This is a genomic window from Bartonella sp. HY328 (assembly GCF_025449335.1).
Classification (GTDB): domain Bacteria; phylum Pseudomonadota; class Alphaproteobacteria; order Rhizobiales; family Rhizobiaceae; genus HY038.
Map to the genome: position 1 here is coordinate 510,001 of NZ_CP104883.1, position 97,500 is coordinate 607,500.

The window sequence follows — 97,500 nt, forward strand, 5'->3', positions numbered from 1 at the left end:
CCTGTGGGAAGTGACGGATTGCGTAAATTGTATCATCTTATTGGATTGATGATGCAGTGAAGCAGTTCCAGGAAATAGCTCCCACATTATAGACCGTACCCGAAACCGACACAGGTGGACCGGTAGAGAATACCAAGGCGCTTGAGAGAACTATGTTGAAGGAACTCGGCAAATTGCACGCGTAACTTCGGAAGAAGCGTGACCCTTTAGCGGGCAACCGTTAGGGGGTGGCACAGACCAGGGGGTAGCGACTGTTTACCAAAAACACAGGGCTCTGCGAAGTCGCAAGACGACGTATAGGGTCTGACGCCTGCCCGGTGCTGGAAGGTTAAGAGGAGATGTGCAAGCATTGAATTGAAGCCCCAGTAAACGGCGGCCGTAACTATAACGGTCCTAAGGTAGCGAAATTCCTTGTCGGGTAAGTTCCGACCTGCACGAATGGCGTAACGACTTCCCCGCTGTCTCCAACATAGACTCAGTGAAATTGAATTCCCCGTGAAGATGCGGGGTTCCTGCGGTTAGACGGAAAGACCCCGTGCACCTTTACTATAGCTTTACACTGGCATTCGTGTCGACATGTGTAGGATAGGTGGTAGACTTTGAAGCAGTGGCGCCAGCCATTGTGGAGTCTTCCTTGAAATACCACCCTTATCTACATGGATGTCTAACTGCGTTCCGTTATCCGGAACCAGGACCGTGTATGGTGGGTAGTTTGACTGGGGCGGTCGCCTCCTAAAGAGTAACGGAGGCGCGCGATGGTGGGCTCAGAACGGTCGGAAATCGTTCGCTGAGTGCAATGGCATAAGCCTGCCTGACTGTAAGACTGACAAGTCGAGCAGAGTCGAAAGACGGTCATAGTGATCCGGTGGTCCCGTGTGGAAGGGCCATCGCTCAACGGATAAAAGGTACGCCGGGGATAACAGGCTGATGACCCCCAAGAGTCCATATCGACGGGGTTGTTTGGCACCTCGATGTCGACTCATCGCATCCTGGGGCTGGAGCAGGTCCCAAGGGTATGGCTGTTCGCCATTTAAAGCGGTACGTGAGTTGGGTTCAGAACGTCGTGAGACAGTTCGGTCCCTATCTGCCGTGGGTGTAGGAATATTGATAGGATCTGTCCCTAGTACGAGAGGACCGGGATGGACGTATCTCTGGTGGACCTGTTGTGGCGCCAGCCGCATAGCAGGGTAGCTATATACGGAAGGGATAACCGCTGAAGGCATCTAAGCGGGAAACCCACCTAAAAACGAGTATTCCCATGAGAACCGTGGAAGACGACCACGTTGATAGGTCAGGTGTGGAAGTGTGGTAACACATGAAGCTTACTGATACTAATCGTTCAATCGGCTTGATCGTTCCCATTACCTATATCCAGTTAAAAAAATAAATCAAAAGCATCGCTTTTGTTAATCAGCAGAAAATCAAAACCAGCTTCAATTCGTTCATGCCTTTCGCCGACCTGGTGGTTATGGCGGAGCGGCTGCACCCGATCCCATTCCGAACTCGGCCGTGAAACGCTCCAGCGCCAATGGTACTTTGTCTTAAGACACGGGAGAGTAGGTCGCTGCCAGGTCTGCAAAATGCATGTATGAATACTATCTCTTCACCATCAAAACTCCTTATTTATTCTTATCTGATCTTCCATAAATAACCGTACTAAACGCTTAATCAGATAAGGTCCTTTGCTCGAGCAACATCAATACTTCAAGCAAAGTCTATAGGTGACGCGGGGTGGAGCAGCCCGGTAGCTCGTCAGGCTCATAACCTGAAGGTCGTAGGTTCAAATCCTGCCCCCGCAACCAAATCCCCAGCATAAATTAATAAACCGTTTTAATACTTATATCTAATAGCCGAAAACATGCGGCTTTCTACGGCTGAAGGTGATAATGGGCGTTATTTTATAATAACGTCAAAATGGCTTCGTGTTAACATTGATTGGAGCTGAAGTGCTGGCACGTACCTATATGCTAAAAAACAAACATAACATCATCCGCGTCTGTCAAAATCAGCTCCGCACAAGAAAATCCAATCAAATTAGCAACTGTATATATCATAGCCACAACACATGAGGTCTGGCGGGCTTTGGCGTATTCTTACAAGGCGCTTGAAATCTTGCTGCGTTGCCGAAGATTAATACCACAAGTCAAAATATTAAATGACTGCCACATGGCCTATTATTGCGTTTTAAAGCTAGTTTTCAGGCTAATTAGTACAGCAAGTGATCTCACAAAGTTATAGCCACCTTTTTGGTCATAAGCCTACCAAGCCGCACAATTTATAGCAGTTAGAAATTATTGGCTGTTTGCTGCTAAAACGATAACATTAATATTGATGTATTCGCAAAATTATGTGCTTAATATACGATAAAAAAATGATTTAAAATACTATATTGAAATAACTTCATATTATTATTGTTTATCATATGTTTATATATATGTTTGCTTGGTTGGTATGCCATTCATCATATGGCTTGTTTAATAAATTTTTCTGCGAAGTCTTCTAATTCTTCTTTATTCATAGTTTTAATAAGCAATCTATTATCAATACGCATATTTTGCCAATCATTTGCCCAAACTTTGTAGGCGTCCCAAGAGTATCCGAGTTTTCTCTCTCTTCGCATTTTGTTCATTGAAAATGCAACTGCACTACAAAACGTATTCTCCAGTTGTGTTCCGCGGACATCTAAAATAGTCCCCAAGTAGCATAACCATGATGCAAGTTCTACATATTGATCCCATGCCCCGTTTTCTCCAGCTAACCTCTGCTTTATGTTTATAATTTTATCTAATTGGCTAACGACATGCGGATCATTAAGGCTTTTGCCTTCTGCGGCTATAGATGAAATAATGGAATAAAAAGAAATTTTCTTTTTTAAAAAAGACTCTTCATATTCGTGTGCTTTTGTAAACACGCTACGAAAGCTATCGATTGATGCTCTATAAATTTCTTCCGCGTTTTCTTTTTCTTTATCTAAATTTTGAAAAAATGTTTCTATTTCAGTTTTTTGTATAACCCTAATTCCGTAACAAGTTGCATAGTAATCCACAATACATTGCTCTACTGTACCTTTCGCCACAAAAATAATGTTGTTGCTAATATGATGTGTTTTTACAAAAGTTCTGTAATTATTGAGAATTGCTTTGAGATTAGTATCTCCTAGTGGATATCCCATTATAATCACCGTATTTTCATGTAAAATAGTGCTTAATTTGCGGGAAAAATATGTCTCACAGCTCATGAAGTTAAAATAATCCTCGGCGGTCACAACCATTTTGATGGGTGAATCAATTGAACCGTGTACATGATATGTTTTTACGCGATCAGTCGAACGAGGTATTGGTTGGCCGGGGCACAAAGACAAACAACTATCTCCTACTAATTGTTCGGCCAACTTATTGTAATTGGTGGTGATAATTCTAAAATTTTCTTCTGAAAAAAATCTTTTTTTTAGGGTAGGATCCGGTTATTGGAATAGCGCGTGATAAATTGGCAATTTCTTCATGTATGTCTAGTCCTTGTTTATTCAACTCAAGTGCGATTACTTGTGCAGCTTCATCAAGATTCAAAGGATTTGGTTTGTCTTTAGGAAATAATATATCTTTATAGGCTTTGGTTGTTTCGTATTGATCACAGACACCCTCCAATAAGCCTTGCTAACTTGGTATTTGATTATCTGTAATTGCCTTTGAGAAACCAGTACCTGTAAAAAGGCATAATCTTTTAGCCGCGCATGCATATGCGATTTCAAAATAAATACTCATGAATACCTCTTATTAGGTCCGAAGTCTGCACCTATTTAAGCGCAGGTGGCGGTCCAAATTCTTTATTGATCTTGAGCTGTTCATTTACATTTTTGATCCTGCCATTACGGAGCATTCGGCCTTTCCCTATGCAGCATGTAAATTACAACGGTAATCATATTAGGGAGTGCATAGATCATACCGCCAATTTGCGTGTTTAACGGATTAATCTTAGCTTGCCATGCTAGATACCAGTCGCCAGCAATTACCATAAAGCCAATGCCCCAAACCAGTATTGCCAATGTGGCCCCGAGGACAACAAAGCTTTTGCCGCTTTGAAAGTCTTGATAGGGTCGATTAAAATTTTTAACTAACTTCAAAAGACCGATCAAACCGAAAATGCCGGCCAAAGTTTCCACTATTGTTATTAAGATGAGGGATAGAACAGGGGCAAAGCCCCAAGAAATTGCGCGCCATGTTTGCGCTGAATTGCCGTAAGTATCACTCATAGCTAACATTGGTTTAATAGCAAATTCTGCAGTACTGGTAAATCCTGACATATTATTAAGGAAACCCAACAAGCCCCATAAAGTTGGGAAAAGTGCGAAGGCTATTAGTACGAAACGGTAGGTCTTTTTTTCATCCATCATGACTTCCTTTATAGAATTTGCAAAAAGCAGTAAGTAATCAAATTTTTAATAACGTCTCAGTAATTTCTTATACTATATAGCTAAGATAAACTATTCGAAAAGAACGTCACTGGGATAGAAAAGTATAAATGCAGTGGTTCTATTGCCTAGTGATAAAACACTAAGCGCCTAGTTTTGAAAATTAAGTGTTCTTTTATGATGCATAGGCTAGTTAGCCATATACCGCTGTATAGTTGAGATGCCTCCTTTTGGTTGAAAATGGAGCGCAATATTGCAGGTCTTTTTGCGTGTCTAAAATCGTTAAACTGTCATCTTTGTTGTTGGTAATTATTTGCTGCTGTTTGCGCAGAGATGTTGACTGCAGCCGCGTTGTTAGGCACCTCGTCACCTGTCCTTTTTTGGTAGCATTCGGCATAGAGACTTAGTGTCTTCGTTTAAAGGCGTGTGTCTGAAGAAAGAAAGGTGATATCAGACCTTCCTGTACTCGTTCAATAAGACAATCATCGGCGGATGTTTGCAAGCAAATGAATTATAGTTTGTCACAAATTAACAATGCAGAGAGTTAATAAGTGTTTTCAGCAATTAGGCTTATATTTATTGAAAATAGGTCAGGTGGTTGTAATATTTGCTACTGCTAGAGTGGTGTCATTGCCTTACGCACGCTCCCAGTTAGAAAGGCTGAAACGACTATTACGGCAGTTATTGGCTTGTGCATATAAATTAAGCTTTGGATCTATAATTTGGAAGCAGGCTTTTAATCCTCATAGCCAACAATCTTATATGGCCTATCAAATGTAAAGCTAAAGGGGGACAACCACTGTCCTTCCATTTTTGTTGTAGCATCGAAGCTAACAATCGTTTTAATCTCATCCCCAGGGGTTTTATCGTCTTTAATATAACGAAAACCAGCACTAGTATTTGTTACAATTGTATGTGACTGTCCTTCTTCAAGGCAGATTATTTCATCTTTCCCAAATTCTTCATTCAAAGCAATCGGAGGGGCTGCAGTACGGGCATAGGATGCTTCTCCGTTAATATCATAGTAGTCAATTCTAATATTATATATTAAGGTTTCTTCTGAAATACATGATTTTCCTTTTCCCGCAGTATAACAAATTCAAAAGCTTCGCTTATTAACAAATAATCTTAACCTCTCCGTTCAAGAATGTTTCATTTAGGCAACAGTGGCATGAAACCGTCATATTCTTGCTACAAGTTTGCCTTAATTAATCTTGACACCTTGGGTCATAAATCGTTAGCAAATAGATAAATGAATTAGCTCAGGGGAAATAATTATGACAATAATGCCGAAGAAAAAGGATTATGCCCAGTCGCGACTGGTGAATAATATGGCGGTGCGCCTTGGATTGGCAGCAACGCTAACGTCCTTGCCGCTGGTAGCACAAGCACAAAATACTAACGCGACCAATGCAAATAATAACAATACCAATGTTGGCGCCAATAATGGTTCTACCGTTCTTGAAACAGTGACGATTACTAGCGACACTGGTAACCTTAATACCAATAATGCACAAACTGGTTCTTCACGTATGCCAGGAAGCGTTCGCGAAGTTCCACAAACAGTCAACACTGTTCCAGAACGCATTATGCAAGAGCAAAATGTAACAACCCTTGAGCAAGCTTTGCGTAATGTTCCCGGCATCACCGTCACCACTGGTGAAGGCAATGGCGGTATGAATGGTGACCGTTTTAGTATCCGTGGTTTTGAAACCTTGGGTGATACTTATCAAGACGGTTTGCGCGATTTCGGCGTATATGTTCGTGACAGCTTCAATATGGAGCAAGTGCAGGTATTTAAAGGGCCTAACGGTGAAAACTTTGGCGTTGGTACAACTGGCGGCGCGATCAATACTGTTTCTAAAAAGGCTCGCCTTGGTACTTTTGGTAAGATTGAGGGTACCGTTGGTAATGGCCCACTTTATCGCAGCACAATCGATTATAATAAGCAAATCAATGAGACAACGGCCGTTCGCTTTAATTTAATGGGCAATTGGCAAAATATCGTTGACCGCAATCAGAACACATCTGATCGTTGGGGCGCAGCTGCATCAGTTGGTTTTGGTCTTGGTACAAATCAGACATGGCATTTAAATTATTACTTCCAGCATAATGACCGCACTCCAGATTATGGTGTGCCATTTGTTAAAACGCCTAATGGTTATTTCTACCCTGTGACTGAATATGGTGTACCACGCAAGAATTTTTACGGTAAGCATAGCGATCAGGATAAGTCTGATATCCATATGGTTACTTCAAATTATAGCAACGAAATCAATGATTGGCTAACAATCAAAAATGATACGCGCTATACACATTTCTCACGCTGGTTTACCACAACACCAGTTAATTGTGGCTCTGGTGGTGGTCTAACCGCTGGTTGTACCGCAGCCCTCTTTGGCGCAGGTGGCAATCCTGTTCTTGGCATTGGAGCTGGCGGTGGCCCAAGCTATGACCAAACCAGCTGGGGCATTCAAAACGTTACCACAGCGATTGCTAAATTTGAAACAGGAGCACTTCGCCATGAGGCTATGCTCGGTCTTGATATGATGTATCAAAAAGACGAGCGTCAGGGTTATCGTTACATTGGTAGCAAAGCAACCCATGCACCTAGCCTATGGACCGAAAACTTTGACTCTAGCTATTATCAGCTTGTTCCAAATGCCGCCAATTACAAGGATGCTAACTCACGGTCATTTGCCGTTTTCTTAAGTGACCGTGTTTGGCTTACCGAGCAGCTATCGATTTTGGGTGGTGTTCGTTGGGATCATCAAAAGACCAATTATGATTTGACTGGTGCGAATGGTATCACATCTACCTCTGCAACCGCCGATTATGCAAGCCCGAAGGCTTCGCTTATTTGGGAACCAACCAAAAGCCAAAATTATTATGTAACCTATTCGGTTTCTAAGAATTTGCCAGCTGGGCAATATATCACATCTGACGTTAATCCTATTTCGAGCGGTATGGCAGATTGGAAGCCTGAAAAAAGCGAGCTTTGGGAAGTTGGTGGCAAGGTTGATCTTTTCGACGGTAATCTTGGTTTAACTGCTGCTATTTTCCAAGTCACTAAGGACAATTCTATCCACTCTGATCCTGATGGTGAACTAACTTTTTCTGGCGACAAAGAACGTGTTCGTGGTTTTGAAGCTGGTTTAACTGGCAATATTACCGAGCAATGGAATGTTTATGGTTCTTATACCTATTTATGGAGCCGTGTTCTTGATGCTGAGGAAACCGATACGATTGGCAATAGCGTTGGTAAAGTTGCAAAAAATGCTGCAAGTATCTGGACAACCTATGATCTTGCGCCACATATTCAAAGTCTTGATGGTAAATTGCTCATTGGCGGTGGTATGACTTATCGTGATGCTATGGCAATTCGTAGTGATGGTTTGGCTCGCGTTCCCCATAGCTTTACATTGGATGCGCTTGTTTCTTATGAAAATGAAAAATGGAAAATCAGCGCTAATGCTTACAACCTTACTAATCGCTTAAACTACGATAATTTCTTTTACGGGCGAGTAGCTTCTTCAGCGCGCGCCATTCCTTCATCTGGCCGTTCATTTACTTTGAGTGTTGCTGCCAAGTTCTAAGTGTGTGATTTTGGTCAAAGGTTTTCTAACGCCAAGGGCCACTAGAGCACTGTGAACAATAAGCAGCTCCGATAAAATGGGGCTGCTTGACTATTTAACCTTGAAATCAGACCTCGGCATAAAATCTATGCTGAGCTTCTATCGTAATGCCCCCCCGCAAGACCGTAAAGGCCTTGTGGGTTTTGTGCTGTCTTAAAACAATAATTCCACTGAGCCTATAATTATTGAGCTTATTTATTAAAAAGCATCATAGTTGAAATATAACTAATAGAGAAAAAGGTGTAACATGATTGTACAAATACCCAATATTTTAACTCCTGAAGAAGTGAAGCTATGCCGCGAAAAATTGGAAGCCTCGCAATGGGTTGACGGTGCAGCAAGCGCAGGCGAGCAAGCTAAAAAGGTTAAGTTCAATCTGCAAATACCGCAAGGCTCTAATGAATCAAAAGAATTAGGCGATATTATTCTAAATGCCCTTGCCCGTGATCCGATTTTTAATTCAGTAGCCATGCCAAAACATGTCTTTCCACCATTGTTCAATCGATATGATGTTGGCATGCGTTATGGCGAACATGTTGATGGTGCATTTCGGTCTGTCGCTAGTGGAGCGCGAATAAGGCAAGATGTTTCAACAACGATCTTCTTAACTGAACCTGAAGAATATGAGGGCGGCGAATTGGTGATTATTGATGGCCATAATGAAAGCCATATTAAATTGCCTGCTGGCTATGCAATCGTTTATCCAACCATTAGTTTGCACCGCGTTGAAGAAGTAACCAAGGGCTCGCGCTGGGCATCATTTTTTTGGACACAATCCTTAATTCGTGACGTATTCATGCGCGACACATTGCATGAATTGGATATGAGTATTCGCAATTTACGGGCTATTTTGCCCGATGACCATGCCGATATTTTGCGCCTTGTGAATATTTACCACAATCTCTTACGTCAGAATTCTGATCTTTAGCAATTAGGCCAGTCTTGGCTTTTAAATCAAGGCTGGCTTAGTTATAGCAATGTAAAATTAAAGGTGCAAATTCATGTCGCCCATTCGCCAATGGCCTACAAAACTGCTTGATAAAATGCTTTTGCCACAAGGTAAAAATGCCCAAAATCATGCTACCGCACCTCTTCCTGATGCCCATATTTTTTTACTCCGCCAACCCTTACTAAAAATTAGCGACTGGGAAGAGCGGTTAAAAACTAATGAAGCAGCTCTTCATGCCATGCGTCTTGCTGAGCAAGGCAAAGCAAAGGCGCAGGTACAATTTGCCCGTATTTTACTATTAGGTCTTGGTGTTGAAAAAAACGAAATGGAAGCCTTTGCATGGTTTGGTAAAGCCGCCGCCCAAAATAATATAGAGGCAATGAACATGTTAGGACGATGCTTTGAACATGGTTGGGGCATTGACCAAAGCTTTAGGCAAGCTGCCCATTATTTTTCAAAAGCGGCCACTCTTGGTGATGATTGGGCGATGTTTAATTTAGCAGATCTTTATCGCCGTGGTGATGGCGTTCAAAAAGATGAGCAAAGGGCTTTTGAACTCTATAGCCAAGCGGCATTAAGGGGAAACCCAAAATCTTTTAATATGCTTGGTCTTTTTTATGAAGAAGGTGAGATCATCCCCCAAAATATCGATATTGCAAGCAATTACTTTCGCCAAGGGGCAGAAAAGGGCGATTGTTGGGGATGTTTCAACTATGCCCGCATGTTATTAGCGAATAATCAAGCTGATCAGGCTTTTTCTTGGCTTGAAACATCGTTAAATTATCAAAATGGCGATTATTGTCAAACCTTGGTAAAGCTATTTGGCCATCATAGTAATTTGCAGCTACGGGCCATTGCGAAAAAAGCTGCTGGGTTGATACCTAATAACCAAATTGAAAAAAATAAGTAATAGGAAATCAATAAAAATGACAGTCATTCCTCATGACGCAGTTTCTCTTTATGACTATGAGCGTTATTTTTGTGAAAAAATGCCTGCCGATATTCTTGGCTACATCAATGGTTATGGTGCTGATGGCATTACCTATTACAATAATCGTCATGCTTTTGATAAGCTATTGCTTTGGCCACGTGTGTTGAAAAGCTTAAAAAACGCTAATACCAATTGTGTATTTGGTGGGTTTTCACTACCATCACCTGTTATTATTGCTCCTATGGCCCATCATCAATTGGTTGATATTAATGGTGAAATTACAACGGCTCAAGCTGCATCATTAACCAAAACGCCATTTTGTGTCAGTACGCAAGCAAGTTGCAGCTTAGAAAGCGTGGCGGCGAGTGCGCCTAACTTATATTTTTTTCAGCTCTATAAGCGCAAAAATATCAATGACAATCTCGACCTTATTGATCGCGCTCAAAATGCTGGTTATCAAGCTATTGTTTTAACCGTTGATACCCCAGTGAGCGGTGTACGCAATTGCGAAATGCGCGCTGGGTTTCAATTGCCCAAACATATAAAATCGGTAAATCTTTTGCCCTATGGCGAGGAAGAATTCATTGCAAAACATGCAGGTAGTCCAGTTTTCCAAGGCATGCTTGATGAAGCAGCCGATTGGGAATTTTTAAAAATTCTATGCAATCATGCTCAAATACCTGTTTATGTTAAGGGCATTTTACACCCGCAAGACGCACAAATGGCGATTGATGCGGGGTGTCGTGGCATTATTGTTTCCAATCACGGAGGCCGTGCACTTGATAGCGTACCAGCCACAATTACGGTTTTGCCAGTCATTGCCAAACAAGTAGCTGGTCAAGTGCCCATTTTGCTTGATGGTTCTATCCGCCGTGGCAGCGATATTGTTAAAGCACTGGCTCTTGGTGCAAATGCAGTGCTACTTGGGCGGCCAATATTACATGGCCTTGGCGTTGCTGGTATGGTGGGGGTAGTTCATGTGCTAACTCTGTTGCAGACGGAACTTGAAATTGCCATGGCGCTTTGCGGTTGCGCAAGTCTTACGGACATTAGCGGTGATACAATTTATTGTCTTTAAAATATATAATCGTTGTAAAAATTGACAATATAGATTGCTAATATCTTATTATATTTTGGATAATATAAAGCTTGAAGTAAATTTCTTTTAAATTAATATAAGTATTATAGATATGAAAAACGATAATATTAAACCTTTATTTTTTTAAATAAATATTTTAAAAGTTGCAAAATTGATATTTTTAGATGGAAATATAAGTAATGATTAAAATAAATATTAAATTCCTTAAAAAATCAATCATCATTGCCTTGTTGCCCCTTGCATTATACGGTTGTAATTCTTTACCTGATGCCACAGATGAGCAGCTTATCGAGTTTTTTTCAAGCGTTGATGTTCACGGCTTTGGTGATTATCGTGATGACGCAAACGAGCCAAAAGTTATAGGCAAAGCCACAGTTGAGTGCCTCGCAGCTTTATCCGGTGCCAGTTTCGAAGATTTTGAGGCACCACCAAAGGAGCTTGCTGATTTAATGCGCGCAACCTGTCAAAGTGCATTACTAAATGCGGTTAATGATAAGAATCTCAATGTCATTCAATTTAAAATGAAGGATTTTGAAAGCAAGGAGTTGACCGAACGGGTCTATAAACTTCGTGCGGTTAGCATTGCAGCTTATGATCGGTATAGAGTTGAACAGAACAAAAAAGAGGAAGAACAGCGCGAAATAAAACGGCAAGAACAAGAAAAACAGCGCGAAATCGAAAAACAGCGCCAACTTGCTGCGGAAAATGAAGCCAAGCAAAAGGCAATTGGCGAATTAAAACAAGCCCGTGATCAATATGCCGCCTTTGTAACTTCACTTGATACACGTTTACCGCAATTACGTAAAACCTGTAACGAACACAAGGCATTGACTGAAGAGTACCGTAAGGTTGACAGCACAAGAGCTGCTACGATTAATTTAATGCGTGATGACATTTGTAAGAGCAATTTTGCCCAATTAAAATCACAAGCTAATGAGCTCTTATCAAAATGGAACAAAGTAAAAGTCACTGGCCAAGGAACCTATTGGCGTTTTGATAAGCCCTATTTAAACACCTTGGCAGAGGATGGACGGATTAATAAAACAATGGAAAAGCTCACCAAAGAAATAAATGAAATGAAAAGCAAATTGGGCCGGTAAAGTAACGTAATGAACCGTGAGGTGACTTTTATGCCTTTTACAACATCATTTTAGGTAAAAAGACGCAATTCATGGGCTGTTTCTAAATTCAAAATTGGGGAAAGTAGAACATCATGATGCTATCTGGACGAAAATTATTAAAAAAATATGCGATTGTCGCCTTATTGCCCTTTGCTCTTTATGGTTGCGGTAGTTCGCTACCCGAAGCGACAGATGATCAACTTATCGAATTTTTTTCTCATGATGGAATAAGTGGGTTTGGCCCTGCCAGCCGCGATCAAGATGCGCCAAAACTAATATCAAACTCGATGGTAGACTGCCTTGCGGCTTTGTCAGGCGCAAGTTTTAAAGGCTTTGAAGCGCCGCCCAAAGAGTTAGCAGACTTTATGCGTGCCGATTGTCAAAGTGGTTTATTAAGATTGGTGAATAATAAAGAGGTCAATGTCATCGGCTTTAAAATGAAGGATTTTGAAAGTAAGGAATTGACCGAACGGGTCTATAAGCTGCGAGAAAAAAATAAAGCCGCCTATGATCAATACATTATTGTAAAAAGAAAAAAAGAAGAAGAGCAGCGTGAAATAGAACGGCAAGAACAACAACGCCAGCTTGAAGCACGCGAGCAAGAACGGCAACGCCAAGAGGAGGCGCGAAAGCAACGCGAAATAGAAAATGGCAAAAAAGCAAGGCAAAAAGTTTTAGATGAATTAAACCAAAAGCGTGAACAATATGCTGCTATTGTTGCCTCTCTTGATGATCATTTTGCGCAATTGCGCCGCACTTGTGATGAGTTTAAAACTTTAAATGAGGAAGTACGCAAGGTAAACCAAAACAGAGGCATTATGTTAGGTTGGACTTGGGACGATAAATGCAAGATAGATACTGCCAAAATTAAAATAGAGGCAAATGAACTTTTAGCCAAATGGAATGAGCTAGAGCCACAAGGTAGCGGAACGTCTTGGTATTACATAGAACTATATATTTCAAGCCGTTTAAATGGTGTTGATATTACCAATGCGATTAAAGTGTTGGATAAGGGCATTTTAGAAATGAAGACTATTTTGGGGCGTTAGGCTTATTTTATAAGAGATGAATAAGATCTTTTGATAAAAATTGATAAAGAATATTTTTAAAGTTTCAAATAGGGGGATATGGTAAATTCCCTCCTATTTGTAATTGATAATTTCATTAAACTTTGTGCTTAAAATATAAGCTAGATTTAAGCGCCTTCATCTTCAGGATTTAACAAGCGGTGAAGATGCACAATATAATAGCGTTGTAAGGCATTATCGACAGTGGCTTGTGCTTTGGCTTTCCATGCCACTTGTGCTGATGCATAATCTGGGTAAATGCCGACAATATCAAGCTTATCAAGATCGCGAAACTCGCTGCTGTCAACACTTTTTAATTCACCACCAAAAACAAGGTGTAAAAGTTGTTTTTTTTCAGCTGTTGCGGGCATTTTATTCTCCTTGAAGTTTAATAATTTTAAAGTGCAATAAGATTTAGTAAAAGCACTTTAAATCCACTTTATTTCTTATATTTGAATTATAATAATTAGTCTTTTAACGCTTTATGCACAATATCTAAAGCTATTTTAAAATCTTTTGCTGACGCGGCAATCAAAATACTGTGACAAAATGGTTCTTTACCGTAAATAATAGGTGTCTTTTGCCGGTTAAGCAAAGCGCCTCCTGCACATTCAACAATAATGTCAGCCGCAGCAATATCCCAATCATGGGCATTAGGGCGTACCAAAACCATGTCAACCTTGCCACTGGCAAAAAGGGCTAATCTATAGGCAAGTGAAGGAACATCAGCTTTAAAACTATAGTCTTGCCGCAAGGATGGAGTAATTTTCTTCATCCAAGAACCAGCACATGAGACAATAGGGCGGCGCAAATGGTCGTCATTGGCAATGGCTAAAACCATATCATTATTATAGGCCTTGCCATTAACTGGTGCGATAAAATGTTCGCCTGTTACTGGGCAATGCAGAACGCCGCAAATAGGACGGCCATTTTCAATAATTGCAATTGAAATGCACCAGTTATTTTTGCCCTCGATAAAACCACGTGTGCCATCAATTGGGTCAACCACGAAGAAGCGTTGATAATCTTGGGCGGGACGTTCATCAGCGGTTTCTTCAGATATCCAACCATATTGCGGACGGGCTTTTAGTAACAACTCTTTCAAATAGCGATCAACAGCAAAATCAGCTTCTGTTACCGGTGAGTTACCTTCCTTTTGCCAAATCTTTGGATTATGCTTAAAAAAGCCTATAGCGATGTGACCTGCTTCACGTGCGCCATCGCTTATTAGCTTTAAATCTTCGCTTATCCATTGATCTTTTAGGCTATTATTTTCCGGCAAGGGTCATCCCTTCAATTAACAGGCTTGGTGAGGCAATGCCATAACGGCGGTCAAGATCATCAGCAGCCTGCATATGGGCAAACATATGCAAAAGGTTGGATCCCAAAGTTACTTCACTCACTGGATAGGTAATTTCACCATTTTCAATCCAAAAACCGGATGCGCCGCGACTATATTGCCCGGTTACCAAATCGACACCATGGCCAACCAATTCCGTGACATAAAAACCATTTTTTAGGGATTTGATCATATCTTCGCGGCTGATATTACCGCTTTCAATGGTAAAATTAGTCGATGCTGGCGCAACGCTATTTGACGAGCGCACCCCATGGCCATTCGTGGTTAAGCCAAGTTCCATTGCAGCAGAGGTGGATAATAGCCAATTTTGCAAAACGCCATCTTTAACAATTTCCAGCATTTGCCCTTCAACCCCTTCACCATCAAAAGGACGGGACGAACTGCCACGCACTTTTAGTGGATTATCCGTGATAGTAATGCCTCGTGGCATGATCGCTTGCCCCATTTTTTCACGCAAAAGGCTAGTTTTTCTAGCAACTGATGCACCGTTAACCGCGCTTGCGATATGGGCAGCAATACCGCGCGCCATGCGTGGGTCAAAAATAACATCAACTGTTCCGGTCTTTGCCCTTTGCGCGCCAAGTCGGGCAACGGTGCGCTGGCCGGCCCTTTGTCCAATATCGCGGCTATGATCAAGGTCTGCAAAGTGCAGCGCCGTGCTGTAATCATAATCGCGCTCCATTGCAGTGCCAGAGCCTGCAACAACGCTGCAAGAGCGAGAAAAACGCGAACTCATATAATGGCCGCAAAATCCGTGACTTGTAACCAATACCATGCCGCCTGCACCACATGCCGCCCCTGCACCGCCAGAATTGCTTACGCCTTTTACCGCAAGGGCTTCTTCTTCCATTGCCAACGCTTCATGGGTTAAGGCAGCGCTATCTAAATCTGTTGCATCAAACAAATCAAGATCACGCGGCTTATGCTGCAAAAGTTGAGGATCGGCCAAACCTTCATAGGGATTTTCAGGAGATACTTTCGCCATGGCTACGGCGCGAATTGCTAAAGCTTGTGGATCGGATTGGGAATTAGCCGAAATGGTCGCAACTTTTTTGCCTAAAAAAACGCGCAGTGAAAAATCATCACTTTCTGAACTGTCGGTTGATTCAACCTTACCAAGTCGCACACTAACTTGCCGAGAACGCGAGCGGATAACCACTGCATCAGCCGCATCGGCACCAGCCTTTTTTGCCGCCTCAACCAAGGCTGATGCCTTGTCGATTAAACCTTGCGCATCACCACTCATAAAACTTCTCCATGATCCGAATATTATTCATCTCATCTCTTAGAGCATTTTCATAAAACTGTGAAGCTGTTTTGCATGAAACAACCAGCAAATACTGGCATCAAGGCAAATTCAATATTATGTCAACCGCTAATCTTTTTTATCAAGATCAGTTTGTTCTTTGTCTATAATACTGAGTACTATTTGTCGATATTCGCCATTAATAGGGTCAAAAAGGCGGATGAAACGGTCAAGATAACCATTAACTTGAAACTCATATCTATAAGCGGCATTGGAAATGACTATAGCAAATTGATACAATTGCTCCTATTTACCCACGCTCAAAAGTAATTAGTTTGCTAAAAGCTTATAATAAGCCGGTTGGAAAGTTTTAAGCGCAGTTTTAACCGCCGATTAGGCAAACGCAATTGAAAGCGCTTTTTAACCGATAGGGATTTGCCATTTAACAGGGATTGCAAAGGGGCATATTCACGCAAAAAATAATCAAGCGGCGCACATTCACGAACAGGACGTAGTTCTTCAAATTCGTCAATCACCATCATTGGCAAATCATAAAGGTCGGCCCATAGCCGCCAGTCAAGCAATACATCATCATAATTATCGGAAGTGAGTAAAGGAATAGACAGGCTGGGATTTTTATGCACTAGCATTAATGCCAATAAAGTGTCATTTTTTCCGTCCTTTAATCGGTGAGCACTAACGCCTTGATAAGAAGACAACGGAATAATTTCAACCACGGCTTGATCGTTTTTATGATTATGCGTGGCGGCGATTTTATTTCGTTGCACTATAATAACATTTTCAGCCAATGTAGCCCTTAAAATACCATTTTGTCCTTGGAACGCAATTTTTTGTGGCAGATGGCAAGGATCCAATCGTAATTCTTGCCCCAATCGCAATTCGTGCATATGTTCACTTTGCTCATTCCAGCAATCTGCCCAACGTCCTGCCATTATAACCCTCTTTGCTTCGCTAAAATAAAATTTATCTTTTCAGTTCTTACGAATTGAAATTGGCGAATTGCCTGCCCTTAAAAGGCATATATCAAGGCTTATAAAGATAAAACTTATCAAGAAGCTTAATGGCTAAGGTTAATTAATTATGTTTTTAGCATTAATTTTTAGTTTGGTTAGCAAAAAGCTAATTTAAAAAAATAGGGTTCGGACCTTTTCATTTGAACAAAATTGCAGGAGTTTTTTGTGTGTATCCAAAGTCTATCTTTGAGGCAGGCCGCTGAGGAATATCTATATTTTCAAGGCTTTTTGATAAGGTGATCGCTAAAATTTAACTCAAGCCAAAAGGACACAACAAACTGTAAGCCACCACGGTGTAAAGCTCTAGCAACTATTATCTGCTATCCTTAGCTTTACCCATTTTTGCTTTAGGATTATATATTTGGCCACCTTGTGCTTGTCTCTTTAAAATAATAGATCCTGACCTTAGTCTTTGCAGTCAATATCCTTAAAAATGACACAACTTGATAAAAAAGCACAAAAAATAATAAAAAAAGCAATTTTTTTGATAAAGAATGGCAAAAACCATACAATCCTCTCTTGCAGTAAAAAAAACTGCTCCTTATATACCCATCAACTTGTTATGTTGGAATTTATTTCAAGCCTAACAAAATTAACGATTAGGAGCCACATTAGGGAACGCTTTTATAGGTCCTTGTGGTTCGCTGAAGGAGAAAAAAATGGCAAAAATAATTGGTATTGACCTTGGTACCACCAATTCATGCGTTGCTGTCATGGATGGCAAAACTGCAAAAGTAATTGAAAATGCGGAAGGTGCACGCACCACCCCATCAATCGTTGCTTTCACCGATGGCGGTGAGCGCCTTGTTGGCCAGCCTGCAAAACGCCAGGCCGTAACAAATCCTGAAGGCACAATTTTTGCGGTTAAGCGCCTTATTGGTCGCCGCTTTGATGATCCAACCGTTGCTAAAGATAAGGCACTTGTTCCTTATGCAATCGTTCGTGGTGATAATGGCGATGCTGCTGTTGAAGCAAAAGACAATACTTATTCACCTTCACAGATTTCTGCAATGATCTTGCAAAAAATGAAAGAAACTGCTGAAGCCTATCTTGGTGAAAAAGTAGAACAAGCGGTTATTACCGTACCTGCGTATTTTAATGATGCACAGCGTCAGGCAACCAAAGATGCTGGTAAAATTGCTGGTCTTGAAGTTCTTCGTATTATTAACGAGCCAACTGCTGCAGCTCTTGCCTATGGTCTTGAGAAAAAAGACGGTAAGACTATTGCTGTTTACGATCTTGGTGGTGGTACTTTCGACGTTTCTATTTTGGAAATTGGCGATGGTGTGTTTGAAGTTAAATCAACCAATGGTGATACATTCCTTGGTGGTGAAGACTTTGACATGCGTCTTGTTTCTTACTTTGCTGATGAGTTCAAAAAAGAACAAGGCATCGATCTTAAGAACGACAAGCTTGCATTACAGCGCTTGAAAGAAGCTGCTGAAAAAGCAAAGATTGAGCTTTCATCAGCTCAGCAGACTGAAATCAATCTGCCATTTATCACTGCCGACCAAACCGGTCCAAAGCACTTGACCATGAAACTTACTCGCGCCAAATTTGAATCTTTGGTCGAAGATTTCGTCAAGCGCACTATTGAACCTTGTAAAGCTGCTTTGAAAGATGCTGATTTAACCGCTGCTGATATTGATGAAGTGGTTCTTGTTGGTGGTATGACCCGTATGCCAAAAATCCAAGAAGTTGTTAAAAACTTCTTTGGCAAAGATCCTCATAAGGGTGTTAACCCTGATGAAGTTGTGGCAATGGGTGCTGCAGTTCAAGCTGGTGTTATCCAAGGCGATGTGACCGATGTTCTATTGCTTGATGTTACTCCGCTTTCTCTTGGTATTGAAACACAAGGTGGCGTGTTTACTCGTCTTATCGACCGTAACACAACTATTCCAACCAAGAAGTCCAATGTGTTCTCAACCGCAGAAGACAACCAGAATGCTGTGACTATTCGCGTATTCCAAGGTGAGCGTGAAATGGCTGCCGACAATAAAATGTTGGGTCAGTTCAATCTTGACGGAATTCCACCAGCACCACGCGGTGTACCACAAATTGAAGTTACCTTTGATATTGATGCCAATGGTATCGTCAATGTTTCTGCTAAAGACAAGGCAACTGGTAAAGAACAGCAAGTGCGCATTCAGGCATCTGGTGGTCTTAGCGATGACGACATTGAAAAAATGGTTCGTGATGCTGAAGAACATGCCGCAGATGATAAGAAGCGTCGTGAAATTGTTGAAGCTAAAAACCAAGCTGAAAGTCTTATCCATTCTGCAGAAAAATCTGTTGCTGATTATGGTGACAAGGTTTCTGCTGAAGATAAAACGGCAATTGAAACCGCTATTGTTGACCTTAAGGCAGCAATGGAAGGTGATAATGCCGATGACATCCGCGCTAAAAGCGATAGGCTTACCGAAGCAAGCATGAAGCTTGGACAAGCCATGTATGAAGCCAGCAATATGGCTAATGATCCTGAGGCTGCAGCAGAAGCTGCAAGTGGTAAGGACGATGTTGTTGATGCTGATTTTGAAGAAATTGACGACAATAAGAAAAAGTAATGTAAAAATGCTTTAACGATAAAAAGCCCGGCCCTCTTTAAAGCGGGTCGGGCTTTTGTCTAAAGCTGGACATTCAAGACTATTGAGAATTAATATTGGCAATAGTTATCCTCTAAAATTTATGGCTTTGGTTCACTAAAGCTACTACCTATAATATTTTCATAAGATTTGTTCTATGGAAATGGAATAATAGAACAGGATTATTCAAGATATGAAGGTCGATTATTATGAATTGCTTGGCGTCTCGCGCGGATGCGATGAAAAGGGGCTAAAAGTAGCCTTTCGTAAATTAGCGATGCAATATCACCCTGATCGCAATCCCGGTGATGCTGATGCTGAACGCAAGTTTAAAGAAATTGGCGAAGCTTATGATGTGTTGAAGGATCCGCAAAAACGCGCCGCTTACGACCAATTTGGTCACGCTGCTTTTGAAAATGGTGGTCGCGGCTTTGGCGGCGGCGGTGGTTTTGGAGGCGGCTTTGGCGGTGGTTTTGCTGATATATTTGAAGATATTTTTGGCGATATGATGGGCGGTGGTCGCCGTCGTCGTAGTGACGGCCGCGAACGGGGCGCCGATCTTAGCTATAATATGGAAATCACGCTTGAAGAAGCTTATAGCGGTAAAACTGCGCAAATTCGAGTGCCAAGCCATATTGTTTGTGATGACTGTTCTGGCACAGGTGCAAAAAAAGGCACCAAGCCAAAAACGTGCCCAACCTGTCAAGGTGCAGGGCGTGTACGAGCAAGCCAAGGCTTTTTCTCAGTTGAACGCGCTTGCCCCACCTGTCATGGTCGCGGTGAAATTATTGAAGATCCATGTCCTAAATGTCATGGCCAAGGGAAAATTGAGCAAGAGCGCTCGCTTTCGGTCAATATTCCGGCCGGCATTGAAGATGGTACACGTATCCGTTTAGCCAATGAAGGTGAAGCTGGTGTGCGTGGTGGTCCAAATGGTGATCTTTATATTTTCATATCAGTAAAACCCCATGAGTTTTTCCAGCGCGATGGCGCAGATCTTTATTGCGCTGTGCCAATTTCAATGACCAAAGCAGCACTTGGCGGTGAATTTGATGTCTCAACCCTTGATGGAACAAAAAATGTCGTAAAAGTGCCAGAAGGCACGCAAAACGGCAAACAATTCCGTTTGCGCGGTAAAGGCATGCCTGTTTTACGCCAAGAGGTAAAAGGCGATCTTTATATTCAAGTGGCCATTGAAACACCGCAAAAACTAACAAAACGCCAGCGTGAATTACTGCAAGAATTTGACGAATTGTCCAATCATGAAAATTCACCGCAATCGCATGGCTTTTTCTCACGCATGAAAGACTTTTTTGAAAACATGGGTAAAAGCTAACCAGACGCAAACATGCCAACACCATGAGTAAAACCTGTGGTGTTGCATTGTCGCCTTTCCTATGCACATAGGTAAGGCGATATTCAACTGACTAAAAGGCAATTATTGTTTGAGAGACGCCTTAAAAATTTCGTTTTGCGGCCAGGATCTTATCCTTGATGCTTCAGGTGCCATTTATTGGCCTAGTGAAAAATTATTAATCATCGCTGATTTACATTTTGAAAAAGGCAATGCCTTTGCTCGCCAAGGTCACCTCATACCGCCACTTGACACCAAGATTACCATTGAAAAATTAGAAAAGCTCCTTGCCGTTTATCAGCCCGAAGCAGTATTAAGCCTTGGTGACAGCTTTCACGATACGCGCATATTTGACTTTATCGCGCCCGACATGCGCCAATATTTGTTGACCTTGTCGCAGCAATTTCATTGGATTTGGATTAGTGGCAACCATGATCCGTTTTTACCAAGCGATTTGCACGGTGAAATCATTATGCAGAAAAAAATTCAAACTCTTACCTTTTGCCATGAGCCACAAGTAAATGGTGAAAAAGGGCAAGTTTCTGGGCATTTGCATCCAGCTAAACGTGTTAAACGCTATGGTGCATCTATACGCGGCTTTTGCTTTGTCACCGATTTTTCACGATTAATTCTACCCGCATTTGGCACTTACGCTGGTGGGTTAGATCTTGAACACCGTGCTTTTAACGGACTTTTTGATGATAAAAAATTGGTAGCTTTTTTACTGCATCAGGAAAAAATTTTCCCTATAAAAGTTTAATAATATTTTTTGAAACATTGCTGTGTTAAAATTGCCGAATTGTAACCCGATAGGAAATTAAAAAATATTAGTAATTTTTAATTTAAATTTATCTAATAAATATCTCTAATTATTTGATTTCATGTATTTTAATGCTAAGGTCTTCACAGTTTACTAGAAATGCATTAAATATGATTTTCATAAATCAATTGCCGTTGAAAGTTGAGAGGGAAAAGCAAGCGTGTGGATTATTGGTACCATTTTAGTGACACTTGCAACTTTGTGTCTGTTAATTCAAATGATAACATTACTTGTAGTAGCAATTCGCTCAAAATGGCATCCCGTTAGCACAATAGAGGCTTGGTATGATGAAGGTGTAACCATTTTACGGCCTGTTGCTGGTCTTGAAAACAATTTGGAACGCACGCTGACTTCTGCTTTCACACTAGACCATCCTAAAAAAGAGATTATTTTTTGTGTGTCACGCGATAATGATCCGGTCATACCCTTGGTCGAAAAATTAATGGCACAATATCCCGATGTCCCCTCAAAACTATTAATCGGCGATAATCCAATTAGCCCAAATCCTAAACTAAACAACCTAATCAAAGGCTGGAAAGTTGCGCAATATGATTGGGTGGTGATGACAGATTCCAATGTTTTAATGCCGCCAGATTACATAGCACAGCTTTTTGCCCGTTTTAAAAATGATACTGGCCTTGTTGCTTCACCACCACTTGGCACCGAGCCGGAAAATTTTGCCGCCGATATCGAAGCAGCGTTTTTAAATAGCTATCAAGCGCGCTGGCAATTATGTGCGGATACGGCAGGTAATGGTTTTGCACAAGGCAAGACATTATTTTGGCGGCGTGAAGTATTGGATAATGCTGGTGGTATTGAAGTCCTTGCTGGTGAAATTGCCGAGGATGCCGCAGCGACAAAGGTGGTGCGCTCACAAGGGTTAAAAGTACGCTTATCTGCAATGCCTTTCGCTCAGCCGCTTGGCGAAAAGCAGTTTCAACCGGTATGGGCAAGGCAAGTTCGTTGGGCTAAGCTACGCCGCGACTCTTTTGCATTTTTCTTCTACATTGAAATCTTGTCAGGTAGTGTTTTCCCGCTGCTATCCCTATTCCTAGCAGCATGTTTAGGGGCGGTTTCCTTCACTTCCATTCTTTGGTTCATGCTTATTTGGTATGGAGCCGAATTCATAACCACCGCTTATGTGGGTTGGCCAATGTCCGTGCGGCAAGCAATTGCTATTATTTATCGTGATATTTTATTGGTTGCGGTTTGGTTTTCGGCCTTTGGAAAAGGTGGTTATCAATGGCAAGGTCATAAGGTTGATATTGGTAAAAAATAATTTTTTTTTGCATTGCCAGTAGATCGTAAAATTCAAAATTTTTAAAATACTGGGGTCTATTGCAGTAGCGCATTGTGTATATTTGCGTTTAATGCCTTTTTCTGCTAAGGATGCTGCGATTTTTCCAGTCTAGCGATGGGTTAAGCCGGTATAAACATGTGTTGAAGATGGTTACGTCATGGTACAAAAAATAGACTTAAGTGACGATTTCCTTTTGGTAAATGAAACCATCACCATTCATAAAAGCAGTTTTGAAGAAAGTTTTATTCGCGCAAGTGGACCTGGTGGACAAAATGTCAACAAGGTTGCCACTGCGGTGCAATTGCGTTTTTTTCCTCAATTAGCTGGTATTTCTGCCGATATAATTGATCGTTTGATTAAACTTGCCGGCCAACGCGCCACCAAGGATGGGCAAATTTTGCTTGAAGCTGATCGCTTTCGCACACAAGAGCGCAACCGAATTGATGCACGCGAGCGTTTGGTTGATTTACTGCGAAAAGCAAGCGCGCCGCCGCCACCGCCAAGAAAGAAAACAAGACCAACCAAAGCCTCGGTAGAGCGTCGCTTAGTCAGTAAAACGAGCCGTGGCAGCGTCAAAAAATTACGCGGCCGTGTTAAAGACGATTAGTCTATGTTCCTTAAACAAAGTACCGGCTTTTATCGAATTGAAGAAATTTAACCATTCAAGTGGCGTGAAAATTGCACCTAATTGGATTAAAATTTTATTTTCTTGCCGCCTTTTAAACAATTTTTCGTTATTTTTATAAATTAAACTCGTTTTAATCTTTTTCCTATAGTAATAAATAGCTTATAAGATGGTTAATATTTATTAATTGATCAATGACAGTTTACAAATGTTTGCGCAGTGTTGATTGATTGTTTCCAAAAAGACAATTGACGACATGCCTATAAAAGGTTGATTATCGTTGTACATTTTTAAATTGTGAAGCCGTTTTGTTAAAAATATAAAAATGGAACATATTGCAAAAAATCAGTTTAAAAGATGTGTTGCAGCTTAGCATATTGACCAAAGATAGAACAATTTGCGGAAAATATTGCTTTAAACAATAAAGAGAGCGTCACTCTGAACCACCAGAAAAACGCTTAAGGGGTTTGCCAAAATATTTGGCTGGTTACAAATTATGAGTGTTGAGCGATAAGTCATGTCACTGGCATATAATTTCAAATTGGATTATCACAATGAGCGGCCTTTACCGGCTAATAGGGAAAAAGCCCCTATTTTAGTAGTTCTGCATCAAGCAACTTCTACCGCTGGACGTGTGGGACAATTATTGCAAAAGGCCGGTTTTCCTCTTGATATTAGGCGACCTGCACTAGGTGAGAAATTACCAAATACTCTTGCACATCATAGCGGAGTTGTAATTTTTGGCGGCCCTATGAGTGCCAATGATCCGCATGACTATGTGCGCTATGAGACTGATTGGATTAGTGTGCCGTTGCGTGAAAATAAACCATTTTTGGGCATTTGCCTTGGCGCGCAATTATTAACCCGGCATATTGGTGGGCAAATTCGCTCACACAAGGATGGCTTGGTAGAAATTGGTTGGTATCCAATTGAAGCAACCCCTGCCGGTCAAAGCCTATTTAACTGGCCTAAAATGGTTTATCATTTTCATGTTGAAGGTTGTTTTGATCTGCCACGTGATGCGCAATTATTGGCAAGTGGCGCTAATTATCCCACTCAAGCGTTTCGCTTTGGTGAAAATGCATGGGGTGTGCAGTTCCATGCTGAATTAACCCGCGTTATGATGCAACGTTGGGTGGTGCATGGCGCACCACGCTTTAATGATATGGGCGCACAAAATGGAAAATGCCATTTGGATGGTCGATTTTTATATGATTGCGCTTTATTAACTTGGTTAAAACAAGCGCTTGATAAAATCTTCCATATTAATGAACTGGCAGATGTTTAATGTGCTAAAATGTTTAATGTGCTGTAGATAAACAATCTATATTACAATTAAAAAATCAATGGCTGGCATTAAAGCCATTGATTTTGATTGTTAAGATGAGACGCTACAATTTTTCGCAATAATTATATTTCAACCGGGCGGTCAACACGATCCTTATTGCCAAAAAAATCAATATAGCGCTTAATTTCATCAGGTTCGCCGGTTGCTTTTTGTAAATTATCTGACAATTTAACCGCTGGCTTACCATTAGCGTGGGTTACTTTGCACACTAATGAAATCGCTTTTAGCCCCGAAATTGCGTCTGGTGCGCAGCCTGCAAAATCATTAGTTAGGTTAGTTCCCCAGCCAAAACTCATTCTTACCCGACCATCAAAATGGCGATAGGTTTCTTCAATCGTATCAACATCCAAAGCATCAGAAAAAATCAATAATTTTTCGCGTGGGTCTTTACCATGCTCTTGCCACCACTTGATGATTTTTTCACCACCCTCAATTGGTGGCGCACTATCAGGGCGAAATCCCGTCCAATCTGCAACCCAATCAGGGGCATTGCGCAAGAATGAATCTGTGCCAAAAGCATCAGGCAGAATAATTAACAGATTACCGCCATAATAGCGGTTCCAATCCTGCATCACCTTATAAGGAGCAGCGCTTAACTGTTCGTTATTTTGAGCTAATGCGGCAACCACCATCGGCAATTCATGGGCATTGGTACCAAGAGCCTCCACATCCGTATCCATAGCTAACAGCACATTGCTCGTGCCGGTAAAAGCTGGTCCAATACCTTCTTTCAAGGCCTCCACACACCAACGCTGCCAAAGAAAGGAATGGCGGCGCCGTGTGCCAAAATCTGAAATGCGAATATCCGGTAATTGCCGTAACCGTTCAACCTTACCCCACATTTTTGCTTTGGCACGCGCATAAAGCACATCCAAGGCAAAACGGCCAAGATTGCGCATTGCGGCGCGTGAGCGCAATTCATTGATGATTGCAAGGGCTGGAATTTCCCACATTGTGGTATGGGTCCAAGGGCCTGAAAAACGCAATTCATATTGGCCATCACGGCGGCGCAATTCATATTCTGGCAGTTGAAAATCTTGTAGCCAATTTAAAAATTCGGGTTGGAAAATATGGCGGCGGCCGTAAAATGTATTGCCACCAAGCCAAATCATTTCCTTTTTGCTAAAGCGCAATTGCCGTGCATGGTCAAGCTGGGCGCGTAACTCGTCTTCATCAATTTCATCGGCCAAATGTACAGTCTTGGTGCGATTGATCAGCGAAAAGGTCACATCAACATCGCGATAAAGCCCCCAAATCATTTGCAGCATAAGCAGTTTATAAAAATCTGTATCGAGCAATGATCGAACAATCGGATCAAGCTTCCATGTATGGTTAAAAACACGTCGGGCAATATCGGTGCGAGCCATCATTCATGAACCTTTAAACCGTCAATAGATGCATGTTTAGCACAATGCTCTATTATAACCTGCGCATACATAGCCCAAAACCACTTCGAACCCTTTATATGCTTTAGCTGCTTAGTGTTAAAGCATGTTTAGCCACAATAAAAGCAACTTTATTGGATTTTTTTAAAAAAATGATGTTGTTTAAAACGCTTTTAATGCAATGAGTAAGATTGTTGATTTAAAAAATGGCGTAAATTTTGCCTTGAAAGTCGCTGCCAGTTTAATCCCATCTCTTGCGCTTCTTCAATGCTTAAAAATTGACGACCCAGCGGTGATTTTTCACCTATCATGAGATATCGCAAATGGGGAAGCAGTGTTAAAGGACGAAAATCAGTAATTGCAGTGTTTGATATAGCGATCCATTCAAGGCTTTGTATTTTTGCAAGCGGTTCAATTGTTTGAATAAGAGTACCTCTCAATAAAAGCCGCTTTAAATTTGGCAAAGCAATTAACGGCTTGATGTCGATAATATCGCAGTTAGATGCATTAAACCAAAGTAGTTTTTGAAAACATGCAATGCCATCAAGGTTGGTAAGGCAGGTACCTGCTACATATAGTTTTTCAAGATTTACCAGTAATTGCAGCGGTGCCAAACTAGAAAGACAAGTTTTATCAATATCTAGTCTTTGAAGACTCGTCAAATTTTTAATAAAATCCCAGTTTTGAATATTATTGCCTTCAAGAAATAAATTTTCTAGTTTGGTGAGGTGGGCTAATTGAGAGAAATCCTCTACAGAGCTATAATCTAAATTAAGATAATTAAGCTGCGTTAACGTGGCAATGGCGCAAATATCAGTGACGTTGTTTGCTTCAATCGATAGTGTTTCTAATTGGTGGCAATTTTTTAAAACATTAAGACTTGGCAATGCTTTTCCAATTGTATATTGCGGACGCTGATAGCCAACCTCATGCGGCCCACATTCGTAGAGGGTTGGCCTATTATCCATATAAAGATGGCGTAATTTATAAGCGTTTAAAAGTGGCGAAAGGTCGCCGACATTCGTGTTGCTTATATAAAGCGACTGCAAAAGTGGCATTGTTTGAATGACATCAATATTGGTTACTTTACTTTGGCTGATCTCAAGCTCTTCCAGTGCTTTTGATGCTGATAAAAAGGATATATCGTTGATTTCTGTGTAAGAGCCAACAAATTTCTTTAGCTTGGCTAAGTTTTTTAACGGTGATAAATCCTGTACCCTAGTGCTAGAGATGGATAATTCTTCCAAATGGATAAGTTCGCTTAAAGGGGATAGATCTTCAATAATGGTATTATCAAGTTTAAGACGTTTTAAATGGATAAGCTTTTCAATACCATTAAGACTTTGCAGTTTTTGATCATCAGGGCGATCAATATCATCTTCTGATAAGTCAAGCTCGACAACATCAAGAGCGATAGGTTTATTATGAATGGTGACTGACTGCAGCATGGATTGAAAATAGCCTTAATAATTAATTTTACTATAATATAAATGCCAGATTTTGATATTAAACAAGATTTTCCTCATTGCCAGTAGGCATGGTCTTCCAATCCTAAACTTCCGCCTTTATTCACGCAAATTTGCCATTCCTCTTTTGGTATAAAATAAGTTATGGTAATCTTTATCGGGATATTTTTTTGAGCGGGGTTAACTGGAGAAAAAAATGAAAGCTGTAGGCTATTATAAATCGCTACCAATTGATGATCCGCAATCCTTGATCGATGTAGAAGTTCCTATGCCCAAAATTGGGCCACAAGATCTTCTAGTTGAAATCAAGGCAATCTCGGTTAATCCAATTGATTTTAGAGCACGGTCTGCTTTTGGACCATTTGATGATCAACCACGTATTCTTGGATTTGATGCTGCGGGCGTTGTGGTTGAATTGGGCGCAAATGTCAGCAACTTTAAAATTGGTGATGAAGTGTATTATGCCGGTGCAATAAACCGACAAGGGTCAAATGCTCAATATCAGGCAATAGACCATCGCATTGTGGCGCTTAAGCCAAAGTCGCTTGATTTTTCTAATGCTGCCGCAATTCCACTTACAGCATTAACAGCATGGGAAATGCTTTTTGACCGTTTGAGAATAAATGATTCAGTTCGTAACGGAAAAAACACGTTTCTTATGGTTGGGGCTGCAGGTGGCGTTGGATCTATAGCTTTGCAATTGGCACGTTTAAAAGGCGGGGTTAATATAATTGCTACTGCGTCTCGCCCAGAATCTAAAAATTGGGTTTTGGATAAGGGGGCAGATCATGTCATAAATTATAAAGAGCCTTTTCTCGAGCAATTAAAACAAATTGGTTTTGATCAGGTTGATTATATTTTTTCAACCGCTAATTCTGACGGTTATCAAAACCAATATGAAGAAATAATTAGTGCTCAAGGGCGGATCGGAATGATCGATGCTCCCGAAAAGTTCAATATCATGCTGTTTAAGCTTAAGTCGATTTCATTGCATTGGGAATCGATGTTTACACGGTCAATGTTTGAAACAAGTGATATTGGTCGCCAAGGTGATATTTTAAAGCAAGTGGCAGAGATGATTGATGATAAGTTGCTAACACCAACAGCTACTGATAGTCTATCACCAATTAATGCTGAAAATTTAAGGAAAGCCCATCGGTTGATGGAATCTGGCCAACATATTGGTAAATTGACTTTAAGCGATTTTTCTTAATGATTGCATTATCGCTAATGGTTTAACTCTAATGAATGATAAAGTTATATGATCCGTAAAAGCTTGTTTTCTATCATTGTGTTGCTGTCTTTGCTTATAAGCCCCTTACTGGCTTATGGGCAAGATATGCGGCCGCAAGGGCGTTATTGCGGTAAGGTTTATCACAATGGCTATATGGTCAATGTGGAAATGATGCTTGAAATATCCCCAACGGGTAGTTTAACAGGCTCTATGCGCTATCGTGATGGCGAAGTGGTAACGGAAGGCAAATTAACGCAAATAGCGCCGCCAGCGGGACAGCGTGAAACTTTAAAATGGGCTGATAAATATGGCACTGGCTATGCATTTTTGGAGTTTAGCAGCGATTTTTCAACATTTACTGGTGCATGGGGATCATGGGATGAAAGTCCTAAGCAGCCCAACAACCCTTGGACGGGTAAGCGTTGTAACGGATTTATCAGCTAAATAAATTAGTATTTTATAGGTTGAATATTTAGGGTCAGGACCTATTAATTTGAACGAAATGGTATGAGAAAATTTTTTGTGAGAACAAGGAGAAGAACCGCCGAGAAATATAAATATTTTCAAGGGGCTTCGACAAAGTTATCGCGAAAATTTCTCATATCCTGAAAGGACACAAAAACAGCTGTAATCTACTGCGTCGTAAAGCTTACTTCAGTATACCACCCACTTTTCGCTTTCCTCCTTGTAAATTTTTGCTGTTTATTGTGCCATTTCATTTAAATTAATAGGTCTTGACCCTAGCTTAACGGTGCATTTTAGTATTTATAAAAATGCACCGATTTTTTAGCACTGAACAAAACTATTTTATTGCCATTTCTGGAATAGGCTGAGACTTTATTTGTTTAATCCATTGTGCTGCCCAGCGGGCGGATTCAACTAAAACCGGCTTTGGTGCCTTAAACCATTCATCAGGCGCAATTTCGCGTTTTTCGCGCACAAAAGCAATGGCATCATCAATATCTGGAAATTCATTTTCAGCATTAATATGCAAAAACAACGCCATCATAATAACCGAGCGTGAACGTCCTCCGCGGCAATTAATCAGCACATTGCCACGCTTTCGGCATGGATAAGTAATTTTTTGTGGCAAAATTTGCTGAAAAGCAGCTTCAATTGTAAAATAACCGGCAATAAGTTGCGTGGCAGGATTTCCTGCTCCATCAATCAGGCCAATTTTATAATAGCGTATTTCTGCTGGGCCAAAATCGCGCTGGTGGGTGGTGCGGTCGGCTTGACTATCGGTAACAAAATTAAAATCAAGATTAACAGCGCAATTAATAACCGTGGTAATATCCAAGCTTTTTAGAAGATGGATATCAGCGGCACCCTCTTTGCCAGAAAGATAAAGATCTTTGCCATAAGGAGCAAGGTTTTGATAAATAAGGCTGAGATAAGGTAAGTCCAGATCTCCCTTTTCAACCTGATGCGCTTTTATCATAATATTCCAAATCCAGCTTGGCTTTTTAAAAGCCAATAATATTTCAATAGTGTCTCTTTAATAAAAAAATGGTAAAAATCCAAATTATTTTTTTAAATAATGTCATTTGCTTGGGGATTAAGGAAGTATAATAGTTCACACTTCCTTTTTTTATTTGGTCAATTATAATATTTTACAAATGTAAAGGAATAAAAATTTATATTAGATCTTAATAATGGTAAAAAACTAGCGTTTATAATTCATTCGCCAAAAATCTTGCCAATCTTCTCGTTTATCCCAATCATCAAGGCTAGTTGCCATATCATACTCAAAAAGCTGGTTGCGATAGGCCCCAATGCCCGATGGTTCATTTTTTGGTAAAGCAATTGATTGATTGGTGGAAATTTTTCCATCAACAGCCTGTGGCTCAATGCCCTCAGCTGTTAGCGCGTAATGAAGGAAGAGTTTTGCACTATTGGGGCTTTTTGTACCGGTGGCAATAAGGCCAATGCTTGGATACAGCCAACCCATATGTGGCTTAAGGCCAGTGCAAAGACCAAGGGTCATGCCTTTTTCTTTATTGTCGCGAAATTTAGCGGTACTGACCAGTGCTAAAAAAGGCTCTTTTTGGCCTGAAGCTGCAACCGCATCGGCCGCCGCAGAGTCTGAATCGGTGAGCAATGGGCCATTTTGTGCCAAAGCTTTGATCCAAGCAGCTGTTACACTTTTTTCATCGGTTTGAATTTTTTTGCCAAATTGTACTTCATAGGCTTCACGCATAGCTTCATCGCCATGGCTTTCTAATTGGTTAAACCAATCAACATAAGCGCTTTTACCCAAAGGATCTTGCATGGCAACACGGCCGCGCCATTCACTTTCAGTCAGCTGCCAAACATTATCAATCGGGCATTTATCATAAAGGGCAGTATTATAAACCCACACATTGGGGCTATTTACAATGGTAAGTGGATCGCGATATTTTTCTGGCACATCATTGGCAATATCTTGCGGAAACCAGCTCATTGCAAATTTTTGCGGGATAAGCTGCGCCATGGCAGCAGGAGCATCACTAATGATTGACACATCCCCTTGAATATTATTGGCGCGCGCTTCACGGATGAGCATTTCAAGCTGGGCGGTGGCTTTGACTTTGCGACCTTCCGCTTTAAGGCCGTATTTTTGACTAAAGCCTTTTGCCATCTCAATGATTTTGCCAGTGCTGTCATAAATGACAATTGGCGCTTCATTCTTGGCAGCTTCTTGCAACGCTGTAAGTGCATCATTGCTTTGCGCAAGATTACCATTGCTTTGCGCAAGAGCTGAAGTCGCAATAAGGCTCAAAAAACCAAAAGCCATAAGCTTTAAAGATGAATGGCGTTTGGTTGATATTTTAGTGCTCGAAATTTTTAACATAGTTTGTTGGTTTGCCACGGTAATCTCACCTTATTGAGCAAGCGTTGATTTTAAAGATTTAATTAAATTTATATCATCCAACTATTGCAATTGCGCGACTCTTGAGCCAGCTTGATCAAAACCGTGCTGGTTTTTAGCTTGAATAGCGATGGCAACCTTGCTGCCTGTTTCATAATTGGGTGGCTGATGGGTGGAGGCAAAAACCGTGTGGCCATCCTTGTTTAACTCGATAATCCAATTGCCGCCGGTTGGCAAAATGCCCGTCACCATCATATCAGCCTTAAAAACATTTTCTTTATGCGCTATGTCCTGCTGGGCAATTTCTATTGCTTCCGGCCTAAAGCCTAGCGCTGCAATATTATTTGAGTTTTGGCTATATTGCGCCAAATAGCGACCAATATCTTGGGCGATTGGCTTATCATTGGCGTCACTTAAATTGATAATATTAATTGGTGGATTGCCAACAAATTCGGCAACAAAGCGGTTGGCGGGGCGGTTATAAATATCATCAGGCGTGCCAATTTGTTGCAATGTTCCCTTATCCATAACCGCAATGGTAGTTGCCAAAGTCATTGCCTCCCATTGATCGTGGGTTACAAAAACAATTGTTGTTTTAAATGCATTATGAATGCGCTTAAGTTCTGCACGCATTTCAAGCCGTAAACGCGCATCAAGATTGGAAAGTGGCTCATCAAGCAGCAATATGCCGGGATTAATCGCCAACATGCGGGCAAGGGCAACACGCTGTTGTTGGCCGCCAGATAATTGGGATGGATAACGGTCGCGATATTGTTCAATATCCAAGGCTTTCATGACACGCTCAACTTGCGCTTCGCGTTCAAGCTTTGGCACTTTGCGTAAGCGCAAGCCAAAATCGGTGTTGCGTTCAATGGTAAGATGCGGCCAAAGCGCATAGCTTTGAAAAACCAAACCCATTTCACGCTTTTCCGGCGGTATAAAAATACCTTTTTGAACGCTGTCCACGACACGGTCATCAATCCGTAATTCACCATCAGATAGATTTTCAAGGCCAGCGATCATGCGCAGTGTTGTGGTTTTACCGCAACCTGATGGCCCAAGCAGACACATGAAATCACCATTGGCAATTTCAAGATCAAGATTTGAAACGGCTTTTTGCCCATTTTTCGCATAGGATTTTTGCGCATTTTGAAGTTTAATTGTTGGCATTAGCTTCCTAATCCTTCTGCAAGATTGGTTTTGGTAAGTTTTTGGGCGGCAAGGGTTGAAAAATAAGCAATGGCAGCAATGATAAGCACCACGGCATTGGCGGCTTGTGTATAATTATAATCAACAAGGCGCAGTGAAAACGTGGTTAGCACATCGGTGCTTGGCACAGCCAAAATGACAAAAAGGCTAAGGCTTTTAATGCCGGAAATAAATGGCAAGAGGATACCAGTGACAAGTGAGCTTTTTTGTATGGGGATAATCACTGTTATCATACGGCGCAACCAACCCGCGCCTGATATTTCGGCGGCTTCCTCGGGGTCTTTGCCAAGTTGGCTCATCGCAGCAATTCCGGCCCGTGATGCATAAGGCATTTGATCGGCAATGAGTGCCAAAAGCAAAATGGTAAGCGTTCCGTAAAGCGCAGGAATGGGACCGCGTGCAATGGCAAAAAGAGAAAGATAAGCCGCAGCAAAAGCAACGCCAGGCACAAGATAGGGTAAAAAGGTAACTTGTCGCAAATAAAAGCTTAAACTTCGTAGCGGTGTGCGAATAACCACATAACCAACAATTAAACCTAATATACCTGAAACAATTGAAGCGATGCCAACAATTTTGAAGGTATTGTAAAAAGCTGCCCATAATTCATGGTTTAATAAAATACCTGATTGCATGGCAACCGTGCCAAGATTTTGGCCTATCCAAAAATCAAGCGTGAAATTATCAAGAGTAAATTTACCCGGAATTTTCATCACTGTTGACAGGATCAGCGCGAGTAATGGCAAAGCAACGCTAATGGCAAAAATGAAGCTAGCAAAGAGCGTGGCAGTCATACGCCAACGGCCAAGATGATTAGGCCTATTCATTGAACCCTTGCTGCCAATTGTCACAAAGCGGCGGGCTTCACGCACCAAACGCGCATCAATGAGCAAGGTTATGATGCCAAGTATCATAATGGCTGCAGCTAAAACACCGGCAACGCCAGTTTGTCGAGATTCCAGTGAGCGAAACAGCGAGGTCGATAAAACTTGGTAATTAACTGGTAGGCCTAAAACATAAGGCACACCAAATTCGCCAAGGCATTTAGCAAAGATTAAAACAAGGGAGGAGAGTAAAGCTGGACGCATTAATGGAATGATAATTTTCCAGCTTATTTGCAAACGATTTGCCCCTAAAATACGGGCAGAATCTTCCAATTGCGAGTCAAAGCGTTGCAGGGCAGAGCCAAAAAGCAAGATGACAAATGGCACATAATGCAAAACCATGATGATGGTAATTGGTACAAAACCATAGGCAATCCAATCGGGTAGACTAAGACCGATGGTTTCAAGCCAGCCGGGTTGGCCTCCAACCGTTCGGTTTTTAAACACTGTTGTCCATGCCAATGCAAATGTCCATTCGGGAAGCATATAGGGGACAATAAGCGCGGTTGCAAACCATTTACGGCCAAACATATCGGTGCGGCTGACGAGCCAACCCAAAATGCCACCTAAAAGCCCACTCCAAAAAATAACAACAACAGCGATCATTAAAGTATTCAGTAATGGCCGCCAAAAAAGATCAACTGATATTGGTGAAAAGAGCACCCGCAATATATAATAATCGGTAAGTGTGCCAGCATCTTGACCAAGGCGGCGTTCATGACCAAATTGAACCGTGACTGCATCAATTAAAATAGAAATAATCGGCAATACAATAAGATAGGTAAAAATAATTGCTAAGATTATGCCGATAATCGTTGTTGGTTCATGAAAAGCAATTTTGATGCGATAACGTAAGCGTTGCCAAAAATGTGTAGATGAGCAAGGTGAAAGGGATGGCGTTATGGAACCCGTCATATCCTTATCAATGGGGGATGCTAAGGGCTTGATTGTCATAACCTATCCAGTAAGGGTTGCTTTAAAACACAAATGAGAAACAAATTTTTCAAGTTGATTTGGTTACATTGCTGCGAAGTTATCGAATGAACCGGCATAGGCCGTGAAAAAATTGCAATGAGGATTGGGCCATTGTGCAGGATTTTTCACAGCCTATATTCTAGGTCCTGAAATTAAGGGATTAAAATGAGCGTTGGAGACGGATGATACCAGCAACAGCATGGCGTCCTTTTTGCGATTGTTGTACGCTATAAAGACCATCATTGGTTTTATAACCATAGTCATTATTAAAATTTGCATAGGCAATTTCAGGTGTTAGCACGAGGCCAGACGTAATTTTAATTTTAACATTGGCAGATGTGACAAAAGTACCAGCATCTTCGTAAGCTGCTTGATAATTAAACGACAGCTTTTTAGAAATATCATAAGTGCCGCCAATCCAAGCAGCCCAATCGCCGCCCCAATCGCCATAGGCGCTATTAATCTGGCGATAAACGCCTAATCGACGGCTACCATCAGCAAAGGTTTTTATGCCATTGCTACCAAATGATTTATCAACATTATAATAATCATCAGCAGTTTTATAGGCAACCATTGCCCAGAAAAAAGCTTTATCTGTGAGTTGCAGATTAAGTCGCACGCGCATTGCCCATTCTTGATAATAGGAATCATACGCGGCAACACCAGCAATAGAACCCCGTTTTTGGCTATATTTTAAACCTGTCACAATATGGGGGGTATAGTCGTCAATTTGTTGGCGTAGCGCATAGGCATGGCTTACAAATGGTTTGCCGTTATTATCCATACTATATTGATAGCCAGTGCTTTCACTACCATAGCCTTGTTCAAGCGCAATAATCGCAGAAATGCCGTTTTTATTCTTATAGGTATAGCTAATCGCATTGGTGCGATGGCTTGCTGGCCCGATGACATCGTCTGTCAAAACATCGCCATAACCGTCGGTCCATTCATAAAAAGCGGTTTCAGTAAGGCCAATGCGCACGCCCGCAAGATCAATATAACCGCGCCGTAATTGGCCAGCAGAACCATCCTTACCATCTTTCCATTCCGAGCGCAGGCTGATTAAAGTGGTCATCGTTCCAAGTTCGGTATCGGATTTTGTTTCAAATTTTAATTCAGCACGGGTTTTTGAGCGATATGTGTCATTCTGGTCTCCAAAAGCTTTGCTGACCGTTTCGCCACCAACATCGTCACCAACTGCAATTTCATGGCGGACATAGCCAGAAATCTTCATACAGGTTTCAGTGCCAGGAATATAATAATAGCCTTTGCCATAAGCATCGCAAACACGAACATAATCAATCGGCTCAGCTGTTGGAGCATCTTGAGCTTGTGCATTGTGAAACAAAGCTATTGATAATAAACTGGCTGGCAAAATTGCCTTTAAAGGCTTCATTGTTTAGGTCCTGACAAAGAGCGTTCATGGTGCATCACAAAATTGCAATTTGTAAAATAAGCAATAAATATCCTTTGTTAACCTTGCTAGAGGATAACATCATTGCTGATTTTGTTTTAGCAAACTTTATAATGATTAAAGTGTAATATTTTCTATGTTATGTATTTTTGAAATTATATTAAATCTTGAGTAATAATTAAAAGATTTATTTTAATTGGTGAAAATACTAATAATTGCTCTATAGATCAAAATTATTACATTTTTTTTACAAATATAAATTAAAATAGGATTTTTGTATTCTAAACATTAAATATTTTTGGGCTGTTCGGACATTTTGAAGTATTTTTAAAATGTCCGAATTTAGTTTTATGATTATGTTTGGCCAAAATTTAACTATTACTTATAAAGATCAATTTTATGTTCAAATTGTTGGATTTGGGCATTGTTACGTTCAATAAATTGATCAAGACGGCAAAGTTGTTGTTCTTTATCTTTTATACAAGATGCGTTGCCAAAATCTTGTGATAATGGAGCATTATCGCCATTAAGCTCAGTCAAGTTGCGCCATTGATCAAGCGAGCGTGCCGCAAATGAAACATTGATGGCATAGACTTTATTGACATCATCATAATAACGCTTAAAAATAAGCATGCCGCCGGGTGGAATGTCATTGGCTGGATAATTACCAAGATGCCAATTGGCATCCACAATGGTTTGGATTTGTGATATATTGGTATCATGGCCTACAAAAACCACCAAAGGTGCGTTGAGGCGATCATAGGTGTTTGTTTTTTGATCTGCAGTCCCTGCCGCTAATGCATTTAAGATTTGCCCCATTAAAACATGGCCACCATGGGTTGCAATTTCTTTCGTATTGCTAACAAGATCATATTTTGCGGCATGCAAAACCATTAATTTTGCAACATCGTCAGAATTTTTAACATTGCCAAAGGCAACATTTTCCAAGGGCAAGCCTTCGCTATATTGTAGGCGGATCGTCTCGGCAATGGTGCTACCAGCTGATACCGGGCCAGTTAATTTATACTTGCCCGGCTTTTCACTTTTAAAGCCCCATTTTTCATCAAGAAATTTACAATCATCGCTTTTATCGCCGCATACCGCGGCTCTTAAACGGGCAACATCATCAGCATATTTTTTTTCTGCCGCTTCTGGTGAGCCACCCATCGCAGCAAGGACCTGTTGTTCAACGATTTTAGGATCAGGTTGGGCAAGCTCTAAATCAACGGCTTGGAAAAGCGGGTCATCTGTTTCAAGCTTTAAATGTTGAGGGGCAACACCGCAACCTGGAAACATGCCATCCCCAACTGCTTGCGCTGTGGCAACTGTTCTTTGCACTGGGCTTGCCCATAAAAAATAGTCTTTAGAAGTTGGGCAGCCATTGGCAATAGGCAAGCCTTCAGCTCGCCATGTATCAAGCATATAGTTCGATTGCTGAACAATGCCAGCATAGCCATGGCCAGTTAAAAAGCCATCGGGTACAATCCATTTTGGCCATTGACGGCCAGTATTTTCTTCAAGCTTTTTGGTGTTGGTTTGCGGCCTAACGCCATGGCGCATTAAAACCACCACCTTATCTAATTTAAAATTGGGCGCAAGTTTAGTGCGCATATCATCACTAACATATTGCGCATGAGCTTGGTTGCTGATTGCCGATATTGCAAGGACACTACCAATAATAGCTGCGCTTGCTAGTGTTTTTACCATCAGCTTAGATAAACCAAAGGATGTTTTTATCTCACGAGCAGGTTTTGAAATATCAGATGACATAATGACCCCAGATGAATTTTTAAATTGGTAATGAATAAAAGAAGTACTATTCTAAATCCGCTATACTCTTTGCTTTTGCTTATGAAAAAATTAGGTGCATCATTCAAACTATACACTGCTATTGGCATAATTTTTTAAATTAGCTATTTTCAATAAAAGCTCAGCGTGTTGAATATTCTATCAAGATTACAGTTAAGTGACAGTCTTATTTTTCTTTCCCAAAATTCAATTGAACAGAGTTCAATTGATAATTGTCTTAAGTTTAACGGTGGATACTGCTGTGATGAAGCTTTACCGCATCTATTTTACTAATGGAAATCACGCGATTTCGGCAAAATGCGTACCTGTCGTGGATGGCGTGCGTTATTATTATCATTATCAGTGAAGCGCTCGGGCATCTGGGCAAGATTTAACAGCTCACTTGTTTGGTCAATAATTTTCTTCGCCACCACATGCACCACGCCTGATGACGCATCACGCTCAACATGACCATGCACCTCGATTAATTTTGCACTCATCACCTCGCGGCGAAATTGCGCCAAAACTTTTGTCCACACCACGATATTGGCAATGCCGCTTTCGTCCTCAATGGTTAAAAATACTACGCCTTTTGCGCTGCCAGGTCTTTGCCGCACGGTTACAATGCCGCAAATTTTAACTCTTGTACCATGGTTACAATTTTGTGTAGCGCTTACACAATCAATAACTTGCCTTTTTGCCAAATTGGCTCGCAAAAAACTAACCGGATGGGCTTTTAGCGATAGGCGTGTGGTTTCATAATCGGCAATCACCTGTTCACTTAGTTCCATCACTGGCAATATTGTTTTTTCTTCCATACCAATATCTTGAGCATTTACTTGTTTAAACAGCGGCAAGGTTTCATCATCGGGTAAGCGCCGCGTTGCCCATAGGCTTTCACGTCGATCAAGATTGAGCGAGCGGAAACAATCGGCATCGGCTAAAAGATTATAGGCGCGCCGTGGCAGAGCAAGACGGTGATGCATTTCTTCAATGGAATGAAAGTCACCGTTTTCTTGCCGGTTTTTTGCAATGATTTCTGCCCATTGTCGTGAAAATCCGTTAATTTGCCGAAAGCCTAAACGTACGGGAAAAAAACATTGCTGGGATTGTTTTGCGTCCTTTTTTTCCAAATGATTATCCCAAAAGGAAAGATTGATATCAATCGGCTTAATCATCACACCATGCTCTCTTGCATCGCGGATAATTTGCGCTGGTGCATAAAATCCCATCGGCTGCGAATTTAATAAAGCGCAGGCAAAGACGTCAGGATAATGGCATTTTAAAAATGCCGAAACGTAAACAAGATGGGCAAAGCTTGCTGCATGACTTTCGGGAAAGCCATATTCGCCAAAGCCTTCAATTTGTTTAAAGCAGTTTTGAGCAAAACCAATATCATAGCCACGCTTTACCATGCCGCCAATCATCTTGCCGCCAAGACTGCTTAATTTACCCGTGCGGCGAAAGGTTGCCATGGCGCGGCGTAAATCATTGGCTTCATCAGGGGAAAATCCAGCCGCATCAATAGCAATACGCATCGCCTGCTCTTGAAAAAGCGGAACCCCAAGAGTTTTATTTAATACTTGTTTTAATTCGTCCTTTGGGCCAAAAGCCGGATCGGGGGACGGGAAGGAAACTTGCTCTTGCCCATTGCGGCGGCGTAAATAAGGATGCACCATGTCGCCCTGAATGGGGCCAGGTCGGACGATGGCAACTTGAATAACCAAATCATAAAAATTTTGTGGCCTAAGACGTGGCAACATATTTATTTGCGCGCGGCTTTCTACCTGAAAGACGCCGATGGAGTCGCCTTTTTGTAGCATGGCATATGTTTGTTCATCATTGGCTGGTAAAGTGTAAAGACCATGATTGATGTGGTAAAACTGCTTTAACGATATAAAAGCCTTACGGATCATGGTTAGCATACCAAGAGACAAAACATCTACTTTCATCAGTTTAATTTCGTCAATATCATCCTTATCCCATTCAATAAAAGTGCGATTTTCCATAGCGGCAGGGCCAATGGGTACAATTTCATCAAGGCGTTCACGAGATAAAACAAAGCCACCAACATGCTGCGATAAATGGCGCGGAAACCCAATCAGCTCACCAACAAGTTGTAAGGCAAGGTAAATACGCGGATTATCAGGATCAAGACCAGCTTTTTGTATATGCTCGCCTTTGGCCTCTCCGCCATGAGATCCCCATATCGTACCGGCAATAGCATTGGATATATCTTCACCAAGGCTTAGAACTTTACACACGTCTCTAATTGCACTTCGTGCGCGATAGCTAATAACAGTTGCAACTATGGCTGCTTTTTCTAAACCATAACGGCGGTAAATATATTGCATCACTTCTTCACGCCGCTCATGCTCAAAATCAACATCAATATCGGGAGGTTCATCGCGTGCTTTTGAAATAAAACGCTCAAACAAGAGATCTATTTCATTGGGATTAACATTGGTGATACCAAGGCAATAGCAGATGGCAGAATTGGCCGCCGATCCGCGCCCTTGGCATAAAATGCCCTGTTTTTTTGCAAAAGAAACAATATCATAAACAGTTAAAAAATAAGGTGCGTAATTAAGTTCATCAATTAAAGTAAGTTCTTTTTGAATAATGGCAGTAATTTTATCTGGAATTGCATTTTTATAACGCTCATTTGCGCCTTGCCAAGTAAGATCGCTTAAATAGTTTTGCGGATCTTTGCCTTGTGGCACTGGCTCATCAGGATAGCTATAGGAAATTTCATCGAGTGAAAAATGAATGGGCGTAACAAAGTCTTGTTGCGCTAAAAGACTATCAGCATAATTGCGGTAAATTCGCTGCAATTCGATTATCGGCTTCATATGTCTTTCAGCATTTTTAGCAAGCTGATAGCCAGCTTCATCAAGACTTGTATGTAAGCAAATTGCGGTAAGAACATCTTGCAATGGTCTGCGCTCGCTACGATGATAAAGAATATCTGTCGTGGCAATGAGCGGAATATTTACCTGTTGGCTAAGGGTCAGTAATTTAGCCGCCCGCCTTTGATCGCTGCCCATATAGGCCATATCAAGAGCAAGCCAAACTTGCCTTGGTGCAGCATTGACAATTAGCAATAATTGGCTTTTTAAAGTTTCAATCTCTTTAATAGTGGGAATGGTTGCTGGTGCAATCGTAATAATTTGGAAAAACCGCGCGCGAAAGCAAAAATCTGCCCAGCTAATATGGCACTGCCCTTTGATTTGTGAGCGCATTTTTCCTTCACTTAATAAGCGGCAAAGCTGGCCATAGGCTGCACGGTCACGCGGATAAACAATTAAATCCGGCATATTATCGGTAAATTGCAAGCGGCAGCCGACAAAATAGCGAAAATCTGGATTTTCTTGCTGTATTTTGCGTGCTGCGGTCAAGCCACGAATAATTCCGGCAAGACTATTAATATCGGCAAGGCCAATGCCGCTATATCCAAGCTTTGCAGCTTCCTCAATCAGCTCATGGGGGTGGGATGCGCCTTGCAAAAATGAATAATTGCTGCGTGTGACCATTTCAAAAATTGCAACCATTTTGGGCTACCTTGAATTTTTAAGCAAATAGGCCATGCAAAAACCATTTTGGCGAAGATTTTTCGCTGTAAAGTCCATAGCGAAAAATCCAAAAACGCCGGCCAATTTCATCTTCCACCCGATAATAATCACGGGTGGGTGCAGAATTTTTCCACCATTCTGCACCAATACGCTCCGGCCCTTCAGCAAGGCGGATACGGTGTAAAACACGCCGCCAACGAAAAGAGGCAGGTGGGCTATCGGGAACGGCAGCCACGACATCAATCGGTTGCGGCGGCACAAAAATGCGGCAGGGGCGTTCTGCGGCCTCTTGATTTTGGGCAAAAAACATTGCCTCATCAAAATGATCTGTTTTTACCTTGCCGGCATAAAGCGCAGGTTGCCATGCAAAGGCTTTTTCGGGGATATGGCTTTGGTGAAGCTCAAGACGTAAAACCTGATTATGGCCTAAACGAGTTGAAAGTCTGTCAATAAAGCTAGTAATTTCACTATTATCTTGGGATTTTACAAATAGATTTTGCTCCACTGCAATAATTTTTTCACATTCAAGAGCTGCAAAAGCAAAAGCATCAAAACCATAACCAATATCCAGTGGCGTTGCCAAAGATGTAAGTCGTTCTTTAATTAGCCGCATCAATTGCGCCGCTTCATTTAAGGGCTTACTTGTTTCAATGGCAATGATTTGCCGTGCACCATCAACTCTGAAAAATGCAATATGGATAAGTTTTGCACCTTCACCGCGATCACGCAATTTTTTACAAAAATCTTGTGCTAGCGGTTCTAATACGACAATCATCTGATCTTCGTTCATCACGGGATCATTAAGGCGACCAATTTTATAGCATAAAGGTTTAGGCGTAATGGGTGAAATGGGGTGATGTTTTTGCCCATAGAGTAATTGTAATTTAGTAACTGGTACTGCGCCAAATCGGGCATTTAATGCAGCGGGTTTTAAATTGCGTATTGCACCAATTGTTTTAAAGCCAGCCTTGGTCAAGTCATGATAAATTGCCTCCTCAAGCTCTAAGGCTTTAAGTGGCATTATATCAAGTGTAGGAGCTAAATTTTGCTTTTCAATAATTCCACCCTTGCCAAAACGCGCAAAAATACGTGCAGCATGGGGTGTCGTCGTGATAGCGGCTTTGGTTTCAAACCCCAAATTTTGATAAAATTCTATAATTCTATCAAGCATATTTTTTGCGCCACCAAAAAGATGATCGCAACCAGTAATATCGAGCATTAAACCAAAGGGAAGATTATAGGCAATAAGCGGCGTAAAACGCTCTGCCGCTTCGGCCAGCCATTTTAAACAAGCATTATCCTTATGCGGCTCGCTCATTTGTACTTCAAACTCTGGAAAAATGGCTTTAGCTTCGCTCATGCTTTGGCCAATATAAAGTCCTTTTGCTGCTGCCTGCCGGTTAATGGCGGTGATAACTAGCCCCGATGCCTGACGGCTAATTAAAGCCAAGGCATTGTTTTCACTCTTAACTGGCGTGTTTTTTTGCCTTGAACGCGTGATCCGATTGGTTGGTAGGTATGGAAAATAAAGGGCGAGATAAAGTCGGTTCACTAAAGGTTTTGTCATGAAAGTTCCATTCCATAGACCAATGGCCAATGCCGCCAGAGCGGTTACGAATAAGTTCAACATCAAAAAAAGGCGCACCGGGTGCCATTGCTCCCGATGAGATTGATTGGCCACTTGCTATGCGCCAACGTGTAAAAGCACTGCTGGTTTTGGGGGCGTTTTTGGCCATAAGCATGAAAGCTGGAATATTGTTTTTTTCACTGGCAAGATGCAGACGACGGCTGGTGGTAAAATCCAATGCTTTGCAACTATCTGATAGGCTTAAAACAACACCGCTAATATTTTTTAATTGTAGTGCGTCATCACCAGCTTTTAAAACATCGGTTAAATGGGCGCAGCGGATAAGGATTAATTGCGAAGGGTCAAGCCCCATAGCAATAATGCCATAGGGATTTAAACCACCATATTCAAACAAAATGCCATCATCTTCAATCCAGATCAGCGGTTGTAAGCTTGGACCTTTATTGGCACGTAAAATTAAAGCTAACACAAAACCATAAGCGGCTTGCCAATGAGATGGGGCAGGGACAATTTCATGTAATGATCCACGCAAAATTGGCTTTATAATCTCATCTGCTTCACTTAAACCTAAACAAAAATGGGTAAATTCAACATTATTTAGGCTTTGATGATTATAATTTGCATCCGCTTTATGGAAATGGTCTATTTGATTATTTGATAAAATCTGCGCAGCTGGACGGCCTTCCATTTTGGCAATTTGCTGACGCAATTTGTTTAAATTAGCTTGATCCATGCTCGACTCACATTTAATATGTTCTTGTTTTGTTCCTTATGCTGGATAAAGCAAAAAGAGTCAAGAATGCAAATGTGATGGCCATTTTATGGTAATGAGTGCATCAGAAAAATTAAGAGTTAAATCTATGATATAATAATTAAAAAACCATATTTCATTTTTCTATTTAGCGGGGTTATCTGTTTGATATTTTTAATGTAGATATAGAGGTAGAAATATTAAAGCTGCAATATAAAGACCTAAGCCAAATGATAAATGCGCATTTAAACTTTTAACACGAGCTATAAAAGGTTGCGGGGTTTTATTGGCTGCAAAGCCAAAACCAAATGCTGGTTGCATGATAAAAAAAGGCATGACTGTACTTATCAAGCCCATGACTAAAGCAGGCCAAAGGCTTGGGTGTTGTAGCCAGTTTTTACCAGTAAAATAGATTAAAATTGCTGCAAAAATAATGCCTATAAGATAATGAGAAAACCATCCTAATATTTTTTCGCCCGCGATCGGTTGGCTTTTTAAAATATTATTGTGGCTTAATTGGCCGTGGCGCATATGACCAATTAAGCGGCCAACTAAACGATAATCAAGAGATGAAATAGCAAATATTTTTTTTAAAAATAATGCCCATAAATCCATAATCAATGTTGCACCGATGCCAATAATTATGATTGAAAAAAATAAATCAAAGTCATTCATAAATATTGCCCCCTTAATCATTCAATCAATATATTGAATGATTAATTTATGGTAATGACAATGTCAATAAAATATTATATAGAGTGCTAAAGGTGTATTGTTTGGTTTTTCAAAAATTGTGTGACAGAGGCAAACAAGAATTTATATAATTTTTTTATTGTTTAAATGAAGAATTTATCATGACGAAAATTGAGCTTATATATATGGAAAAAATGGCTGATATTGCAAAAACTTTAGGGCATAGCCATCGTTTAAGTTTATTGAACCATATTGCTCAAGCAGAACGTTCCGTTGAGGTTTTGGCAGAGCTTTGCCATTTGTCTATTGCCAATGCATCGCAGCATTTACAACATTTGCGTCGAGCTGGTTTTGTTAAAACCCGTCGCGAGGGTAAAAATATTCATTACCGTTTGGGCGATGGACCAATAAATGGCCTTTTATTGTCTCTACGTGATTATGTTGAGTTCCAGCAAGTGGCTATGCAGCAAGTTATCAATGATAGTATCAGTAAACTTTCTAAGTTAGAAGCTGTTTCGATTGAACAATTATTGGCTGATATGCATGATCAAAGCATCGTGGTTTTGGATGTGCGCTCACATGAAGAATATACAAGCGGCCATTTGGTTGGCGCGATCAATATTCCAACGGCTGAACTAGGACAACGCTTATCAGAATTACCGCTTAAGAGTTATATTGTCGCTTATTGTCGTGGGCCTTATTGTGTTTTATCGACTGAGGCAGTGCGTATGCTCAATTCTAAGGGATATAAGGCGAAGCGTTTAGCTGCTGGATTTCCCGAATGGAAAGCAGCAGGCTTACCCATAGGATAAAATATCTCATAAAATTATTGAATGTTTCTTGTTAAGTGCAATTAATGATTTGGTGATCAAATCGAAGATAAATTTTTTATGCTTAAAAACAATGAATACTCAATAAAGAATTAAAATTTTAGACCTAAATTGAAGAATGAACTTAACGCAATAAGCGTGAGACAAGTTGCGCGGTATAATCAACCATCGGCACAATGCGCGCATAATTAAGGCGTGTTGGGCCAATAACGCCTAAAGCACCAATGACCTTTTCATTGCTATCACGAAAAGGAGCAACCACCACCGATGAACCTGATAGGGAAAATAATTTATTTTCAGAGCCGATAAAAATACGCACGCCCGATGCTTCCTCGGCAAGGTCAAGCAATTGCACCATGCCATCGCGGGTTTCCAAATCATCAAACAAATTGCGTAAACGCTCAATATCTTCCTTGGCGTGAATATCTTCTAATAAATTTGCGCGGCCGCGCACAATAAGGCGCGCTGGCATATCAGCACTGACGCCGCCCCAAACTGCAAGGCCATTATCGACCAATTGCTGGGAAAGCGTATCGAGATTGGCACGTGTTTCATCACGTTCACGGGCAATATCATCACGCACTTCGTTTAAGCTTCGTCCCTTAATGTGGGCATTAAGGTAATTACTGGCTTCCGCTAATTGTGAATGGGTAACGCCTTCTGGCAATTCTACGATACGGTTTTCAACCTCGCCATTTTGATTAACCAGTACAACTAAAGCGCGGCGCGGATCAAGGCGCACAAATTCAATATGCTTTAATGATCCATCGGATTTAGTTGCTAAAACAAGCCCCGCGCCGCGCGATAAACCAGAAAGCACTTGGCTTGCCTCGGTTAAAAATTGTTCAACCGACTGGCTGGAACCTGCAGCATGCACTTGCTCTTCAATATGTTTGCGTTCATTGGCTGGTAAATCACCAACTTCCATAAAAGCATCAACAAAAAAACGTAAGCCAAGCTCAGTTGGCATGCGACCGGCGGAAATATGCGGTGCATAAATAAGGCCTGATTGTTCCAAATCGCTCATGACATTGCGAATAGTAGCTGGCGATAAGGACGAGGTTAAATTGCGAGATAAATTACGTGAGCCTACCGGCTCTCCATCGGTTAAATAGCTTTCAACAATGCGGCGAAAAATCTCGCGAGAGCGCTCATCCATTTCACCCAATCCCATTGTATCAAAAACCGATGACATGATATTAAACCCAAAACCTTTTTGTTCGCTTTAAGCACGGTTAAAACAGCGCATAAATATATTGCTTTATATATAGCTATTTAAAAAAATAGGATCAATAATTATAAATTATTGATAGGGCCATGTATTTATAAAAAGCAAAGCAAACGATTACAATTGTCCACACCAATATAGTCAAATCATAACAAAAAATGAAAAAAAAATCAAAATACGCATTTGTTTATTTAATTTCAAAGTCTAATAGTTTAAACGTGAAAATCTGCTTTTGGTATTTTATGAAAGCAGCTACATCTTATATTGTCCCCGTGCCCGTTGATAGATCAAGTTCTTAAGAATTGCATCTTTCAATATCTTTCATGGCATAAAATTAGAAAGGCCTTTTCCATGCGTCATTCCAACCGTTCCAATGATCAAATGCGACCAATTTCTTTTGAACGGGGGGTCAATAAACACGCTGAAGGCTCATGTTTGGTTAAATTTGGCGATACTCATGTTTTATGTACGGCAAGCTTGGAAGAGCGCGTTCCTGGTTGGATGCGTAATACGGGTAAAGGTTGGATAACAGCTGAATATGGCATGTTGCCACGTTCAACCAACGACCGCATGCGCCGTGAAGCGTCATCAGGTAAGCAAGGTGGTCGCACACTTGAAATTCAGCGTCTTATTGGCCGCTCATTGCGCGCTGTTGTTGATTTGCAAGCCTTGGGTGAAATGCAAATTACCGTTGATTGCGATGTATTGCAGGCTGATGGCGGCACTCGTACCGCTGCTATTACCGGTGGCTTCATCGCACTTTATGATTGCTTTGCTTTGATGGAAAAACGCCAGATCGTTCGCGTCGAGCGCGTATTGAAAGATCATGTTGCAGCAATTAGCTGTGGCATTATTGGCGGCGAGCCAATGATTGATCTTGATTATAATGAAGATTCAACCGCTGGAACAGACGCCAATTTTGTGATGACTGGTAAGGGCGGTATTGTTGAAATTCAAGGCACTGCTGAAGGTGAGCCTTTCTCACAAGACCAGTTCGACAGTCTTTTAAAGCTTGCCCGTAATGGCATCAACCAATTGGTTGAATTGCAAAAACAGGCAATTGCTAAAGTTTAAAAATGTGTGGCTTAAAAATGCGTACATTAGATACAAAAGATATTATTGTTGCCACTCATAATGCTGGCAAGGTAAAGGAAATTGCCGAGCTTATTGGTCCATTTGGCTTTCATACCAAATCAGCCGGAGAGCTTGGTTTACCTGAGCCTGTTGAGACGGGCACCACTTTTGAGCAAAATGCCTATATCAAAGCATTTGCTGCCGCCAAAGCGACTGGCTTGCCAGCCTTGTCAGATGATTCTGGTTTAGAAGTTGATAGCCTTAATAAAGAGCCAGGTGTCTATACGGCTGATTGGGCTATTCAAGCCGATGGTAGCCGTGATTTTGCTCATGCTATGCAAAAGGTGGAAACTGCCTTGCATAAAAAAGGCGCAGTGCGTGATGAGCAACGTCATGGCCGCTTTGTGAGTGTGCTTTGCCTTGCTTGGCCTGATGGTCATGCCGAATATTTCCGTGGGGAAATTGAAGGCATAATTGTTTGGCCACCGCGTGGTGATCAAGGTTTTGGCTATGATCCAATTTTTCAGCCCGAAGGTTTTGATACCACTTTTGGTGAAATGTCGGCCACCCAAAAACATGGTTGGAAAAAAGGTGATAGTGAAGCGCTGTCACACCGTGCCCGTGCCTTTAAACTTTTTGCCGAAAATATGCTGGAAGATTAATGCTTGAGCCTTTTGGCATTTATATCCATTGGCCGTTTTGTGCGGCCAAATGCCCCTATTGCGATTTTAATAGCCATGTACGAATGCGCGGTATTGATGAGCCGCGCTTTCGTGCGGCTTTTTCGCGTGAAATGGCAACATTACGCGAGCGTATTGGTCATAAAACCATCACCAGTATTTTTCTTGGTGGTGGCACGCCATCCTTAATGGAACCGCAAACCGTTGCCCATTTATTAAATGAAATTGCCCGCCATTGGACAATTGAAGGTGGCGCAGAAATTACCATGGAAGCCAATCCATCAAGTGTCGAGGCAGATCGTTTCCGTGCTTATAAAAGCGCTGGGGTTAACCGTTTATCGCTTGGTGTGCAAGCGCTTGATGATGTAGAGCTAAAACGTCTTGGCCGTATTCATGATGTTAAACAAGCCATTTATGCAATTGGCCTTGCGCGTGATATTTTTCCGCGCCTGTCTTTTGACCTTATCTATGCACGCCCCAATCAAACACCGCAATCATGGGAGAGGGAGTTAAATCAAGCAATTGACCTTGCTGCTGATCATTTATCGCTTTATCAATTAACTATTGAAGAAGGCACCGCCTTTCAGCGCCTTTATGAAGCAGGAAAGTTAAAACTGCCAGAGCCTGAAGATGCAGCATTGCTTTATGACATTACCCAAAATATCACGGCCAAGCGTGGTTTGCCCGCTTATGAAATATCTAATCATGCGGTGCCGGGGGCTGAATCGCAGCATAATTTACTTTATTGGCGCTATCAGCAATATTTAGGCATTGGCCCTGGTGCGCATGGTCGTTTTATTGAAGGTGATAAGCGTACCGTTACAATAACCGAAAAATTGCCAGAAAAATGGTGCGATTTGGTTGAAGAAAAAGGCCACGGTATTATTGAGGAAGAATATTTAACCAAAGATAATCAAGCCGATGAAATGCTGCTTATGGGGCTTCGCCTTTATGAAGGGCTGGATATTTACTCGCTTGAATCCTTGCGCGGAAAGCCGCTTGATAATAAGGTGATGGCTGAATTACAAGAATATGGCCTTATTGAAATGATTGGCAATAGCCGCTTACGCGCTAGCGAAAAGGGGCGCATTTTGCTTGATCATATTATTGGAAAACTTGCCGCTTAAACGATTTTAGAAATCTAAATAAGGGTGATAAGCCAATGAGTGAAATAAAAGATAATAGCGTTGATATAGAATTACCTAAAAAGAAAATTAGGTTAAAATACGGAACGAATTGGATCATTATATTAGTATTGTCTTTTTGGACGCTTTTTACTGCGTTAGCAATATGTTTTTTAATTCTTGAGGGTAGTTACGCTGGCATTAAACGCTTATGGAACGATTGGCGCGTTTCACAAAATTACGAAATAATTCCAAATAGCTATGCTAGATATCAATGCTGGAATGATGTCGGTGATGTTGGAAAAATAATAAATTGTGGGGTGACATTTAATTTAGGTCAGCGCAATCAACAAAAATTAAATTCTCGTAGAGAACATAAGCCTTATAGTTGGTTTCGATTTTTAACTCCTGATAACCTTTCTTTATCCGGAAATTCACCAATGATAAGAAGTGTTGGTGATCCCACTAAAGTAACTTTTCTTTTTGGTGTTGAGACCTTAAAAATACGGTTTTTAACTTTTCTAGGTCAAAAACTTTTTTGGGGTATAATATTATCTGTTTTCCTTTGGGGGCTATATATTTGGTGGCGGGTTTTATATTGGCGCAGTGTGCCTAATGATGTCAGATTAAAAGTCGTCAAAATTGTTGGATATCACGATAGATGGCTTGGTAGAGTTTACTCATATTATGGTTTGACAAAAGCTGAAGTGCTTGAGGCTTTAAAAATAAACCCGACACCTAATACTTGGGTTTTTACAAAGCCACTACGCACACAGCTATCGAATAATCCGATAAGAAAAAAACAAAAACCCATTTTTTTAAGTAAAGATCAAAAATTTGGGTTAGCGATTGAAGCTAAGCAAGCAGGTGGTGGTTTTTTTCTTGACCATAATTTAACGCGGCTTGTTTTATCCAAACAGGATAAAGCAAAACTACAGGCCAGTATTAACGCCTATCAGGCGTGGATTGCCCAGCACCCAGAAGTATTGCAAAAATTTGATGCGTATATTGAAAATATGCCTGAAACTGAGCAGGATAAAATCTATAACCCACTCAAAGAATGAGTGGGTTAAAATAACCATTTGTGAAATGCAAATATTTGAATTTGTTTTTTAAGTTTTTTTATCGGCTCACGCGAAGCGTCTTGCACCAAATACGCAGCCAATAACACCCAAAGACACGATAATCATCATGAGATCGACATGTTCGTGCAAGATAACTGCCGATAATATCATGCCCATGAAGGGCTGCAATAATTGCAATTGACCAATTTTGGCAATACCGCCTTCAGCCAGTCCCTTATACCAAAAGAAAAAGCCGATAAACATTGAAAACAAGCTAACATAGGCAAGGGCTAGCCAGCCATTTATTGAAATAGCGCTTATGTCACTTGGCCAAAATGCAATGCTTAAAATAATCATGAGCGGGAGCGAAACTATCAAAGCATAGGAGATAACCAATGGGCCACCAAGACGGCGTGATAGTTTAGCACCTTCAGCATAACCAAGGCCCGCTGAAATTATCGCGAGGAGCATATAGATATCACCCATTGGTGCAGCTGAAAAACCCTGCAATAGTGAGTAAGCAACAATACATAAACTACCAATAATTGCAAAAAACCAAAATAACGGCTTGGGACGCTCGCCTGCACGCAACACCGCAAAAATTGCCGTCATTAAAGGTAAAAGTGCGGTAAATACTAAGGAATGGGCAGATGTTATATGCTGTAACGCAAGGGCAGTGAATAAAGGAAAGCCAACAACAATACCAAGAGCGGTTAGGATAAGGCTAAAAATATCGTGTTTTTGTGGCAGTTTGGCTTTAAGTAAATAAACCACCAAAATTGCGCAAATGCCAGCAATGGTGGCACGTGCCGTGGTTAAAAAATATGGATTCATATCCAAAACGCCAATGCGAGTTGCGGGCAGGGAGCCGGCAAAAATAGCCACACCTAAAAAGCCATTTAAATAACCATTGGACTGTTTGGTTTTTGTAACTGTTGGACTAACATTAGTAATATCAATTGAAGCGTCAGACATTTTTTGCCCTTATAAATCTTGTATTTTGTAACTTGCCGACAAAATTCGCCATTTTGACAAATTTACAGTGCTATTTATTCTGTCTTTTTAAGGGCTGTTGCATAAAACTACCAGATACAGTACAGTACAATTTAATTAAACTGTACTGATAAAAATCTAGGTACAATTCTGATTGTTCTTGGATTTATAAATGTCGGGTTCATTTCTGTAAGCAAGGTGAAGCAGCAGTGGAAAAAACAGCAATGAAAAAAGCAATAACAGTTAGTAATAAAGAAAAATCAATGCCGATTACGCGGGTCGAATTTGTGATAGCAGAAATTCGTGAGCGCATTGCTACACGCCACTTAAGCGCCGGCGAACGTTTGCCATCTATTCGTGGTTTTGCTGAAAAAATGGGCGTTTCAAAATCAACTGTTGTTGAAGCCTATGAGCGGCTTTGCAATGAGGGATTAATCCGTGCTAAAAAAGGCGCTGGCTTTTTTGTGTCTGGTCATAATGAGCCGTTGGATCTTGCACAAATGGGGCCGCAACTTGACCGTATGATTGATCCTTTATGGGTATCACGCCAATCGCTTGAAAGTGGTGCAGATTTTTTAAAGCCAGGCTGCGGTTGGTTGCCAAGTCATTGGTTGGCGGAAGAAATTTTGTCAAAACCCTTGCGTCAAATTGCCCGCACGAAGTCAACTGCTATGACTGATTATGGCCCAGCTCAGGGCCATATTGGTTTGCGCACACAAATTGCTCGCCGGTTAACCGATTATGGTATTGAGGCGTCGCCCGACATGATTTTACTAACTGATTGCGCGACGGGATCACTGGATTTGCTGTGCCGATTGCTTTTAGAACCGGGCGACACCGTTCTTGTCGATGATCCTTGCTATTTTAATTTTTTGGCCACCTTACGCGCCCACCGCGTAAAAACTTTTGGTGTTCCCTATTTAAGCGACGGCCCAGATGAAGTGGCTTTTGCCCAATTGGTGAGTGATCATAGTCCTAAATTATATATTACCAATTCTGCTATGCATAATCCAACAGGGGCAATTTTATCACCACTTAAAGCCCATCGCATTTTAAAAATTATTGAAAACAATCACATGATGGTTATTGAAGATGATGTTTTTGCCGATTTTGAATATGAGCCGGCGCCACGCTTTTCAGCTTTTGATGGTTTAAAACAAGTCGCATTAACGGGAAGTTTTTCTAAAACTATTTCGGCATCAATGCGCTGCGGCTATATTGTTGCACCCAAAGATTGGATGAGCAAATTGTCTGATTTGCGTATTGCAACAGCGATGGGCGGTATTAATTTTGCTGGTGAAGTTATCTATCAAATATTGAAAGATGGTAGCTATCGCCGTCATTGCGATAATTTACGCAGCAATCTTGCCCGCCTTACTTCTCGACTAGTACCGCGTTTTGAAAATATGGGCTTTAAAATTGCAATTAAACCGCAAGCAGGGATATTTATTTGGGCGCAACTGCCCAATGGGCTTGATAGTGCCGATCTTGCCCAAGATGCTTTAAAGCAAAATATTATACTTGCTCCCGGCAATGTATTTTCACTGTCGCAAACAAAATCTGGTTTTATGCGATTTAATATTGCCCAAAGCGACGATGAAAAAATTACGCGCTATTTGCAAAGCTGGTTGCATAAAAATGGGCTTAAGCAATAAGGGAATCATTTATCCATTGAGCATATGGATAAGTTAGATTTAAATGGGTAAACTTTTGTGCATTTTGATGATAAAACATTTTTTGACGAAAAATCACCGTTTAGCAGTAGAGTTTGCGTGAAGAGACTTGCGTTCATTCAAAAAAGGTTTAAATCATTAGACCAATTCCAAAACAAAACGGACATTTTGATTTATTTATGCTAGATTAGATCAAATGCATAATAAACAAATAAAATACTGGTAACTTAAAAAGCTGGAGAGCGAGATGGATCTACGACCTGATCTTTACCAACACCCTAAATTAATTACTGTTTTTGGTGGTTCGGGTTTTGTTGGGCGACATGTGGTTGAAGCTCTTACCAAGCGTGGCTATCGCGTGCGCGTTGCAGTACGCCGCCCTGAACAAGCCTATTATATGTTGCAAATTGGTGAGGTCGGTCAAACGCAAATGCTCAAAACCAATGTGCGCATTCGTGAATCGGTTGCTCGTGCTTTGATTGATGCTGATGCAGCTATTTTTCTGCCGGGTGTAATGTTTAATGCTGGCAAAAATAACTTTGACAATGTTCAACTTGCTGGTGCAAAAAATGTAGCCGAACTTGCTCAAAGTGCTGGTATTCCACTCATTCATTTATCAGCTTTAACAGGTAATGCGCCGCAATCATTAGATTATGTACGCACAAAGTATGAGGGCGAGAAAGCCGTTCGCGAAGCACATCCTGATGCAATTATCTTGCGCCCATCGGTTATTTTCGGGCCTGAAGATAATTTCTTCAATAAATTTGCTGATATGGCTCGCTTTTCGCCGTTCTTGCCTATTTTTGGGGGCGGCATGAATAAAATGCAACCAGTCTATGTTGGTGATGTTGCTGAAATGATTGCTCGCAGCATTGATGGTCAAATTGAAATGGGCAAAACTTATGAATTAGGTGGCCCTGAAGTTATGACGTTCCGCCAAATTATGCAAGAAGCCCTGCATGTTATTCGCCGCAAGCGTTTGCTCCTTTCTATCCCCTATAGTCTTGGCATATTAATGGGCGGTGTTTTTGGCTTGCTTGCAAAAATTCCGCTTATGCCTAAAATTGCAACGGCAGATCAAATCAGAATGTTGAAATTTGATAATATTGTTTCAAGTGAAGCAATAGCTGAAGGCCGCACCTTGGAAGGCGTGGGTATTAAACCACGCGCTATTGAAGCGATTTTAACCAGCTATCTATGGCGTTATCGTATTCATGGCCAGTTTTCTAAAGTGACTGCTCGCTAGACATTTTTATGTACAATTTTGCTATAAAGGGGAAAGGTTTTATAACCTTTCCCCTTTTTGCTTTTAAAATTGAAATTTTGTGCTTAACTATAACGGCAAGGTTATATTATCAATTCAATTAGTCATTTTACTTAAAATCTAATCTGCGATTAAATGGAATTTTAGAAAAAGTTCAAAATTTTAAAAAAAGGGGCTTCAAAGTGCTGGTTGATGATCTGGTTAAAGATACAGAAATAGCCGCATTTTTTACCAAAAAGGCTGAAATTACCGCAATGGTAAAGGTGGAATTTGCCCTTGCCAAGGCGCAAGAACATTACACGCTTATCACAAAGGAAGCCTTGGCAGCAATTCATGATGCTTGCCAAACATTTATCCCTGATTTAAATGGCTTTGCGGCTGCCATGGCAAAAGACGGCGTTGCTGTGCCTGAATTATTGCGACAATTGCGCCAAAATATCGCGCCGCAATTTCAAAAATCTTTGCATCTTGGCGCAACCAGCCAAGATATTATCGATACTGGCTTGATGCTGCGCCTAAGCAATATTTTGGATATTTTTGAACAGCGCATTAAAGCCTTAATTGCATTGCTTGCTGATATGCAATTCCAACAGGGCGCAACGCAACTTATGGCGCATACCCGAATGCAGGTGGCTTTGCCTTTTACCGTTTTTGACAAAATCCAGCAATGGAAGGCGCTGTTGCAGGATATTTCCGCCGATTTTGGTTTTTATCGACAAAAAATCCTGCGTTTGCAGCTTGCAGGCCCAATTGGCAATGGCAAAAGTTTTGATGGCAAAGCGACAGAAATTGCTAATTTTATGGCGAAGGATTTGGGGTTGAACTTGCCACATTCATGGCAAAGCAACCGCAAACCGATTATTGACGCGGGTCATTTATTAAGCCTTATCAGCGGTGCCCTTGGTAAAATCGGTCAAGATATCGCTTTGCTTGCCCAAAATGAGGTGGGAGAACTCGTTTTACAAGGCGGCGGCGCGTCCTCAGCCATGGCTCATAAGCATAACCCAATTGCGGCTGAAACCTTGGTGGCTATTGGACGCTTTAATGCAGGGCTTATGGGCGCGCTTCATCAATCGATGATACATGAAAATGAACGCTCTGGCGCTGCTTGGACATTAGAATGGTTGGTTTTACCACAAATATGCCAAGCAAGCGGTGCAGCGCTATTATTAGCGGCGGAGGTATTAAATGGAGCAAAGTTTATCAATACAGTAAAGGCATAACATCATTTGGGAGGAAAAATGAAAACGCAAGTTGCCATTATTGGCGCAGGTCCTGCAGGTCTTTTGCTTGGGCAATTATTGCACAAGCAAGGCATTGATACTTTAATTATCGAGCGCAAGTCGCCGCAATATGTGCTATCTCGCATCAGGGCAGGTATTTTGGAAGATGGCACAAGAAAACTTCTTCATGAAGCTGGCGCAGGTATTCGCATGGAGCTGGAGGGCCATGTGCATTTTGGTGTTGAGCTTGCCTTTGATGATGATGTTCACCGCATTGATTTTAGCGAAACAGTACATAGTTCAGTAATGGTTTATGGCCAAACTGAAGTCACCCAAGATTTAATGAAAGAGCGTAAAAATTGCGGTGCGCCAAGCATTTATGAAGCTGATGATGTCGTCATTGAAAATTATCAAGGTGATAATTGTCGCATTAGTTTTAAAAAGGACGGCGTCACCCATCAGGTTGAAGCCGATTTTATTGCCGGTTGCGATGGTTTTCACGGTATTAGCCGGCGCACTGTGCAAGAAAAAATAGTTGAATATGAACGCCTTTATCCCTTTGGCTGGCTTGGATTATTAGTTGATGAGCCACCAATTGCCGATGAATTGATTTATTCCAATAGCAAGCGTGGTTTTGCTCTTTGCTCGCAGCGCTCTCTCACAAGAAGCCGCTATTATTTGCAAGTTGCCTTAACCGATCATGTTGAAGATTGGACTGATGCCGCTTTTTATGATGAATTACGCCAGCGCATACCACAAAAATATGCTGATAGGTTGCAAGGTGGCAAAAGCCTTGAAAAAAGTATCGCGCCTTTACGTTCTTTTGTTGCTGAACCTTTGCGTTTTGACCGGCTATTTCTTGCCGGTGATGCTGGTCATATTGTACCTCCAACCGGAGCTAAGGGCTTAAACCTTGCCGCAAGCGATGTACGCTATTTATGGCAGGCTTTCACTGAATATTATATTGAAAAATCCAATGCTGGCATTGATGATTACTCAAAAAAAGCTTTGGCACGCATTTGGAAAGCTGAACGTTTTTCTTGGGCAACAACCATGATGATGCATCGCTTTCATGAATTAAGTGCCTTTGACCAAAAAATGCAACGCACCGAGTTTGATTATCTTGTGTCTTCAAAAGCGGCACAAAAGGTTTTTGCCGAAAATTATACAGGTTTACAAAGTTTAGATTGAATGAAATGCTTTTGAGAGCCAAACAAGAAAATTCAAACAAATAATATGGCAAGGAATGAGGGTCAATTACTGAATTTAAAATAAAAAATTGGGAGGAAACATGAAACGCTATTTTATTGCATTACTGGCAGGCTTTAGCCTTGTGGCGGGCGCAGCTTACGCTGATACGATTAAGATTGGTATTATCGGACCATTTTCTGGGCCTTTTGCGTTGCAAGGTAAAAATTTTAAAGCAGGCATTGATACTTATATTGCTGAGCATCGCAATAAGATCGGTGATGATACAATTGAAATTATCTATCGTGATGTGCCAAGTGCTGATCCTGCCAAATCAAAATCGCTTGCGCAAGAATTAATTGTGCGCGAAAAAATCCAATATATTGGCGGTTTTTTCTTTACCCCTGATGCCATGGCTGTCACCCCCTTATTAAAACAGGGCAATGTACCGATGGTTATTATGAATGCCGCAACTTCCAGCATAACCACCCAAAGCCCTTATGTGGTGCGCACATCTTTTACCTTGCCGCAAGTGGTAACACCGCTTGGCCAAGTGGTGATGAATAAAGGCACTAAAAAAATCATTACAGTTGTAAGTGATTATGGCCCCGGTATTGATGCAGAAAAAGCCTTTATTACCGCTTATCAAAAGGCAGGTGGCGAGGTTGTTTCGTCCTTGCGCATGCCGCTTGCTACCAATGATTTTAGTCCAATTATGCAACGCATCAAGGATTCAGGAGCCGATGGTGCCTTTGCCTTTTTACCTGCTGGTCCAACCACTCTTGGCTTTATGAAAGCCTATGCGGATAATGGTTTGAAGAATGCAAATATTGCGCTCTTTGCCCCCGGTGATTTAACGCAAGAAAGTGACCTACCTGCCTTAGGGGCAAGTGCACTTGGTATGTTTACCACTTTTCATTATGCAATTTCCCATGATTCACCAGAAAATAAACGCTTTGTTGAAGGTGCACAAAAAGCAATTGGCAACCGACAAGAATTATCCTTCACCGCTGTTGGCGCCTATGATGGCATGCATGTCATTTATAAAATGATTGAAGCGACTAATGGCAAAAAAGATGCGCAAAAGGCGGTTGATGCGGTAAAAGGTATGGCATGGATAAGCCCACGAGGGCCTGTGTCAATTGATCCTAATTCTCGCCATATTACCCAAAATATTTATCTGCGCGAAATTGCCAAGGATGATGCTGGACAGTTTTATAACAAAGAGATTGAAACCTTTGAAATGCAGGGTGACCCCGGCTTGGAGCAGAATTAGAGCGTTTTATAAAAAGTGTGAAGCGGTTTTCGGATAAAAATGCGGTGTAAACAATGGATTAGAGCGCTGATCTCATCCAATCAGATCGGCGCTCTAATTGTAAAGAAACGGTTTCATCATCAGTTAGAGCATGCTTACTTAAAAATGCTAAAATGGCTGGCTCTTATATTTTGTTGTGCGTGTAAAACGACTTTTATCATATAATCCATAAGGGGAAAGATGTGTTGCAAACAATAGCAAGCATCGGTGTTGATGCATTTGCCTATGGAACGGTTTTATTTATCATTTCCATTGGCCTATCACTCACTATGGGCTTAATGCGTGTGGTTAATCTTGCCCATGGTGCCTTTGCCATGATTGGCGGCTATCTTGCCGCCTATGGGGTCAGCGAACTCCATTTAAACTATTTTGCGGCAATGGCATTGGCGATTTTTATCACAATTTTGATTGCTATTCCGCTTGAGCGTTTTTTATATCGCAGAATTTATGGTGCGCCCGAACTCACCCAAGTGTTAATGACCATTGGCATCACCTTTGTGATTATCGGTATAACCAATTATCTGGCTGGCCCAACATTAAAAACCATTGCCATACCAGAATTTTTGCAAGGTTCGGTTGATATTGGTTTCCGCGCTATTGCTGCCCAGCGGCTATTTGTTATTGCCTCTGGCATGATTATTGCTCTTAGTTTGTGGTTGTTAATTGAACGTACGCGTTTTGGCATTAAGCTGCGTGCCGCGGTGGACAATGCCAATATGGCACAAATCTTAGGCATTAAAACCCAAACTATTTATACTTTAAGTTTTGCCCTTGCCATTGGTCTTGCTGCCTTTGGTGGCATTATTGGTGCGGAATTATTGCCGCTTAACCCCTATTATGCCATGCGCTATATGGTGACGTTTTTAGTGGTGGTGTCTATTGGCGGTGCTGGATCAATACCGGGAGCTTTGATTGCCTGCCTTTTACTTGGCGCGATTGATACAACCGGCCGCTATATTGTACCTGAATATGGCGAATTTTTCTTCTATCTTGCGGTGATTATCATTGTCATGTGTTTTCCGCGTGGTCTTGTTGGAAGGATGAAAAGATGAGCGATCATAAATCAAAAGATAGCACTTCCCCAATAATGCACGAGGCTAAGATATCTCGTTACAAAGTGCCAAAACGCTTAAATTTTGCAACCCCAACCGTTCTTATTCTTATCCTTAGCATAGGGTTTATTGGCTTTTATGTCTTTCCTGACAATCTTGCATTATTGACCCGCATCATATCTATTGCACTATTGGTTTTATCGCTTGATCTTATTACTGGCTATTGCGGTATTGCAACTCTAGGTCAAGCAGCATTATTTGGCACCGGTGCTTATGCAGCTGGCATAGCTAGCGCCCATTTTGGTATTCATGATCCCATTTTAATGACCCTTATTGGCCTTATTGCTGGCGCATGTGCCGGACTAATATCGGGTGCAATTATTCTTCGCGCCCATGGGCTTGCACAACTTGTGCTCTCTATAGCAGTGGTGCAATTATTTCATGAAATTGCTAATAAAGCATCGCAATGCACGGGCGGCAGTGATGGGCTTGGTGGCATCAGTGTTGATGCGCTTTTGGGTATTTTCGAATTTGATCTTTGGGGGCAGACGGCGTATTTATATGGCTTATTTTTGCTTGTCCTCGTTGTTTTTATACTTATTTTCATTGTGCGCTCGCCCTTTGGGTTATTATGTCAAGCCATTAAGCAAGATCCTGTACGGGTTGAGGCTATGGGTGCATCCATCCGCTCCAATCAATTACGCATGTATATTATAGCGGGTAGCGTTGCTGGCATTGGCGGCGCTTTAAATGCTATTTCAACGCAAGTGGTTGGTCTTGATAGTTTAAGCTTTACCCTATCGGCAGAATCCTTGGTTATGTTGGTGGTTGGTGGTACCGGCTCACTTTATGGGGCACTTATCGGTGCGGTTACATTTTTATGGTTTGAACACATCGTTTCGGCTGCCAATCCCTTTTATTGGCTAACCATCATTGGCGCAGTGTTGATAGCTGTGGTGCTTTTTGCCCCGCAAGGACTTTATGGAAGCCTGCAAAAACTATTAAAATTGGTGAGGTTAAAAAAATCATGACGGCGATTTTTGAGGTTTCTGGTCTTTTAAAAAACTTTGGCGGATTAGCCGTTACCAATAATGTCTCACTGTCCATGCAAAAGGGTGACCGCCTTGCCCTTATCGGCCCCAATGGCGCAGGTAAAACAACTTTGGTCAATTTGGTAACTGGCCATTTAAAACCAAGCGCTGGTGCGGTTATTTTGGCTGGCGAAGATATTACCAATACTAAAATTACTAATCGAGTACGTAAAGGCTTGGTGCGGAGCTTTCAGGTAACACGATTATTTAAGGATATGACCCCAGAACAGCATATTGCTCTTGCGCTTATGCAGAATGAAGGCAAAACCAATCGCATCTTTGGTAATTATCGTAAAATGTCGCATATCATGGATGAAACCTATGCAATTCTTGCCAAGCTGCGCCTTGATAGTCTTGCTTTACAAAAGGTTGCCTTTCTTGCCTATGGTCAACAACGTTTGCTTGAAATTGCCATTAGCCTTGCCATGCATCCCAAGGTTTTACTATTGGATGAACCTGCCGCTGGCGTGCCGCAAAGCGAAACGGGTTTAATTGAAGATGCCCTTGCAAGCCTGCCCGATGATCTTGCGGTTTTAATGATCGAGCATGATATGGATCTGGTTTTTCGCTTTGCAAGCCGCGTTATTGTTTTGGCAGCAGGCAGCGTTATTTTTGATGGATCGCCGCAAGATGTCATTCAAGATAGCCATGTGCGAACCGCTTATTTGGGGAGTTATGCACAATGACCGCCTTATCTTTAACCGTTAATGGGCTGAATAGTGGTTATGGGCAAACCCGTATCATTGAAGATGTGAGTTTTGAAGTGGCCAGCGGCTCACGCCTTGCCATTCTTGGTCGCAATGGTGTTGGTAAGACAACGCTTTTTGCAAGCCTTGCTGGATTTACTCGCCATTATAGTGGCACAATAAAATTGGGGAACAGAGATATTAGCAAATTTAGCCCAAGTGAGCGTGCACTGGCTGGACTTGGGCTTGTGCCACAAACTCGAGATATTTTTCCAACGCTAACCGTTGAGGAAAATTTGATTGCTGGTCTTAAACAACGGCCAAAAACCGCAATCGAAGAAGCCTATGCGCTTTTCCCAAGATTGAAAGAACGGCGTAATAATATGGGTGGGCAATTATCGGGCGGCGAACAACAAATGCTATCAACCGCAAGAACTATTTTGGGCAAACCAAAACTATTATTGCTAGATGAACCGCTTGAAGGCTTAGCGCCAGTTATTTGCGATGAATTAATGGCGGCATTGAAAAAAATGGCTCAAAGTAATGATATGAGCATTTTACTGGTTGAACAAAGGATTGAACCAGCATTAGAATTTGCCGATCATTTACTGATTTTGGAGCGTGGCCAAATTGCTTTTAAAGGCACACCGCAAGATTTGAAGCAAGATCCCACCATTATCGAAACTCTGCTTGGCGTTGGTGGTTTACATTAAAGCGCCAATAGGCACCGTTATTTTTTAACAAATAAAAAGCCCATTAAAATCAATGGGCTTTTTTGAAAAAATATTAAATGGCATAGCGCCCTATGGCATGCCTAAAGCATCTTTATAAAGCTGAAGCATTGCTTCTTCTTCCTGACGCTCATTTTCTTCCTTTTTGCGCAAACGAATAATCGCCCGCACCGCCTTGGTATCAAAACCAGAACCTTTACATTCGGCATAAACATCTTTGATATCATCGCTGATGGTTTTCTTTTCTTCTTCAAGGCGTTCAATACGCTCGATAAAGGAACGAAGCTGACCAACAGCTACCGCTTGTGTTTCATCTAAAATATCACTCACGAGACTCTCCACATTGGTGAATTTCAACATAATAATCTTGCGCTAAAAAAGCACAGGAAACTTTTTATAAAGTTAATCAATCAAAGCTATGTCGATTAAATACACAGCAAATTTTCATTGCCTCATCAAAGCTTTTATAAGAAGCTGACTATTGGCAGCATTGTTAAAGCATGGCCGATTGTAGCCGCTTTGATAATGCTCAAATTAGGTTTCCTATTAGCCAAAATGCAGGCATTTGTAAAATTTTAAACGCTAAAAACTGTCATATTAAGGCTTATGCACATTATTACAAAATCTAACTTAGTTCATTCAATAGGCACGTGAGCCAAAATGTTGTACTTCATGCATTTCTTTGCGACTATTTAAATCAATAAGCATTGGTGCCAATCGCTCCGCCCAAGCGTCAACGCCTGCCTCATCAATGATGAGGTCTTGGCGAATCTCAATCAAAATATGGGCATAGCCGTTTTTTGTGCCATTTTTATAAAGCGTATCATTAATTAATGCGCCATCATAAGGTTCATTATCACCAACAACGAGATCACCTTCCTGGCACAGCATATCAAGAAGCGGCAGGGCGGCACGCCCGTCCTTATCCCATAATAAGCCAATATGCCATGGACGGCTTTGACCACGCCAATTGGGAGTAAAGGAATGAAGCGACACAATAAATGGTGCTATTTGGGTTTCATTGGCAATGGTGGATAATTCTTGGGCGATTGCATCATGATAGGGGCGATAAAATTGATTAATGCGCTTTTGTCGCTCTTCTTCGCTTAACGGATAATTGCCAGCAATGGTCGTACCATCTGATATTTGCATAATAAGGGTTGGATCATCCTCGCCGCGATTGGGATCGATCAAGAGCCGCGAAAAGCCACTCATTAAAGCTGGAATGCCAAGTTTTTTCTGCAAAGCTTTTAAAAGTGCTTCCACACCAATATCATAAGCAATGTGACGCTCAAATTCTGATTTTGGCAGACCAAGTGCGCCATATTCTTCGGGTAGATCACGTTTTGCATGGTCGCCTAATAAAAGCATGGCCTTCGAGCGATCAGCTTCTATTTTCTGAAAGGGTGAAAAGCTCATTCTTATTCCTGCTTTATTATTCCCACTTGTCAAAAACTGAGATTACAATAATAAAATCTATGAAAGATTTTTATAAATAATTTCCGTTACATATTGCAAATAGTCTTCAGGATCATGCAATTCATCTTCATGCACAAGCACTTTACCGCGCACCGAAATGCCAGCCTCATGAATGGTTTCACGGCTACCGGAAACAAGATGATGCCACCATTCAAGATCCTTGCCATCGCTAATTAATCGATAGGCGCAATTATCGGGCAGCCATTTTACCGTTTCTATAATTTCTTGGGTTAGCTGGATACAATCAGGTACAATGGATTTTCGGCTGGGGTAATTATTACAAAGGCAGGTTTCACCATTTAACAGTTTGCAGCCAACACTGCTATTATAAATATCACCGCTGTCTTCATCTTCAAGCTTATGCATGCAACACCGCCCGCAACCATCACAAAGCGATTCCCATTCGGCCTTGGTCATTTGGTTGAGAGTTTTATATTGCCAAAAAGGTATTTCTGTACCACCGTGCTTCATAAAAACAACCTGATGAATATAAAATTATATCGTAATATATAGGTTTGAGCCTATAAAAAATAAACCTATTATGCCTTTTATTTATGCTCATCATACTATTTACAACAAATATAATGTGGCAATAAGCTTTTATTAAATGCAAAAAAGCAATTGATAACAAGGCTAATTCTGTCCCATGAAAACTAAAATGGCCCACTCAAAGAGCAGGCCATGATAATTAAAATGCTTGCTGGTTTAACCAATATCTAAATGATATTGACCAGCCACACAATTAACCCTGACGGGCTTTAAAGCGTGGTGCAGTCTTATTAATGATGTAAATACGACCCTTGCGGCGAACCATACGGTTGTCGCGGTGACGGGCCATAAGCGCTTTAAGCGAATTCTTAATCTTCATATCAATCACCGTTTTTTGCAACCCGTCGCCGGGCATAACACAAAAGCCCCAATAGGGGACTCTTAAAATCTGCTGTCTGATAAACTGTAAAGTGCCTATTTGTCAAGCCTTTCCCCGTAAAGATTTTGTTTTTACGAGGCATTTGCTTTAATAAACAGCATTTTTGCCGATAATACAAATTTGCTCATACCGTTTTAACCCTCGTTGGTTGCTGTAGAGAATCAATTCAATGATTTAGCAACCAAGAGAGCCGCCTAATGACTTGAGACATTGGCCTTTTAAATTTGGCCGAGCTCGTGTCAAATATCAAGAAACAAGCCGCGTAAAATGCCCCATTTTACGCCCTTCACGAACTTCGCTTTTACCATAAAGGTGAATTAAAACATCCGGCTCATTCACTAATTGTGGAAGGCGCTCTACATCATTGCCAATAAGGTTTTCCATCACACAATCGCTGTGACGCTTTGGGTCGCCTAACGGCAAGCCAGCAACGGCGCGGATATGTTGCTCAAACTGCGATATGACGCAGGCAGCCTCGGTCCAGTGGCCAGAATTGTGCACACGCGGCGCAAATTCATTGGCAATCAAACGACCATCCGCCAACACAAAAAATTCAACCGCTATAACGCCAACATAATTTAGCGCATGGAGCAAAGTTTCAACATATTGGCGGGCTTGATTGGCTGTGTCATCAGAAATGGCTGCCGGAATAGTAGAACGGCGCAAAATGCCATCGCTGTGACGATTTTCGGGGATGTCGAAGAATGCAACCTTGCCATCTTGCGAACGCGCCGCAACGACTGAAATCTCGCGGCTAAAATCAACAAAACCTTCAAAAATTGCTGGTTGATTGCCAATATCTGCCAAAGCGCTCTCGGCTTCTTTTTCATCTTCACTGGATATCCGCACTTGCCCTTTGCCGTCATAACCAAAACGGCGCGTTTTTAAAATGCCCTTTCCCCCGCAAGCAGCAATTGCCGCCAAAAGTGACGGAAGATCATCGACGGGGCGCCAAGGTGCAGTAGTGATTGCACATTCATTGAGATGTTTTTTTTCCAAAAACCGGTCTTGAGCAATTTCAAGTGCGGCTGGGTGAGGTGCGATAGTGTGATTTTGCGCCAATTTATCGATGGCTGCCACCGGAACATTTTCAAATTCATAAGTAATAATATCGCATAATTCGCCAAGGCGATTTAATGCAATCTCATCATCAAAGGAGCCAATAATTACATCATTGGCACATTGTGCAGCAGGGCAATCGCTTTGTGGATCAAGAATAATGGTTTTGAAACCAAGGCGTGCTGCTGCCATTGCTAACATGCGCCCAAGTTGCCCACCGCCAATAATGCCAATAGTATCGCCGAGTTGTAGCTTTTTCATCCTTACACCTCGTCTACCGGAAATTCAGCAACGCTGGCGGTTTGACTGGCGCGCCAAACATCAAGACGGTTAGCAAGATCGTCATCATAAACTGCCAGCATAGCAGCACATAAAAGTGCGGCATTTACAGCGCCTGCCTTACCAATAGCAAGAGTACCAACTGGAATGCCAGCAGGCATTTGTACGATGGATAAAAGCGAATCTTGTCCTGATAATGCTTTTGACTGCACTGGCACACCAAAAACTGGTAAGGGGGTCATTGCTGCTGTCATGCCGGGCAAATGGGCAGCACCGCCAGCACCAGCAATAACCGCTTTAAAGCCCGCCCCCTTTGCGCCCTTGGCAAAAGAAACCAGACGATCTGGTGTGCGATGAGCAGATACAATGCGTGCCTCATAGGAAATATCAAGTGCGTCTAGCGTATCGGCTGCGTGGCGCATTGTATCCCAATCGGATTGGCTACCCATGATAATGGCAATATCTGCATTGACCTCTGACATCGACAATTTCCTCTTTATGCGTTGTTAGGGATGGAATAAGCAAGAAGTTAAAAGTTGGGTTGCAATCCATAAATTGCATTATGCAATAATATCAGGAATGATCTGGTCTTCCAGTTTTTGCAATTGATCCTTAATCGCCAGTTTTTTCTTTTTGATCCGTTGAATTTGCAGCGGATCGCAACCTTGTGCGCTCATCGCATTTATTGCAGCATCAAAATCGGCATGATCTTGTTTTAAACGGGCAACAGCTAGCTTCACTTCAACTTGTTCTTGTTCAAAGGCCATTTTTTTCCTGCTTTTTTTTGAAAGCGACTGTTAAAGGCGGAATTACTTAAATTTTAATCAAATGATAGCCAAGGAGTATTTTTGTGTTGTCCGACCACCATGTTTTCGCGCGCATGTTAGCACAATTTTATTGGCAATCAAAACATGCTTTTGGCAATCTAGGTAATATTTGAAAAAAAAGATAAATAAATAAATTTTAATGCACAACCCCCTTGATCAAAATTTAAAAATCCATAAATCTAAAGGGTAAGCAATAATTATTTATTGCAACATAGTATTTAAAGAGTTTAACAAAATGGAGGTACTATAATGACTATATCTGCACATCTTGAAGCATTAGAAAAAAAACATGATGCTCTAGAGGCTGAAATTAAGACAGCTAGTAATGCTCCATCCGTTGATGACCTTGTGGTCGCTGATCTAAAACGCAAAAAGCTTTTAATTAAAGATGAAATTGAAGCACTGCGTGCTGAAGTTTAAAGTTATTTTATCATTAGATAAAAGAGCCGGTTTTAAAAAACACCCTTATGTATCACGGTACATAAGGGTGTTTTAATTTTATAGTATTTAACTATCCATAATCTTAATTATATGCAACATTAAGGTCGTTTAAGACTGTTCTTGCGGCATCAGCGGCCATATAAGTTTCGATTAGCTGCATCATCTTATCAGTTGTTAAGCCTTCATAACCCAATCCTGCCACTGCCACTTTATAAGTTGGCTTTTTTTTGGGAGCGCCTTTGACTTTAGGCTTATGGGCTAAAACTTGTTCTTTATCTTCAAGCGATTTTGCCACCTTAAATTCTATGATTTGTGACAGAAGGCTTATCATTGTCATATTATAGCTGATAACCAAATTCCAAGGAATAAACCTATTGCCTTTGGGTATAATAAACCCCTCAGGGGTTAAGGTAATAATAGGTTTACCCTTACCTAAAAAATTCCTAAACCCTTTAAACAAAGCAATTAGGCTTAAAAGGAAAAGAAATATTGAAGCGCCAATAAAGCTATATATTTCTTTATTAGTAAGTTCATGACTTATAGAAATAATAAAGACAAATATTGCTATTGATATGATGAGAATTGGAAAACCACAAAAGAAGGATAAAAGGGGTACAATAATACGACCTTGCCGAATAGGACGTATTTCAGTTGCTTGACGTGCAATATTTTTTAACACTATAATTTCTTGTAGTGTAAATTCACTGCTGTTTAATTGACTATTTGTCATAGTATGATTTTCCAATCATGTTTAAATTTATTGTTATTTAAAAATAGTTTTTATTAAAATGCAATTGAACTATCAATTTATAATAAGAAAATTAGTAAATGAATGGATTTCGCGCTTTAATCTTAATTTGAATATTAAAGGTACTGCGCATGTCATATATTAATTTTTGAGCAATTATAATTATCTAGGGTTTGGACCCTAGTATTTGCTTTTAATATTAAGCGTGGCTAATTTTTTTCGTGCTTTAGCGCCATCAATATATGCACCTAAAAGTCATAACCATAAAAAATGCCAGATAGTTTCCTATCTGGCATTTTTAAGAATAAAAACTTTATAAAAGCTTATTTTGCAGCTTTTTTATTGCGATTGTCTTTTTTCTCAACAATACGAGCAGCCTTACCAGTTAGGCCGCGCAAGTAGTAAAGCTTCGCACGACGAACTTTACCGCGACGAACAACTTCAACACCTTCAACAAGTGGAGAATAAACTGGGAATACACGTTCAACGCCTTCACCAAAAGAAATTTTGCGAACGGTAAATGTTTCTTGCAAGCCGCCGCCTTTGCGAGCGATACAAACGCCTTCATAAGCCTGTACGCGTGTACGTGTACCTTCAGTAATACGTACGAGAACGCGAACTGTGTCACCAGGTTGGAAAGCAGGCAAAACGCGCTTTGCTTCAATCTTTGCACATTGTTCAGCTTCGATCTGAGCAATAATATTTGTCATAATGTAAGACCTTCTTGTTCTTCTCAACAAGCCAGAACGCCCAAACACTTGTTTGATAAATATTTATCTTCAAACTATGCCAATTGGCAGGAGCGGATAATCTCGTTATTGATTTTAAGGATCTAGAAAAGTGATTTCTAAAACTTGTGAGTAGCCCTTACACTAGCAAAGGTGATAAATCAAGCTTTACTCGTATTTTTACAATATTTATCCCAAAGGTCGGGCCGGCGTTCACGAGTAATATTTTCCGCCTGCTGTTGGCGCCAAGCATTGATCGCCTTATGATTGCCAGAAGTTAAAACATCAGGAATGGCAATGCCTTCAAACTCTTGTGGCCTAGTATAATGGGGATGCTCAAGGAGATCTGCTTCAAAGCTTTCAACACTTGCTGATTCCATATTGCCCATGACACCGGGTAAAAGCCTGATAATTGCGTCAAGAATGACCAAAGCTGCAGTTTCACCGCCGGATAATATATAATCACCAATTGATATTTCTTGCAAATTTCTCTGATCAATGACCCGTTGGTCAACACCTTCAAAACGGCCGCAAATAAAGGTTGCGCCATCAAGGCCGGCAATTTCATGCGCCATAGCTTGATTAAATGGCTTACCGCGTGGGCTCATTAAAAAACGCGGCAAATGGGCAGGGGTCGAATCAATTGCGCTTGCTAAAACATCCGCCCTCATCACCATGCCTGCACCACCCCCTGATGGTGTATCATCAACATTGCGGTGTCGGCCCGTTGCAAAATCGCGAATCTGGATTGGGTTACACGACCATATTTCCTGTTGTAATGCTTTGCCCGCTAGTGATTGACCAAGAAAACCTGGAAACATTTCAGGATAAAGCGTTAAAATATGAGCATTAAAGGCCATGACAAATGATCCGCTATTTATCGCTAGTTTTTAAGAAGTGAGCTATTGGCTAATTTTTGTGCTTCAGCAAGCTCGGCATCGGTAAATTCATCTTCCTTTTCGCTCACTAAGCCAGCAAGTGTTGGGTCAATGATAATTTTACCACCTGCAATATCAATGGTTGGAATCGCTGCTTGGGTAAAAGGAATAAAGACGAGCTTACCGGTTTTATCGCTCATTTCAATAAGATCACCAGCACCAAAATTATACAGGCTTCGCACTTTGCCTATTGGTGTGTTGTCTAGATCATGGACTGCAAGACCGATGAGATCTTCAAGATAAAATTCATCTTCCTCAAGGTCTTCAGGTAATTGATCACGCTCGACAAAAATTTCTTTGCCATTAAGACTTTCGGCTTTTTCGCGGCTATCAATGCCAGCAAGCCTAGCAACGAGCATATCTTTTTGCGGACGCAGCGATAAAATTTTGATAATATTGCCATTTGCATCAAAAAGCGCGCCATAATCACCCAAAGCGAGTGGGTCACTTGTAAAGCTTTTTATACGCACTTCGCCTTTAATGCCATGGGCTGCACCGATTCGGGCGAGTAATACTGGCTTGTTGAGCTTTACCATGATTTATCCAAACCTTATTTTGACCTATTGAGTTATGTGAAAAAAATAAAATTGCTTTTCATGTTTCATATAGCAGAATGACACAAAAATTAGGCCACAATTTATTTAAACTCATTATTATTTTTAGCCCTGCATTTTATAACGAGCTGATTTTTTGTTTTATAAATCTAAATATAATTAAAAAGCCGCGCAATGCGCGGCTTTTTTAAAATTGTCCCAAATATGCTTATTCTATTTTAAAAATAAAATACAAAACATATTTAGAAGGAAAAATATTTCAATTAGATATCAATGGGTTAATTGAAATATTTGCCAAAGGCTTAGATACCAAGATTACCAAAACGATTCTTGAACTTGGATACGCGGCCACCACGGTCAACAAGACCCTGTGAACCACCAGTCCAAGCTGGATGAGAATTTGGATCGATATCAAGGTTAAGAGTATCGCCTTCTTTGCCCCATGTTGAACGGGTCATGTATTCTGTACCATTGGTCATAACAACCTTGATGGCATGATAATTTGGATGAATGTCAGCTTTCATTATCGTTTCCTGAACTTTATTCCGCTAATCCCAATTTGAGGGGTGCGAACCAACTAATCTTTTGCTAAAGAAAACCTATCTAACATTACAGGCTTTCAAAAATCAGATTCTGCCTATACATCAGCATGACGACGATAACAAGGGCACAAAGTAAAATGGCATTATTTCGCGGCAAAAAAGATGAAAAAAACAGTAAAAACCAAAAAAATGGTAAAAAAACGCGACCGTTAAAGGTACTTTTCCCCTATATCAAGCGCAATCGCGGCATTTGTTTGGGGGCGCTTATTTCATTAATTGTTGCAGCTCTTGTTATGTTGGCATTACCTATTGCCATTCGTCGTATGTTGGATCATGGTTTTTCCGATAGCAGCGGCGAAATGATTAATTCTTACTTTGTTATGATGCTGGTCTTAGCAGCCATTTTAGGTCTTGCCTCTGCTGCGCGCTATTATTTTGTTATTACCCTTGGTGAAAAAGTCGTCAATCATTTACGCAGTGATGTTTTTTCTCATGTGGTTGACTTGTCGCCGGGTTTTTATGATCGCTCTCATTCTGGTGAAATCGTCTCGCGTCTTTCCGCCGATACAACCCAAATTAAATCCGCCGTGGGTGCCAGCGTGTCTGTCGCTTTGCGCAATATTATTATGGCAGTGGGCGCTGTAATTATGATGATTATCACCAGCCCGAAATTATCAACATTGGTATTAATTACCATTCCCATCATTGTTATTCCGCTTATTGCTTTTGGTCGTAAAGTGCGTGTACGAACCCGTAAAGCACAAGATAGGCTAGCGGAGGCTAATGCTTTGGCGGGTGAGCAAATCGCAGCAATCCGCACCGTACAAGCTTTTAATGCGCAAAATTTTGTTTCATCGCAATTTAAGAAATTGGTTGATAAGGCGTTTAATGCGGCGCGCCAATCGGTGCAATCGCGGGCTTTTTTAACTGGATTTGCTATTTTTCTGGTTTTTGGCAGCGTCGTTGCTGTTTTATGGATTGGCTCTAATGACGTGCTTGCCGGCAAAATGAGCGGCGGCACTTTAGGTCAATTTGTGTTATATGCAGTTTTTGCGGCAAGCTCCTTTGGACAATTATCCGAAGTTGGCGCTGAACTTGCACAAGCAACGGGCGCGGCTGAACGTATTGCTGAATTATTGGACGAAAAATCTGATATTACCAAGCCACAAAATGCGCGCGCCATTGCTAAGGATATGGGCGGCAGCGTGCAGTTTGACGATGTTTCCTTTACCTATCCAACAAGGCCGGATTTCCAAGCCACTCATCATTTAAGTTTTGCAGTGGAGCAGGGCGAAAATGTTGCCTTTGTCGGCCCATCGGGTTCTGGTAAAAGCACAATTTTTGCGCTTTTGTTGCGCTTTTATGATCCACAAAGCGGTAAGATTTTTATAAATGGTCAAGATCTCACTTTGGCCGATCCTTTTGATATTCGTGACCATATTGCCTATGTCCCACAAGATGTCGCTATTTTTGATGGTACAATGCGTGATAATATTGCCTTTGGCCGCCCAGATATCAGCATGAGCGAGATTGAAAATGCCGCGCGTGCTGCCAATGCCTATGATTTTATCCATGAATTGCCCGATGGTTTTAATACGCAAGTTGGCGAGCGCGGTGTTACCCTATCGGGTGGGCAAAAGCAGCGTATCGCCATTGCGCGTGCTATTTTGCGCAATGCACCAATATTATTGTTGGATGAGGCAACCTCAGCCCTTGATGCAGAAAGTGAAATGCTGGTGCAAAAAGCATTGGAAAAATTAATGGAAGGGCGCACTACATTGGTCATTGCTCACCGTCTTGCGACCGTTTTAAAGGCTGATCGTATTATGGTCATGGAAAATGGTCACATTGTTGAACAAGGAAAACATGAAGAACTGGTGGAAAAATCTGGCCTTTATGCACGCTTAGCCCATTTGCAGTTTTCAAACCTTAGTTAGATGATGGCGAAGGCTAGAATTTTGGCCTTTTAATTATCGTGAGAATTTTTTTAATTTGTATGCTTAAGAGATAAAATATGACAACGCGGCAAACGGCTGATGATCTTATCAAAGAATTTATGCGCCACCATCCTAAAGGCTTTGACTTGTCTTTGGGACGCATCAGCGCACTTTTAGCAAAACTAGGGTCACCGCAAAATAAATTGCCGCCAATTTTTCATATTGCTGGCACCAATGGCAAAGGTTCTGCCAGTGCCTATTTAAGATCGCTATTGGAAGAAGCTGGCTATGGTGTCCATGTTCATACGTCTCCCCATCTTGTCCATTGGCATGAGCGTTATCGCCTTGCACAAAATACGCGTGCAACCCAAAATGGTCAAAAAACAAGTAGCCAATTTGTTGATGACGCGGTTTTAGCGGATGTTTTACAGCGTATTGGCACAGCAAATGCTGGTGCTGCGATTACCGTTTTTGAAATATTGACCGCCGCTGCCTTTTTGCTTTTTGCCGAGCATCCTGCCGACGCTATTATATTGGAAGTGGGGCTCGGGGGTCGTTTCGATGCGACTAATGTCATCGCAAGTCCAGCCGTCTCGCTGATTATGCCGATATCGTTAGACCATCAAGCTTTTTTGGGCGATACAATTGCTGCCATTGCCGGTGAAAAGGCTGGCATTATCAAGAAAAATTGTCCGGTGGTGATTAGCGCGCAACAAAGCGATGAGGCTTTAGATGTTTTAACTACTATTGCCCAAAAAAATCACGCACCGACTTATATTTTTGGCCAAGATTTTACCGCTTATGAAGAACATGGGCGCATGGCTTTTCAAAATGAACAAGGCTTGACTGATTTGCCATTGCCACAATTAAATGGTGCTTATCAAATTCAAAATGCGGCTAGTGCTATTCAAGCGGTAAAAGTTGCTGGTTTTGCAATTGAAGATGAGCAGATTGCTAACGCTTTACGCAATGTTTATTGGCCGGGGCGAATGCAAAGATTAGCATCAGGTGCATTGCTTGATCATGCTGCAAAAAATTGCGATATTTGGATAGATGGCGGCCATAATCCGGCGGCTGGCGCAGTTACGGTTGCGACATTAAAGAAAATTATGAGTAATCAATATGATCAGCTTTATCTCATTGCTGGTATGATCAACACCAAGGATAGCCAATCCTATTTTGAAAACTTTGCTTGCCTATCGCCAAAGGTCTTTACTGTGCCAGTGCAATCATCCGATGCGGGTATTGATCCAAAGGATCTCGCCGCAATGGCAAAAGCTGCGAAGCTTGATGCGAGGGCAACTGGTTCGATTAATGAGGCTTTGCAGGAAATTGCAATTATAAATGATGAAAGCAAACGCAGTCTTATCTTGATTTGCGGCTCGCTTTATCTTGCAGGCGACGCCTTAGACCAAAATGGCACACCACCGCGCTAGAATGACTTATTTGCCCCAAAGTTTTAACGGCGGCAATGTTTTGCTGCGTTGCTTTATCGCCTCAAGATCTGTTGGCTTATAATCCCATAAGTCAACACCGACATTGATGCTTTTATTGGTGCCTTGCCATTTATCATGAACATGACCAAAAAGATGTAAGTTACCATGGTGGTCACCATTCCAACTTAAAAGTGGATAATGGCAAAGCACTAATTTTGTTTCACCATCACTCATTTCAAAAAGATCATGAATACTTGCCCATGGCAGGCGCTTGACGCTGCTATGATCATGATTGCCAATGATGAGATGTTTTTGCCCGGGAATAGAGTTGAAAAGAGCATTTAATAATGCGGCATCTTTATTTTTTTTGCCGCAATAAAAATCGCCAATGATCCACAGATGATCGTCTTGCGTGACACAGTCTTGCAGATTTTGCAGCAAGGCAGCATCCATATCATCTGTATTTTCAAAAGGGCGATCGCAATAATGAAGGATATTCTTATGGCCGAAATGTGGGTCGGCGGTATACCAATGTTTCATGGCACCAATTTTATCACAGGAAATAGCGGCTCACAATGCACGCTGCACTAAAAAAATCGGCTATTGCATCAAACAAACACAGATAGTTGATATTTTAAGCAAGTCTATAAAACTATAATTGCGATTCAATTGGCAGCCAGCTGATAAATTGCACAAAAAGCCGCCGCCAAATCGATGTTTTGGGGTCATGCTTATAAATCTCAAGCCTATCATCTTCAATATCATGCCAATTTAAATGGTCTTTTTTATCGAGCATCACTTCATAGCTCATATCATCATTGATTTCTTCACTAAAAAGTTGATCCATCATGATAGCAATTTCGCGGCAATCAAATAAAATCCCCATTTCGGTGTTAAGCGATGCCGAGCGCGGATCAAAATTGAATGAGCCAACAAAGCCACGCTCACGATCGATCAAAAAGGCTTTGGTATGTAAGCTTGCATGGCCTGAACCAAAAAGCCGCAAATGATGATGACCACTATCGGCCTTTAGCTCATAAAGCTTAACGCCGCCTTTTAATAGTTTTTTGCGGTAGCACATATAGCCGCCATGCACTACGGCGACATCGGTTGCTGATAAGGAATTGGTGAGAATTTGCACATCGCAACCATCTGCTGCAATTTTGGTTAAATGCTCGCTGCCTGCAACACCTGGAATAAAATAGGGTGATGTTATTTGTAAATTGGTGCTTGCCTCATTGATAAATGGCATTAAAATTTCCATAAGCCAATTATCTGCGCCTTTATTAAGGGCTTTTTCTGGTGGGTCTGAAATAACTTGCACCATATCAGCAGCAATGAGACGACCGTTTTTTTCTAAAAAATGATGAAGTCCTAAATGGTGGTGCAAATAATCAAGATAGGGGCGAGCCTTTGCCGATTTGCGGAAAAGGCGCAATTTGCCTTTCCATTTATCAGGGTTTTTAAGCGTGCGCGGTAGGGTTAGGGCGTGGATTGGCAAAACCACTTCGCTATTCCAGAATGTATCAAAAATGCTTTCAGCATTACGCACCTCTGGCCCAATGAGTATAAGATCAAGATCGCGAAAATTAGACTTCTGCCCCGCACCAAAATAGGCGTCACCAATATTGCGGCCGCCAACAAAGGCAAGGCGACCATCGGCAATAAAAGCTTTATTATGCATACGCCGTGTTACAGTTAAGGCGCGTAAAGCCATTTCCAATCCACGTTGCAAACCATTTTGACGGGTACGCGAAGGATTAAACATACGGATTTCAATGTTTTGATGTTGGTCAAGGGCTACATAAGCGCGATCACGCCCTTGCGCATTAATATCATCCAGAATAAGCCGTACTTTGACACCTCGATCTGCCGCTTCAACAATTTCGTTAAGCAAAAGCCGTCCCGTTACGTCATCGTCCCAAATATAATACATCATATCAAGGCTGCGCTCTGCCATGCGCGCTGCAAGAACGCGGGCGGCAAAAGCATCAAGATTATTAATTAATAGCGACAGGGCATTATAACTTACGCCAAGGCCATTACGTTCATGGGCTATTTTTTGCACCAATTGATCAATCTGGGTTGTATTTTCTTCCAAAGGCAAAGCATAAGAGGGTTCGCCGCGCGCTTGTTTAGCAAAGCGGCCATAAGTATAGACGGCAAGAATGGAGGCCAGTGCAATAATAGCTGCAACGAGCAAAAATATTTTTAAAAAATCAAATATATTATCCATTTGCGTTAACAGTTAAACACTCCGCTATTATATCAAAAACTAAAAAGCATACCAATAATTAAGGTTGGTAATCCATATTTAGGGTAAAGCCCAAGTTTATGATGAAGCCCAAGTTTATGAGGAAGTCTAAGTCTATGATAAAGCTATTACATATTTATGTATTGCTCAACGACTTTCAATCAGTGTTTTTACTGACATAACATTTAGTTGCAATAAGATAAACAATCTTAAAGTTTTTTAGTTTAAAATGAATTACAGATAGGCAAGCAGCTTATTGATTTTTATCTGTTTTTTTATGTGATGCTTGAAATTATTAATATAAAAATTATTAAATTGAATATTTAAAGAGTATTTTTAAGTTTTATAAATATTTTAAAATACGCTCATCATGAATGATGTCCCATAGATATTTGTAATTTTCATCGTTACGTGATGTAAATAAATGTGCAAAATTATATAAAAAACTGTTTAGCTTGTAATGAAATTCCGTTTCAGCTCGGTTAAGCAGTTGGGCAAGATCAACGAGATCGGCCAAACAATCTTGGCTTTCTTCCAAGGTTTTGCCTTTGATATTTGCAATTTTATATTGAATTTCATTTTGAAAAAAATGACAAAGCTCTTTGATCCTCATATTGGCATCGTCATAGAGTTCTAATTCAATTTCCAATGATCTTCTTCGATTAATTTCCATGCATAAATTTCTCTTTTGCATCTAAGGCTTTTAAAGGGGCAATAGATAAACATGCCCCTTGTAATTTGTGCAGTTTAAAATTTTTCACATTTAATATCAGCTTGGCTTTGCAGCAATTGAGTGATTTCGTGCCAAGTTGGCGCAGCTTCTGACGCACCTTTTTTAGTGGTAGCTAAAGCGCCAGCGGCGCCTGCAATACGGATTGCTTCATCAATAGCAAGACCATTGGCAAGGCCGGTTGCAAGCCCAGCATTAAAGCTGTCGCCAGCTGCTACACTATCAATAGCAGTTACTTTAAAGGGGGGTAAAAATCCACGCTCTTGCTTGGTAAAATAGCAAACCCCTTCGCTTCCGAGTTTGATAATAGCAATATCAAGGCCCCGACTTAAAAAAACATCTGCTGCTTCTTTCGCGGATGCGCGGTCATGTGGTCGAATACCGGTGAGTTTTTCTGTTTCCGTTTCATTGGGGGTCATAACATGGGCAAGCTGATAAAGTTCATCTGGCAGGTTTTGCGGGGCTGGTGCTGGATCCATGATAATAATGCCACCAGCATCTTTAACAATTTGCGCCGCTTTTAAAACTGTATCCATTGGCACTTCAAGCTGCATCAACAATACTTTGGCACTTTCAATAATCGGCTTAATGCAATCCACATCGGCAACATTAAGTGCCATATTGCTACCGCCTGCAACAACGATGGTATTTTCACCGCTTTCATTAATGTTAATTGAGGCAATACCGGTCATTTCAGTTGGGTGGACATTTAAGCCAGCAAGATTAAGACTGGTTGCTTCTAAATGCGCGCGTGCATAGCTGCCCAAGGCGTCATCACCAATCCAGCCTGCAAGGCGCACTTCAATACCGCTATCTTGTGCAATGCGGCTAGCTGCAACCGCTTGATTAGCGCCTTTGCCACCAAGGCCCATGGCAAAGCTTTGTGCATGGATGGTTTCACCAGCCTGAGGCAACGCACTAACTCGGCTGGTCATATCAATGTTAATACTGCCAAAAACCGCGATAGATGCTTTGGACATGGGCAATTCTCCTTGATGTGTCTTATGACTAAGGTCAATATTCATTTTTCTTTGTCTATATCTGCAAGGCCTTATTTTGTCTTGCTAAAAAATAAGGCTTTAGGCGGTTTTTCGCTTATAAGAAATGGTATCAAAGCGTGCATTAAGGCCATCATATAGCAGCAATCGCCCAATTAATGGCTGGCCAGCACCAGTGATAAGCTTAATCACCTCCATAGCTTGCAGCGAGCCAATAACGCCCGGTAGCGCGCCAACGACGCCTGCTTGGGCGCAGCTTGGCACTGTTCCTTCTGGGGGTTCTACGGGGAAAAGATCACGGTAGCGCGGATTATTATCCTTATAAGGCATTAAAATTGTAACCGAGCCATCAAAGCGACCAATTGCGCCGCTGACCAAAGGCCGCTCGATATCTTCGCAAAGGTCTGCAAGCAGATAACGGGTTGAAAAATTATCGCAACCATCAACAATGATATCGTAATTTTCAAGCAATTGACGACCATTTTCGTTGGTAAGTCGCTCATTTATTGCATGTATAGTGCTATGGGGATTGATTCTGGCAAGAGCCGTTTTTGCACTTGTTACCTTGGCCTCGCCAATTTTATCGCTGTCATGGATGATTTGTCGCTGTAAATTGGATAATGATACATGATCATCATCAATAATGCCAATAGTGCCAATGCCTGCGGCGGCAAGATATTGCAAGACTGGGCTACCAAGACCGCCGGCACCAATAACTAAGACTTTGGCCGCTTTTAGTCTTTGTTGGCCATGGCCACCAATTTCGGGTAAAACAATATGACGGGCATAACGTGATATTTCATCATTACTTAATTGAATTTCATTTTGTTGCGTCATAATCTACCCTTGAAATATTATATGCGCCACACATTTTAAAAATGAATTTGCGGAGTATATATATTTTTACTATGGTTCGTCTTTTCTACTTGATTTTGTTAAAAATCAAGTGCGCTCACTATATGCAGCAACAATAGCATAATATAAGAAATTAGACCATAATTTTAGAAAATGGGTCATAAAAGGTAGGTTTCAATGAAAATTGCTGTCCAGATGGATCATATAGCTTCCATAAATATAGCTGGTGATACGACTTTTGCTTTATGTCTTGAAGCGCAAAAGCGCGGACATAGTCTTTTCCATTATACACCCGATCGCCTGTCTTTGCGTGATGGTGAGGTGAGTGCTCGGGTTGAAGCGTTGAGTGTACGTGATATTGTTGGCGACCATTTCACCCTTGGTGACGCGCAACGGACAAATTTGGCTGAAATGGATGTGGTTTTGCTTCGTCAAGATCCGCCTTTTGATATGAATTATATTACCACCACCCATATTTTGGAGCGAATCCATCCTAAAACTCTTGTTGTTAATGATCCTGCTTGGGTGCGGAACTCGCCAGAAAAAATATTTGTCACCGAATTTCCTGATTTGATGCCGCAAACACTAATTACCAAAGACCCTTTGGAAGTTGCAGCTTTTAGACAAGAATTTGGTGATATTATTGTAAAGCCGCTTTATGGTAATGGAGGCGCTGGTGTTTTCCATCTTAAAAAAGATGACCGCAATTTAAGCTCTCTTTTGGAAATGTTTGAACAAATGTTTCCTGAGCCTTTTATTGTTCAGCGCTATTTAAACGAAGTGCGCGGCGGTGATAAGCGTATTATTTTGATTGATGGCGAACCAGTTGGTGCAATTAATCGCGTGCCTTCTGAAAGCGATTCGCGCTCTAATATGCATGTTGGCGGCAGAGCTGAAAAGACTGAACTTACCAAGCGTGAGCAGGAAATTTGCGCGCGTATCGGCCCATCCTTGCGTGAACGTGGTTTTATTTTGGTTGGTATTGATGTTATTGGTGATTATATGACCGAAATTAATGTGACCTCACCAACCGGTGTACGTGAAGTTGCCAAATTTGGCGGCGCTGATATTGCAGCCTTGTTTTGGGATTGTGTGGAAAACAAGAAATAGGCATAAAAGCTTGTGAACTATTTTAGTTCTTTTGGATAAAATATGACATTTTCAATGGTGATATTATGCAAGGCGTAATATCACCATTTTTATTTTTAGATCTATTGCTAAGCGCGTTATTGCCCTTTCTATAGGAATAAATAAATTGGATTCTTACAATCGATTCAGTTGGTTGGATCTTTTGGCTTTTTTTTAAAAAATTAGGGGCGGTAAAAATTGGTTATCTATAAAGCACCATTTATCTTGTCATAATCAAATTACACATTTGAACTGTTCTCTTACGTCATGTAAATGCAACTTATTGTTTCCTATGGCTATTTTGATATTTTTATCTAAAATAATACGTAAATTTTCAGTAAAAGAAGTTGTCATAAAACTGTAATAAAGCTGTCATAGAACGGTAACAGCATCTTTTTAAATGGAATTACAGCCTGATTAAAATGACTGTCAGGACATTTTCAGTCCATATGCAAGGAGTTCATGGATGAACAGATTGTTATCAACTGCTGCCGCTTTGGCATTTGCCGTTACTTTTGCTGCTGGTGCAGCGCAAGCCCGCGACCAGGTTCAAGTGGCTGGTTCTTCAACTGTTTTGCCTTATGCGAAAATCGTTGCTGAAACATTTGGCGAAACATTCCCTAATTTCAAGACCCCTGTTGTAGAATCAGGCGGATCTGGTGCTGGCATTAAAGAATTTTGCCGGGGTGTAGGTGAAAATACCATTGATATTGCTAATGCATCACGCGCTATGAAATCTAGTGAATTGGAAGCTTGTATTGCAGCTGGCGTTGCTGATGTGCAGGAAGTACGCATTGGTTATGATGGTATTGTTTTCGCGACTGACATTGCTGGTCCAGATTGGAAATTAAAGCCAGTTGATTTTTATAAAGCTCTTGTAGCGCAAGTTGTTGTTGATGGTAAATTGGTTGATAATAAAGTCACCAAATGGAATGAAGTAAATAGCGAACTCCCAGCTTGGGATATTGCTGCTTATATTCCTGGGGAAAAGCACGGTACGCGTGAAGTTTTTGAAGAAAAGCTTATGATCGAAGGTTGTAAGGAAAGCGGCGCATTGGATGCAATGAAAGCTGCTGGTATTGATGAAAAGGCTGCAAAGTCAGCTTGTATCGCTGTGCGTAAAGATGGTAAAGCCGTTGATATTAACGGTGATTATTCAGAAACTCTAGCACGTATTTCTGCTAATAAAACTGGCGTTGGCGTATTTGGTCTTGCTTTTTATGAAAACAATGCTGATCGCTTGAAGGTTGCAACAATTGACGGTATTGTTCCTTCGGTTGAAACAATTGCAAGTGGCGAATATCCTGTATCACGCCCATTGTTCTTCTATGTTAAAAAAGCTCATTTGGGTGTTATCCCAGGTCTTAAGGAATATGTAGAATTCTTCCTTGATGATCAGATGATTGGCCCTGATGGTCCTTTAGCTGCTTATGGTCTTGTTGTTGCTCCTGAAAATGAGCGTGAAGCACAACGTAAAGCATTTGAAGATGGCACTGTAATGGCTGTAAAGAAGTAATTTAAGTGATGAATAGCCGGCGCGAAAAAGGCTTCGCGCCGGATTTTTTTGGGAAAGGCGAGAGATGACTATTTCTTGGGTCGTTATTGTTATTTTTGGCGTAGGCCTTTTAGGATTTATTCTTAGTCGTTCACGAGCCTTAGCTATAGAACGTAAAAATGAGAAATTACACTCTCGTCCAAATTATTATGCTTGGTGGACATTGTTCTTAGCGGTTATTCCCTCGTTAATTTTTTTAGCGATTTGGGACGTTAGCGTTAAAGGTGTTTTAGAGTATAATGTATCTTCAAAAATTTCTAAAACTATTGCTGAAGGTAGTAAACAAAATCATGGCCTTGATATGAGCGTTGTTAGAAAACTATATGGCCAATTACTTTCAGTAGGTGGTGATTTAAATAGTTATAAATCAATGTCATATGATGAAGTGCGCAGTGAGCTGTCTAAAAAAGATTTAACCGCACCTCCCGAGGGCAAAAATTATATGATTCCACTAGCTGTGGACTGGGCACAGAAAAAAATAAATCTTGAAATGCTGGGCGGTGTTTTTTCTGTAATAATTGCTTTTGCTGGCTTCTTGGTTGGACTTAGTGGTGTGAAAGCGCAACAGCGGGCGCGTAATAAAGTTGAGAATATGGTACAATGGGGCTTAATTGCAGCATCCACCATAGCTATCTTTACAACGATAGGCATTGTTTTTTCAATGTTGTTTCAGACCATTTCATTTTTTAAGTCTGTTACTTTAAGTAATTTTTTTCTAGGTACCGTCTGGGATCCGCGTTTTTCAGCTGCGGGATCTGATGCTGTTGGGCAGTTTGGTTTTGTTCCCCTACTCGCTGGCACTATGTATATCGCCTTGGTTGCTATGGTTTTTGCGGTTCCTATTGGTCTTTTTGCCGCTATTTATATGTCGGAATATGCATCATCAAAAGTGCGTAGTATTGTAAAGCCACTTTTGGAAATTCTTGCTGGTATTCCAACCATTGTTTACGGACTTTTAGCAGCTTTAACTATCGGACCATTTTTACGCGATATTTCGGCTGCAATTGCAGGTGGGCAAGGCTTCATTATGTCGCAAAGTGTGCTAACGGCTGGTCTTGTCATGGGCATTATGCTTATTCCTTTCGTGTCCTCATTATCTGATGATATTATCAATGCGGTACCACAAGCGATGCGTGATGGGTCGTATGGATTAGGGGCTACCCAATCTGAGACCATAAAAAGGGTGCTTCTGCCCGCCGCTTTACCTGGTATCGTTGGCGCATTACTTTTAACTGCGTCACGCGCTATTGGTGAAACAATGATTGTGGTATTGGCTGCAGGTTTGGCTACGAATATCACTTTTAATCCTTTTGAAACTATGACTACAATCACAGTTATGATTGTTAATCAGTTAACAGGTGATGGTGATTTCGATAATCCTCAAACACTGGTTGCCTTTGCTCTTGGCATTACACTATTTTTTATAACCCTAGTTATTAATATTTTTGCCCTTTACATTGTGCGCAAATATCGGGAGCAATATGAATGAGTGAGATCTCAATGAGTGCAGCCCCAAAACCACGTCGTGATATTGGCTTAAAAAAGCGGTATCGTGCAGAACGTCGCTTTAAGGCTTATGGCATATCGGCAATTGCTATTGGTATTATTTTTCTTGTAGTTTTGATCACCTCGATCTTGACAAATGGTTATACGGTTTTTGGGCAAACAACCATGTCCTTATCTGTTAAACTTGATAAGGCGATTATTGACCCAAAAGATCAACGATCAACAAATCCTAATGTTTTAATGACAGCAAATTATCCTTTATTAATTAGAAATGCCTTGGCGCAAAGGTTTGGTGTTTCCTTGGATGATCGGGCAAAATTGCGCCAGATTAATGCAATGTTCTCTGACGGTGTTCGTGGACAACTGCGGGAAATGGTGATTAAGGATCCAAGCATTATTGGTTCAACCCAAACAATTAATATATTAGCGTCAAGTGATATTGATCAAGCTTATAAAGGTCATATTGATCTTTCGGCCCCTGAGACCAACCGCAAGGTAAGTAATCAGCAGGTTGAATGGATGGGTGAGCTTGCCAAGGATGGCGCACTTTATAAGGCGTTTAATACAGGCTTTTTTGTGAATACTCCATCCGCTCGTCCTGAAATGGCGGGGCTTGGCGTTGCACTTTTAGGCACTTTATATATGATGATAATTGTAGTTGGTCTTTCCGTTCCAATTGGCGTTGCTGCTGCAATTTATTTGGAAGAATATGCTAAGAAAAACAAATTTACCGATCTTATTGAGGTAAATATCAATAATCTTGCGGCTGTGCCATCTATTGTTTTTGGTTTGCTTGGTCTTGCTATTTTTATTAACTTTTTTGGCATACCGCGTTCAACATCATTAGTTGGTGGTCTTGTTTTAACCTTGATGACTTTGCCAACAATTATTATCGCCACCCGTTCGGCATTGCGTGCTGTACCGCCATCTATTCGTACGGCTGCGCTTGGCGTTGGTGCTTCAAAAACGCAAATGGTTTTCCAGCATGTTTTACCCTTGGCCGTTCCCGGTGTTCTAACTGGTACAATTATCGGTATGGCCCGCGCGTTGGGGGAAACGGCGCCTCTTCTATTGATTGGTATGAAAGCATTTGTAGGTAATTATCCCACAACTCCCCTTGATCCTGCAACAGCATTACCTATGCAAATTTATATGTGGGTGGATGGCGCGGAAAGAGGTCTTCAAGAGCGCGCTTGGGGTGGTATTATTGTCTTATTAGTTTTCATGATTATTATGAATATAACCGCAGTTATTCTACGCCGGAAATATGAGAGGCGTTGGTAATAATTATTTTATGCGCAAAAACTATGTTTGAAGTATTAAAGTGAATTTTTGACGTTAATTTTAGCCAGTTCGGGATACACTAAAATTATATGGCAAATAGACTTTTAAAAGGAAATGGCTGATGGAGCCCAAAATGAATATCAAAATGCGTGGACAAGATGTGCGGGTTTTTTATGGCGATAAGGAAGCGTTACACGGCGTAAATCTTGATGTGCCTGAAAACATGGTCACGGCTTTGATTGGGCCATCAGGTTGCGGTAAATCAACATTTCTTCGTTGCCTTAATCGTATGAATGATACGATTGAAGGTGCGCGAGTAACGGGTCTTTTAACCCTTGATAATGAGGATATTTACGATCCAAGCATTGATGTTGTTGAACTACGTGCAAGGGTTGGTATGGTGTTCCAAAAACCAAACCCTTTTCCAAAATCCATTTATGAAAATGTGGCCTATGGCCCACGTATTCATGGTTTAGCGAAAAATGCAGCCGAGCTTGATGAAATCGTTGAAAAAAGTCTTATTAAAGCAGGGCTTTTTGGTGAAGTTAAAGATCGCTTAAAGGAAGCAGGAACAGGGCTATCTGGTGGTCAACAACAGCGCCTTTGCATAGCTCGCGCTATTGCCGTTAGCCCTGAAGTCATTTTGATGGATGAGCCATGCTCGGCGTTGGATCCGATTGCAACGGCGCGTATTGAAGAGCTCATTGACGATTTGCGCCAAAATTATACAATTGTTATTGTGACGCATTCCATGCAGCAGGCAGCACGTGTTTCGCAATTTACTGCAATGTTCCATTTGGGTGACTTGGTTGAGGTTGGTGAAACTGAGATGATGTTTACATCACCTAAGGAACAACGGACTCAAGATTATATTACGGGCCGTTTCGGCTGATTTATAAGGGATAAAGCTCATGCCTACGCATATTGTTCGCTCTTTCGATGAAGAATTGCAGTATTTAACCCAACGAATTGGCGAGATGGGTGGCTATGCGGAACGCATGGTGGAACGCTCGGTCGATGCTATTATTCGTGATGACTTAATGCTTGCTGATGAGGTTGTAGCAGAAGATCGTATTCTTGATGAAGCTGAACGCGAAATTGATGAACGTGCAGTAACAATCATTGCTAAACGCCAGCCAATGGCGATCGATTTGCGTGAAGTTGTTGGCGCTATCCGCATCGCAGCTGACTTAGAGCGCGTTGGTGACATGGCCAAGAATATTGGTAAGCGTGCTGCAGCCATTTCTGAAAATCGTCAGCCAACTTCGTTTTATCGTGGTCTCGAAAACTTTGCGTCTCTGGCTGTAAACCAGCTGAAAGAAGTCCTTGATGCCTACTCAATGCGCTCGCTTGAGCGCATTGATATTGTGCGCAAGAAAGACGAGGAACTGGATGCTATCTATACATCCTTGTTCCGTGAATTATTGACCTATATGATGGAAGATCCGCGCAATATCACGGCTTGTACGCATTTATTATTCTGTGCCAAGAATATTGAGCGCATTGGCGACCATGCAACTAATATTGCTGAAACCGTACATTATATTATTAGTGGTAATTATCCAAGTAGTGAGCGACATCGGGAAGATTTAACCCACACTTTGGTGACGGAAGAATTGGACCATAAATAAGACTTTGGTTTGAGGGAGGGGATCTCCCCCAATTAAGAATTAAGGGTGACAATTCAATATATCAGCTTGTTAAAAATATTTGCATGAATATTCACCCTTGATAGGCCGAAATGATTAGATTTTTTAGACGTGATAACCATGGGGTGATCACGAACAATGGTGCTATGGCATGTCACAGCATATTTGCCTGTGATAAATTATATTTGGCATAGGATTATTGGACGTTTGATTAACCACTCATGGTTTTTTGTGAGGGACGTAGAAAATATGGCACGAGTACCAGAAGTTGCAGTTGTTGAAGATGAGGATGCACTAACAATATTGTTGCGTTATAATCTTGAGGCTGAGGGCTATAAGGTGCGGGTCATTATGCGGGGTGATGATGCGGAGTTTGAGTTGGAGGAAAACCGACCTGACCTTGTTTTATTGGATTGGATGCTACCGGGCCTATCAGGCATAGAATTATGCCGCCGCTTGCGCCAGCGCGATTCCACTGCCCATTTACCGATTATCATGTTGACGGCGCGTGGTGAAGAAAATGAGCGTATACGCGGTTTATCTGTTGGTGCCGATGATTATGTCACCAAGCCTTTTTCAATTCCCGAATTGATGGCACGTGTTAAGGCACTCTTGCGCCGTGTTAATCCAAGTACTTTGGCCCATGTTTTATCGAATAATGACTTAACTCTTGATCGGCAACAACACCGTGTTTTCTACAAGGATGTTGAAGTAAAGCTTGGGCCGACTGAATTTCGCTTGCTTGAGTTTTTTATGATGGCTCCGGGCCGCGTTTTCACTCGTACCCAATTATTAGATGCGGTATGGGGCAATGATAATTTTGTTGATGACCGTACGGTTGATGTTCATATTCGCCGCTTGCGTAAAGCAATTAATATTGGTGAAAAAGATCTTATTCGCACAGTGCGTGGTACTGGCTATTCATTTGGATAATAGTTTAGGAAGCAGATTTGATGCGTTAAAACTGTAAAATTTGTTTTAGAATTCGATTAAATTTGTGGATGTTAACTCTTTCTTAAACATAAGAACATGTTTTAGTGTTGGTTTTGCAGCACAGTGCTGTCATTAACTTTTATTTAGGAACATAAGGCCAAAATTGCGTATAAAGCGATTATATTGCGCTGATTTGGTGGTTTTTGTGACAAAATTGCCAATTTGCCTTTTTTTCGCCATATATATTACGATTGTGTAATCCGGCGCTATGCCTTGGATAAATTAAAGAGTGAGAAGTCTATTGCGGTTTTCAATTAAAGCGAAATGGATGGCACTGGTTGGAGTATTGCTTGCTCCGCTTGTTGTTACAGGTTGTTCCAATAGTGGTAAGAGTATTGCAAGCCTTGGTGGTGAAAAGACCTATTCTTACCCATTAAGTGAGCGCACTTGCTTAGAGCGTGCAATGTTCTTTGAGGCGAACCGTTCTAGCCGCGAAGGTATGATTGCTGTTGGTACTGTGGTTATGAACCGCGTTAATTCAAGTCATTACCCTAAGACAATTTGTGGTGTGGTTGGCCAACCCAAGCAATTTGCACCAGGTGTATTAACCCGCCCCATGAATTCCAAGGCTATGCCTGATGTTCAAGCTGCTGCAGATGCAGTATTGCGCGGCGAACGTCACCCAAAATTGAAGAATGCTATGTTCTTTCATACTGCTGGTCTTAAATTCCCTTATCGCAACATGCATTACACTTTGGTTGCTGGTGGCAATGCGTTTTACGAAAAACGTGGCCGCGATGGCAATTTGCAGCTTGCAGTTAATGATCAACCTTATAATGTTGCCTTGGCCTTTGCTCAAGAAAAGAGTGGTGCGGCACCGAAATTTGACCGCGTTATCCGTCAGGAAGCTGAAACACGCAGTGAAGCAATTTCAGTTGCACAAAATATTGAAACAGCTAAGCCGGTTACTATGCAGCAAGTTGCTATGCGTGAAGCTGCACCAACCATTAATCAATTACAAACTCCTGCAGTCCATAATGATGCAGTTGCAGCAATGATTGAGCATGTTCCTGTGCCAGTACCATCACCGCGTGCCGAGCATGAGGAAACTGTGGCTCTTGGCTATGCAATTCCTGAAGCCCGTCATGCTGATGTCATCGGTGCGATGCTATTACGGCAGCAAAACCAATAGACTTAAAGCATAATCGTAATTTATTTTTAAAAGGGCGCTTTAAGCGCCCTTTTATGTTTTCTTTTGATTTTATATGAAATCATTAAAAACTCTAGAAAATGCCAACATGGTAATTTTGGGCATCATTATTTTTCGACTTGATAGCTATAATGGGTTTTTATAATGGTTGGTCTTCGCTTTGGCAGACCGATAGAACATAACCATTACAATCTTCAAAATCGGCAGATAAACCGCCTGGAACTGGCGAAACACCATTAATAATAGTAATGCCTGCCTGCTCCAAGCCATCGACAATCTTATTAATCCCACCATTGGGTAAGTTAAAAACCGTAACCGGAAAAGTCGAGCCTTCAACTTCACCTTCAAAGAAAACCAGCTCAACGCCGTCATTTTGATTAATAATTAAAAAGACTTCGTCTTCATCTGTAAAGCGGGTGACTTTTAGCCCCAAAATATCTTCATAAAATTTTTGTGTTTCATCAAGATCATTGGCTAAAAATATCAAATTGCAAACTTTACTATCTTTCAAAAATTGTGGTTTATGGCTCATGATTGATCCCCTCTAAAAATGCTTATTGTCATAATATATAAAAAGAGCGTTACATCTATATGTCAAATAAAAAATGCCCTGCATTGGTTAATGCAGGGCATTTCTTTTTAAAGGTTAGCGAAAGCTCGATTTTAGAACCATTGACCGAATTTGCGGATATAAAATACCTTCATACCTTGTGCAACACAGCAATAGGCAAACAATGTCGCAACAAGCCAAGGGAAGTAGCTCCATGGTAATGGAACAAGTCCGACATAATGACCAAGGGGTGAGAATGGAATATAAATACCAATAGCCATAATTACGCTGGTTGTTAATAGGACAGGCAAGGCAGCAGTGCTTTGAATGAATGGAATCTTACGAGTACGCAACATATGCACAACCAAAGTTTGTGATAGCAAGCCTTCAATAAACCAACCAGATTGGAATAGTGATTGCATTTCAGCAGAATTGGCCGCAAATACAAACCACATAAGCGCAAAGGTTGTAATATCGAAGATGGATGATGTTGGCCCAATATAAAGCATGAAACGACCAATATTGCGAGCGCTCCACTTACGGGGCTTGGCAAGATAATCCTTATCCATTTTATCCCAAGGCAAGGACAATTGTGAAATATCATAAAGCAAGTTTTGCAAGAGCAAGTGAATTGCAAGCATTGGCAAGAATGGAATAAAGGCACTAGCAACAAGAACCGAGAACACATTACCGAAATTGGAACTTGCGGTCATGTTAAGGTATTTCATAATATTACCAAAGGTTTCACGTCCCTTGATAACACCTTCTTCCAAGATCATTAGGCTTTTTTCAAGAAGAATAATATCAGCTGTTTCCTTGGCAATATCGGTGGCTGTATCAACCGAAATACCCACATCTGCATCGCGCAGGGCTGGTGCATCATTAATACCATCACCAAGGAAACCCACTGTATGGCCATTGGCTTGCAAGGCTTTTAGAACACGAGACTTTTGCAATGGTGTTAATTTGGCAAATACTGTGCGTTCTTCAACTTTTTCGCGCAATTCATGTTCGCCCATAGCCTCAATCTCGCGGCCTAATAAAGGCACGCCCGGCTCAAGACCAACTTCACGACAAACCTTGGTGGTCACAATCGCATTGTCACCAGTTAAAACTTTGACGGCAACACCATTTTCGCGCAAGGCAGCAATGGCAGGACGCGCAGTTTCTTTGGGAGGATCAAGGAAAGTCAAAAAGCCTTCAACGATCAAATCGCTTTCAATGCTGGTCTTATAAAGTTCAGCCTTTTCTTCTTCTTTCAAGCGCCGGGTCGCAACAATTAACACGCGGAAGCCATCACGATTATAAAGTTCGGCAATTTCAGTTAGTTTTTGACGAGCCATGGCATCCATGGGGCGGGCTTCTTCGCCATCGCGCCAATGAGATGAAATAGAAAGCATTTCTTCAACCGCGCCCTTAGTGACAAGGATATGTTCCTTTTTCATATTTTCAAGGACGATAGACAAACGCCGGCGCATGAAATCAAACGGAATTTCATCAACCTTACGATAGGCGCGCATAGCAGGATCATCTTGGAAAGATTGGCCTGAATGAACAACAGCCTGATCCATCAAATTACGCATACCACTTTGGTGAAATGAGTTAAGCCAACCAAGTTCCAATACGCGATTATCTTTGGCGCCAAAATTATTGATATGGTGTTCAAGAATAATTTTGTCTTGTGTCAATGTGCCCGTTTTATCGGTACATAAAACATCCATAGCACCAAAATTTTGAATGGCGTTCAAACGCTTAACCACGACTTTGCGCTTTGCCATGGATACCGCGCCCTTGGCAAGGTTAGCCGATACAATCAATGGTAACATTTCAGGAGTTAGACCAACGGCAACTGCAACAGAAAAGAGGAAAGCTTCAAGCCAATCGCCTTTTGAAAGACCGTTGATTAGAAATACAATTGGTACCATGACCAGCATGAAGCGAATAAGCAACCAACTTACAGAATTAACACCGCGATCAAAAGCTGTTTGCGCGCGAGTGCCTACAACAGATTTGGCTAGTGAACCAAAATAGGTTGATGGTCCGGTTGCGATAACCAATGCTTTAGCATTGCCGCTTACCACATTGGTCCCCATAAAGCACAAGTTTGGCAGATCAAGAATTTCAGTTTTTTCACTTGCTACTGCATCAGCATGTTTTTCACTAACCGCGCTTAATGTGTCATATTTTTCTACCGGTAAAGCTTCACCGGTAAGCACTGCTTGGGACACGAAAAGATCGCGTGAATCAATAAGACGCACATCGCCTGGAATCATATCTCCAGCTGAAAGGTAAACAATGTCACCGCTGACCAATTCTCGTATGGCAATTTCCATACGCTTTGGCTCAGATGAATTATCTGCGCGGCGTAAAACCGTTGCAGTTGTGCGCACCATCGCTTTTAATGCATCGGCTGCTTTACCAGAGCGATATTCTTGCCAAAAACGCAATATGCCGCTGATCAACACCATGGTAAGAACAATGATAACACCGGTAAGGTCGGTTTCTTCGCCAGCACGCAAAGGCAACCAATAATCGGTTACAAACTGGATTGCTGCCAGCATAAGCAGTACAAAGATGAATGGATTTTTAAAAGCAATTAAAAGCTGGATAAAGGCAGGTGGCCGCTTATCATGAGCGACTTCATTTGGGCCGTCATTGCTAAAGCGAGCTTGTGCATCTGCCGTTGTCAAGCCATCAAGGCTGGCATGGAGGTTATTTAAAGTGTTTTCAAGGCTATTTTGCGCTTCACGTGCTGCGTGGGCATTAAAGCCGCCACTTTTACCATTCATTTTGTGTTTGGATAAGGTGGATTTTTGGTCATTATTTGACAAATTATTTTTGCTTGTCATGGCAAACTCCTGTCGCGCGCAAAAGCCAGCGACGATAAGGAGTTACCTTAAAGCTGCTTTAGCTGCTTGGTGCGCGTTTTTGCATTCTTTACATTCTTTATATTTCTGCCGACTTCGTCCTATGTCGTCGGCGTCTATACTGTCGGGGTCATCCATATGACTATCTCCAGTGCAAAGCTGGTCGTTAAATATATTTGCCATTGGCAAATTTTAAAAAAACCAAGCCTTTAATCTGTGCCTAATTTCAACCAGTGGAAAATTACCAAGATTGATGAATTGGGCGGTCGATGTTTTTATTATTGTACCAACAAGACCGTGATGCTTAAAAAATGCAACATCACCATTATTGGAAAAAGAAAGGTTGTTGTTGGTTGTTAAGCAATTGATGTTGCCCTGCCTTAAAGGCCTCCATTATAAAGCCACATCCTTTGCACCCTAGAACTTTCATTCTGAGCTAATACACTCATGCCATAGACCGCAGGCATAAAACAATTATCCGCAATCATAAAAATGATATACTAAAGTATATGCTTTTTATGCCTATGCATGGTTGTGTTTATTGATCCAAACAGGCAATTTAGGGAAATCCAATTCTTATGGGAAAGATGAAAATAATGCCCGACGGCGACAGTAGTTATATATTAAAAATAAGCCCTAAAAGCTTTTAAAGGTCGCAGTAAATGTGCCTTTTTATGCTTTGGCTAGAAAGGCACTAAAATGACAATGAACACCAATCGCGGTTTTGCCCGCAATTTCTCCGCCAAAAATAATGGCCGTTTTTCAACCAATCCAGCTCAATTTATCGGCATTTATCTAAAAAGAAAATTTGCTGAAGTTGCATTGCAAAATGCAGCACCTCAACAACGCCAAACCGCTAATTTTAACATGGCTTGCAAATGGGTGCGTGATCCTGCAACAGGACATATGGAATGCTTTTGGCAAAAAACAACTTGCGACATGGAGACATGCTATGTTTGAAGCATTGACTTTTACTGGCTTTGCTCAGCAAGTATTGGCAGCTTTGGTTGTTTTTTTATTTGCTGGCGCAACAATCTTAAGAATTTATCTTATTTGCCCATTACATACCAGTTTAAAAGAATATTTTGCCGATAGCGCAGATGACGAGGGCAATACAGTCGATTACAGCCATTCTAATGTCCTTGAAAACGGTATCTGTGAGCGATGATTATCAAGCTATTGTCTTAAAAGTGATAGGGGAGTTGCTACATCTGCTCTCCGGTTGATGGCTTGTTTTATTATTCAATCCCTGCGAGGATTAACGAAAACACAAATAATAAGACAATAAAATACACCTTTTCCTATCACTTTTAAGGCATACCTTTTGTTTCAATATTTTTCATACTCCAATTTAAAAACCTTGTTTAACATCTGACCTTCGGGACAAGATTTTCCTCATCCCCAAATTAATACTATTTTCATTTAAAAAAATACGATAAAAAGGCGTAATGACATTGGCATGGATAGGAATACAAGGCTGAAAATCAAAAATCTGTTTACTAAAGCTGCACTTGCCCCACTCCTTGGTATTATTTTTATTCTTGATACAATTTCAAGGCTGGAGATTGCTGCGGCAGTTTTTTATATTGTGGTTATTTTGATCAGCGCGCGCTTTTTAAGCCAGCGGGGCATCTGGATATTAAGCTTTATCTGTATAGGATTAACCGGTTTATCTTTCTTTTTGACCCGAAGTGGTGCTCCAGAGGCAGGCCTTGTCAATTGCGTCATTGCTTTAATGGCGCTAATATTAACCAGCTATTTGGTAACACGGGCGCAAACGGCTGAAGATCTTGCATTAAAGGCAACGCAACAATTAAACCGCGTTGCCCGTATTAAAAGCCTTGGCGAACTCACGGCTTCTATTGCCCATGAAATTAATCAACCGCTGGCAGCCGCAGGATCAAGTGCAGATGCCTGCCGTAACTGGTTAAAAAAAGACCCAGTTGAGGTTGAGCGCGCCCTAAACGCATTGGAGCGAATTAATCGTGAAATTGGCCGCGCCTCTGATGTTATTACTCGTATTCGTTCGCTTGCTAAAAATGAAACGCCGCAAAAGCGTGCTTATGATTTAAACGATATTGTTGAAGAAGCTATTGCCCTTGCTGGCCATTTGATTGAGCGTCACCTGATTCACCTTGAATGGCAAAAAGACCCGCAGCCATTGATGATCAATGCCGATAAAGTGCAAATGTTACAGGTTATTACTAATATTATTTTGAATGCGATTGAAGCGGTACGCCAAAAGAAACCAGAAGAACGTAACATTATTGTAGTAACCAATTACTATCAACATCGCGCTCAATTAGCGGTTATTGATAGTGGTTGCGGACTTAGCGACCAACAAATAACTCAAATTTTCGATGCTTTTTGGACGACACGCGAGGGAGGCACCGGACTTGGATTGACCCTATGCCGTGCCATTGTCGAAGCGCATCGCGGCATTATTACCGTTGAACATAATCCGAAGGGCGGAGCAATTTTTAAAATTTCGCTGCCTGAAAACAAGATTAATCGGAGTGAACCATGATGGACACCAAAAAGCTGGTTTATGTCATTGATGACGATCTTGCAGTGCGTGAAGCGCTTGATGATTTATTAGCATCAGTCAATTTGGAAACAGCATCCTTTGCTGATGTGGAAACCTTTCTTGCCGTTGATCACCCCAATTGCGCGTCTTGCCTTGTGCTTGATGTGCGAATGCCAGGGCAAAGCGGTATGGATTTTCATGATAAGATGAAAAATTTCGGTCTTGATATTCCGGTTATTTTTATCACCGGCCATGGCGATATTGCGATGTCGGTTACAGCAATGAAACGTGGCGCTATTGATTTTTTAGAAAAACCTTTTCGCGATCAGGACCTATTGGAAGCTATCAATCGAGCTTTAACAGTTAGTGAAGAAAACTTGCGTCATAGGGATAGTTATGTCCAATTGCAGCGACGTTATAGCCTGCTAAATAGTGGCGAACGCGCTGTTATGGATTATGTCGTGCAAGGTTTTTTAAACAAGCAAATTGCAGCAGAACTCAATGTGAGTGAAATTACCGTTAAAGTGCGGCGCGGCAATGTTATGCAAAAAATGAAAGCAAAGTCTCTTGCTGATCTTATCCGTTATGGTCAAGCATTAAAATCAATAACGGCATAATCGTTTTTCTCAATTGTAAAATATTCTGATTTGTTTTTATAATTTTCTCTATCAGTGTCCCGTATTTTGACTTTTTCCAGCGGAAGGTTTTTTAACAAATAATACAAGAATAGTAAGAGTTCCAAAAAGCAGGGTAAGAATATAAAATGAATCACTAAAGGCCATGACTGCGGCTTGTTGATGCACAAGCTGATTAAGCTCTTGTATGGCGCCGACATGGGAGGGATTGGCAGGAGTGCCCAAGCGTTCAGCAAGTCCGTTTAAAAATTCCATTGCGCTCTTATTTCCCCAATTAAGGGTTTCAGCTATGCGTGAAAAGTGCAAATCGCTACGCCGCATAATAACAGTATTAATTGCTGCAAGACCGATTGCACCACCTAAATTGCGCATAAGGTTAAATAAAGCCGATGCATTTTTTATGCGACTTGGCGGCAAAGTACCAAGCGCGATATTGTTAATTGGTACCATGCATAGCATCATTGAGCTTCCGCGCAATATTTGCGGCCAAAATAATTCCCAAAAATCCCAGTCAGCTGTCATGCCTGTCACCATCCAAGTGCCAATACCAAAGCCAGCAAAGCCGATCGCCATCATGAGGCGCGGATCCATTTTTTCAGATAAAATACCGGCAAGCGGCGCTGCAAAAAACATCGCAAGACCGGAAACAAACATGGTTTCTCCAATCATCAACGCATCGTAACCACGGATCTGTCCTAAATAAAGTGGATATAAATAAGTGAGTCCGTAAAGCCCGATACCCATAATGAAAGAAAACAGTGAGCCCAAGGCAAAATTCACGTCGCTAAAAGCGCGTAAATCAACAATGGGTTCTTTACTGGTAAAAGCGCGCCAAAAGAACAAAACACCACTTATGACAACCAAAATGGTTAAGGAGCGCACAGTTGCGTCATCCATCCAGTCATTGCGTGGGCCTTCTTCCAAAACATATTCAGTGCCGCCTAGTAAAATTGCCATGAAAAGCAATCCCCACCAGTCAAATTTGGCAAAAAGAGAAGAATCACCCTTATCAAAATCGATAAAGCGCCAAGCGGCAGCGGCAACTAGAATCCCGGGAATAAAATTAATAAGAAAGAGCCAATGCCACGATAAGGCATGACTTAAATAGCCACCAATTGTTGGGCCGATGGTTGGTGCAAGGGTTGCCACCAGTCCGATGAGGGGTGAAACAATGCTGCGTTTTGATGGTGGAAAAATTGTAAAGGCCGCCGCAAAAACACTTGGAATCATGCCGCCGCCAAGAAATCCCTGAATAGCGCGGTAAACAATCATTTGCTCGATTGAGGTAGCGGTAGCACAAAGCAAACTAGCAAAAGTAAAGCCGATTGCTGATATTGTGAATAGTGTGCGGGTGGACATTAGGCGACCTAAGAAACCCGATAGGGGAATCATAATCACTTCGGCAATGAGGTAGGATGTTTGTACCCAAGAGATTTCATCACTGCTTGCTGATAAACCTGCTTGAATTTCGGCAAGGGAGGCTGAAACAATTTGGATGTCAAGAATTGCCATAAACATTCCAAACACCATGGCAATAAAGCCTAAGACATGGCGCGGATTTATTGTGTCGCTGTGGCTATTATTGGTAATCGCGTCGGCGCTCATAAAATTTCACTTTATTCCAGCAAAAATATTTCAAAAAATAGATATTATCTGGCCTATTTACGCTCGTTGAAATTGTTTATAGGTCATTTTTATCATTTTATGTATAAAATCTGATCTTTAATTTTAATTAGATATTGCTGATACTATCACATTAAAAAAGTCAACCTCATTTAACGTCTTTATATAGCCGCAGATCCTCGTCAACCAATAGCGTGATGGTAAAAATTTTGGGGTTTTTAATGCATGCCCGGTTGTTGGTTGGTAGAAGTTTCTTTATTCACACAAAAAACAAGTGCTGTTAGCAGGATAAATAATAAGGTTAGAATAAAAAACGCGTCAATAAAAGACATGACAGTTGCTTGTTGGCGTACAAGCTGTCTTAATTGCGAGAGAGCAGCAGTATCGGACGGATTGCCGATTGTTCCAAGACGTATTGCTAATTTATCGATAAATTGCATTGCTTGTTCATTGCCAGCGTTAACTGTTTCTGCAATGCGTTGGAAATGAAAGTCAGATCGTTTAATAATAATAGTATTAATAATGGCTAATCCCATTGCGCCGCCAAGATTACGCAATAAATTAAAAATACCGGAGGCATTTTTTAGCTTACTTGGTGGAAGTGATCCAAGGGCAATATTGTTAATTGGTACCATACAAAAAATCAGTGATGAACCACGCAATACTTGTGGCCAAAATATTTGCCAAAAATCCCAATCGGCGGTAAGCCCAGTTACAATCCATGTGCCAAGGGCAAAGCCACCAAAGCCTATCAGCATCATAAGACGCAAATCTATTTTTGTTGAAAGGTAACCAGCAAGAGGTGCGGCTAAGAACATTGTAAGACCGGATACAAACATGGTTTGCCCAATCATTAAAGTATCATGGCCACGAATTTCACTTAAATAAAGAGGATAGAGGTAGGTCAGCCCGTAAAGTCCTATCCCCATGACAAACGAAAATAATGAGCCTAATGCAAAATTGCGATTCTTAAAGGCATCAAAATCAATTATTCGGTTTTTACTGGTAAAGGTTCGCCAAAAGAAAAGAATTCCAGCAATGGTTGAAATAATAATAATTGTTTTGATTGTTGAACTCTCTAACCAGTCTTTACGCGGCCCTTCTTCCAAATAATATTCGGTACCACCCAAAAAGACAGCCATGAATATAAGTGCAAACCAATCAAATTTTTTAAGAAGCGAAGGGTCACCTTTGTCAAAATTAATAAAACGCCAAGCAACAATAATAACAATAATACCTGGGATAAGATTTACCAGAAATAGCCAATGCCATGAAAATGCGTGACAAATATAGCCGCCTACTGTTGGACCTATTGTTGGTGCAAAGGTTGCAACAAGTCCAATTAGTGGTGATACAATGCTGTTTTTGGAAAGAGGAAAAATAGTAAAAGCTGCAGCA

The 97,500-nt window shown here is 41.2% G+C and carries 86 protein-coding genes, 1 tRNA gene and 2 rRNA genes (2 of these 89 cut by a window edge); 46 read left to right on the top strand and 43 right to left on the bottom strand.

Going from position 1 to position 97,500, the window contains the following annotated elements:
* The 3 genes from N5852_RS02065 to N5852_RS02075 all read left to right on the top strand — a co-directional run.
* Nucleotides 1–1,356, top strand: a 23S ribosomal RNA gene (locus N5852_RS02065); it begins 1,457 nt to the left of the window's first position.
* A gap of 102 nt (nucleotides 1,357–1,458) precedes the next feature.
* A 5S ribosomal RNA gene (rrf, locus tag N5852_RS02070) occupies nucleotides 1,459–1,573 on the top strand.
* Nucleotides 1,574–1,725: 152 nt separating this feature from the next.
* A tRNA-Met gene (locus tag N5852_RS02075) sits at nucleotides 1,726–1,802 on the top strand.
* Between the two features lie 659 nt (nucleotides 1,803–2,461).
* On the opposite strand, the gene N5852_RS02080 is transcribed toward N5852_RS02075, so the two are convergent.
* The 4 genes from N5852_RS02080 to N5852_RS02095 form a co-directional block, all read right to left on the bottom strand.
* Nucleotides 2,462–3,415 (bottom strand): SIR2 family NAD-dependent protein deacylase, encoded by a 954-nt coding sequence (locus N5852_RS02080; RefSeq protein ID WP_315973239.1) that lies wholly within the window; start codon nucleotides 3,413–3,415, stop codon nucleotides 2,462–2,464.
* A gap of 1 nt (nucleotide 3,416) precedes the next feature.
* Nucleotides 3,417–3,644, bottom strand: a complete 228-nt coding sequence (locus N5852_RS02085; protein WP_262098716.1) for a hypothetical protein — start codon at nucleotides 3,642–3,644, stop codon at nucleotides 3,417–3,419.
* Nucleotides 3,645–3,865: 221 nt separating this feature from the next.
* On the bottom strand, nucleotides 3,866–4,390 hold the full coding sequence (locus tag N5852_RS02090; protein WP_262098717.1) for a DUF2165 family protein: 525 nt from the start codon (nucleotides 4,388–4,390) through the stop codon (nucleotides 3,866–3,868).
* Between the two features lie 754 nt (nucleotides 4,391–5,144).
* Nucleotides 5,145–5,378: a hypothetical protein gene (locus N5852_RS02095; RefSeq protein ID WP_262098718.1), complete on the bottom strand. Its 234-nt coding sequence runs from the start codon at nucleotides 5,376–5,378 to the stop codon at nucleotides 5,145–5,147.
* A 307-nt stretch (nucleotides 5,379–5,685) separates the two neighbouring features.
* Between N5852_RS02095 and N5852_RS02100 the strand changes: the two genes are divergently transcribed.
* From N5852_RS02100 to N5852_RS02125, 6 genes are all read left to right on the top strand, one after another.
* The gene (locus N5852_RS02100; RefSeq protein WP_262098720.1) at nucleotides 5,686–8,004 is read left to right on the top strand and encodes a TonB-dependent receptor; all 2,319 of its coding nucleotides are present in this window, start codon (nucleotides 5,686–5,688) and stop codon (nucleotides 8,002–8,004) included.
* Nucleotides 8,005–8,290: 286 nt separating this feature from the next.
* Nucleotides 8,291–8,971 carry a Fe2+-dependent dioxygenase gene (locus tag N5852_RS02105; RefSeq protein ID WP_182418143.1) on the top strand — a complete coding sequence of 227 codons (681 nt, stop codon included), beginning with the start codon at nucleotides 8,291–8,293 and terminating at the stop codon, nucleotides 8,969–8,971.
* Nucleotides 8,972–9,044: 73 nt separating this feature from the next.
* Entirely contained in the window at nucleotides 9,045–9,902 is an 858-nt protein-coding gene (locus N5852_RS02110; RefSeq protein WP_262098721.1) for a tetratricopeptide repeat protein, read from the top strand.
* A 16-nt stretch (nucleotides 9,903–9,918) separates the two neighbouring features.
* Nucleotides 9,919–11,001, top strand: coding sequence for an alpha-hydroxy acid oxidase (locus N5852_RS02115; protein ID WP_262098722.1), 1,083 nt, complete (start codon nucleotides 9,919–9,921; stop codon nucleotides 10,999–11,001).
* 200 nt (nucleotides 11,002–11,201) lie between these two features.
* The gene (locus N5852_RS02120; protein ID WP_262098723.1) at nucleotides 11,202–12,122 is read left to right on the top strand and encodes a hypothetical protein; all 921 of its coding nucleotides are present in this window, start codon (nucleotides 11,202–11,204) and stop codon (nucleotides 12,120–12,122) included.
* A 113-nt stretch (nucleotides 12,123–12,235) separates the two neighbouring features.
* Nucleotides 12,236–13,192 (top strand): hypothetical protein, encoded by a 957-nt coding sequence (locus N5852_RS02125; protein WP_262098724.1) that lies wholly within the window; start codon nucleotides 12,236–12,238, stop codon nucleotides 13,190–13,192.
* A 146-nt stretch (nucleotides 13,193–13,338) separates the two neighbouring features.
* On the opposite strand, the gene N5852_RS02130 is transcribed toward N5852_RS02125, so the two are convergent.
* The 4 genes from N5852_RS02130 to N5852_RS02145 form a co-directional block, all read right to left on the bottom strand.
* The gene (locus tag N5852_RS02130) at nucleotides 13,339–13,581 is read right to left on the bottom strand and encodes a DUF4170 domain-containing protein (RefSeq protein ID WP_262098725.1); all 243 of its coding nucleotides are present in this window, start codon (nucleotides 13,579–13,581) and stop codon (nucleotides 13,339–13,341) included.
* A gap of 95 nt (nucleotides 13,582–13,676) precedes the next feature.
* On the bottom strand, nucleotides 13,677–14,492 hold the full coding sequence (locus N5852_RS02135; protein ID WP_262098726.1) for a 3'(2'),5'-bisphosphate nucleotidase CysQ: 816 nt from the start codon (nucleotides 14,490–14,492) through the stop codon (nucleotides 13,677–13,679).
* Nucleotides 14,479–15,816: a TldD/PmbA family protein gene (locus tag N5852_RS02140; protein ID WP_262098727.1), complete on the bottom strand. Its 1,338-nt coding sequence runs from the start codon at nucleotides 15,814–15,816 to the stop codon at nucleotides 14,479–14,481. Before N5852_RS02140 ends, N5852_RS02135 begins: the two co-directional genes overlap by 14 nt.
* Before the next feature lie 338 nt (nucleotides 15,817–16,154).
* Nucleotides 16,155–16,769 carry a DUF6101 family protein gene (locus N5852_RS02145; protein WP_262098728.1) on the bottom strand — a complete coding sequence of 205 codons (615 nt, stop codon included), beginning with the start codon at nucleotides 16,767–16,769 and terminating at the stop codon, nucleotides 16,155–16,157.
* Between the two features lie 740 nt (nucleotides 16,770–17,509).
* On the opposite strand from N5852_RS02145, the gene dnaK reads away from it, so the two are divergent.
* From dnaK to N5852_RS02175, 6 genes are all read left to right on the top strand, one after another.
* A complete protein-coding gene (gene dnaK, locus N5852_RS02150) occupies nucleotides 17,510–19,414 on the top strand; it encodes a molecular chaperone DnaK (protein WP_262098729.1) in 1,905 nt (634 codons plus the stop codon).
* Nucleotides 19,415–19,625: 211 nt separating this feature from the next.
* On the top strand, nucleotides 19,626–20,768 hold the full coding sequence (gene dnaJ / locus N5852_RS02155; protein WP_262098730.1) for a molecular chaperone DnaJ: 1,143 nt from the start codon (nucleotides 19,626–19,628) through the stop codon (nucleotides 20,766–20,768).
* Nucleotides 20,769–20,877: 109 nt separating this feature from the next.
* On the top strand, nucleotides 20,878–21,546 hold the full coding sequence (gene pdeM, locus N5852_RS02160; RefSeq protein ID WP_262098731.1) for a ligase-associated DNA damage response endonuclease PdeM: 669 nt from the start codon (nucleotides 20,878–20,880) through the stop codon (nucleotides 21,544–21,546).
* Nucleotides 21,547–21,766: 220 nt separating this feature from the next.
* Nucleotides 21,767–22,885, top strand: a complete 1,119-nt coding sequence (locus tag N5852_RS02165) for a ceramide glucosyltransferase (RefSeq protein ID WP_262098732.1) — start codon at nucleotides 21,767–21,769, stop codon at nucleotides 22,883–22,885.
* Nucleotides 22,886–23,063: 178 nt separating this feature from the next.
* On the top strand, nucleotides 23,064–23,513 hold the full coding sequence (gene arfB / locus N5852_RS02170; protein ID WP_262098733.1) for an alternative ribosome rescue aminoacyl-tRNA hydrolase ArfB: 450 nt from the start codon (nucleotides 23,064–23,066) through the stop codon (nucleotides 23,511–23,513).
* Nucleotides 23,514–24,048: 535 nt separating this feature from the next.
* The gene (locus N5852_RS02175) at nucleotides 24,049–24,819 is read left to right on the top strand and encodes a glutamine amidotransferase (RefSeq protein ID WP_262098734.1); all 771 of its coding nucleotides are present in this window, start codon (nucleotides 24,049–24,051) and stop codon (nucleotides 24,817–24,819) included.
* Between the two features lie 122 nt (nucleotides 24,820–24,941).
* Here N5852_RS02175 and pncB read toward each other — a convergent pair whose 3' ends face one another.
* Nucleotides 24,942–26,246, bottom strand: coding sequence for a nicotinate phosphoribosyltransferase (pncB, locus tag N5852_RS02180; RefSeq protein ID WP_262099660.1), 1,305 nt, complete (start codon nucleotides 26,244–26,246; stop codon nucleotides 24,942–24,944).
* A gap of 191 nt (nucleotides 26,247–26,437) precedes the next feature.
* Nucleotides 26,438–27,712 carry a leucine-rich repeat domain-containing protein gene (locus N5852_RS02185; RefSeq protein ID WP_262098735.1) on the bottom strand — a complete coding sequence of 425 codons (1,275 nt, stop codon included), beginning with the start codon at nucleotides 27,710–27,712 and terminating at the stop codon, nucleotides 26,438–26,440.
* Between the two features lie 214 nt (nucleotides 27,713–27,926).
* On the opposite strand from N5852_RS02185, the gene N5852_RS02190 reads away from it, so the two are divergent.
* Both N5852_RS02190 and N5852_RS02195 read left to right on the top strand, forming a co-directional pair.
* Entirely contained in the window at nucleotides 27,927–28,943 is a 1,017-nt protein-coding gene (locus tag N5852_RS02190) for a zinc-binding alcohol dehydrogenase family protein (RefSeq protein WP_262098736.1), read from the top strand.
* A gap of 48 nt (nucleotides 28,944–28,991) precedes the next feature.
* Nucleotides 28,992–29,408, top strand: a complete 417-nt coding sequence (locus tag N5852_RS02195; protein ID WP_262098737.1) for a hypothetical protein — start codon at nucleotides 28,992–28,994, stop codon at nucleotides 29,406–29,408.
* 358 nt (nucleotides 29,409–29,766) lie between these two features.
* Here the strand turns inward: N5852_RS02195 and N5852_RS02200 are convergent, their stop codons facing one another.
* The 10 genes from N5852_RS02200 to N5852_RS02245 form a co-directional block, all read right to left on the bottom strand.
* Nucleotides 29,767–30,405, bottom strand: a complete 639-nt coding sequence (locus N5852_RS02200; RefSeq protein WP_262098738.1) for a dual specificity protein phosphatase family protein — start codon at nucleotides 30,403–30,405, stop codon at nucleotides 29,767–29,769.
* Between the two features lie 225 nt (nucleotides 30,406–30,630).
* Nucleotides 30,631–31,740: an ABC transporter substrate-binding protein gene (locus N5852_RS02205; RefSeq protein ID WP_262099661.1), complete on the bottom strand. Its 1,110-nt coding sequence runs from the start codon at nucleotides 31,738–31,740 to the stop codon at nucleotides 30,631–30,633.
* A 138-nt stretch (nucleotides 31,741–31,878) separates the two neighbouring features.
* Nucleotides 31,879–32,985, bottom strand: coding sequence for an ABC transporter ATP-binding protein (locus tag N5852_RS02210; protein WP_262098739.1), 1,107 nt, complete (start codon nucleotides 32,983–32,985; stop codon nucleotides 31,879–31,881).
* A complete protein-coding gene (locus N5852_RS02215) occupies nucleotides 32,985–34,820 on the bottom strand; it encodes an ABC transporter permease (protein WP_262099663.1) in 1,836 nt (611 codons plus the stop codon). The genes N5852_RS02210 and N5852_RS02215 overlap by 1 nt, the downstream gene beginning before the upstream one ends.
* Before the next feature lie 220 nt (nucleotides 34,821–35,040).
* Nucleotides 35,041–36,276, bottom strand: a complete 1,236-nt coding sequence (locus N5852_RS02220; protein ID WP_262098740.1) for a porin — start codon at nucleotides 36,274–36,276, stop codon at nucleotides 35,041–35,043.
* Between the two features lie 396 nt (nucleotides 36,277–36,672).
* Nucleotides 36,673–38,064 (bottom strand): histidine-type phosphatase, encoded by a 1,392-nt coding sequence (locus tag N5852_RS02225; protein ID WP_262098741.1) that lies wholly within the window; start codon nucleotides 38,062–38,064, stop codon nucleotides 36,673–36,675.
* 308 nt (nucleotides 38,065–38,372) lie between these two features.
* Nucleotides 38,373–41,633 carry an error-prone DNA polymerase gene (locus N5852_RS02230; protein WP_262098742.1) on the bottom strand — a complete coding sequence of 1,087 codons (3,261 nt, stop codon included), beginning with the start codon at nucleotides 41,631–41,633 and terminating at the stop codon, nucleotides 38,373–38,375.
* A gap of 19 nt (nucleotides 41,634–41,652) precedes the next feature.
* Complete coding sequence (locus tag N5852_RS02235; protein ID WP_262098744.1) at nucleotides 41,653–43,221, bottom strand: Y-family DNA polymerase; 1,569 nt, start codon at nucleotides 43,219–43,221, stop codon at nucleotides 41,653–41,655.
* Nucleotides 43,121–43,975, bottom strand: coding sequence for an ImuA family protein (locus tag N5852_RS02240; RefSeq protein ID WP_262098745.1), 855 nt, complete (start codon nucleotides 43,973–43,975; stop codon nucleotides 43,121–43,123). Before N5852_RS02240 ends, N5852_RS02235 begins: the two co-directional genes overlap by 101 nt.
* Nucleotides 43,976–44,167: 192 nt before the next feature.
* On the bottom strand, nucleotides 44,168–44,668 hold the full coding sequence (locus N5852_RS02245; RefSeq protein ID WP_262098746.1) for a DUF2938 domain-containing protein: 501 nt from the start codon (nucleotides 44,666–44,668) through the stop codon (nucleotides 44,168–44,170).
* Nucleotides 44,669–44,847: 179 nt separating this feature from the next.
* Between N5852_RS02245 and N5852_RS02250 the strand changes: the two genes are divergently transcribed.
* Nucleotides 44,848–45,498, top strand: coding sequence for an ArsR/SmtB family transcription factor (locus tag N5852_RS02250; protein ID WP_262098747.1), 651 nt, complete (start codon nucleotides 44,848–44,850; stop codon nucleotides 45,496–45,498).
* 142 nt (nucleotides 45,499–45,640) lie between these two features.
* On the opposite strand, the gene hrcA is transcribed toward N5852_RS02250, so the two are convergent.
* On the bottom strand, nucleotides 45,641–46,711 hold the full coding sequence (hrcA, locus tag N5852_RS02255) for a heat-inducible transcriptional repressor HrcA (RefSeq protein ID WP_262098749.1): 1,071 nt from the start codon (nucleotides 46,709–46,711) through the stop codon (nucleotides 45,641–45,643).
* Between the two features lie 384 nt (nucleotides 46,712–47,095).
* On the opposite strand from hrcA, the gene rph reads away from it, so the two are divergent.
* Genes rph through N5852_RS02275 form a run of 4 tightly spaced genes read left to right on the top strand, consistent with a single transcriptional unit; the run spans nucleotide 47,096 to nucleotide 50,686 of the window.
* The gene (rph, locus tag N5852_RS02260; RefSeq protein WP_262098750.1) at nucleotides 47,096–47,818 is read left to right on the top strand and encodes a ribonuclease PH; all 723 of its coding nucleotides are present in this window, start codon (nucleotides 47,096–47,098) and stop codon (nucleotides 47,816–47,818) included.
* A gap of 17 nt (nucleotides 47,819–47,835) precedes the next feature.
* Nucleotides 47,836–48,480, top strand: a complete 645-nt coding sequence (locus N5852_RS02265; RefSeq protein WP_262098751.1) for a non-canonical purine NTP pyrophosphatase — start codon at nucleotides 47,836–47,838, stop codon at nucleotides 48,478–48,480.
* Nucleotides 48,480–49,625 (top strand): radical SAM family heme chaperone HemW, encoded by a 1,146-nt coding sequence (hemW, locus tag N5852_RS02270; RefSeq protein ID WP_262098752.1) that lies wholly within the window; start codon nucleotides 48,480–48,482, stop codon nucleotides 49,623–49,625. Before N5852_RS02265 ends, hemW begins: the two co-directional genes overlap by 1 nt.
* Nucleotides 49,626–49,660: 35 nt before the next feature.
* Nucleotides 49,661–50,686, top strand: a complete 1,026-nt coding sequence (locus tag N5852_RS02275) for a hypothetical protein (RefSeq protein WP_262098753.1) — start codon at nucleotides 49,661–49,663, stop codon at nucleotides 50,684–50,686.
* Between the two features lie 66 nt (nucleotides 50,687–50,752).
* Here the strand turns inward: N5852_RS02275 and N5852_RS02280 are convergent, their stop codons facing one another.
* Nucleotides 50,753–51,661, bottom strand: a complete 909-nt coding sequence (locus N5852_RS02280; RefSeq protein WP_262098754.1) for a DMT family transporter — start codon at nucleotides 51,659–51,661, stop codon at nucleotides 50,753–50,755.
* A gap of 242 nt (nucleotides 51,662–51,903) precedes the next feature.
* On the opposite strand from N5852_RS02280, the gene N5852_RS02285 reads away from it, so the two are divergent.
* From N5852_RS02285 to N5852_RS02325, 9 genes are all read left to right on the top strand, one after another.
* On the top strand, nucleotides 51,904–53,334 hold the full coding sequence (locus N5852_RS02285; protein ID WP_262098756.1) for an aminotransferase-like domain-containing protein: 1,431 nt from the start codon (nucleotides 51,904–51,906) through the stop codon (nucleotides 53,332–53,334).
* A 265-nt stretch (nucleotides 53,335–53,599) separates the two neighbouring features.
* Nucleotides 53,600–54,598 (top strand): complex I NDUFA9 subunit family protein, encoded by a 999-nt coding sequence (locus tag N5852_RS02290; RefSeq protein ID WP_262098757.1) that lies wholly within the window; start codon nucleotides 53,600–53,602, stop codon nucleotides 54,596–54,598.
* 200 nt (nucleotides 54,599–54,798) lie between these two features.
* A complete protein-coding gene (locus N5852_RS02295; protein ID WP_262098758.1) occupies nucleotides 54,799–55,839 on the top strand; it encodes a 3-carboxy-cis,cis-muconate cycloisomerase in 1,041 nt (346 codons plus the stop codon).
* 18 nt (nucleotides 55,840–55,857) lie between these two features.
* Complete coding sequence (pobA, locus tag N5852_RS02300) at nucleotides 55,858–57,030, top strand: 4-hydroxybenzoate 3-monooxygenase (RefSeq protein ID WP_262098759.1); 1,173 nt, start codon at nucleotides 55,858–55,860, stop codon at nucleotides 57,028–57,030.
* A 100-nt stretch (nucleotides 57,031–57,130) separates the two neighbouring features.
* A complete protein-coding gene (locus N5852_RS02305; RefSeq protein WP_262098760.1) occupies nucleotides 57,131–58,303 on the top strand; it encodes an ABC transporter substrate-binding protein in 1,173 nt (390 codons plus the stop codon).
* A gap of 224 nt (nucleotides 58,304–58,527) precedes the next feature.
* Nucleotides 58,528–59,394: a branched-chain amino acid ABC transporter permease gene (locus N5852_RS02310; protein WP_262099664.1), complete on the top strand. Its 867-nt coding sequence runs from the start codon at nucleotides 58,528–58,530 to the stop codon at nucleotides 59,392–59,394.
* The gene (locus tag N5852_RS02315) at nucleotides 59,391–60,425 is read left to right on the top strand and encodes a branched-chain amino acid ABC transporter permease (RefSeq protein ID WP_262098761.1); all 1,035 of its coding nucleotides are present in this window, start codon (nucleotides 59,391–59,393) and stop codon (nucleotides 60,423–60,425) included. The genes N5852_RS02310 and N5852_RS02315 overlap by 4 nt, the downstream gene beginning before the upstream one ends.
* Entirely contained in the window at nucleotides 60,422–61,171 is a 750-nt protein-coding gene (locus N5852_RS02320; RefSeq protein ID WP_262098762.1) for an ABC transporter ATP-binding protein, read from the top strand. The genes N5852_RS02315 and N5852_RS02320 overlap by 4 nt, the downstream gene beginning before the upstream one ends.
* Nucleotides 61,168–61,884: an ABC transporter ATP-binding protein gene (locus tag N5852_RS02325; protein WP_262098763.1), complete on the top strand. Its 717-nt coding sequence runs from the start codon at nucleotides 61,168–61,170 to the stop codon at nucleotides 61,882–61,884. The genes N5852_RS02320 and N5852_RS02325 overlap by 4 nt, the downstream gene beginning before the upstream one ends.
* Before the next feature lie 90 nt (nucleotides 61,885–61,974).
* Here N5852_RS02325 and N5852_RS02330 read toward each other — a convergent pair whose 3' ends face one another.
* From N5852_RS02330 to N5852_RS02360, 7 genes are all read right to left on the bottom strand, one after another.
* The gene (locus N5852_RS02330; protein WP_182418376.1) at nucleotides 61,975–62,262 is read right to left on the bottom strand and encodes a DUF2312 domain-containing protein; all 288 of its coding nucleotides are present in this window, start codon (nucleotides 62,260–62,262) and stop codon (nucleotides 61,975–61,977) included.
* Between the two features lie 279 nt (nucleotides 62,263–62,541).
* Nucleotides 62,542–63,321 carry an N-formylglutamate amidohydrolase gene (locus tag N5852_RS02335; protein ID WP_262098764.1) on the bottom strand — a complete coding sequence of 260 codons (780 nt, stop codon included), beginning with the start codon at nucleotides 63,319–63,321 and terminating at the stop codon, nucleotides 62,542–62,544.
* A 57-nt stretch (nucleotides 63,322–63,378) separates the two neighbouring features.
* A complete protein-coding gene (locus tag N5852_RS02340) occupies nucleotides 63,379–63,852 on the bottom strand; it encodes a YcgN family cysteine cluster protein (protein WP_262098765.1) in 474 nt (157 codons plus the stop codon).
* Nucleotides 63,853–64,123: 271 nt separating this feature from the next.
* Complete coding sequence (ykgO, locus tag N5852_RS02345) at nucleotides 64,124–64,249, bottom strand: type B 50S ribosomal protein L36 (protein ID WP_182419567.1); 126 nt, start codon at nucleotides 64,247–64,249, stop codon at nucleotides 64,124–64,126.
* Nucleotides 64,250–64,555: 306 nt separating this feature from the next.
* Nucleotides 64,556–65,629 (bottom strand): 5-(carboxyamino)imidazole ribonucleotide synthase, encoded by a 1,074-nt coding sequence (locus N5852_RS02350; protein WP_262098766.1) that lies wholly within the window; start codon nucleotides 65,627–65,629, stop codon nucleotides 64,556–64,558.
* A gap of 2 nt (nucleotides 65,630–65,631) precedes the next feature.
* Complete coding sequence (gene purE, locus N5852_RS02355; RefSeq protein ID WP_262098767.1) at nucleotides 65,632–66,129, bottom strand: 5-(carboxyamino)imidazole ribonucleotide mutase; 498 nt, start codon at nucleotides 66,127–66,129, stop codon at nucleotides 65,632–65,634.
* A gap of 78 nt (nucleotides 66,130–66,207) precedes the next feature.
* Nucleotides 66,208–66,414: a YdcH family protein gene (locus N5852_RS02360; RefSeq protein ID WP_262098768.1), complete on the bottom strand. Its 207-nt coding sequence runs from the start codon at nucleotides 66,412–66,414 to the stop codon at nucleotides 66,208–66,210.
* Nucleotides 66,415–66,723: 309 nt separating this feature from the next.
* Here N5852_RS02360 and N5852_RS02365 point away from each other — a divergent pair, with 309 nt between their 5' ends.
* The gene (locus tag N5852_RS02365; RefSeq protein ID WP_262098770.1) at nucleotides 66,724–66,894 is read left to right on the top strand and encodes a YdcH family protein; all 171 of its coding nucleotides are present in this window, start codon (nucleotides 66,724–66,726) and stop codon (nucleotides 66,892–66,894) included.
* A 103-nt stretch (nucleotides 66,895–66,997) separates the two neighbouring features.
* On the opposite strand, the gene N5852_RS02370 is transcribed toward N5852_RS02365, so the two are convergent.
* From N5852_RS02370 to rpmE, 5 genes are all read right to left on the bottom strand, one after another.
* Nucleotides 66,998–67,660 (bottom strand): hypothetical protein, encoded by a 663-nt coding sequence (locus tag N5852_RS02370; protein WP_262098771.1) that lies wholly within the window; start codon nucleotides 67,658–67,660, stop codon nucleotides 66,998–67,000.
* Between the two features lie 326 nt (nucleotides 67,661–67,986).
* A complete protein-coding gene (rplS, locus tag N5852_RS02375) occupies nucleotides 67,987–68,373 on the bottom strand; it encodes a 50S ribosomal protein L19 (protein WP_182418384.1) in 387 nt (128 codons plus the stop codon).
* Between the two features lie 179 nt (nucleotides 68,374–68,552).
* Entirely contained in the window at nucleotides 68,553–69,251 is a 699-nt protein-coding gene (gene trmD / locus N5852_RS02380) for a tRNA (guanosine(37)-N1)-methyltransferase TrmD (RefSeq protein ID WP_262098772.1), read from the bottom strand.
* 23 nt (nucleotides 69,252–69,274) lie between these two features.
* Nucleotides 69,275–69,865, bottom strand: coding sequence for a ribosome maturation factor RimM (gene rimM, locus N5852_RS02385; protein WP_262098773.1), 591 nt, complete (start codon nucleotides 69,863–69,865; stop codon nucleotides 69,275–69,277).
* A 320-nt stretch (nucleotides 69,866–70,185) separates the two neighbouring features.
* A complete protein-coding gene (gene rpmE / locus N5852_RS02390; RefSeq protein ID WP_182418387.1) occupies nucleotides 70,186–70,407 on the bottom strand; it encodes a 50S ribosomal protein L31 in 222 nt (73 codons plus the stop codon).
* A gap of 155 nt (nucleotides 70,408–70,562) precedes the next feature.
* On the opposite strand from rpmE, the gene N5852_RS02395 reads away from it, so the two are divergent.
* Nucleotides 70,563–72,362: an ABC transporter transmembrane domain-containing protein gene (locus tag N5852_RS02395; protein WP_262098775.1), complete on the top strand. Its 1,800-nt coding sequence runs from the start codon at nucleotides 70,563–70,565 to the stop codon at nucleotides 72,360–72,362.
* A 77-nt stretch (nucleotides 72,363–72,439) separates the two neighbouring features.
* A complete protein-coding gene (locus tag N5852_RS02400) occupies nucleotides 72,440–73,798 on the top strand; it encodes a bifunctional folylpolyglutamate synthase/dihydrofolate synthase (RefSeq protein WP_262098777.1) in 1,359 nt (452 codons plus the stop codon).
* A 6-nt stretch (nucleotides 73,799–73,804) separates the two neighbouring features.
* Here N5852_RS02400 and N5852_RS02405 read toward each other — a convergent pair whose 3' ends face one another.
* The 5 genes from N5852_RS02405 to N5852_RS02425 form a co-directional block, all read right to left on the bottom strand.
* Nucleotides 73,805–74,338 (bottom strand): metallophosphoesterase, encoded by a 534-nt coding sequence (locus N5852_RS02405; RefSeq protein ID WP_262098779.1) that lies wholly within the window; start codon nucleotides 74,336–74,338, stop codon nucleotides 73,805–73,807.
* A gap of 112 nt (nucleotides 74,339–74,450) precedes the next feature.
* A complete protein-coding gene (locus tag N5852_RS02410; RefSeq protein WP_262098780.1) occupies nucleotides 74,451–76,034 on the bottom strand; it encodes a phospholipase D family protein in 1,584 nt (527 codons plus the stop codon).
* 361 nt (nucleotides 76,035–76,395) lie between these two features.
* Complete coding sequence (locus tag N5852_RS02415) at nucleotides 76,396–76,725, bottom strand: CdiI-like immunity protein (RefSeq protein WP_262098782.1); 330 nt, start codon at nucleotides 76,723–76,725, stop codon at nucleotides 76,396–76,398.
* Between the two features lie 74 nt (nucleotides 76,726–76,799).
* Nucleotides 76,800–77,762: a ribokinase gene (gene rbsK / locus N5852_RS02420; protein WP_262098784.1), complete on the bottom strand. Its 963-nt coding sequence runs from the start codon at nucleotides 77,760–77,762 to the stop codon at nucleotides 76,800–76,802.
* Nucleotides 77,763–77,861: 99 nt separating this feature from the next.
* Nucleotides 77,862–78,617, bottom strand: coding sequence for a molybdopterin-synthase adenylyltransferase MoeB (locus N5852_RS02425; protein WP_262098786.1), 756 nt, complete (start codon nucleotides 78,615–78,617; stop codon nucleotides 77,862–77,864).
* 195 nt (nucleotides 78,618–78,812) lie between these two features.
* Here N5852_RS02425 and gshB point away from each other — a divergent pair, with 195 nt between their 5' ends.
* The 8 genes from gshB to N5852_RS02465 all read left to right on the top strand — a co-directional run bounded on the left by gshB (nucleotide 78,813) and on the right by N5852_RS02465 (nucleotide 87,882).
* A complete protein-coding gene (gene gshB / locus N5852_RS02430) occupies nucleotides 78,813–79,745 on the top strand; it encodes a glutathione synthase (RefSeq protein ID WP_262098788.1) in 933 nt (310 codons plus the stop codon).
* A 484-nt stretch (nucleotides 79,746–80,229) separates the two neighbouring features.
* Entirely contained in the window at nucleotides 80,230–81,279 is a 1,050-nt protein-coding gene (locus N5852_RS02435; protein ID WP_262098790.1) for a substrate-binding domain-containing protein, read from the top strand.
* Nucleotides 81,280–81,343: 64 nt separating this feature from the next.
* Complete coding sequence (gene pstC / locus N5852_RS02440; RefSeq protein WP_262098791.1) at nucleotides 81,344–82,807, top strand: phosphate ABC transporter permease subunit PstC; 1,464 nt, start codon at nucleotides 81,344–81,346, stop codon at nucleotides 82,805–82,807.
* Nucleotides 82,804–84,108 carry a phosphate ABC transporter permease PstA gene (gene pstA, locus N5852_RS02445; protein WP_262098793.1) on the top strand — a complete coding sequence of 435 codons (1,305 nt, stop codon included), beginning with the start codon at nucleotides 82,804–82,806 and terminating at the stop codon, nucleotides 84,106–84,108. The genes pstC and pstA overlap by 4 nt, the downstream gene beginning before the upstream one ends.
* 133 nt (nucleotides 84,109–84,241) lie before the next feature.
* Nucleotides 84,242–85,000: a phosphate ABC transporter ATP-binding protein PstB gene (pstB, locus tag N5852_RS02450; RefSeq protein WP_262098795.1), complete on the top strand. Its 759-nt coding sequence runs from the start codon at nucleotides 84,242–84,244 to the stop codon at nucleotides 84,998–85,000.
* 19 nt (nucleotides 85,001–85,019) lie between these two features.
* On the top strand, nucleotides 85,020–85,739 hold the full coding sequence (gene phoU, locus N5852_RS02455; RefSeq protein WP_262098797.1) for a phosphate signaling complex protein PhoU: 720 nt from the start codon (nucleotides 85,020–85,022) through the stop codon (nucleotides 85,737–85,739).
* Nucleotides 85,740–86,006: 267 nt separating this feature from the next.
* Entirely contained in the window at nucleotides 86,007–86,690 is a 684-nt protein-coding gene (phoB, locus tag N5852_RS02460; protein WP_262098799.1) for a phosphate regulon transcriptional regulator PhoB, read from the top strand.
* Between the two features lie 328 nt (nucleotides 86,691–87,018).
* Nucleotides 87,019–87,882, top strand: a complete 864-nt coding sequence (locus N5852_RS02465; protein ID WP_262098801.1) for a cell wall hydrolase — start codon at nucleotides 87,019–87,021, stop codon at nucleotides 87,880–87,882.
* 157 nt (nucleotides 87,883–88,039) lie between these two features.
* On the opposite strand, the gene N5852_RS02470 is transcribed toward N5852_RS02465, so the two are convergent.
* The gene (locus N5852_RS02470; protein WP_262098803.1) at nucleotides 88,040–88,432 is read right to left on the bottom strand and encodes a VOC family protein; all 393 of its coding nucleotides are present in this window, start codon (nucleotides 88,430–88,432) and stop codon (nucleotides 88,040–88,042) included.
* A 131-nt stretch (nucleotides 88,433–88,563) separates the two neighbouring features.
* Entirely contained in the window at nucleotides 88,564–91,299 is a 2,736-nt protein-coding gene (mgtA, locus tag N5852_RS02475; RefSeq protein WP_262098804.1) for a magnesium-translocating P-type ATPase, read from the bottom strand.
* 717 nt (nucleotides 91,300–92,016) lie between these two features.
* Between mgtA and N5852_RS02480 the strand changes: the two genes are divergently transcribed.
* From N5852_RS02480 to N5852_RS02495, 4 genes are all read left to right on the top strand, one after another.
* Nucleotides 92,017–92,277, top strand: coding sequence for a hypothetical protein (locus N5852_RS02480; protein ID WP_262098806.1), 261 nt, complete (start codon nucleotides 92,017–92,019; stop codon nucleotides 92,275–92,277).
* Entirely contained in the window at nucleotides 92,270–92,485 is a 216-nt protein-coding gene (locus N5852_RS02485; RefSeq protein WP_262098808.1) for a hypothetical protein, read from the top strand. The genes N5852_RS02480 and N5852_RS02485 overlap by 8 nt, the downstream gene beginning before the upstream one ends.
* Before the next feature lie 291 nt (nucleotides 92,486–92,776).
* Nucleotides 92,777–93,844, top strand: coding sequence for a sensor histidine kinase (locus tag N5852_RS02490; RefSeq protein ID WP_262098809.1), 1,068 nt, complete (start codon nucleotides 92,777–92,779; stop codon nucleotides 93,842–93,844).
* On the top strand, nucleotides 93,841–94,461 hold the full coding sequence (locus N5852_RS02495; RefSeq protein ID WP_410004223.1) for a response regulator transcription factor: 621 nt from the start codon (nucleotides 93,841–93,843) through the stop codon (nucleotides 94,459–94,461). Before N5852_RS02490 ends, N5852_RS02495 begins: the two co-directional genes overlap by 4 nt.
* Before the next feature lie 51 nt (nucleotides 94,462–94,512).
* Here N5852_RS02495 and N5852_RS02500 read toward each other — a convergent pair whose 3' ends face one another.
* Both N5852_RS02500 and N5852_RS02505 read right to left on the bottom strand, forming a co-directional pair.
* The gene (locus N5852_RS02500; RefSeq protein WP_262098811.1) at nucleotides 94,513–96,084 is read right to left on the bottom strand and encodes a DHA2 family efflux MFS transporter permease subunit; all 1,572 of its coding nucleotides are present in this window, start codon (nucleotides 96,082–96,084) and stop codon (nucleotides 94,513–94,515) included.
* Nucleotides 96,085–96,320: 236 nt separating this feature from the next.
* Nucleotides 96,321–97,500 carry the 3' portion of a DHA2 family efflux MFS transporter permease subunit gene (locus N5852_RS02505; protein ID WP_262098813.1) on the bottom strand. 389 nt of this gene lie beyond the right edge of the window, so 1,180 of the gene's 1,569 nt are visible here — the last part of the coding sequence; its start codon lies off the right edge, out of view; it ends in the stop codon at nucleotides 96,321–96,323.

Coding starts and splice junctions, on each gene's coding strand:
- N5852_RS02210 (WP_262098739.1), bottom strand. CDS start 32,985: ATGCCAACAATTAAACTTCAAAATGCGCAAAAATCCTATGCGAAAAAT.
- N5852_RS02125 (WP_262098724.1), top strand. CDS start 12,236: ATGATGCTATCTGGACGAAAATTATTAAAAAAATATGCGATTGTCGCC.
- ykgO (WP_182419567.1), bottom strand. CDS start 64,249: ATGAAGATTAAGAATTCGCTTAAAGCGCTTATGGCCCGTCACCGCGAC.
- N5852_RS02190 (WP_262098736.1), top strand. CDS start 27,927: ATGAAAGCTGTAGGCTATTATAAATCGCTACCAATTGATGATCCGCAA.
- N5852_RS02120 (WP_262098723.1), top strand. CDS start 11,202: ATGATTAAAATAAATATTAAATTCCTTAAAAAATCAATCATCATTGCC.
- N5852_RS02470 (WP_262098803.1), bottom strand. CDS start 88,432: ATGAGCCATAAACCACAATTTTTGAAAGATAGTAAAGTTTGCAATTTG.
- N5852_RS02275 (WP_262098753.1), top strand. CDS start 49,661: ATGAGTGAAATAAAAGATAATAGCGTTGATATAGAATTACCTAAAAAG.
- N5852_RS02220 (WP_262098740.1), bottom strand. CDS start 36,276: ATGAAGCCTTTAAAGGCAATTTTGCCAGCCAGTTTATTATCAATAGCT.
- N5852_RS02485 (WP_262098808.1), top strand. CDS start 92,270: ATGTTTGAAGCATTGACTTTTACTGGCTTTGCTCAGCAAGTATTGGCA.
- N5852_RS02495 (WP_410004223.1), top strand. CDS start 93,841: ATGATGGACACCAAAAAGCTGGTTTATGTCATTGATGACGATCTTGCA.
- N5852_RS02400 (WP_262098777.1), top strand. CDS start 72,440: ATGACAACGCGGCAAACGGCTGATGATCTTATCAAAGAATTTATGCGC.
- N5852_RS02325 (WP_262098763.1), top strand. CDS start 61,168: ATGACCGCCTTATCTTTAACCGTTAATGGGCTGAATAGTGGTTATGGG.
- N5852_RS02315 (WP_262098761.1), top strand. CDS start 59,391: ATGAGCGATCATAAATCAAAAGATAGCACTTCCCCAATAATGCACGAG.
- N5852_RS02465 (WP_262098801.1), top strand. CDS start 87,019: ATGGCACTGGTTGGAGTATTGCTTGCTCCGCTTGTTGTTACAGGTTGT.
- N5852_RS02250 (WP_262098747.1), top strand. CDS start 44,848: ATGACGAAAATTGAGCTTATATATATGGAAAAAATGGCTGATATTGCA.
- N5852_RS02350 (WP_262098766.1), bottom strand. CDS start 65,629: ATGAAAAAGCTACAACTCGGCGATACTATTGGCATTATTGGCGGTGGG.
- N5852_RS02115 (WP_262098722.1), top strand. CDS start 9,919: ATGACAGTCATTCCTCATGACGCAGTTTCTCTTTATGACTATGAGCGT.
- N5852_RS02425 (WP_262098786.1), bottom strand. CDS start 78,617: ATGACGCAACAAAATGAAATTCAATTAAGTAATGATGAAATATCACGT.
- N5852_RS02195 (WP_262098737.1), top strand. CDS start 28,992: ATGATCCGTAAAAGCTTGTTTTCTATCATTGTGTTGCTGTCTTTGCTT.
- hrcA (WP_262098749.1), bottom strand. CDS start 46,711: ATGTCATCGGTTTTTGATACAATGGGATTGGGTGAAATGGATGAGCGC.
- N5852_RS02405 (WP_262098779.1), bottom strand. CDS start 74,338: ATGAAACATTGGTATACCGCCGACCCACATTTCGGCCATAAGAATATC.
- gshB (WP_262098788.1), top strand. CDS start 78,813: ATGAAAATTGCTGTCCAGATGGATCATATAGCTTCCATAAATATAGCT.
- N5852_RS02365 (WP_262098770.1), top strand. CDS start 66,724: ATGACTATATCTGCACATCTTGAAGCATTAGAAAAAAAACATGATGCT.
- N5852_RS02205 (WP_262099661.1), bottom strand. CDS start 31,740: ATGGCTTTTGGTTTTTTGAGCCTTATTGCGACTTCAGCTCTTGCGCAA.
- N5852_RS02230 (WP_262098742.1), bottom strand. CDS start 41,633: ATGGTTGCAATTTTTGAAATGGTCACACGCAGCAATTATTCATTTTTG.
- dnaJ (WP_262098730.1), top strand. CDS start 19,626: ATGAAGGTCGATTATTATGAATTGCTTGGCGTCTCGCGCGGATGCGAT.
- N5852_RS02185 (WP_262098735.1), bottom strand. CDS start 27,712: ATGCTGCAGTCAGTCACCATTCATAATAAACCTATCGCTCTTGATGTT.
- N5852_RS02490 (WP_262098809.1), top strand. CDS start 92,777: ATGGATAGGAATACAAGGCTGAAAATCAAAAATCTGTTTACTAAAGCT.
- N5852_RS02105 (WP_182418143.1), top strand. CDS start 8,291: ATGATTGTACAAATACCCAATATTTTAACTCCTGAAGAAGTGAAGCTA.
- rbsK (WP_262098784.1), bottom strand. CDS start 77,762: ATGTCCAAAGCATCTATCGCGGTTTTTGGCAGTATTAACATTGATATG.
- N5852_RS02225 (WP_262098741.1), bottom strand. CDS start 38,064: ATGTCATCTGATATTTCAAAACCTGCTCGTGAGATAAAAACATCCTTT.
- N5852_RS02240 (WP_262098745.1), bottom strand. CDS start 43,975: ATGGATCAAGCTAATTTAAACAAATTGCGTCAGCAAATTGCCAAAATG.
- mgtA (WP_262098804.1), bottom strand. CDS start 91,299: ATGACAAGCAAAAATAATTTGTCAAATAATGACCAAAAATCCACCTTA.
- N5852_RS02500 (WP_262098811.1), bottom strand. CDS start 96,084: ATGAGCGCCGACGCGATTACCAATAATAGCCACAGCGACACAATAAAT.
- dnaK (WP_262098729.1), top strand. CDS start 17,510: ATGGCAAAAATAATTGGTATTGACCTTGGTACCACCAATTCATGCGTT.
- pstA (WP_262098793.1), top strand. CDS start 82,804: ATGAGTGAGATCTCAATGAGTGCAGCCCCAAAACCACGTCGTGATATT.
- N5852_RS02320 (WP_262098762.1), top strand. CDS start 60,422: ATGACGGCGATTTTTGAGGTTTCTGGTCTTTTAAAAAACTTTGGCGGA.
- N5852_RS02130 (WP_262098725.1), bottom strand. CDS start 13,581: ATGCCCGCAACAGCTGAAAAAAAACAACTTTTACACCTTGTTTTTGGT.
- rph (WP_262098750.1), top strand. CDS start 47,096: ATGCGTCATTCCAACCGTTCCAATGATCAAATGCGACCAATTTCTTTT.
- N5852_RS02090 (WP_262098717.1), bottom strand. CDS start 4,390: ATGATGGATGAAAAAAAGACCTACCGTTTCGTACTAATAGCCTTCGCA.
- N5852_RS02140 (WP_262098727.1), bottom strand. CDS start 15,816: ATGAGTGGTGATGCGCAAGGTTTAATCGACAAGGCATCAGCCTTGGTT.
- rpmE (WP_182418387.1), bottom strand. CDS start 70,407: ATGAAAGCTGACATTCATCCAAATTATCATGCCATCAAGGTTGTTATG.
- N5852_RS02145 (WP_262098728.1), bottom strand. CDS start 16,769: ATGGCAGGACGTTGGGCAGATTGCTGGAATGAGCAAAGTGAACATATG.
- N5852_RS02245 (WP_262098746.1), bottom strand. CDS start 44,668: ATGAATGACTTTGATTTATTTTTTTCAATCATAATTATTGGCATCGGT.
- trmD (WP_262098772.1), bottom strand. CDS start 69,251: ATGGCCTTTAATGCTCATATTTTAACGCTTTATCCTGAAATGTTTCCA.
- N5852_RS02410 (WP_262098780.1), bottom strand. CDS start 76,034: ATGGATAATATATTTGATTTTTTAAAAATATTTTTGCTCGTTGCAGCT.
- N5852_RS02175 (WP_262098734.1), top strand. CDS start 24,049: ATGTCACTGGCATATAATTTCAAATTGGATTATCACAATGAGCGGCCT.
- purE (WP_262098767.1), bottom strand. CDS start 66,129: ATGTCAGAGGTCAATGCAGATATTGCCATTATCATGGGTAGCCAATCC.
- N5852_RS02280 (WP_262098754.1), bottom strand. CDS start 51,661: ATGTCTGACGCTTCAATTGATATTACTAATGTTAGTCCAACAGTTACA.
- rimM (WP_262098773.1), bottom strand. CDS start 69,865: ATGGTAAAGCTCAACAAGCCAGTATTACTCGCCCGAATCGGTGCAGCC.
- phoU (WP_262098797.1), top strand. CDS start 85,020: ATGCCTACGCATATTGTTCGCTCTTTCGATGAAGAATTGCAGTATTTA.
- N5852_RS02290 (WP_262098757.1), top strand. CDS start 53,600: ATGGATCTACGACCTGATCTTTACCAACACCCTAAATTAATTACTGTT.
- hemW (WP_262098752.1), top strand. CDS start 48,480: ATGCTTGAGCCTTTTGGCATTTATATCCATTGGCCGTTTTGTGCGGCC.
- pstC (WP_262098791.1), top strand. CDS start 81,344: ATGACTATTTCTTGGGTCGTTATTGTTATTTTTGGCGTAGGCCTTTTA.
- N5852_RS02395 (WP_262098775.1), top strand. CDS start 70,563: ATGGCATTATTTCGCGGCAAAAAAGATGAAAAAAACAGTAAAAACCAA.
- N5852_RS02235 (WP_262098744.1), bottom strand. CDS start 43,221: ATGACAAAACCTTTAGTGAACCGACTTTATCTCGCCCTTTATTTTCCA.
- arfB (WP_262098733.1), top strand. CDS start 23,064: ATGGTACAAAAAATAGACTTAAGTGACGATTTCCTTTTGGTAAATGAA.
- pstB (WP_262098795.1), top strand. CDS start 84,242: ATGAATATCAAAATGCGTGGACAAGATGTGCGGGTTTTTTATGGCGAT.
- rplS (WP_182418384.1), bottom strand. CDS start 68,373: ATGACAAATATTATTGCTCAGATCGAAGCTGAACAATGTGCAAAGATT.
- N5852_RS02340 (WP_262098765.1), bottom strand. CDS start 63,852: ATGAAGCACGGTGGTACAGAAATACCTTTTTGGCAATATAAAACTCTC.
- N5852_RS02110 (WP_262098721.1), top strand. CDS start 9,045: ATGTCGCCCATTCGCCAATGGCCTACAAAACTGCTTGATAAAATGCTT.
- N5852_RS02305 (WP_262098760.1), top strand. CDS start 57,131: ATGAAACGCTATTTTATTGCATTACTGGCAGGCTTTAGCCTTGTGGCG.
- N5852_RS02360 (WP_262098768.1), bottom strand. CDS start 66,414: ATGGCCTTTGAACAAGAACAAGTTGAAGTGAAGCTAGCTGTTGCCCGT.
- N5852_RS02330 (WP_182418376.1), bottom strand. CDS start 62,262: ATGTTGAAATTCACCAATGTGGAGAGTCTCGTGAGTGATATTTTAGAT.
- pobA (WP_262098759.1), top strand. CDS start 55,858: ATGAAAACGCAAGTTGCCATTATTGGCGCAGGTCCTGCAGGTCTTTTG.
- N5852_RS02435 (WP_262098790.1), top strand. CDS start 80,230: ATGAACAGATTGTTATCAACTGCTGCCGCTTTGGCATTTGCCGTTACT.
- N5852_RS02100 (WP_262098720.1), top strand. CDS start 5,686: ATGACAATAATGCCGAAGAAAAAGGATTATGCCCAGTCGCGACTGGTG.
- N5852_RS02265 (WP_262098751.1), top strand. CDS start 47,836: ATGCGTACATTAGATACAAAAGATATTATTGTTGCCACTCATAATGCT.
- N5852_RS02215 (WP_262099663.1), bottom strand. CDS start 34,820: ATGACGGGTTCCATAACGCCATCCCTTTCACCTTGCTCATCTACACAT.
- N5852_RS02415 (WP_262098782.1), bottom strand. CDS start 76,725: ATGGAAATTAATCGAAGAAGATCATTGGAAATTGAATTAGAACTCTAT.
- phoB (WP_262098799.1), top strand. CDS start 86,007: ATGGCACGAGTACCAGAAGTTGCAGTTGTTGAAGATGAGGATGCACTA.
- N5852_RS02480 (WP_262098806.1), top strand. CDS start 92,017: ATGACAATGAACACCAATCGCGGTTTTGCCCGCAATTTCTCCGCCAAA.
- N5852_RS02285 (WP_262098756.1), top strand. CDS start 51,904: ATGAAAAAAGCAATAACAGTTAGTAATAAAGAAAAATCAATGCCGATT.
- pncB (WP_262099660.1), bottom strand. CDS start 26,246: ATGGCTCGCACCGATATTGCCCGACGTGTTTTTAACCATACATGGAAG.
- N5852_RS02200 (WP_262098738.1), bottom strand. CDS start 30,405: ATGATAAAAGCGCATCAGGTTGAAAAGGGAGATCTGGACTTACCTTAT.
- N5852_RS02335 (WP_262098764.1), bottom strand. CDS start 63,321: ATGAGCTTTTCACCCTTTCAGAAAATAGAAGCTGATCGCTCGAAGGCC.